The organism is Curtobacterium guangdongense (assembly GCF_049341845.1).
In the GTDB taxonomy this organism is placed as follows: domain Bacteria; phylum Actinomycetota; class Actinomycetes; order Actinomycetales; family Microbacteriaceae; genus Curtobacterium; species Curtobacterium guangdongense.
Genome location: NZ_JBMPIT010000005.1, coordinates 1 through 111078 on the forward strand (window position 1 = coordinate 1; position 111078 = coordinate 111078).

The 111078-nt window shown below is 71.9% G+C and carries 114 protein-coding genes and 5 tRNA genes (1 of these 119 only partly in view); 74 read left to right on the forward strand and 45 right to left on the reverse strand.

What is annotated here, in order from left to right; all coding sequences use genetic code 11:
• Positions 1 to 309: 309 nt before the first annotated feature.
• The 4 genes from fliW to ACO0E1_RS08485 are packed head-to-tail and all read right to left on the reverse strand — an operon-like array spanning position 310 to position 3493.
• Positions 310 to 702 (reverse strand): flagellar assembly protein FliW, encoded by a 393-nt coding sequence (gene fliW / locus ACO0E1_RS08470; protein ID WP_422873790.1) that lies wholly within the window; start codon positions 700 to 702, stop codon positions 310 to 312.
• On the reverse strand, positions 699 to 1586 hold the full coding sequence (flgL, locus tag ACO0E1_RS08475) for a flagellar hook-associated protein FlgL (protein ID WP_422873791.1): 888 nt from the start codon (positions 1584 to 1586) through the stop codon (positions 699 to 701). The genes fliW and flgL overlap by 4 nt, the downstream gene beginning before the upstream one ends.
• Positions 1583 to 3004 (reverse strand): flagellar hook-associated protein FlgK, encoded by a 1422-nt coding sequence (gene flgK, locus ACO0E1_RS08480; RefSeq protein ID WP_422873792.1) that lies wholly within the window; start codon positions 3002 to 3004, stop codon positions 1583 to 1585. The genes flgL and flgK overlap by 4 nt, the downstream gene beginning before the upstream one ends.
• A 3-nt stretch (positions 3005 to 3007) precedes the next feature.
• Positions 3008 to 3493, reverse strand: a complete 486-nt coding sequence (locus tag ACO0E1_RS08485; protein WP_422873793.1) for a flagellar protein FlgN — start codon at positions 3491 to 3493, stop codon at positions 3008 to 3010.
• Positions 3494 to 3905: 412 nt separating this feature from the next.
• On the opposite strand from ACO0E1_RS08485, the gene ACO0E1_RS08490 reads away from it, so the two are divergent.
• The 17 genes from ACO0E1_RS08490 (at position 3906) to ACO0E1_RS08570 (ending at position 18073) form a co-directional block, all read left to right on the forward strand.
• Positions 3906 to 4724 (forward strand): sigma-70 family RNA polymerase sigma factor, encoded by an 819-nt coding sequence (locus ACO0E1_RS08490; protein WP_422873794.1) that lies wholly within the window; start codon positions 3906 to 3908, stop codon positions 4722 to 4724.
• A 125-nt stretch (positions 4725 to 4849) separates the two neighbouring features.
• Positions 4850 to 5689 (forward strand): flagellin N-terminal helical domain-containing protein, encoded by an 840-nt coding sequence (locus ACO0E1_RS08495; RefSeq protein ID WP_420364539.1) that lies wholly within the window; start codon positions 4850 to 4852, stop codon positions 5687 to 5689.
• A 90-nt stretch (positions 5690 to 5779) separates the two neighbouring features.
• A complete protein-coding gene (gene fliD, locus ACO0E1_RS08500) occupies positions 5780 to 7177 on the forward strand; it encodes a flagellar filament capping protein FliD (RefSeq protein WP_422873795.1) in 1398 nt (465 codons plus the stop codon).
• 13 nt (positions 7178 to 7190) lie between these two features.
• The gene (locus tag ACO0E1_RS08505; protein WP_422873796.1) at positions 7191 to 7625 is read left to right on the forward strand and encodes a flagellar export chaperone FliS; all 435 of its coding nucleotides are present in this window, start codon (positions 7191 to 7193) and stop codon (positions 7623 to 7625) included.
• Entirely contained in the window at positions 7615 to 7911 is a 297-nt protein-coding gene (locus ACO0E1_RS08510) for a hypothetical protein (RefSeq protein WP_422873797.1), read from the forward strand. Before ACO0E1_RS08505 ends, ACO0E1_RS08510 begins: the two co-directional genes overlap by 11 nt.
• Positions 7912 to 8128: 217 nt before the next feature.
• The gene (locus tag ACO0E1_RS08515) at positions 8129 to 8473 is read left to right on the forward strand and encodes a flagellar basal body protein (protein ID WP_422873798.1); all 345 of its coding nucleotides are present in this window, start codon (positions 8129 to 8131) and stop codon (positions 8471 to 8473) included.
• Positions 8470 to 8865, forward strand: a complete 396-nt coding sequence (locus tag ACO0E1_RS08520; RefSeq protein WP_422873799.1) for a flagellar basal body rod protein FlgC — start codon at positions 8470 to 8472, stop codon at positions 8863 to 8865. Before ACO0E1_RS08515 ends, ACO0E1_RS08520 begins: the two co-directional genes overlap by 4 nt.
• Positions 8865 to 9194 (forward strand): flagellar hook-basal body complex protein FliE, encoded by a 330-nt coding sequence (fliE, locus tag ACO0E1_RS08525; RefSeq protein ID WP_281264427.1) that lies wholly within the window; start codon positions 8865 to 8867, stop codon positions 9192 to 9194. Before ACO0E1_RS08520 ends, fliE begins: the two co-directional genes overlap by 1 nt.
• A complete protein-coding gene (fliF, locus tag ACO0E1_RS08530) occupies positions 9194 to 10864 on the forward strand; it encodes a flagellar basal-body MS-ring/collar protein FliF (RefSeq protein WP_422873800.1) in 1671 nt (556 codons plus the stop codon). The genes fliE and fliF overlap by 1 nt, the downstream gene beginning before the upstream one ends.
• Entirely contained in the window at positions 10861 to 11895 is a 1035-nt protein-coding gene (gene fliG, locus ACO0E1_RS08535; protein WP_422873801.1) for a flagellar motor switch protein FliG, read from the forward strand. The genes fliF and fliG overlap by 4 nt, the downstream gene beginning before the upstream one ends.
• A complete protein-coding gene (locus ACO0E1_RS08540) occupies positions 11888 to 12505 on the forward strand; it encodes a FliH/SctL family protein (protein WP_422873802.1) in 618 nt (205 codons plus the stop codon). The genes fliG and ACO0E1_RS08540 overlap by 8 nt, the downstream gene beginning before the upstream one ends.
• A complete protein-coding gene (locus ACO0E1_RS08545) occupies positions 12502 to 13830 on the forward strand; it encodes a FliI/YscN family ATPase (RefSeq protein WP_422873803.1) in 1329 nt (442 codons plus the stop codon). The genes ACO0E1_RS08540 and ACO0E1_RS08545 overlap by 4 nt, the downstream gene beginning before the upstream one ends.
• Positions 13830 to 14270: a flagellar export protein FliJ gene (locus ACO0E1_RS08550; RefSeq protein ID WP_422873804.1), complete on the forward strand. Its 441-nt coding sequence runs from the start codon at positions 13830 to 13832 to the stop codon at positions 14268 to 14270. The genes ACO0E1_RS08545 and ACO0E1_RS08550 overlap by 1 nt, the downstream gene beginning before the upstream one ends.
• Positions 14267 to 14962, forward strand: coding sequence for a C40 family peptidase (locus ACO0E1_RS08555; RefSeq protein ID WP_422873805.1), 696 nt, complete (start codon positions 14267 to 14269; stop codon positions 14960 to 14962). The genes ACO0E1_RS08550 and ACO0E1_RS08555 overlap by 4 nt, the downstream gene beginning before the upstream one ends.
• Positions 14959 to 16392 carry a flagellar hook-length control protein FliK gene (locus ACO0E1_RS08560; RefSeq protein WP_422873806.1) on the forward strand — a complete coding sequence of 478 codons (1434 nt, stop codon included), beginning with the start codon at positions 14959 to 14961 and terminating at the stop codon, positions 16390 to 16392. Before ACO0E1_RS08555 ends, ACO0E1_RS08560 begins: the two co-directional genes overlap by 4 nt.
• 25 nt (positions 16393 to 16417) lie before the next feature.
• Positions 16418 to 16849: a flagellar hook assembly protein FlgD gene (locus ACO0E1_RS08565; protein ID WP_422873807.1), complete on the forward strand. Its 432-nt coding sequence runs from the start codon at positions 16418 to 16420 to the stop codon at positions 16847 to 16849.
• Positions 16850 to 16897: 48 nt separating this feature from the next.
• Complete coding sequence (locus ACO0E1_RS08570; protein ID WP_422873808.1) at positions 16898 to 18073, forward strand: flagellar hook protein FlgE; 1176 nt, start codon at positions 16898 to 16900, stop codon at positions 18071 to 18073.
• 159 nt (positions 18074 to 18232) lie between these two features.
• Here ACO0E1_RS08570 and ACO0E1_RS08575 read toward each other — a convergent pair whose 3' ends face one another.
• Both ACO0E1_RS08575 and ACO0E1_RS08580 read right to left on the reverse strand, forming a co-directional pair.
• A complete protein-coding gene (locus tag ACO0E1_RS08575) occupies positions 18233 to 19315 on the reverse strand; it encodes a hypothetical protein (protein WP_422873809.1) in 1083 nt (360 codons plus the stop codon).
• Between the two features lie 96 nt (positions 19316 to 19411).
• Positions 19412 to 19867, reverse strand: a complete 456-nt coding sequence (locus tag ACO0E1_RS08580; RefSeq protein ID WP_422873810.1) for a hypothetical protein — start codon at positions 19865 to 19867, stop codon at positions 19412 to 19414.
• A 121-nt stretch (positions 19868 to 19988) separates the two neighbouring features.
• Here ACO0E1_RS08580 and ACO0E1_RS08585 point away from each other — a divergent pair, with 121 nt between their 5' ends.
• From ACO0E1_RS08585 to ACO0E1_RS08595, 3 genes are all read left to right on the forward strand, one after another.
• Positions 19989 to 20627: a hypothetical protein gene (locus tag ACO0E1_RS08585; protein WP_422873811.1), complete on the forward strand. Its 639-nt coding sequence runs from the start codon at positions 19989 to 19991 to the stop codon at positions 20625 to 20627.
• 385 nt (positions 20628 to 21012) lie between these two features.
• Positions 21013 to 21915, forward strand: coding sequence for a family 16 glycosylhydrolase (locus ACO0E1_RS08590; protein ID WP_422873812.1), 903 nt, complete (start codon positions 21013 to 21015; stop codon positions 21913 to 21915).
• A gap of 117 nt (positions 21916 to 22032) precedes the next feature.
• On the forward strand, positions 22033 to 22674 hold the full coding sequence (locus ACO0E1_RS08595) for a hypothetical protein (protein WP_422873813.1): 642 nt from the start codon (positions 22033 to 22035) through the stop codon (positions 22672 to 22674).
• 288 nt (positions 22675 to 22962) lie between these two features.
• On the opposite strand, the gene ACO0E1_RS08600 is transcribed toward ACO0E1_RS08595, so the two are convergent.
• Entirely contained in the window at positions 22963 to 23925 is a 963-nt protein-coding gene (locus tag ACO0E1_RS08600; protein WP_422873814.1) for a GrpB family protein, read from the reverse strand.
• A 45-nt stretch (positions 23926 to 23970) separates the two neighbouring features.
• Between ACO0E1_RS08600 and ACO0E1_RS08605 the strand changes: the two genes are divergently transcribed.
• The 4 genes from ACO0E1_RS08605 to ACO0E1_RS08620 all read left to right on the forward strand — a co-directional run bounded on the left by ACO0E1_RS08605 (position 23971) and on the right by ACO0E1_RS08620 (position 26747).
• Positions 23971 to 24666: an alpha/beta fold hydrolase gene (locus ACO0E1_RS08605; protein WP_422873815.1), complete on the forward strand. Its 696-nt coding sequence runs from the start codon at positions 23971 to 23973 to the stop codon at positions 24664 to 24666.
• A gap of 9 nt (positions 24667 to 24675) precedes the next feature.
• Positions 24676 to 25185, forward strand: a complete 510-nt coding sequence (locus ACO0E1_RS08610; protein ID WP_422873816.1) for a tetratricopeptide repeat protein — start codon at positions 24676 to 24678, stop codon at positions 25183 to 25185.
• Between the two features lie 133 nt (positions 25186 to 25318).
• Positions 25319 to 25981 carry a dihydrofolate reductase family protein gene (locus ACO0E1_RS08615; RefSeq protein ID WP_422873817.1) on the forward strand — a complete coding sequence of 221 codons (663 nt, stop codon included), beginning with the start codon at positions 25319 to 25321 and terminating at the stop codon, positions 25979 to 25981.
• 100 nt (positions 25982 to 26081) lie between these two features.
• On the forward strand, positions 26082 to 26747 hold the full coding sequence (locus ACO0E1_RS08620) for a DedA family protein (RefSeq protein ID WP_422874082.1): 666 nt from the start codon (positions 26082 to 26084) through the stop codon (positions 26745 to 26747).
• A 103-nt stretch (positions 26748 to 26850) separates the two neighbouring features.
• On the opposite strand, the gene ACO0E1_RS08625 is transcribed toward ACO0E1_RS08620, so the two are convergent.
• Positions 26851 to 27555, reverse strand: a complete 705-nt coding sequence (locus ACO0E1_RS08625) for a phosphatase PAP2 family protein (RefSeq protein ID WP_422873818.1) — start codon at positions 27553 to 27555, stop codon at positions 26851 to 26853.
• A gap of 107 nt (positions 27556 to 27662) precedes the next feature.
• On the opposite strand from ACO0E1_RS08625, the gene ACO0E1_RS08630 reads away from it, so the two are divergent.
• Positions 27663 to 28442, forward strand: coding sequence for a COG4705 family protein (locus tag ACO0E1_RS08630; protein WP_422873819.1), 780 nt, complete (start codon positions 27663 to 27665; stop codon positions 28440 to 28442).
• On the opposite strand, the gene ACO0E1_RS08635 is transcribed toward ACO0E1_RS08630, so the two are convergent.
• The gene (locus ACO0E1_RS08635) at positions 28420 to 29481 is read right to left on the reverse strand and encodes a sensor histidine kinase (protein WP_422873820.1); all 1062 of its coding nucleotides are present in this window, start codon (positions 29479 to 29481) and stop codon (positions 28420 to 28422) included. The two genes, ACO0E1_RS08630 and ACO0E1_RS08635, sit on opposite strands and share 23 nt — an antisense overlap.
• Positions 29478 to 30140, reverse strand: a complete 663-nt coding sequence (locus ACO0E1_RS08640; protein WP_422873821.1) for a response regulator transcription factor — start codon at positions 30138 to 30140, stop codon at positions 29478 to 29480. The genes ACO0E1_RS08635 and ACO0E1_RS08640 overlap by 4 nt, the downstream gene beginning before the upstream one ends.
• Positions 30141 to 30224: 84 nt before the next feature.
• Between ACO0E1_RS08640 and ACO0E1_RS08645 the strand changes: the two genes are divergently transcribed.
• Both ACO0E1_RS08645 and ACO0E1_RS08650 read left to right on the forward strand, forming a co-directional pair.
• Positions 30225 to 30974 carry an ABC transporter permease gene (locus tag ACO0E1_RS08645; protein WP_422873822.1) on the forward strand — a complete coding sequence of 250 codons (750 nt, stop codon included), beginning with the start codon at positions 30225 to 30227 and terminating at the stop codon, positions 30972 to 30974.
• 152 nt (positions 30975 to 31126) lie between these two features.
• Positions 31127 to 32716, forward strand: coding sequence for a Na+/H+ antiporter (locus ACO0E1_RS08650; protein ID WP_422873823.1), 1590 nt, complete (start codon positions 31127 to 31129; stop codon positions 32714 to 32716).
• Between the two features lie 79 nt (positions 32717 to 32795).
• On the opposite strand, the gene ACO0E1_RS08655 is transcribed toward ACO0E1_RS08650, so the two are convergent.
• Together ACO0E1_RS08655 and ACO0E1_RS08660 are read right to left on the reverse strand one after the other, a co-directional pair.
• Positions 32796 to 33995, reverse strand: a complete 1200-nt coding sequence (locus ACO0E1_RS08655) for an MFS transporter (RefSeq protein WP_422873824.1) — start codon at positions 33993 to 33995, stop codon at positions 32796 to 32798.
• Entirely contained in the window at positions 33992 to 35107 is a 1116-nt protein-coding gene (locus tag ACO0E1_RS08660) for a DUF475 domain-containing protein (RefSeq protein WP_422873825.1), read from the reverse strand. The genes ACO0E1_RS08655 and ACO0E1_RS08660 overlap by 4 nt, the downstream gene beginning before the upstream one ends.
• Before the next feature lie 235 nt (positions 35108 to 35342).
• Between ACO0E1_RS08660 and ACO0E1_RS08665 the strand changes: the two genes are divergently transcribed.
• The 13 genes from ACO0E1_RS08665 to csrA all read left to right on the forward strand — a co-directional run bounded on the left by ACO0E1_RS08665 (position 35343) and on the right by csrA (position 45854).
• Positions 35343 to 35606, forward strand: coding sequence for a flagellar FlbD family protein (locus ACO0E1_RS08665; RefSeq protein ID WP_422873826.1), 264 nt, complete (start codon positions 35343 to 35345; stop codon positions 35604 to 35606).
• A gap of 1 nt (position 35607) precedes the next feature.
• Positions 35608 to 36435, forward strand: coding sequence for a motility protein A (locus ACO0E1_RS08670; protein WP_422873827.1), 828 nt, complete (start codon positions 35608 to 35610; stop codon positions 36433 to 36435).
• A 2-nt stretch (positions 36436 to 36437) separates the two neighbouring features.
• Positions 36438 to 37379: an OmpA/MotB family protein gene (locus ACO0E1_RS08675; RefSeq protein WP_422873828.1), complete on the forward strand. Its 942-nt coding sequence runs from the start codon at positions 36438 to 36440 to the stop codon at positions 37377 to 37379.
• Positions 37380 to 37447: 68 nt separating this feature from the next.
• Positions 37448 to 38326, forward strand: a complete 879-nt coding sequence (locus ACO0E1_RS08680) for a flagellar motor switch protein FliM (protein WP_422873829.1) — start codon at positions 37448 to 37450, stop codon at positions 38324 to 38326.
• Positions 38323 to 39033, forward strand: a complete 711-nt coding sequence (gene fliN, locus ACO0E1_RS08685) for a flagellar motor switch protein FliN (protein ID WP_422873830.1) — start codon at positions 38323 to 38325, stop codon at positions 39031 to 39033. Before ACO0E1_RS08680 ends, fliN begins: the two co-directional genes overlap by 4 nt.
• A gap of 6 nt (positions 39034 to 39039) precedes the next feature.
• Positions 39040 to 39558 (forward strand): FliO/MopB family protein, encoded by a 519-nt coding sequence (locus ACO0E1_RS08690; RefSeq protein WP_422873831.1) that lies wholly within the window; start codon positions 39040 to 39042, stop codon positions 39556 to 39558.
• Entirely contained in the window at positions 39555 to 40385 is an 831-nt protein-coding gene (gene fliP, locus ACO0E1_RS08695) for a flagellar type III secretion system pore protein FliP (protein WP_422873832.1), read from the forward strand. Before ACO0E1_RS08690 ends, fliP begins: the two co-directional genes overlap by 4 nt.
• Positions 40385 to 40660, forward strand: a complete 276-nt coding sequence (gene fliQ / locus ACO0E1_RS08700) for a flagellar biosynthesis protein FliQ (protein ID WP_402728668.1) — start codon at positions 40385 to 40387, stop codon at positions 40658 to 40660. The genes fliP and fliQ overlap by 1 nt, the downstream gene beginning before the upstream one ends.
• A complete protein-coding gene (locus tag ACO0E1_RS08705) occupies positions 40660 to 41421 on the forward strand; it encodes a flagellar biosynthetic protein FliR (protein WP_420364581.1) in 762 nt (253 codons plus the stop codon). The genes fliQ and ACO0E1_RS08705 overlap by 1 nt, the downstream gene beginning before the upstream one ends.
• A gap of 2 nt (positions 41422 to 41423) precedes the next feature.
• Positions 41424 to 42614, forward strand: coding sequence for an EscU/YscU/HrcU family type III secretion system export apparatus switch protein (locus ACO0E1_RS08710; protein WP_422873833.1), 1191 nt, complete (start codon positions 41424 to 41426; stop codon positions 42612 to 42614).
• Positions 42611 to 44665: a flagellar biosynthesis protein FlhA gene (locus ACO0E1_RS08715; protein WP_422873834.1), complete on the forward strand. Its 2055-nt coding sequence runs from the start codon at positions 42611 to 42613 to the stop codon at positions 44663 to 44665. Before ACO0E1_RS08710 ends, ACO0E1_RS08715 begins: the two co-directional genes overlap by 4 nt.
• Complete coding sequence (locus ACO0E1_RS08720) at positions 44640 to 45545, forward strand: hypothetical protein (RefSeq protein ID WP_422873835.1); 906 nt, start codon at positions 44640 to 44642, stop codon at positions 45543 to 45545. Before ACO0E1_RS08715 ends, ACO0E1_RS08720 begins: the two co-directional genes overlap by 26 nt.
• A 33-nt stretch (positions 45546 to 45578) precedes the next feature.
• The gene (csrA, locus tag ACO0E1_RS08725) at positions 45579 to 45854 is read left to right on the forward strand and encodes a carbon storage regulator CsrA (RefSeq protein WP_422873836.1); all 276 of its coding nucleotides are present in this window, start codon (positions 45579 to 45581) and stop codon (positions 45852 to 45854) included.
• 3 nt (positions 45855 to 45857) lie between these two features.
• On the opposite strand, the gene ACO0E1_RS08730 is transcribed toward csrA, so the two are convergent.
• The 3 genes from ACO0E1_RS08730 to ACO0E1_RS08740 form a co-directional block, all read right to left on the reverse strand.
• The gene (locus tag ACO0E1_RS08730; RefSeq protein WP_422873837.1) at positions 45858 to 46451 is read right to left on the reverse strand and encodes a hypothetical protein; all 594 of its coding nucleotides are present in this window, start codon (positions 46449 to 46451) and stop codon (positions 45858 to 45860) included.
• Positions 46448 to 47047, reverse strand: a complete 600-nt coding sequence (locus ACO0E1_RS08735) for a DNA-binding protein (protein ID WP_422873838.1) — start codon at positions 47045 to 47047, stop codon at positions 46448 to 46450. Before ACO0E1_RS08735 ends, ACO0E1_RS08730 begins: the two co-directional genes overlap by 4 nt.
• 61 nt (positions 47048 to 47108) lie before the next feature.
• Positions 47109 to 49235 (reverse strand): acyl-CoA dehydrogenase family protein, encoded by a 2127-nt coding sequence (locus ACO0E1_RS08740; protein ID WP_422873839.1) that lies wholly within the window; start codon positions 49233 to 49235, stop codon positions 47109 to 47111.
• Positions 49236 to 49457: 222 nt separating this feature from the next.
• Between ACO0E1_RS08740 and ACO0E1_RS08745 the strand changes: the two genes are divergently transcribed.
• Positions 49458 to 50927: a peptide MFS transporter gene (locus ACO0E1_RS08745; RefSeq protein ID WP_422873840.1), complete on the forward strand. Its 1470-nt coding sequence runs from the start codon at positions 49458 to 49460 to the stop codon at positions 50925 to 50927.
• A 162-nt stretch (positions 50928 to 51089) separates the two neighbouring features.
• On the opposite strand, the gene ACO0E1_RS08750 is transcribed toward ACO0E1_RS08745, so the two are convergent.
• The 5 genes from ACO0E1_RS08750 to ACO0E1_RS08770 all read right to left on the reverse strand — a co-directional run bounded on the left by ACO0E1_RS08750 (position 51090) and on the right by ACO0E1_RS08770 (position 57230).
• The gene (locus tag ACO0E1_RS08750; protein WP_422873841.1) at positions 51090 to 51407 is read right to left on the reverse strand and encodes a hypothetical protein; all 318 of its coding nucleotides are present in this window, start codon (positions 51405 to 51407) and stop codon (positions 51090 to 51092) included.
• Between the two features lie 9 nt (positions 51408 to 51416).
• Positions 51417 to 54794: an ATP-binding protein gene (locus tag ACO0E1_RS08755; protein ID WP_422873842.1), complete on the reverse strand. Its 3378-nt coding sequence runs from the start codon at positions 54792 to 54794 to the stop codon at positions 51417 to 51419.
• Positions 54791 to 55540: a DUF4194 domain-containing protein gene (locus tag ACO0E1_RS08760; protein WP_422873843.1), complete on the reverse strand. Its 750-nt coding sequence runs from the start codon at positions 55538 to 55540 to the stop codon at positions 54791 to 54793. The genes ACO0E1_RS08755 and ACO0E1_RS08760 overlap by 4 nt, the downstream gene beginning before the upstream one ends.
• The gene (locus ACO0E1_RS08765) at positions 55537 to 57051 is read right to left on the reverse strand and encodes a DUF3375 family protein (protein WP_422873844.1); all 1515 of its coding nucleotides are present in this window, start codon (positions 57049 to 57051) and stop codon (positions 55537 to 55539) included. The genes ACO0E1_RS08760 and ACO0E1_RS08765 overlap by 4 nt, the downstream gene beginning before the upstream one ends.
• A gap of 106 nt (positions 57052 to 57157) precedes the next feature.
• Positions 57158 to 57230: transfer RNA gene (locus tag ACO0E1_RS08770), tRNA-Val, on the reverse strand.
• Between the two features lie 212 nt (positions 57231 to 57442).
• Here ACO0E1_RS08770 and ACO0E1_RS08775 point away from each other — a divergent pair.
• The 3 genes from ACO0E1_RS08775 to ACO0E1_RS08785 all read left to right on the forward strand — a co-directional run bounded on the left by ACO0E1_RS08775 (position 57443) and on the right by ACO0E1_RS08785 (position 57761).
• Positions 57443 to 57514 (forward strand) — tRNA-Gly (locus ACO0E1_RS08775).
• A gap of 82 nt (positions 57515 to 57596) precedes the next feature.
• Positions 57597 to 57670: transfer RNA gene (locus tag ACO0E1_RS08780), tRNA-Cys, on the forward strand.
• A 16-nt stretch (positions 57671 to 57686) separates the two neighbouring features.
• Positions 57687 to 57761: transfer RNA gene (locus tag ACO0E1_RS08785), tRNA-Val, on the forward strand.
• Positions 57762 to 57802: 41 nt separating this feature from the next.
• On the opposite strand, the gene ACO0E1_RS08790 is transcribed toward ACO0E1_RS08785, so the two are convergent.
• Both ACO0E1_RS08790 and ACO0E1_RS08795 read right to left on the reverse strand, forming a co-directional pair.
• Positions 57803 to 58216, reverse strand: coding sequence for a hypothetical protein (locus ACO0E1_RS08790; protein ID WP_422873845.1), 414 nt, complete (start codon positions 58214 to 58216; stop codon positions 57803 to 57805).
• Between the two features lie 113 nt (positions 58217 to 58329).
• A complete protein-coding gene (locus ACO0E1_RS08795) occupies positions 58330 to 58788 on the reverse strand; it encodes an anthrone oxygenase family protein (protein WP_422873846.1) in 459 nt (152 codons plus the stop codon).
• A 262-nt stretch (positions 58789 to 59050) separates the two neighbouring features.
• Here ACO0E1_RS08795 and ACO0E1_RS08800 point away from each other — a divergent pair, with 262 nt between their 5' ends.
• The 5 genes from ACO0E1_RS08800 to ACO0E1_RS08820 all read left to right on the forward strand — a co-directional run bounded on the left by ACO0E1_RS08800 (position 59051) and on the right by ACO0E1_RS08820 (position 63850).
• Entirely contained in the window at positions 59051 to 59734 is a 684-nt protein-coding gene (locus tag ACO0E1_RS08800; RefSeq protein ID WP_422873847.1) for a response regulator transcription factor, read from the forward strand.
• On the forward strand, positions 59731 to 61128 hold the full coding sequence (locus ACO0E1_RS08805) for an ATP-binding protein (protein ID WP_422873848.1): 1398 nt from the start codon (positions 59731 to 59733) through the stop codon (positions 61126 to 61128). The genes ACO0E1_RS08800 and ACO0E1_RS08805 overlap by 4 nt, the downstream gene beginning before the upstream one ends.
• A 105-nt stretch (positions 61129 to 61233) precedes the next feature.
• Positions 61234 to 62670, forward strand: a complete 1437-nt coding sequence (locus tag ACO0E1_RS08810) for a ferredoxin reductase family protein (RefSeq protein ID WP_422873849.1) — start codon at positions 61234 to 61236, stop codon at positions 62668 to 62670.
• Positions 62667 to 63107, forward strand: coding sequence for an FMN-binding protein (locus ACO0E1_RS08815; protein ID WP_422873850.1), 441 nt, complete (start codon positions 62667 to 62669; stop codon positions 63105 to 63107). The genes ACO0E1_RS08810 and ACO0E1_RS08815 overlap by 4 nt, the downstream gene beginning before the upstream one ends.
• Entirely contained in the window at positions 63104 to 63850 is a 747-nt protein-coding gene (locus ACO0E1_RS08820; protein WP_422873851.1) for an FAD:protein FMN transferase, read from the forward strand. Before ACO0E1_RS08815 ends, ACO0E1_RS08820 begins: the two co-directional genes overlap by 4 nt.
• A 60-nt stretch (positions 63851 to 63910) precedes the next feature.
• Here ACO0E1_RS08820 and ACO0E1_RS08825 read toward each other — a convergent pair whose 3' ends face one another.
• The gene (locus ACO0E1_RS08825; RefSeq protein WP_422873852.1) at positions 63911 to 64459 is read right to left on the reverse strand and encodes a hypothetical protein; all 549 of its coding nucleotides are present in this window, start codon (positions 64457 to 64459) and stop codon (positions 63911 to 63913) included.
• Between the two features lie 152 nt (positions 64460 to 64611).
• Here ACO0E1_RS08825 and ACO0E1_RS08830 point away from each other — a divergent pair, with 152 nt between their 5' ends.
• From ACO0E1_RS08830 to ACO0E1_RS08845, 4 genes are read left to right on the forward strand one after another with little or no spacing between them, the layout of a single operon-like run.
• Complete coding sequence (locus ACO0E1_RS08830; protein WP_422873853.1) at positions 64612 to 65289, forward strand: response regulator; 678 nt, start codon at positions 64612 to 64614, stop codon at positions 65287 to 65289.
• On the forward strand, positions 65286 to 66809 hold the full coding sequence (locus tag ACO0E1_RS08835; protein WP_422873854.1) for a HAMP domain-containing sensor histidine kinase: 1524 nt from the start codon (positions 65286 to 65288) through the stop codon (positions 66807 to 66809). The genes ACO0E1_RS08830 and ACO0E1_RS08835 overlap by 4 nt, the downstream gene beginning before the upstream one ends.
• A gap of 51 nt (positions 66810 to 66860) precedes the next feature.
• Positions 66861 to 67547 (forward strand): hypothetical protein, encoded by a 687-nt coding sequence (locus ACO0E1_RS08840; RefSeq protein ID WP_422873855.1) that lies wholly within the window; start codon positions 66861 to 66863, stop codon positions 67545 to 67547.
• The gene (locus ACO0E1_RS08845; RefSeq protein WP_422873856.1) at positions 67544 to 68341 is read left to right on the forward strand and encodes a LysM peptidoglycan-binding domain-containing protein; all 798 of its coding nucleotides are present in this window, start codon (positions 67544 to 67546) and stop codon (positions 68339 to 68341) included. Before ACO0E1_RS08840 ends, ACO0E1_RS08845 begins: the two co-directional genes overlap by 4 nt.
• A 25-nt stretch (positions 68342 to 68366) precedes the next feature.
• Here ACO0E1_RS08845 and ACO0E1_RS08850 read toward each other — a convergent pair whose 3' ends face one another.
• A complete protein-coding gene (locus ACO0E1_RS08850) occupies positions 68367 to 68582 on the reverse strand; it encodes a hypothetical protein (RefSeq protein WP_422873857.1) in 216 nt (71 codons plus the stop codon).
• Between the two features lie 100 nt (positions 68583 to 68682).
• Here ACO0E1_RS08850 and ACO0E1_RS08855 point away from each other — a divergent pair.
• Positions 68683 to 68754 (forward strand) — tRNA-Gly (locus tag ACO0E1_RS08855).
• 84 nt (positions 68755 to 68838) lie between these two features.
• On the opposite strand, the gene ACO0E1_RS08860 is transcribed toward ACO0E1_RS08855, so the two are convergent.
• The 3 genes from ACO0E1_RS08860 to ACO0E1_RS08870 are packed head-to-tail and all read right to left on the reverse strand — an operon-like array spanning position 68839 to position 70465.
• Positions 68839 to 69087 (reverse strand): DUF6510 family protein, encoded by a 249-nt coding sequence (locus ACO0E1_RS08860; protein WP_422873858.1) that lies wholly within the window; start codon positions 69085 to 69087, stop codon positions 68839 to 68841.
• Positions 69084 to 69878 carry an FAD-binding oxidoreductase gene (locus tag ACO0E1_RS08865; protein WP_422873859.1) on the reverse strand — a complete coding sequence of 265 codons (795 nt, stop codon included), beginning with the start codon at positions 69876 to 69878 and terminating at the stop codon, positions 69084 to 69086. Before ACO0E1_RS08865 ends, ACO0E1_RS08860 begins: the two co-directional genes overlap by 4 nt.
• Positions 69875 to 70465 (reverse strand): molybdopterin-dependent oxidoreductase, encoded by a 591-nt coding sequence (locus tag ACO0E1_RS08870; protein WP_422873860.1) that lies wholly within the window; start codon positions 70463 to 70465, stop codon positions 69875 to 69877. The genes ACO0E1_RS08865 and ACO0E1_RS08870 overlap by 4 nt, the downstream gene beginning before the upstream one ends.
• A 215-nt stretch (positions 70466 to 70680) precedes the next feature.
• On the opposite strand from ACO0E1_RS08870, the gene ACO0E1_RS08875 reads away from it, so the two are divergent.
• The 9 genes from ACO0E1_RS08875 (at position 70681) to phoA (ending at position 81641) form a co-directional block, all read left to right on the forward strand.
• Positions 70681 to 72294 carry an ABC transporter substrate-binding protein gene (locus ACO0E1_RS08875; protein ID WP_422873861.1) on the forward strand — a complete coding sequence of 538 codons (1614 nt, stop codon included), beginning with the start codon at positions 70681 to 70683 and terminating at the stop codon, positions 72292 to 72294.
• Positions 72291 to 73325, forward strand: coding sequence for an ABC transporter permease (locus ACO0E1_RS08880; protein WP_422873862.1), 1035 nt, complete (start codon positions 72291 to 72293; stop codon positions 73323 to 73325). Before ACO0E1_RS08875 ends, ACO0E1_RS08880 begins: the two co-directional genes overlap by 4 nt.
• On the forward strand, positions 73322 to 74203 hold the full coding sequence (locus tag ACO0E1_RS08885) for an ABC transporter permease (protein ID WP_422873863.1): 882 nt from the start codon (positions 73322 to 73324) through the stop codon (positions 74201 to 74203). The genes ACO0E1_RS08880 and ACO0E1_RS08885 overlap by 4 nt, the downstream gene beginning before the upstream one ends.
• Positions 74200 to 76026: a dipeptide ABC transporter ATP-binding protein gene (locus ACO0E1_RS08890; RefSeq protein ID WP_422873864.1), complete on the forward strand. Its 1827-nt coding sequence runs from the start codon at positions 74200 to 74202 to the stop codon at positions 76024 to 76026. The genes ACO0E1_RS08885 and ACO0E1_RS08890 overlap by 4 nt, the downstream gene beginning before the upstream one ends.
• Positions 76023 to 78071 (forward strand): CocE/NonD family hydrolase, encoded by a 2049-nt coding sequence (locus tag ACO0E1_RS08895; RefSeq protein ID WP_422873865.1) that lies wholly within the window; start codon positions 76023 to 76025, stop codon positions 78069 to 78071. The genes ACO0E1_RS08890 and ACO0E1_RS08895 overlap by 4 nt, the downstream gene beginning before the upstream one ends.
• Positions 78068 to 78724: a TetR/AcrR family transcriptional regulator gene (locus tag ACO0E1_RS08900; RefSeq protein WP_422873866.1), complete on the forward strand. Its 657-nt coding sequence runs from the start codon at positions 78068 to 78070 to the stop codon at positions 78722 to 78724. Before ACO0E1_RS08895 ends, ACO0E1_RS08900 begins: the two co-directional genes overlap by 4 nt.
• A gap of 22 nt (positions 78725 to 78746) precedes the next feature.
• Positions 78747 to 79169, forward strand: coding sequence for an SIP domain-containing protein (locus tag ACO0E1_RS08905; RefSeq protein WP_422873867.1), 423 nt, complete (start codon positions 78747 to 78749; stop codon positions 79167 to 79169).
• A 110-nt stretch (positions 79170 to 79279) separates the two neighbouring features.
• Complete coding sequence (locus ACO0E1_RS08910) at positions 79280 to 79777, forward strand: Dps family protein (RefSeq protein ID WP_281264520.1); 498 nt, start codon at positions 79280 to 79282, stop codon at positions 79775 to 79777.
• A 172-nt stretch (positions 79778 to 79949) separates the two neighbouring features.
• The gene (gene phoA, locus ACO0E1_RS08915; protein ID WP_422873868.1) at positions 79950 to 81641 is read left to right on the forward strand and encodes an alkaline phosphatase; all 1692 of its coding nucleotides are present in this window, start codon (positions 79950 to 79952) and stop codon (positions 81639 to 81641) included.
• A gap of 38 nt (positions 81642 to 81679) precedes the next feature.
• Here the strand turns inward: phoA and ACO0E1_RS08920 are convergent, their stop codons facing one another.
• From ACO0E1_RS08920 to ACO0E1_RS08940, 5 genes are read right to left on the reverse strand one after another with little or no spacing between them, the layout of a single operon-like run.
• Positions 81680 to 82327: a response regulator gene (locus ACO0E1_RS08920; RefSeq protein ID WP_479723422.1), complete on the reverse strand. Its 648-nt coding sequence runs from the start codon at positions 82325 to 82327 to the stop codon at positions 81680 to 81682.
• A gap of 8 nt (positions 82328 to 82335) precedes the next feature.
• Positions 82336 to 83571, reverse strand: a complete 1236-nt coding sequence (locus tag ACO0E1_RS08925; protein WP_422873870.1) for a sensor histidine kinase — start codon at positions 83569 to 83571, stop codon at positions 82336 to 82338.
• The gene (locus ACO0E1_RS08930) at positions 83568 to 84347 is read right to left on the reverse strand and encodes a DedA family protein (protein WP_422873871.1); all 780 of its coding nucleotides are present in this window, start codon (positions 84345 to 84347) and stop codon (positions 83568 to 83570) included. The genes ACO0E1_RS08925 and ACO0E1_RS08930 overlap by 4 nt, the downstream gene beginning before the upstream one ends.
• 46 nt (positions 84348 to 84393) lie before the next feature.
• Positions 84394 to 85893 carry a D-glycero-beta-D-manno-heptose 1-phosphate adenylyltransferase gene (rfaE2, locus tag ACO0E1_RS08935; RefSeq protein WP_422873872.1) on the reverse strand — a complete coding sequence of 500 codons (1500 nt, stop codon included), beginning with the start codon at positions 85891 to 85893 and terminating at the stop codon, positions 84394 to 84396.
• Entirely contained in the window at positions 85890 to 87380 is a 1491-nt protein-coding gene (locus ACO0E1_RS08940) for an aldehyde dehydrogenase family protein (protein WP_422873873.1), read from the reverse strand. Before ACO0E1_RS08940 ends, rfaE2 begins: the two co-directional genes overlap by 4 nt.
• Positions 87381 to 87529: 149 nt before the next feature.
• On the opposite strand from ACO0E1_RS08940, the gene ACO0E1_RS08945 reads away from it, so the two are divergent.
• Positions 87530 to 88615: a glycosyltransferase family 9 protein gene (locus ACO0E1_RS08945; protein ID WP_422873874.1), complete on the forward strand. Its 1086-nt coding sequence runs from the start codon at positions 87530 to 87532 to the stop codon at positions 88613 to 88615.
• Positions 88616 to 88640: 25 nt separating this feature from the next.
• Here ACO0E1_RS08945 and ACO0E1_RS08950 read toward each other — a convergent pair whose 3' ends face one another.
• The 7 genes from ACO0E1_RS08950 to ACO0E1_RS08980 form a co-directional block, all read right to left on the reverse strand.
• Entirely contained in the window at positions 88641 to 89345 is a 705-nt protein-coding gene (locus ACO0E1_RS08950) for an SDR family oxidoreductase (RefSeq protein ID WP_422873875.1), read from the reverse strand.
• A 20-nt stretch (positions 89346 to 89365) separates the two neighbouring features.
• A complete protein-coding gene (locus tag ACO0E1_RS08955) occupies positions 89366 to 90790 on the reverse strand; it encodes a PfkB family carbohydrate kinase (RefSeq protein ID WP_422873876.1) in 1425 nt (474 codons plus the stop codon).
• Positions 90787 to 91410, reverse strand: coding sequence for a D-sedoheptulose-7-phosphate isomerase (locus ACO0E1_RS08960; RefSeq protein ID WP_422873877.1), 624 nt, complete (start codon positions 91408 to 91410; stop codon positions 90787 to 90789). The genes ACO0E1_RS08955 and ACO0E1_RS08960 overlap by 4 nt, the downstream gene beginning before the upstream one ends.
• Complete coding sequence (locus ACO0E1_RS08965; RefSeq protein ID WP_422873878.1) at positions 91407 to 92708, reverse strand: glycosyltransferase; 1302 nt, start codon at positions 92706 to 92708, stop codon at positions 91407 to 91409. The genes ACO0E1_RS08960 and ACO0E1_RS08965 overlap by 4 nt, the downstream gene beginning before the upstream one ends.
• Entirely contained in the window at positions 92705 to 93706 is a 1002-nt protein-coding gene (locus ACO0E1_RS08970) for a glycosyltransferase family protein (protein ID WP_422873879.1), read from the reverse strand. Before ACO0E1_RS08970 ends, ACO0E1_RS08965 begins: the two co-directional genes overlap by 4 nt.
• A 152-nt stretch (positions 93707 to 93858) precedes the next feature.
• Positions 93859 to 94902: a glycosyltransferase family 9 protein gene (locus ACO0E1_RS08975; RefSeq protein WP_422873880.1), complete on the reverse strand. Its 1044-nt coding sequence runs from the start codon at positions 94900 to 94902 to the stop codon at positions 93859 to 93861.
• A complete protein-coding gene (locus ACO0E1_RS08980; protein ID WP_422873881.1) occupies positions 94899 to 95447 on the reverse strand; it encodes a D-glycero-alpha-D-manno-heptose-1,7-bisphosphate 7-phosphatase in 549 nt (182 codons plus the stop codon). Before ACO0E1_RS08980 ends, ACO0E1_RS08975 begins: the two co-directional genes overlap by 4 nt.
• Positions 95448 to 95546: 99 nt before the next feature.
• Between ACO0E1_RS08980 and ACO0E1_RS08985 the strand changes: the two genes are divergently transcribed.
• The 3 genes from ACO0E1_RS08985 to ACO0E1_RS08995 all read left to right on the forward strand — a co-directional run bounded on the left by ACO0E1_RS08985 (position 95547) and on the right by ACO0E1_RS08995 (position 98082).
• Complete coding sequence (locus ACO0E1_RS08985) at positions 95547 to 96566, forward strand: glycosyltransferase family 9 protein (protein WP_422873882.1); 1020 nt, start codon at positions 95547 to 95549, stop codon at positions 96564 to 96566.
• Between the two features lie 47 nt (positions 96567 to 96613).
• The gene (locus ACO0E1_RS08990; RefSeq protein ID WP_422873883.1) at positions 96614 to 96970 is read left to right on the forward strand and encodes a PRC-barrel domain-containing protein; all 357 of its coding nucleotides are present in this window, start codon (positions 96614 to 96616) and stop codon (positions 96968 to 96970) included.
• A 110-nt stretch (positions 96971 to 97080) separates the two neighbouring features.
• The gene (locus tag ACO0E1_RS08995) at positions 97081 to 98082 is read left to right on the forward strand and encodes an SGNH/GDSL hydrolase family protein (protein ID WP_422873884.1); all 1002 of its coding nucleotides are present in this window, start codon (positions 97081 to 97083) and stop codon (positions 98080 to 98082) included.
• 22 nt (positions 98083 to 98104) lie between these two features.
• Here the strand turns inward: ACO0E1_RS08995 and ACO0E1_RS09000 are convergent, their stop codons facing one another.
• Entirely contained in the window at positions 98105 to 98980 is an 876-nt protein-coding gene (locus ACO0E1_RS09000) for a universal stress protein (RefSeq protein ID WP_422873885.1), read from the reverse strand.
• Between the two features lie 61 nt (positions 98981 to 99041).
• Entirely contained in the window at positions 99042 to 99908 is an 867-nt protein-coding gene (locus ACO0E1_RS09005) for an alpha/beta fold hydrolase (RefSeq protein WP_422873886.1), read from the reverse strand.
• A 22-nt stretch (positions 99909 to 99930) separates the two neighbouring features.
• Between ACO0E1_RS09005 and ACO0E1_RS09010 the strand changes: the two genes are divergently transcribed.
• Both ACO0E1_RS09010 and ACO0E1_RS09015 read left to right on the forward strand, forming a co-directional pair.
• Complete coding sequence (locus ACO0E1_RS09010) at positions 99931 to 100395, forward strand: NUDIX hydrolase (protein ID WP_422873887.1); 465 nt, start codon at positions 99931 to 99933, stop codon at positions 100393 to 100395.
• Between the two features lie 104 nt (positions 100396 to 100499).
• Entirely contained in the window at positions 100500 to 102524 is a 2025-nt protein-coding gene (locus tag ACO0E1_RS09015) for a carboxypeptidase regulatory-like domain-containing protein (RefSeq protein ID WP_422873888.1), read from the forward strand.
• A 142-nt stretch (positions 102525 to 102666) separates the two neighbouring features.
• Here the strand turns inward: ACO0E1_RS09015 and ACO0E1_RS09020 are convergent, their stop codons facing one another.
• Complete coding sequence (locus ACO0E1_RS09020; RefSeq protein ID WP_422873889.1) at positions 102667 to 104031, reverse strand: MFS transporter; 1365 nt, start codon at positions 104029 to 104031, stop codon at positions 102667 to 102669.
• Positions 104032 to 104262: 231 nt separating this feature from the next.
• The gene (locus ACO0E1_RS09025) at positions 104263 to 105129 is read right to left on the reverse strand and encodes a hypothetical protein (RefSeq protein ID WP_422873890.1); all 867 of its coding nucleotides are present in this window, start codon (positions 105127 to 105129) and stop codon (positions 104263 to 104265) included.
• 93 nt (positions 105130 to 105222) lie between these two features.
• On the opposite strand from ACO0E1_RS09025, the gene ACO0E1_RS09030 reads away from it, so the two are divergent.
• Entirely contained in the window at positions 105223 to 105417 is a 195-nt protein-coding gene (locus ACO0E1_RS09030; RefSeq protein ID WP_422873891.1) for a hypothetical protein, read from the forward strand.
• A gap of 32 nt (positions 105418 to 105449) precedes the next feature.
• Here ACO0E1_RS09030 and ACO0E1_RS09035 read toward each other — a convergent pair whose 3' ends face one another.
• Positions 105450 to 106187, reverse strand: coding sequence for a YidC/Oxa1 family membrane protein insertase (locus ACO0E1_RS09035; RefSeq protein WP_422873892.1), 738 nt, complete (start codon positions 106185 to 106187; stop codon positions 105450 to 105452).
• Positions 106188 to 106249: 62 nt separating this feature from the next.
• Positions 106250 to 106534 (reverse strand): DUF6412 domain-containing protein, encoded by a 285-nt coding sequence (locus tag ACO0E1_RS09040; protein ID WP_422873893.1) that lies wholly within the window; start codon positions 106532 to 106534, stop codon positions 106250 to 106252.
• 65 nt (positions 106535 to 106599) lie between these two features.
• On the opposite strand from ACO0E1_RS09040, the gene ybaK reads away from it, so the two are divergent.
• The 4 genes from ybaK to ACO0E1_RS09060 form a co-directional block, all read left to right on the forward strand.
• On the forward strand, positions 106600 to 107085 hold the full coding sequence (ybaK, locus tag ACO0E1_RS09045; RefSeq protein ID WP_422873894.1) for a Cys-tRNA(Pro) deacylase: 486 nt from the start codon (positions 106600 to 106602) through the stop codon (positions 107083 to 107085).
• A gap of 119 nt (positions 107086 to 107204) precedes the next feature.
• Complete coding sequence (locus ACO0E1_RS09050) at positions 107205 to 109793, forward strand: ATP-dependent Clp protease ATP-binding subunit (protein ID WP_422873895.1); 2589 nt, start codon at positions 107205 to 107207, stop codon at positions 109791 to 109793.
• 602 nt (positions 109794 to 110395) lie between these two features.
• Positions 110396 to 110629: a hypothetical protein gene (locus ACO0E1_RS09055; protein ID WP_422873896.1), complete on the forward strand. Its 234-nt coding sequence runs from the start codon at positions 110396 to 110398 to the stop codon at positions 110627 to 110629.
• A gap of 110 nt (positions 110630 to 110739) precedes the next feature.
• Positions 110740 to 111078, forward strand: the 5' portion of a protein-coding gene (locus ACO0E1_RS09060) for an adenine phosphoribosyltransferase (protein ID WP_422873897.1). The gene runs 204 nt beyond the window's last position; the window shows 339 of its 543 coding nt (coding positions 1-339); the start codon lies at positions 110740 to 110742; its stop codon lies off the right edge, out of view.

Consider the following 111078-nt stretch of genomic DNA (forward strand, 5'->3'; position numbering starts at 1 on the left):
CCGCGAATACGCTGCCTGCCGACCCACCACAACCACCCCAATCGCTCAAGGTGTTGCGACCACCGAATGAACCCAAGATGTCGTACGACAGCGACTCCGTCGCAACCACGCGTGTGCAACTGATGCGCACGCCGCCCAGCGACAGGAGCGTTGTCGTACGACAGCGACTCCGTCGCAACCACGCGTGTGCAACTGATGCGCACGCCGCCCAGCGACAGGAGCGCTGTCGTACGACAGCGGCTCTGTCGTTCCGAGTCGGAACCCGGGCCCGGCCGCGAGCACACGACGACGCACGCGCCGCCGCCGCCTTCACCGCCGCGCGAGCTCCGCGCGCAACGGCAGGTCCTGGTCCTCGAGGATGAACTGCGCGCCCACCGACGTCCGCGCGTTCACCACGACCGGCGCGAGCAGGTTCACCGTCGTCCCGGCGTCACCAGGGGTCGCCACGACGAGGAGCATCGCGTCCGACGGTGCGCTCAGGCCGATGGTCGCCGCCTGCTCGTCGGACAGCGCCGGCGCGTAGTCGGGCAGGTGCACCGCAGCGTCGAGCAGGAACATCTTCGGCGCGGACACCCCGGACGCCGTGGTCCCCGCACCGACGAGCGTGAAGAGCCCGTCGGCACCCGAGACCGGCGTCAGCGTGAACGCGACGAGCGGCTCGAGACCGAACGGTGCGACGGCGAAGGTGAGGTCGATGTTCATCGGAGGTAGTCCATCAGGGTCGGCTGCAGGACCTTCGCGGTGACGGCGAGGGCTGCCTGGTAGTTGGTCTGCTGCACCTGCAGGTCGAGGACGGCCTTGGCGAGGTCCTTGTCCTCGATCGACGAGCGGCGTCCCTCGAGCGTCACGGATGCCGTCTTCAGGGAGTCCTGCGCGGCGATCGCGGCCGCGTGCCGGACGCCGACGTCCGCCTGTGCGCCGCGCACCGTCTGCAGGTGCGCGTCCACGTCGTTGATGCGGGGGTTCACGTTCACGCCGTTCTGCAGGTCCCCGACGACCGAGTCGATCATCGCGAACACGGAGGTCGACCCGGAGCCGAACACCGCAGCCCCGGAGGTGTCCACCCGGACGGTGGTCCCGTCGCCGATGCGCCGGTCGACGGTCGCGGTGGACTGCGTCCATCCGGTGGTGGGGTCGTACGCCGTCGACGAGGTCGATGACCCGGCGAACAAGGACCGCGCCCCGTACGTGGCGTTCGCACTCGCCGCGAGGTCGCTCTTCAGCGCCTGGAACTGCGCGACGAACGCATCGCGGTCGGTGTCGCTCATGGTGCCGCTGTTCGCCGCCTGGACGGTGAGGTCCCGCACCTTCGAGAGGACGGAGTAGACGTCGCCGAGCGCGCTGTCGGTGTTGGCAAGCCACCCGACCGCGTCGTTCGCGTTGCGGGCGTACTGCGCATTCGCGGCCTGCTCCTTGCGGACCTGCATCGACGACGCGGTGCCGACCGGGTCGTCCGACGGCTTCCCGATGTTCTTCAGGGTCGTGGCCTGCTCGGTGAGCTGCGCGACCTTGGCGGCACCGGCCTGCAGCCGGCTCGTCGCTGCTGCCATGGACATCTGGGTGGTCACACGGGTGATCACGGTCATCCCCTCCCGACGAGGCCGACGCGGTTGATGAGGGTGTCGAGCATCTCGTCGACGGCTGTCAGGACGCGTGCCGCGCCCTGGTAGGCGTGCTGGTAGCTGAGCAGGTTGACGTTCTCCTCGTCGAGGTCGACGCCGGCGCCCGACTGCTGCTGGGTGCGCGCGTTGGTGAGTGCGAGGCCGGTGAGCGTCGCCTCCGACGTCGCCGACCGGGAGGCTGTGCCCACGCCCGCCACGAACGTCGCCCACGTCTTGTCGGGTGCGTCCACGGCCTTCCCCAGCTCGCCGAGGGCGTCCGCCACGGAGCCGTCGTACTCGCCGGCCGCGTTCCGCGTCGCGATGCCGCCGGCGTCGGTGGGGACGACGGTGAGACCCTGCGCGGCCGGGACACCGGCGGTGAGCGCGAAGAACGCGGCGCCGGTGGTCCCGTTCGCCGTCGTGCCGGTGGCGTGCACGGCGTTCACCTGCGCGGCGATCGTCGTCGCGATCGTGTCGTACGCGGCGGACGCCTGCGCGAGCGCGCCGCCGGTGCCGTTCGCGTTCGCCGGCGCCAGCAGGGACACGTTGCCGGCGATCGATCCGCCGTCGAGGGCGACGGCGGACCCGGAACCGGAGGTCCACGTGAGGGTGACCGGCGCGCCGTCCGCGAGCCGGCTCCCGCCGCCGAGCGCGACCGAGCGGGCATCAGCGCCCTGCACGAGGGGATTGCCGCCGATGAGCACGTCGACCGTGCCGTCGGCGTTCGCGCGGGTCGTGCCCCCGGCGAGGGAGGCGATCTGCTCGGTGAGCTGGTCGCGCTGGTCGATGAGCTCGTTCGCGTTGCCGCCGCCGGCGAGTGCGGTGCGGATGCGGCCGTTGAGGTCGGCGACCTGCTTCGCCGCGTCGTTGAGCTGCGACACCTGTCCGGCGACGGTGCCGCGGACCGTGGTCCACTGCGCGTCGACGGCCTTCGACCCGGCGGCCAGGGTGGACGCGACGGTCTTCGCGGCACCGAGCAGCGCGGTGGCGGCACCCGGGTCGTCGGTGTGCGTGGACAGGTCGCCCCACGCGGACCAGAAGTCGTCGAGCTTCGCGGAGAGCCCGTCGTCGCCCGGTTCGTGCAGCCCGGTCTCGAGCTGGTCGAGTCCGGCTGCCCTGGCCGTGGCGTACGCGGAGGAGCCGGCAGCGGCGCGGACGCCGGCGTCGAGCGTGAGAGAGCCGAGTCGTGCGATGCCGTCGACGGAGACGCCCTGCCCGGCGAGGGCCGCCGTCCCGCGCATGAACCCGATCTGCACCGCGGGGATCGAGGTCTGCGTGACGCGCTGGCGGGTGTACCCGGTGGTACCCGCGTTCGCGATGTTCTGCCCGGTGACGTCGATGCCCGCCCGCGCTGCGGCGAGGCCGGAGTACGCGGTCGCGAGCGATCCGAAGGTGCTGACCATCGCCTACAGGGTCCCGTCGAACAGTCGGGCCTCGCCCGTCGCGTGGCCGGAGGTCCCGGCGGCGTCGTACGTCGCGATGTCGCCGACCGTGCCGGCGAGGGTCTCCTCGGTGGCCTGCGCCGCGGTCCGGAGGAAACGGTCGTTCTCGTCCCGCAGCGCACCGATCTGCGTGGTCAGCTCGACCATGGCGTGGAGGTGCGACGCGAGGATCTCGCCCCACGGGCCACCCGGCGCCGCGGCGACGACCTCGCGCAGGGGAGCGTCGGGGTCCACGCCCCACTCCTCGGCGACGGCGGCGCTCTCCGCGCTCCGTTCGAGTCCGGTGGCGCGCAGACGCTCGAGCACCTGCTCGACCTCGCGGCTGGCGTGCGACACCCAGCGGGAGCGCCCGGCGGCGAGCAGCAGCTGCTCCTCCTCGAGCTTGAAGGTGAGCAGTTCGAGCAGTTCTCGTTCGCGCCAGAGCACGGCGGACAGGTCGTTCACGCTCATCATCTCCTCCCGGTGTCGGTCATCCTGCGGACAGCGGTGACTATCGGCAGGCCGGGGTGCCCCGTAAGCGCGACGCCGGCGCCGGCGGGGCACGACTCGCTGCACGCGCCCCCAGTGCCTCCACTCCGGGGGACAGGAACGACCGTTCCCGCACCTGGGTCCCCCCAAATGCGGACCGGGAAACACCCCGTGTCCCCCCGCATTGGGGCCGTGTGAGGGGGTGTTCAGGGGTTTGTCAGCCGATACATTCAGAACGCACCCCGGGGGACAAACCGGAACGCGTCGCAGGGACGCGGGTGCACCGCCCGGAGGGACCCGGGCGGGTCTTCGGCGTACCGACCGGCCTCCACGCGGCCGGTGATCGCCGCGCCCACGGACGGGTCAATCCAGTCGAGACGACCAGGGGATCAGCATGGACCGCACCGAACGCAACGCGATGATCGTCGAGCACCTCCCGCTCGTCGGCTACATCGTGTCCGACGTCCGCGCACGTGCCACCCACCTCGACCGTGACGACCTCGCCGCCGTCGGTTCGCTCGCGCTCGTCGCGGCCGCCGACGCCTTCGACCCCACCCTCGGCGTGCCGTTCGGTGCGTACGCCCGCACCCGCATCACCGGCGCGATCGCCGACGACATGCGCTCGGCGGACTGGGCGAGCCGGGGGACCCGGAAGCGCATCCGCGAGGCCCTCGCGACGCAGGAGACGCTGTCCTCCCGACTCGGTCGCACGGTCTCCGTGCAGGAGATCGCCGACGCGATGGGCGTCGACCGCCAGTCCGCCGCCGATGCGATGAGCGACGCCGGCCGGGTCGTGACGCCGATCGACGAGACCGTGCACGACACCGTCGCCGCCGACCTGCCGCTCCCCGGCGAGGACCTCGTCGAGGCCGAGCGACGCCGCTACCTCCGTGCTGCCGTCGAGGCGCTGCCCGAGCGGATGCGCTTCGTCGTCGAGGCCGTCTACTTCGGAGACCGCTCGGTCACCGACGTCGCCGCCGAGCTCGGCATCACCCACTCCGCCGTGTCGCAGCAGCGCTCCGAGGCGATGCGGCTGCTCCGCGACGGTATGGCGACGCACTACGGCGACGGCGGCGAGACCCCGGAGCCCGTGTCCCGCACCACTGCAGCACGCCGGAGCGCGTACCTGGCGAAGGTCGCCGCGAACGCCGCGGTCGGTGTCGCCCGTGCGGTGCAGGACGCCGCCACCGGCCAGCACGTGGTCGCCAGTTGAGCCGTGGGAACCGCTCGGAAGAATCCCGACGGTTCTCCTAACGCCTCCGGCCGCCCGGCCGAGAGGACACCATGTCAGCCCACGGACGGGCTGGCGAAGACCCAGATTTCACGGAGGAAACCACCATGGGTATGTCCATCAACACCAACCTCTCGGCACTCAACACGTACCGGAACCTCAACTCGACGCAGAACGACCTGTCGAAGTCCCTCGAGAAGCTCTCGAGCGGCCTCCGCATCAACCGTGCTGCCGACGACGCGGCCGGTCTGTCGATCTCCGAGGGGCTGAAGTCCCAGGTCGGTGGCCTCACGGTCGCCGCCCGCAACGCGCAGGACGGCATCTCCGTCGTGCAGACCGCTGAAGGTGGCCTCACCGAGACCCACTCGATCCTCCAGCGCATGCGCGACCTGGCAGTGCAGGCCGGCAACGACTCGAACAACGCGGACTCGCGTACGGCGATCACCACCGAGGTCGGCGAGCTCCAGAAGGAGCTCACCCGCATCTCGCAGTCGACCAACTTCAACGGCATCAACCTGCTCGACGGCTCCGCCGGCACCGCAGGCGTCCTGAAGTTCCAGGTCGGCGCCAACGGCGACGCGGCGAGCCAGATCGACGTGGACCTGTCGAAGGCGAACGTGAGCGACGTGGCCACGGCCGTCGGCACGCTGACGTTCGACAGCGCCGACAACGCGCAGGCCGCGATCACCGCCATCGACACGCAGATCAAGTACGTGTCGTCGGCTCGTTCGAACATCGGTGCCATCCAGAACCGCTTCGACCACGCCATCAACGTGACGAACGTGGCCAAGGAGAACCTCACCGCTGCGTCCTCGCGCATCACCGACGTCGACATGGCGGAGGAGATGGTCAAGTACACGCGCGACAACATCCTCAGCCAGGCCGGCACGTCGATGCTCGCGCAGGCGAACCAGAGCACGCAGGGCGTCCTCTCGCTGCTCCGCTAGCACCCCCGACGCCGTCACCCGGGCCGTTCGGGTGCCGGGTGACGGCGTCACCCTCCCCACCCACCACCACGACGTCAGGGAGCAGCGACGATGTCCTCCGTGTCCTCGGCCTCGAGCCTCGCGATCGACGGTCTCGTCAGCGGCCTCAAGACGACGGACCTGATCAACTCGTTGATGTCCGTCGAGGCGGTCCCGCAGACCCTGCTGAAGAACAAGCTCAGCAGCACGAACTCGTTCATCTCGTCACTGCAGACGATCAACGGGCTCGTGCAGGGCCTCGCCGCGAAGGCGAAGGACGCCGCGAAGGCGAACTCGCTCGACGTGTTCGCGGCCACCAGCTCCAACCCCGCCGTCACGGTCTCGACCGGTGCGAACGCCACGGCCGGTTCCCTGTCCTTCTCGATCGGCGCCGTCGCCTCCGCGCAGATCGGGGTGACCGCGGCGATGGCGACGTGGTCCTCGGCCGCCGAGCCGGTCACCATCACCAAGGCGGACGGCACGACCACCACGGTCACCCCGGCGTCCGGGTCGCTCGACGACGTCGCCTCGGCGATCACGAAGTCCGGCGCCGGCGTCACGGCCACCAAGGTCGCAGCAGGGACCGACACCGACGGCACGAAGCTCTACCGCCTCCAGCTGACCTCGACGGCCACGGGTGCCGCAGGAGCGTTCTCCGTACACCGTGGCACTGCGGCCGACGTCGCCGCGGGGACCGCGACGGACGTCCTCGCGCAGCCGGGTGCCGCAGTCGTCGCCAACGCGGCCGACGCGAGCGTGACGCTGTGGGCCGGGACCGCTGCGCAGCAGACGGTCACGAGCTCCACGAACACGTTCACCGACCTCGTCCCCGGACTCACCGTGTCGGTGTCGGCCCCGAGCACGTCCCCCGTGACGGTCACCGTCGCGCAGGACACCACGAAGGCCCAGGCCGTCGCGTCCGGGCTCGTCGACGCGATGAACGCGATCACGGCGTACTACTCGTCGAACACCGCCGTCACGAGCACGACCAGCCCGACGACCGGCACCACCTCGACGACCGCCGGCGTCCTGATGGGGGACGCGACCACTCGCGACGTCGTGCAGCGCCTGACGAGCACGATGTCGGCGCCCGTCAACGGCAAGTCGCCGTCGTCGATCGGCATCTCGATCACCAAGGACGGCGACTTCACCTTCGACGCCGACGTGTTCCAGAAGGCCCTCGCGACCGATCCGCAGGGCACGCAGGCGATCCTCTCCGGGGTCGCGACCACCGTCGGTGCCGCCGCGACCGCAGCGTCCGACAAGTACGACGGCTCGATCACCACGTCGATCACCGGTCAGCAGTCGGTCGCGAAGGACCTGAACACCCAGATCGACAGCTGGACGGACCGCCTCACCTCCCGCCGCGCCGCGCTCCAGACGCTGTACGCGGCACTCGAGACCAACCTCAGCAAGCTCCAGTCACAGTCGAGCTGGCTCTCCAGCCAGCTGTCCTCGACGTCGAGCTGAACGGGAAGACACCATGTACGACAAGAACACGCTCCGCCGCCGCGCGCAGTACACGAGCGAGGCCGTCCTCTCCGCGACGCCGGCACAGCTCGTCACGATGCTCTACGACCGGCTGCTGCTCGACCTGCACCGTGCAGAGGCCGCGCAGACCACGAGCGACTGGGACGTAGCACGCGAACAGCTCCTGCACGCCCAGGCCATCGTCGGCGAGCTGTCCGCGACCCTCCGCATCGACGCGTGGGACGGCGGCGAGGGACTCCTGGCGATCTACAACTACGCGTCCACGTCGCTCATCACCGCGAACGTGCACCGGGACGTCCAGGCGACCCGCGACTGCATCCGGATCCTCGAGCCCCTGCGACAGTCCTGGCACGACGCCGCTGCCGCCATCCCGGCGACGCCGGCACCGGCACAGCACACGATCGGCGGAGCGCTCGGTGTCGCCTGAGCAGACCACGCCAGACGAGCAGCGGGCCGCTTGGGAGGCCGTGCTCACGTCCCTGGAACAGGCGGCGGTCGCGGACGACCCGGCCCCGTGGCACGAGCCGACCGGGCTGGGTCGGCTCCCGCGGGACCTGGTGGGGCGGGCCTCCCGGCTGCTCGCCGCACAGCGGGACCGCATGCAGGTGCTGGAGCAGGACCGGCGCAACACGCTCGAGCACCTCGGGGCGCTCCGCGCGGTCCACGCGACCCGCGAGCCGCAGCGCTCGGTGTACCTCGACGCCTCCGCCTAGCGAGCCGGATCGCGCGTAGGCGGTCGAATCGGCCCGCGCGCGGAACGGCCACCTCCGCGCGGCCGGGCCCCCCGTTCGGGGCAACCGCTAACACCGCGGGACACGGGCTCCGATAGCGCCCCACGAGCACGGATCGCTCGACCACCCGGCCACGGATCGGCCACCACCGCACGGTGTCATCGCACAGGACGACGGCACCTTGACGAGGGGACCCTCCGTGTTCGACTCCGTGACGTCGGCGGCGCTGCAGAGCGCGCTCGACGGGCTCTCGATGCGCCAGCGGGTGATCGCGAACAACATCGCGAACATCAACACCACGAACTACCACGCCGAGAAGGTGCAGTTCGAGGACGCCCTCGCCAAGTCGATCGTCGACGGCAACGGCAGCACGACGCCGACCGTCGCGCGGAGCCTCGAGCCGACGAACACGAACGGGAACAACGTCAACCTCGACGAGGAGACGCTCTCCAACATCGACACGGTGCTCCGGTATCAGTTCGCCACGCAGGCGATGAACTCCGAGCTGACCAGCGTCCGTGCGGCGATGCGGACCAACTCGTGACGACGTTCGACGCGATCGGCATCGCGAGCACCGGCCTCACCGTGCACCGGAAGTGGCTCGACGCCATCTCCGACAACATCGCCAACGTCAACACCGTCCGCTCGATGGACGACAGCGCGTTCCAGGCGCGGTACGTCGAGGTGCAGGAGGGCAACGGCGTCTCCGGCGCCTACGTCAAGGGCGCCGCGTTCGGCAGCGCCGCCGGCCGGGTGACCTACGACCCGGACAACCCGCTCGCGAACGCCGAAGGGTACGTCCGCCTGCCGGACATCGACCTCGGCACGCAGATGGCGGACCTCATCATGGCCCAGCGCGGCTACCAGGCGAACGCCGCCGTGGTCGACCGCGCCAAGACCGCCTACGAGGCGGCACTGCAGATCGGGAAGAACTGATGCCCATCGACGCCGTGAACGGTGTGACCACGAACGCCCTCTCCGGGGTGTTCGGCACGAACCAGGCCACCACGCCCGCGACCACCGCCGAGCCCACGACGGGCACCGACGGGTCCTTCGCCGCGAGTCTCGGCAACGCCGTCGACGGACTCCAGGAGCTGCAGAGCACGTCGAAGACGCTCGCGCTCAAGGCCGTCACCGGCAACCTCGACGACATCCACGACGCCACCATCGCGTCCACCCGCGCGCAGGTCACGCTCGAGCTCGTCGCCGCTGTCCGCAACAAGGGCGTCGACGCCTTCAACGAGATCATGAGGATGCAGGCCTGATGCCCGTCGCACTGCAGAACGTCTTCGGCCGCCTCGGCGCCTACGTCAAGGGCTTCTCCGCCGCCCAGCGCACCATCGCGATCCTCGGCGTCGCGGCGCTCGTCCTCGGCGGCATCGCGCTCGCGTCGTGGCTCGGCAAGCCGTCGTACGCGCCGCTCTTCACCGGGCTGGCCGCGGCCGACGCGAGCTCGGTCACGGACCAGCTCACCACCGACGGCGTGCCGTTCCAGCTCACCGACGGCGGGGCGACGATCCTCGTGCCGCAGTCCGCGGTGTACACCGAGCGGCTCAAGGCGGCGTCGAACGGCCTGCCGTCGTCGAACGAGGGCGGCTACTCGCTGCTCGACAAGATGGGTGTGACGAGCTCCGAGTTCCAGCAGGACGTCACCTACAAGCGCGCGATCGAGGGTGAGCTCGCGAAGACGATCTCGGCGTTGGACGGCGTGCAGACCGCCACCGTGCAGCTCGCGATCCCGGAGAAGTCCGTGTTCGTGTCCGAGGAGAAGGACCCGACGGCGTCGGTGTTCATCGCCACGAAGAACGGCGTCCAGCTCACCACCGACCAGGTGCAGTCGATCGTGCACCTGACGAGCGCCGCGGTCGAGGGCATGCAGCCCACCGACGTGTCCGTCGTCGACGCGAAGGGCCAGACCCTGTCGGCCGTCGGCACCGGCGCGACCGGATCGGGCGCCGACCAGGCAGCGGACTACGACGCAACCACCTCGAAGAAGATCCAGGACCTGCTCGACACGACGCTCGGAGCCGGCAACGCCAGCGTCGTCGTGTCCGCGACGATGAACCAGAACACCGGGACCCGCACGGCGGAGTCCTACACGACGCCGACCTCCGGACCGGTCGCGCTCAACGAGTCGTCGACGAAGGAGCAGTACGGTTCCGGCTCCGGTGCGTCCAGCGGCGCGACGGGTGTCCTCGGCCCGGACAACATCGCCGTCCCGAACGGCTCCGCGACGAGCGGCACCGGCGACGGCGGCTACACGAACGAGTCGGCGACGAAGAACAACGCCGTCGACCACACCACCGAGACGACGCAGATCCCGTCGGGCGGCGTCGACCGGCAGACGGTGTCCGTCGCGCTCAACAGCAAGGCCGCCTCGGTGCAGAACGCGAACCTGCAGAGCATCAACGACCTCGTGTCCGCCGCCGCGGGTGCCGACACCGCTCGCGGGGACCAGGTGAAGGTCGCGATGATGGACTTCGACACGACCACCGCCGACGACGCCGCGAAGGCGCTCAAGGCGCAGCAGCAGGCCGACCAGCAGGAGGCGATGTGGTCGGCGATCCGTACCGCCGGCATCGTCATCGGTATCGCACTGGCCCTCATCGCGCTCATCATCGTGCTGGTCAAGCGCGGTCGGCGGCAGGAGCGCGAGAGCGTCGACGTCGGTGAGCTCGACGCCTTCGGGAGCGCGTTCGAACTGCCGTTGGCGGTCGACGCGGCCGAGCAGCGCGCCGGGCTCTCGTCCGCCGGCGACGCCCCGACCGTCGCGCTGCCGACACTGCCGCACGACGACGCCCCGACCGAGGTCCTCACCACCGACGAGATCACCGCCGAACGTCGCCGTCAGGACATCTCCGCCCTCGCCGAGCGTGACCCGAAGCGTACGGCCGAGCTCCTCCGCGGGCTCCTCGACGACCGGACCACGGTGTGAACGCCGCCGCCCCCGCATCCGGCGACCGCGCGCTGACCGGTGCGCAGAAGGTCGCGCTCATCCTCATGCAGATGGAGACCGAGCGCGCCGCCGAGGTGATGAAGCAGTTCTCCGAGCTCGAGGCCGAGGAGATCTCCGCGGAGATCGTCCGGATGCGCCGGGTCGAGGACACCGTCGTCGACAAGACGTTGACCGAGTTCCACCGGATGACACTGACCGGGCGCACGCAGCGTCGCGGCGGCAAGGAGACCGCACTCGGCCTCCTCGAGGCGTCCTTCGGTGCCGAGCGTGCCGCGGGTGTCATGGACCGCCTGGCCTCCAACCTCGCCGGGCAGTCCTTCGACTTCCTCGACGACGCCGAACCGGGCCAGATCATCTCCCTGCTCGAGGGCGAGCTCCCGCAGACCATCGCCCTCGTGCTGGCGCACCTCAAGCCGGGCCAGGCGAGCGCCGTGCTCGCCGGTGTCGACGAGCGTGCGCGGACGGACGTCGCGCAGGCGTTCGCCACGATGGGCTCGGCGACCCCGGAGGCGGTCGGCATCGTCGCCGGCGTGCTCCGGCAGCGCGCCGGCGCCGTCGTGTCGCCACGCGAGAGCATCGAGGTCGTCGGGGGCATCCAGCCGCTCGTGGACATCATCAACCGGTCGGACGTCGCCACCGAGAAGGCCGTGCTCGACGGTCTCGAGGCGCGCGACCCCGAGCTCGCGGAGGACATCCGCTCCCGGATGCTCACGTTCGAGGACATCGTCAAGCTCGAGGCGCGGGACATCCAGCAGGTGCTCCGCGGCATCGACTCGAAGATCCTCGCCACCGCGATGAAGGGCGCTGCCGGTCCGGTCGTCGAGACCATCCGCGCGAACGTCTCCGAGCGCAACCGCGAGCTGCTCGACGACGAACTGCAGGCGATGGGCCCGGTCCGTGTCTCGCAGGTCGAGGAGGCCCGCGCCGAGGTCGTCCGCTCCGTCCGCGAGCTCGAGGCGCAGGGCGTCATCACCGTCCACCGCGCGGAGGAGGACGAGCTCGTTGAGTGACACCACCTTCGAACGGCTCGCGTTCCCCGTCGTCGCCGACGCCGGGCTCCGCGACCGCGTCGCCAGCGCCGAGGTCCGTGGGCACGCCGCCGGGTACGCAGCAGGGCTCCGGGCCGCGCAGGCTGAGACGGATGCACTGCGCGCCGAGCTCGCGGCGGCGCACGACCACCGTGTGGCGCAGCTCGAAGCGGAGTCGGCGCGACGACTCGCCGTCCTCGGCGCGATGACCGACGCGCTCGTCGCGCGCACCGTGCCGGTGCTGGAGTCGGCGGAGCGATCCGTCGTGGAGGCCGCCGTCGAACTGGCCGAAGCCGCCGTCGGGTACGCGATCCGGTCCTCCCGTCCGGTCCTGGAGGCCGGGGTCGGCTCCGGTGCGGAGGCGACGGTCCGCCGTGCGCTCGCGTCGGTCGACCACACCGTCGCGATCGCCGTGCGGCTCAGTCCGGCGGACGCCGCGGCGGTCGCCGGGCTGGACCTGCCGGTCCCGGTGCGCGCGGACGCGACCCTCGCCGACGGCGACGCGGTCGTCGACCTGCCGGACGGCATCCTCGACGCCCGCATCGGTGTCGCGCTCGCCCGCGCCAAGGACGCGCTGGGGGTGACCGCGTGACCGCGACGCTCCTCCGTCCGCGCGGCCTCGACGCCGCCGTGGCCCTCGCCGCGCCGCAGCGCGTCGGCGTCGTGACGAGCGCCGTCGGCCTCGGGCTGACGATCGCCGGACTCGACGCCCGTATCGGCGAGGTCGTCCTCGTCGGGCACGACGACGGACCGCAGACCGCCGTCGAGGTCGTCGCGACCGACGCGACGGGCGTCCGGTGCATGCCGCTCGGGCGACTCACCGGGATCACCGCGGGGACGCCGGCTCGGCCCACCGGACGTCCGGTGCTCGTGCCGACCGGTCACGGCCTGTTCGGACGGGTGCTCGACGGACTCGGCCGCCCGATCGACGATCGCGGCCCGCTCGACGCCGACGACTGGGTGGATCTCGACCACGCGACGCCGAACGCCATGGCACGGATGCGCATCGACACGCCGATGCAGCTCGGGGTCCGGGTGCTCGACACCCTGACGACCGTCGGGCGCGGGCAGCGCATGGGCCTGTTCGCGGGCTCCGGTGTCGGCAAGTCGTCGCTGCTGTCGATGATCGCCAGGGGGAGTGACGCCGCCGTCAACGTCATCGCGCTGGTCGGGGAGCGCGGCCGCGAGGTCCGGGAGTTCCTCGAGGACGACCTCGGGCCTGCGGGCCTCGCACGCTCGATCGTCGTCGTGTCCACCTCGGACGAGCCGGCGCTCATGCGTCTGCGTGCCGCCTTCGTCGCCACCCGCATCGCGGAGTCGTTCCGCGACGCCGGGCGGGACGTCGTGCTGATGATGGACTCGCTCACCCGGGTCGCGATGGCGCAGCGCGAGATCGGGCTCTCCGTGGGGGAGCCGCCGGCCACCAGGGGCTACCCGCCGTCGACGTTCTCGGTCCTCGCCGGGCTGCTCGAGCGCGCCGGCACCGACCGCGTCGGGAGCATCACCGGGCTCTACACGGTGCTCGTCGACGGGGACGACCACAACGAGCCGATCGCCGACTCCGCGCGGAGCATCCTCGACGGGCACGTCGTCCTCGACCGGAAGCTCGCCGTGACGGGGCACTTCCCGTCCGTGGACGCCCTCGGCTCGATCTCCCGCGTGGCGTCGAAGGTCACGACCGACCACCAGCGCGCCGCCGCGACGGGCCTGCGGAAGGTGATGGCCGCACGGAAGGCCGCGCAGGACCTGCTCGACGTCGGGGCGTACCAGCGTGGGACGAACCCGCTCGTGGACGCGGCCGTCGACCACCAGGACGCGATCGACGCGTTCCTCCGCCAGGGCATGGACGAGCGCGCGACCGCGGACTCGTCGTGGGATCGCCTCAGCGCACTCGTCCAGCAGCTCGGGGGTCTCTGATGGCGCGCCGCTTCCCGCTCGCCGGACTCCTCCGACTCCGGCACGCCGAACAGGACCAGGCCGCAGCGGTCCTCGCCGCCGCGAACGAACGGGTCCGTGACGCCGCCGACGCCCGGATCGCCGCGCGCCGGAACCTGAGCGACCAGGAGGCCACGATGCCCATCGAGGACGCCGCGACCCTCAGCGCCGTCGCCGCAGCTCGTGCCGCGACCCGCGGGATGCTCGAGGAACTCGACGCCGTCGTGCAGCACCGCCGCGCCGACGCCGATGCCGCGCAGGGGTCGTACAACGCCGCCCGTCGCGCAGCGCTGGGGCTCGAGAAGCTCGAGACGCAGCACGACTCCCGTGTCGCGGCGGAGGACCTGCGCACCGAACAGACCACCCTCGACGAGATCGCGGCACGGAGCCCGCGCGACCTCGGGAACGGAGACGGCCGATGAGCCTCGACACCGTGCTGAGCCGGATCTCCGAGATCCGCTCCCAGATCGACACGCTGCAGAGCGGGACCGCTGCCACCGCGTCCGCGTCGGCCGACTCGGCGGCGTCGTCGAAGGCATTCGCAACGGCACTCGCCGACGCCTCGGGGACCGCCGCGCCGACGACCGTCCCGGCGACGTCCGTCGACGCCGGCAAGGGGACCGTCGCCACCGGCAGTGGTGCGACGGGGGACGACGTGGTCGCCGACGCGAAGAAGTACCTCGGCGTGCCGTACGTGTTCGGCGGGACGACCACCTCGGGCATGGACTGCTCCGGACTCGTCCAGACCGTCTTCAAGGACCTCGGCGTCACCATGCCGCGCGTCGTGCCGGACCAGGCGAAGATGGGCGTCGCGGTGCCGTCGCTCGCGCAGGCGCAGCCGGGTGACCTGATCATCCCGAAGGGCGAGGGCCACGTCGTCATCTACGTCGGCGACGGCAAGGTGCTGCACGCGCCCCGCCCCGGCAAGGACGTCCGCATCGTGGACAACTGGTACAAGGACTCGGACATCGCGACCATCCGGCGCATCGTGCCGTCGGCCCAGGAGGCCGCGGCGACGAAGGCCGCCTCCGCTGCCGGTGCGGGTTCGTCCGGGACCGACCTGCAGACCGCTGCGCTGATGTCCCTGCTGCAGTCCGGGAGCGCCGCCGCATGACCATGACGATGCCCACCGCCCCGGGCGCGCCCACGGCTGCGGCTCCCGCCCGAGCCGGGTCGTCCGCGAAGGACGACGCGACCACGAGTACCGGGTTCGCGGCCGCGCTGACCGCTGCGTCCGCCGCAGCTCCTGCCGCCGGGCGCGGTCCGGCGCGGGACACGGACGGACGTCAGGCGGCGAACTCGACGACTGCCGAGTCCGGTGCTGCGGGCGACGCCACGCAGCTCACGGCGGGCCAGCCCGCGCCGTCGGAGCCCGTGCCCACGCAGCCCGCACCCACGGATGCCGGCGCACTCGCCGTACTCCTCGGCCTCCCGGTCGCGGCCGCCTCGACAGCGCCCAGCGTGCCGGCCGCAGCGCCCACGGCCCCCACCCCGGACGTCCCGAGTCTCGCCGCGGACGCCCCGAGTCTCGCGGTGGGCGACGGTTCTCGTGCTCCGGAGGCCGACAACGGTCGCGCAGTGCGAGTCTCGGCCGAGGCGCTCGCGGGTGGAGCGCAGCCGGCGTCCGGGCGCGCCGCGCAGTCGGGTCTCGCGGAGGGCGACACCCCTCGGGCCGCGCAGGGCGAGAACGGTCACGCAGCCCGGGTCTCGACCACGGGCGCGCCTGCGGGCGTCGTCGCGGCGGTGGCCGGCGCGGCTGCGGGCGGCGAGCCGTCGGCGGTCGCTGGCGGCCTCCCGGCTGCGCCCACCACCGGTGCGCCGAGTCTCGCGGTGAGCGACACTCCTCGGGCCCCGCAGGCCGAGAACGGTCGCGCAGCCCGAGTCTCGCCCGCAGCCGCCGCACAGGCCGGACCAGCACCGGAGTCCGCCGCACCGACGGCACCCGCTGCACCAGCGACCGCACCGCAGCACGGGTCGGACGCGATCGTCCGCACCCAGGCCGAGCCGAGCCTCCAGGCCGGCGCCACCGGACGGACGCCGGACGCGACCTTCGCGGTCCCGTCCCCGACGACCACCGCCCCGACGGCCACCGCCGCGACCCCCGCGACGCAGCCAGCGACTCCCGCGCCGCTCACCCAGCAACTCGCCCGGCCCGTGTTCTCGCTCGCGCAGGCCGGCCCGGGGGAGCACGTGGTGACGGTGCAGGTCGTTCCCGACACCCTCGGTCCGGTCACGGTCCGCGCGCACGTCACCGCGCACGGGATGCACGTCGAGCTCTTCGCCGCGTCGGACGCCGGCCGCGAGGCCGTCCGCCAGGTCCTCCCGGACCTGCGTCGCGAGGGCAGCACGGTCGCGACCACCCTCGACCTGTCCTCGCAGAACCACCCCGGCCAGTCGGCGGACCAGTCCGCTGCCCGCGACGGGCGTCCGTCCGGCGGTCCGGCAGCACGGCAACCCGACCGGGAGGCTCGACCCACCACCGCCGAGCACGCTCGGCCCGCCACCACCACCGTCCGCACCGCGGGACTCGACGTCCTCGCCTGATCCCGACCACGACAAGGAACCCACCATGCCCCTCGACGGGATCACCGGCAGCGTCGACCAGGCCACCCAGGCCGCAGCCCTCGCCGCGAACGCCGCCTCGAAGAAGTCGCAGACGATGGACTCCGAGGTGTTCATGAAGCTGCTCGTCACGCAGCTGCAGAACCAGGACCCGTCCTCGCCGATGGACACGAACCAGATGATCAGCCAGCAGACGCAGCTCGCGATGATGGAGCAGATCACCAACCAGACCACGACGGGGAACGAGAACTTCTCGTTGCAGATGCGCATCGCCGCGGCCAACCTCGTCGGCAAGCAGGTCACCTACACGGACGCGTCCTCCGGTGCATCCGTCACCGGGGCCGCGACAGCCGTGTCGTACGCGAACAGTGTGCCGACCGTGACCGTGAACGGGAAGGAGGTCGATCTCGACGTGATCTCCGGTATCAAGACCGCCTGACCCGCTCGCTCCGCTTTCCCTTCCGTCTCGTTCTGAAAGGAACACACCATGCTCCGCTCGCTCTACTCCGGTATCTCCGGACTCCGCTCCCACCAGGAGATGCTCGACGTCACGGGCAACAACATCGCCAACGTCAACACCGTCGGGTTCAAGGCATCGTCGACGGTCTTCCAGGACACCCTGTCGCAGATGACCCAGGGTGCCGGCGGACCACAGACCGGCATCGGCGGCACGAACCCCGCCCAGATCGGCCTCGGCGTCCAGGTCGCCGGTGTCTCCACCAACTTCGCGCAGGGCTCGGCGCAGGCCACGGGCAAGGCGACCGACCTGATGATCTCGGGCGACGGCTTCTTCGTCACGCGGCTCGGCAACGACACGATCTACAGCCGTGCGGGCGCGTTCGACTTCGACGCGAACGGCCGACTCGTCAGCGCCGACGGCAAGATCGTCCAGGGCTACTCCGCGACGAACGGCGTGGTGAACGACGGCGGGCAGCTCACCGACATCGTCCTGCCGCTCGACGCCGCTGCACCGGCGACCGCGACCTCCTCGGCCACCGTCACCGGCAACCTGCCGTCCGACACCGCCGTCGGCGAGACGCTCAACCGCGACGCCACCGTGTTCGACCAGAACGGCAGCAAGCACACGCTCTCCCTGGCGTACACGCGGACGACGAACGGGTGGAGCGTCACGGCGTCGAACGGGCAGGGGACCTCGGCGACCGGTGCGATCACCTTCGCCGCGGACGGTTCCGTCGCGTCCGGTGGCACGCTCGCGGTCGGCGGCATCACCGTCGACATGACCCAGCTCTCCGGGTTCGCGGCGCTCAACACCGCATCGATCTCGTCGCAGAACGGGCACGAGGCCGGGTCGCTGCAGGGCTACTCGATCTCGAAGGACGGCACCGTCGTCGGCACCTTCTCGAACGGGTCCTCGCTCGCGATCGGCCGCATCGCGCTCGCGACGTTCGCGAACCCGGCCGGCCTCGAGAAGACCGGTGCGTCCGGCTACCGCGCGACGGCGAACTCGGGTCAGGCCACGGTCGGCGCGCCCGGCTCCGCCGGTGTGGGGTCGCTGGCGTCGGGGACGCTCGAGATGTCGAACGTCGACCTGTCGCAGGAGTTCACGAACCTCATCGTGGCGCAGCGCGGGTTCCAGGCGAACGCGCGCATCATCACCACCTCGGACGAGGTCCTGCAGGAGCTGACGAACCTGAAGCGCTGAGTCAGGACGGCGGGGCCGGCGCTGGGCCGTCGGGCCGTCGGCCGTCGGTCCGTCGGCCGCCGCCGTTCGAACAACCGAGAGCAGTCCGCACCACGGTCCGCCGTGGTGCGGACTGCTCCCGGTTGTGCGGTGGGACGCGGATCCATGCCGCGAGATCGGTCAGACGTGTTTCTGCCACGCACCGGACCACCAGGCCGGCTCGAACCCGATCGACGTGTTCACCGCGAGCATGTGGGTGTTCTCCTCGGCGTTGGCCGTGAGGACCGCCGGTGACTCCGGCACCGCTCGCGCCCATTCAGCGAGGGCAGCGCACTTCGCCAGGAGTCCGAGCCTGTGGCCACGGTGCTCCGGCAGCACCAGGGTGTACTTCGTCAGCGTCGTGGCCGACCGATCGGCGCCGATCGAGAGCTCGCTGACCGCAACGAGTCGACCAGTGGGTTCGTGCACGATCCCGGCGACGCCGATGAGCCCGCCGATGCGCGCCACGTGTGCGTCCCGGGAGTGGACACGCTCCGCGTCCCACGGATCGTCGCGCGCGTCCAGCTCGCCCCGCGGCGCGTCGCTCGACATCCGGTTGAGCACTGCGGAGAGGCCATCGACCCACTGCGGCGGGGTCGGCCCGTACCACCAGACCGGGCGGTAGTCGGGTCCGGCGTGAGCCGACGCCTCCGATCGTAACTCTGCGATACGGCGGTCCAGTGTCCCGTCGCGGAGCAGCTGGCTGTACCGGACCACCTGCCCGAGCTCGTAGCCAGCAGCGGCGAGCGTCAGCGCGAGAGAATCAGCCGGCACAGCGCCGACGCCGTTCCCGGAGGCAACTGAAGCCCGAGCGTCGTCGCGGCGGTGCAGACTCGCCACCCGGATCGTCGAGCACCCTTGGGCGACGGCTTCCCGCTCGACCGCCGCGAGGACGTGCCGTTCACGGTCGGGGTCAGCCGGAGCCGCCCGGACGAAGACACTGACGTCGGCATGGTCTGCCGCGGCCACCGGGACCGCGAGCTGTGCGGCGGCGACGGGCTCTCCGTTCTCGTGGGCGACGAAGACCGTCCACCGCAGGTGCGCGCGATCGCGGAGTCCCGCGAGGACCGTCTGCGCGTCGTCGGAGAGCGCGGTCGATCCCGTCCGCTCGGACATCGACTGGCTCGCGATCGCCAGGTAGTCGAGGAAGTCGCGGGCTTCCGGATCCTCCACGGTCTTCGGGAGGTCGACAGGGCGGACGTCGAACGATCGTGTTCCGGGCACTCCACCAGTGTGCCCATGCCCGGGCCCGTCGTGTCGAGCACGTCGAGCGTCTGCTGCACGGCACCACTCCGGCGTGAGCAGGCCGAGCGCTGCGTCTCAGCCCTGGCCCTGGTCCCAGAGCCGCCAGCCGCCCGAGGTGTGCACCCAGCACCAGTTCCACTGCAGCTCGCCGGGCTCGGCGCCCGTCATCCAGCGCTGGTCGATCGTCGACGCCACGCACTCCTGGCTGCGACCGCCGACCTCGGCGGACACGTGTTCCGGCGCGCGGAGGTCGCGGAAGGACCGGAGATCGGGCCAGCCGTCGGAGAGTGCGTCCGGCACTGCACCGCACCACGAGAACGTGTTCGAGGTCGTCAGCAGGCTGGTGAGCGCGCAGTCGTGCCGTTCCGCCGCCCGCAGGTACGCCCGGGTCACCGTTTCGACGGAGGCATCAGCGGCCGGGGCCTCCTGCTGCGCGACGATGCGGTCGTGGACGTGCTGGATCGCGAAACCCCCTCCTGCGAGCGCACAAGCACCCACGATCGAGAGCGCGACGACGGTCCGGATGCGCATCTCGCCAGCGTGGCCGTGCGGCGTGGACGACGCAAGGCCCACGACGGGGGGATGCGCCGGCCACCGTGCCCTCCACTGGGGCGCGCGACCCCGACCCGGCTGCGGCATGATGACGACTGCCATGGACACCACGACGACTCCTCCGCGCCACCGGGACGAGTCGGTGCTGCCGGCGCCGGGGGCGCACCGCCCGACGCCGTGGCTCACGGTGGCGCGGTGGACCGGACGACTGCTGCTCGTCGTCACCGTCCTGGCGGTCGTCCTCACCCGGGCGACGCGTGCGGAGTGGACCGCACAGGGCTACGACGCCGACGGGTTCCCGGTGAGCTGGGTGCCGAACACGACGCTCCTGCTCGTGCTCGTCGTCGGGATCGCCTGGCAGTGGGTCTGTGGACTCGCCGCTTCGCCTGACGCATGCTGGCGGGACGGGGACACACTCGTCGCGCCGACGGTGTTCGGTGACCGGCGGATCCTGGTGTCCGGCGCCCTCGTGCTCCCGTTCCGCCTGCTCGATCAGACGGGTGTCGTCCACGGCGGGCTCGTGATCGACCGGCGTCTGCGTGTCGTCTCGCTCGTTCCCGCGCTGTGGTCGGGAGGTCGTGGACGTCTCGACCGTCTGACCGGCCGCCGTGCCGACGGGACGTTCCTCGGTGCGGTGGGCGAGTACGCGCTCGGGTTCGGCTGGCTGCTGTCCGTGGTCGTGGTCGTCCTCGGCCTGATGGCTCTCGTCGACCTGCTCACCGGGGCGATGGGGCGCTGACCGTCGGTGCCTCAGCAGTCCTGACCAGCCGGGCGCCCGGAGGACCGACCCGACCGGTTCGACTGAGCCGGTCACGGTCACAGGACCGGGCGGTGTCGTCCGAGCCCACGCCCGACGACCGAGCACCTCGGGGTACACGAGCGGCCGCTCCGCGCTCCGAGCGGGGAATTCGGGGGACGTTCTCGGGATGACCCCCAAAAGGGGCACAGGATGATGCAGGATGTTCGCGGACACGTCACCGATTCCCTCGGGACGTGCGTCCGCCCCTGACGACTCCCCAACCCGAAGCCCTCGAGGAGCACGACATCCACACCCGAAGCACGTGCACGCCCATGCGCGGCACGACCCCCACGTCCAGTCCGTCCACCATCGATCGGCACGAGCGGTGAAGCGCGGGCGCATCGTCCTCGCGGCGGCCACCGCCTCCGTCCTGCTGATCGGGATCCCGACCGCTGCCTCCGCCCACGTGTGGGGCTGGGGCGGCCGGTGGCACCACGCACCACCCGTCGTGTCGCCCGAGCCGACCGACGACTCGACGAGCACGCCGAGCGAGGACCCGATGGCCACCCCGACGGAGACCCCGACGGCGGAGCCGACCGACGCTCCGACGTCCGACCCCTCCGCGGCCCCTGAGCAGGCCGCGCCGGAACCCGTCGCGAACGACGCATCCGTCGCACCCGACTCGTCGTTCGTCGAGAACTTCGACACGTCCGCGGTCACCGGCCTCGTCCAGTCCCTGTACCCGCAGTCGTGGCAGCCCTACCCCGACGGCACCTCCGGCATCTACGAGCCGAGCAAGACCGTCTCCGTCCACGACGGCGTGATGGACGTCCAGCTCGGCGGTGCGGGCGCTGCCGGCACGTTCGGGTCCAAGGACGGCGCGTGGGACCACGTCGGCGGCTCCTTCTCCGTCCGCGCCAAGGCCACGGGCGGCGACGGCAACGGCGCGGCGTTCATGCTCTGGCCGAGCTCGAACGTCTGGTCCGACGGCGAGATCGACTTCCCCGAGGGCAACTTCGAGTCGAGCCCGTCCGCATTCCAGCACTCGATGACCCCCGGTCAGGAGAACGAGCGCGTCCAGGTCGGCACCGGCGTCTCGTGGCGGGACTGGCACACGTACACGATCGACTGGGTCCCCGGCGAGTCGGTCACGTACAGCGTCGACGGCCAGGTCCTCCAGACCCTGACCGAGGACGTGCCGACGACCGCGCACCGCTTCATGTTCCAGACCGGCAACTGGGGCGCCGACGGCAACCTCCTCATCGACTGGGTCTCCACGACCGAGTGATGCAGGCCCGGACACGGGCCGGACGGGAGGCTCGGTGCCAGCTGGCACCGAGCCTCCCGTCCGTCTTCTGGTCGCCGTTGCGGTGGTGCGGGCTCCGTGGTTCGCTGGACCGGACAGATGGGGGAGTCAGTGATATCGACGATGCCGGACCCGGGGAACCCGTGGCCGCGTGACATGGTCCTGACGATCCAGAACGATGCGCACGCGCTGCTCGATCTGCTCTGGATCCGAGAGGCATGGGCGCTCGAGCCGGTCGGTGCGGACCTCCCGCCGCTGCTCGTCGACCCGCCCGAGCGGGAGCCCGACGGAGCCCGAGCGGATCGTGCGGGATGGTCGGCGGCGTGGCCCGGGCTGTGGCGCGCATGCCTCGCCCATGCCGGGTCGCAGCCTGATCCGCGAGCGATCGAACGGTTGCACGACCCGTCGATCCCGCGGGCCGAGCGGGCTGCGCTGCTGCAACAGGTGTCCGGGCCGTCATGGCAGGACGAGTTCGGCGATGTTGCGTTCACTCGTCGATACCGCCAGTGGACATCGGCGCGTTCCGACGAACTCATGGCGCCAGCAGCACTGCAGCGGTCGCCGGAACGTGACTGTCTCGAGGTCCTCGTCCCCGCGTGGCGAGCGGGGCTGACGACGATCGTCGAGATCCCGTGCCGTGGGACGTCCACACGACGGGTGGGACCGCACAGTCTCCTGGTGACTGCCGAGACGAGGAGCGATCCCGACGGCTACGCGGCGGCGCTCAGTTCGTTCGCGTGATCACTGGCCGCGGGCCGCTCGGGCCGGTCCGACGCTGGTGGCGTCGATCGAGTGCGCAGACGAGGTGACGGGAGCGCTGGGGAGGTCGGCAGAGTTGCGCACTCGTCTATGCCGGCGGGACGGATCGTCATCTCCGCGTGATGATCACCGGCCGCGGGCCGCTCGGGCCGACCCGATGCTGGTGGAAGCGATCGAGTGCGCAGACGTGGTGACGCGTGCGTTGGGTAGGCCAGTAGATCTGCGCACTCGTTCGTGCTGGCGGACGGAGTGTCACGTCCGCCCGAGTGATCACTGGCCGCGGACCGCTCGCGCTCGCGCCTTGATCGCGGTGATGACCTCGGTCTTGGCGTCGGCGTAGTCGTTCATGTCGTCCCACTGCCGTTCGAGCAGCGCGCGCTTCGTCTCCGAGTAGAGCGCCCGGTCGTCCGCGTCGGCGCGCAGGTGATCCCGCAGGAGCCGGTACTGGTCGACGGCGGGCGCATCGTGCTCGAAGACGTGCACGTGCGCATCTCGCGCGGGCGTCCGGACGAGCCGGTGTCCGGGCTCACGGACGCGGAGCTCGTAGCCGGCAGCAAGGAGCTGGTCGAGGTAGTCCTCCTCGGCGGTGATGTCCTCGACCGTCACGAGGACGTCGATGATCGGCTTCGCCGCGAGGCCGGGCACCGCCGTGGACCCGATGTGCTCGATCCCCGTCTCCGGCCCGGGCAGGACCTGACGGATGCGCCGCTCGTGCTCGCGGTAGCGCTCGGCCCACGCGGGGTCTGCGTCGTGGAGGGAGACCTCGATCGCCTCCGGTCCGCCGATGATGTCGACGGTCGTGACGTCCGGTCGGCGTGGAGCTCGCCGGGCGAGGAGGTCGAGCACGCCCTCGGGGTAGACCTGGTCGTCCGTGTCGATGGGCACCCACCGCACGGGGCTGCCCTCGTCGAGGACGACGAGTTCGGCGTCGAGGGGGACGGAGTCGAGAGCGGGGGAGGTGACCCCGAACACGTGGACGAACTCGTGTCCCGGGTGCCCCTCGAACGTGAAGATGTTCTCCAGCACGCCGAGCGGCTCGACCATTGCCAGTTCGACGTCGAGCTCTTCCCGGAACTCCCGGCGGAGTGCCTCCTCCGCGGTCTCTCCGAACTCGATCCCGCCGCCGACCGGCCGGTGGAACCGGAGGTCTCGGACGCGGTCGTGGTTCTCGGACAGCAGCACGTGACCGTCCCGGACCGGCAGTCCGACGGCGATGTTCCGGATGGACGACATCGTCCCACCCTGTCAGCGCATCCGCGGTCTCGCTAGGGTCGTGCCATGGCGGAGACCGGCGCGTTCGTGTTCCTGCACGCTTCGAACCGCACGATCGACGGGGCGTGGCCGGTGGCCTCTGGATTGCCAGACGCGCGGTTCGCGAGGATGCCGGGCTACGACTCCGAGTCGGCCGAGCCCGTGCCGTTCGACCAGGACGCGTGGGAGTCACGGCTCCTCCGGGCGTGCCCCGACGGTGCCGCGGTCGTCGCGCACTCGTTCGGCGGCCCTGTCGCGATGCGTGCGGCAGCCCGGCGGGCGGATCTGGTGCAGGCGCTCGTACTGTTCGAGCCGGCGGCGTACACACTCGCGCGCGGGACGACCGCGGTGGAGGACCACATCCGACGGATGCAGCCCGTGCTCGACCGCGCCGGGGCGCTCGACGCTGCGACCTTCGCGGTGGCCTTCGGCGACGCGATGTCGGGCCGGCCCGGCGCGTCGGCGCCGACGACCGCCGCAGAGCTGCTCGCGGCCGAGCGGCAGCGCATGCTGCCCGGTCCGTGGACACTCGACACCCCGGACCGCACGGGCGTCCCGACGCTCGTCGTCACCGGCGGCTGGAACGACGAGTACGAGACGATCGCCGCATGCATCGACGGGGCGGCGCACGTGGTCCTCGCCGGCCACGGACACCGCCCGCAGGACCACCAGGACGCGACGCGGGTCGTGCTCGACTTCGTGCGAGCCGCGTCGCCTCGGTAGCCTGGCGGGATGCCGATCGTTCCCGATGCCGTGCCCGCCGACGTCGAGTGGGAGAGCCTGGTCGACGCGCTCTGGGCCGACGAAGCCGTCGATCCCGAGTCCCGCGTGGCCCTGATGCGCGAACTGGCCGACTCCGCACCGCACCCCGCGCTCGGCGCGTTCGAGCTCGGCGGCGCCTACGACTCCTCCGGCCACGAGGACGAGGCAGCGGAGCAGTACGCCGCTGCGGCCGACGCGGGCCTGGCGACGGTCGATCCGCTCCGTGCGGCGCAGATGGCCGTCCAGTACGCGTCGACGCTCCGCAACCTCGGCCGGCTCGACGAGGCCATCGCGATGCTGCGGGACGCTCCCGAGCACGAGTCCACCGGCTCGGCGCCGAGGGTGTTCCTCGCGCTCGCGCTGCACAGCGCAGGCCGCCACGACGAGGCCCTCCGCGTCGCGATCGAGACCGTCGAGCCGACGCTGCCGCGCTACAACCGTTCCGTCCGCGCATACGCGGCTGCCCTGACAGACCACTAGTCGACGGACGGGAGGCTCGGTGCCAGGCCGCACCGAGCCTCCCGTCCGTCATCGTGACCGCTTCAGGGCCGGGGGGCGCCCTGTGCTGGTGGGGTCCAGACCCACGACGAGCCTCTCGTCGTATGGTTGCTGCGTGTCGATCGTCAGGGTGCACAACTTCGCCATCTCGCTGGACGGCTACGGGGCGGGGGCCAACCAGTCGCTCGAGCAGCCGTTCGGCCACGCCGATGGACGGCTCATGCAGTGGTTCTTCGGGACGCAGACGTTCCGCAGCATGCAGGGGGCGTCGGGCGGGAGCACCGACCTCGACGACCGGTTCGCGCGCACGTGGGGCGACGGCATCGGCGTCGAGATCATGGGCCGCAACAAGTTCGGTCCGGTCCGCGGGCCATGGCCGGACGACTCGTGGACGGGTTGGTGGGACGAAGACCCGCCGTTCCACACCCCGGTCTTCGTGCTGACGCACCACCCGCGGGAACCGCTGTCGATGGCGGGCGGGACGACGTTCCACTTCATCGACGCGAGCCCCGCCGAGGCACTCGCACAGGCACGCGCTGCGGCACCCGGGTCGGACGTTCGGATCGGGGGCGGTGTCGAGACGGTCCGCCAGTTCCTCGCCGCCGACCTGGTCGACCGCATGCACGTCGTGCTCGTCCCGATCGTGCTCGGACGGGGCGAGCGGCTCTGGGACGGTCTCGAGGGCCTCGAGGACCGGTTCACGATCGAGGCGACCCCGTCGCCGTCCGGTGTCGTCCACCTGACGTTCGAGCGCCGGGAGATCACCCCCGCCGGGTGAACCGCGTCATCGGAACGGACATGCGGCGTTGCAGGGTCCGCGCTGCCCCACCGCATTCTTCGAGGTTCCTTGGGGATGGTCGGGAACAGTCGGCGGCATGATGCTCCCGCTCGCGATCCCGCTGTTCGACGCCTCCTCGCTGCTCCACTCCTTCGGCCCGTGGGTGCTGCTCGGCATCGGCATCGTCGTCTTCATCGAGTCCGGGGTGCTGTTCCCGTTCCTGCCGGGCGACTCGTTGCTCGTCACCGCCGCGATCCTGGCGACACCGCTCGGCATCGCACCGTGGCAGATCGTCGTGGTCGGGATCCTCGCCGCGGTCGCCGGCGACCAGGTCGGCTACTGGCTCGGTCGGGAGTTCGGCCGGCGGTTGTTCCGGGACGACGCGCGGGTGCTCAAGACGTCGCACCTGCGCGAGGCCGAGGCGTTCTTCACGAAGTACGGGGCACTGTCCCTCGTGCTCGGCCGTTTCGTGCCGGTCGTGCGCACGTACGTCCCGCTCGCCGCGGGCACCGCCGACCTGCGCTGGCGCCGCTTCACGCTCTGGAACGTCGTCGGTGCGGCGACCTGGGTCGTCGTCATGACGATGGTCGGCGTGCTCCTCGGTGGCATCCCGTTCGTCGCCGACCACATCGACGTCCTCGCGATCGTGATCGTCGTGGTCTCCGTCCTGCCGGTGGTGATCGGCGCACTCCGCACACGGCAGAAGCGTCGCGCGGCCGCGCGACAGGACCGCGGAGCCCAGGACGAGCAGCGGGTGATCGGGTGAGCAGACCGCTCGCGTCACCCCGTGGCGGACGGGAGGCACGGTGCCAGCTGGCACCCTGCCTCCCGTTCGCACGTGGCCGCGTTCCGGGCGCGACCCGCCGCGCTCAGGCCAGGAACGGGATCCGCGGCGCGATGCCGCGGACCCACACCGCCCGGACGAACGGTGCGACGCCGAGGGCCCAGACGACCGACGCCAGGACGTCCGTCGGGAAGTGCACACCGTCGACGAGCAGCGAGCAGAGGACGACGAGGACGACGAGGACGACGAGCGGTGCGGCGACGCGGACGGCCTCGGCGGCCCGGGTGTCGGCGAGTAGCAGGACGACCGCGACGGCCGCGGCGACGACGAACACGGAGTGCCCGCTCGGGTAGGACGCGTCGACCTGCGCGGGGGAGAACGGATGGGGGAGCTGCAGCGCGTCGGGGCGGGCACGGTGGACGACGAGCTTCACGACCGCTGACGGCAACCACGTGCCGGCGATCACCACCGCGAATGCCGCTGCGGGCCGCACGTCGCGACGGACCGCCCAGATCACAGCTGTCGCGACCACGGTCAGCAGGATCGCCGGGACGGGACTGAACAGCTCGTAGACGGTGTTCGTCACCACGCCGACGAACCCGGTGTGCGCCGAGTTGAACCAGGTCACCACCGGCAGGTCGACACTGCTGTCGTGCAGCACCACCCCGGCGACGAGGACGGCGATGACGGCCGCTGCCGCGACGATGCCGGTGCGGGCGACGGAGGCTGGACGGAGGATGCCGGAGCGCCTGCGCTCGGAGCGGCGCGGGCGGGTCAGTTGCGAAGTCACGCGTCGATCGTCGCGGGGTGGTTCCCAGACGGCTCCAAGAACCCGGGACGTCGACTCAGACGGATTTCTGAGTGATTCCTTGTCGGGGAGTCCATACGTTCCCGGCCATGCGAACCTCCATCTCGACGTCCGGCACCCGCAACAAGGTCCCGGACCCCACCGCCTCGTTCTGGATCATCAAGGTCCTCGCGACCACCGTCGGCGAGACCGCCGCCGACCTCATCAGCACGACGCTCGGGTTCGGGCTCCCGCTCACGACCGTCGTGATGGCCGCGGTGCTCGTGCTCGTGCTCGTCGTCCAGTTCCGCGCCAGCGGGTACCGGCCGACCGTCTACTGGGTGACGGTGGTGCTGATCAGCATCGTCGGCACGTGCATCACGGACAACCTCACCGACGGGCTCGGCGTCAGCCTCGTCGTCAGCACCGCGGTCTTCGCGCTCGCACTGGCTGCGGTGTTCGTGATCTGGTTCCGCGTCGAGGGGACCCTGTCCATCCACGAGATCGACACGTTCCGTCGCGAGGTCTTCTACTGGCTCGCGATCCTGTTCACCTTCGCGCTCGGCACCGCCGCCGGTGACCTCATCGCCGAGCAGACGGGCCTCGGGTACCTGCCGGCGCTGTTGCTCTTCGCCGGGGGCATCGCGCTCGTGTCGGTGCTCTTCTTCGCCTCCCGGGTGAACGCCGTCGTGTGCTTCTGGGCGGCCTACGTGCTGACGCGTCCGCTCGGAGCGTCGCTCGGCGACCTGCTCTCGCAGCCGGTGTCGGACGGCGGGCTCGGGTTCGGCACCATCGCCACGAGCGTGCTCTTCCTGGTGGCGATCGTCGGCATCGTCGGCACGGTGTCCGTGCGACTGCGCCGGGGGATCAGCGCGCCGACGGCAGTGTGAGCAGGAACGTCGTCCCGGCCGGGCCGGTGTCCTGCACCCGGACGGAGCCACCGTGCCGGACGACGATCTCGCGGACCAGCGCCAGGCCGATGCCGTAGCCGGTCCGTCGCGGTGGCGCGCCGCCCGCGTTGCTGGTCGGCGTGCCGTCCGGCTTGCTGGTCGGCGCCGACGTTGCGCCGGCGGTCGGCGTGCCGTGGGCGAACCGGTCGAACACGCGCGACGGGTCGACGCCACGGATCCCGTCACCGTGGTCGGCGACGCTGATGTCCACCCAGCGGCCGCGTTCCCGGACACCGATCTCCACGACGCTGTCCGCCGGTGCATGACCGACCGCGTTGTCGACGAGCGCGACGATGCACCGGCGGAGCGCCACCGCGGGGACGGTCACCCTCGCGTCGGTCGGCGGGTGCTCGATGCGGATGCCGTGCTCGTCCGCCAGGACCTGCAGGTCACGGACCGCCGCGTCGAGCTCGACGCCGACCCGCGTCGGGCCGGACGTTCCGTCGTCGGTGGCGGTCGCCGCCTGGAGCAGGTCGTTCACGATGTCGACGAGCGCACGCGTGTCGTCCCGGAGGGCGTCGACGACCTCGCGGTTCGGGTCGTCGGCCGCGGTCTTCCGGCTGAGCTGCTGGACACGGGCGTTCATGACGGTGAGCGGTGTCCGGAGCTCGTGGCTGGCGTCCGCGACGAACGTGCGCTGCAGACGGAGCGCCTCGCCGATCGGGACGACCGCACGCCGCGCGATGATCCACGTCGCGAGCCCGGCGAGGAGCACGGCGCCGACGCCGATCACCGCGAGCGCGAGGACGAGCTCGTCGCTGTCGACGAAGATCCGCGTGGCGTTCTCGGCGTGCTGCTCGAGCTCTTCGCGCGGCGTCGACTGCCAGAGCACGAAGGCCAGCACCAGCCCGATGATGACCACGACGAGCCCGGCGGAGACGGCTGCGACCTGCCAGCCGATCCGGATCGCCGACCGTCGGACGGCGGTGTGGTCCGGGTCGTGGTCCGGACCGGTCTGGCGCGGTCTCGGCCCGCTCACGGTGACCCGATCCGGTACCCGATGCCACGGATCGTCGTGATGAGCTCACGGTCGGTCTTCCGGCGGATGTAGTGGACGTAGGTGTCCACCGTTCCCTCGAGCTCGCTCGCACCGAACACGCTGGACAGGATGTGCGCGCGGGAGAACGCGGTCGTGGGTGACTTGGCGAGCAGCTCGAGCAAGGCGTTCTCGCGGTCGGTCAGCTGGATCCGGCCGGAGTACGGCGAGTAGACCGTCGCCGTCGCCGGGTAGAACGTCCACTCGCCGATCGGCACCGGGTCGCCCTCGGACGTGAAATCGCGCGTGAGTGCACGGAGTCGTGCGGAGAGCTCCTCGAACTCGAACGGCTTGACGAGGTAGTCGTTCGCACCGGCGTCGAGACCGGACACGCGGTCGTCGAGCGTGCCGAGCGCGGTGAGCATGAGCACCGGGGTCGCGTCACGACGGGCGCGGAGACCGGCGACGACCTCGACGCCGTCGATCCCCGGCAGCCGACGGTCGACGACCATCACCTCGAACATCCGCTCCGCCGCCAGACGGAGCGCGTCCTCGCCGGTGGTGGCGAGCGTCACATCCCAGTCCTCACCGAGGACGTCGGCGACGAGGGGGCCGAGTCGAGGGTCGTCCTCGACGAGCAGCAGTCGGGACGCGGTCGTCACGTGGCCTCCGGGTGGTCGATGTCCTCCACAGGGTGCCACACACGCCGGTCACGAAGCGGTGTCCGCACGTGGCAAGGTCGTCTCATGATCGAGTGGAGCGCCGTCGTGTGGACGCTCATCGGCCTGCTCGTCCTCGTCGCCGTCGCGACGACGGTCCTGCTCGCCACCCGTGCGCCGTCGCCGTGGGCGCCGGCGCTGGCGGTGCTCCGTGGGACCGCGCAGCTCGCGGCGATCAGCCTGGTCCTCGCCGGCGTCATCCGGGATCCGGTCTGGATCGCGATCGCCCTGGTGGTGATGTTCAGTGTCGCGGCGACGACCTCGGCGCGCCGGCTCGGCACGTTCCGGCAGCGCATCGGGCCGGTCGCGCTCGCGATGGCGGCCGGCATCGTCGTGTCGCTCGGCGTCGTGTTCGCCACCGGTGCGGTCGCGTTCACGCCCCGCTACGTGCTGGCGGTCGGCGGGATCGTGATCGGCAACGCGATGACCATCGCGACGCTCTCCGGTCGGCGGTTCGTCGAACTGGCCGACGACCGGTGGGACGAGGTCGAAGGGTGGCTCGCGCTCGGTGCGACCCCGCGCCGGTCCACGGCGGACCTGGTGCGCCGCGCGGTCCACGCCGCGATGGTCCCGACCACCGACCAGACCAGGACGACTGGCCTCGTCACGTTGCCCGGCGCGTTCGTCGGTGCGATCTTCGGTGGGGTGTCGCCGCTCGACGCCGGTCGGTTCCAGATCGTCGTGCTCGCGGCGATCATCGCTGCCGTCGCGATCGTCGCGACGGTGTTGACGGCGTTCCTCGCACCCGTCAGGACCCGGCCGGCGCCCCTCGACTGACCTTCGAACACATCGACGGGCAGGCGTTCCGCGACGTACCCCTGACCTGACCTGACCTGACCTGACCTGACCTGACCGTCGGCGCCGCCGAGGCCGACCGCAGCCCGTTCTGCGAGCCGCGCACAGGCACCGCCTGCCATGCTCTGAGGCCCATGGAACTCATCGCACCCGAACTCGTCGTCGTGCTCGCCACGGCGATCGCGGTCGCCACCGCCGTCTCCGGGCGGATCCGGATCGCACCGCCGGTGCTGCTGCTCGTCTTCGGCGCCGGGATCGCGTTCATCCCGCAGTTCGGCGGCCTGGAACTCCCGGCGGAGGCGGTGCTGCTGCTGTTCCTCCCCGCGCTCCTGTACTGGGAGAGCCTGACCATCTCGCTCCGGGAGATCCGCGCGAACCTGCGGGGCATCGTCCTGATGGGCACGCTCCTCGTCGTGGTCACCGCGGGCGGCGTGGCGACGCTCCTGCACCTGCTCGGCATGCCGTGGGGCCCGGCGTGGGTGCTCGGTGCCGCGGTGGCTCCGACGGACGCGACGGCCGTCGGCGCGCTGACCCGGTCGCTGCCGCGCCGGAACACGACGGTGCTCCGCGCGGAGAGCCTGGTGAACGACGGGACGACGCTCGTCGTCTACGGGATCGCGGTGGCCGTGACGGCGGGCGAGCAGACCCTGACGGCGTGGAACGTCAGCGGGATGCTGCTGCTCTCCTACGTCGGTGGCATCGCCGCCGGGCTCGTGGTGTCCTGGCTCGGCATGCAGGTCCTGCGGCGGGTGCACGCCGTCGTGCTGGAGAACCTGCTCACGCTGCTCGTCCCGTTCGTGGCGTTCCTGGCCGCGGAGGCGATCGGTGCGTCCGGCGTCCTCGCCGTCGTCGTCGCGGGGCTGGTCGTCAGCCAGGTGGCTCCGAAACTCGACCGAGCCGAGACCCGGCAGCAGGTGCGGTCGTTCTGGTCGTTCGCGACGTTCCTGCTCAACGGCGCGCTGTTCGTGCTCGTCGGCATCGAGGCGACCATCGCCGTCCGCGCGCTCGGCATCCGGGAACTGTGGCTCGGGCTCGGTCTCATCGGCCTGGTCTCGGTGACGCTCGTGGTGCTCCGCTTCGCCTTCCTCAACGCGTCGTGGGGTGCCGTCAAGCTCGTCACGCTGCGCACCGGCGGCACGCCACGAGAGGGACACCGTGACCGGGTGGTCAGCGGCTTCACCGGGTTCCGTGGGGCGGTGTCGCTGGCGATGGCCGTCGCGGTGCCGCGCATGGTCGAGAGCGGTGCGGCGTTCCCGGACCGCGACCTCATCGTGTTCGTCACGGCCGGCGTCGTCGTGGTCACGATCGTCGGGCAGTCACTCGTCCTCCCCGCGGTCGTCAAGTGGGCCGACTTCGGCGGTCGCGACGAGGTGGTCGACGAGCGTCGGGACGCCGAGCGGACCGCGATCGAGGAGGCGCTCGACGCCCTGCCGCGCCTGGCCAAGCGGCTCGGGGCCGACGACGAGGTGGTCGAGCGCATCCGCGCGGACTACGAAGGCCACCTGGCGCTCGTCCGGGCGGAGCAGAGCGACGAGACAGACCACCCGTTGCTCGCGAAGCGCGGCGATGCGGTGGAGCTCGAACTCGAACTCGTCCGGCACAAGTCGGCGACGGTGCTCCGGATGCGCGACGACGGCGACATCGACGACCTGGTGCTGCGGCAGGTCCGGGCGGAGTACGACGCCGAGGAGACCCGGCTGCTCCGCCAGGGCGAACGCGACTGACCAGCGGCCGACGACCCATCCAGCACGACGACCCATCCAGCACGGCGACCCAGACGGCACGACGACCCGGACGGCACGCCTACTCCGCCGAACGCGCCGCCGTCCGCTGCACCCCGGCGGCCGGCGCGATGACGACCGCGATGACGAGCAGCGCCGCCGGCACGAGCATGGTGAGCTGCAGCCCGAGGTGCTCCCCGAGGAAGCCGAGCGTCGGCGGCCCGACCAGGAACGCGATGTAGCCCGCCGCGGCGACGACGGACACGCGACGGTCGCCGTCCGTCGGGTGGTCACCCGCCGCGGAGACGGCGAGCGGGAAGCCGAGCGCGATGCCGAGTCCCCAGACCACCGCCGCGATCGCCGTGAGGAGCGGGGTCGGCGCGAGGACGACTCCGAGCACCCCGATCGCACCGACGGCTGCGCACGCCCGGATCACGGCGCCGCGTCCGAAGCGGGTGACGAGGGGCGTTCCGGCCGACCGGCCGATGAACATCGCGAGCGCGAAGCCGGTGAACACGAGGGAGCCGAGGACCTCCGGCGCGTCGTGCTCGTTCGTCATGAGGAGCGGCAGCCAGTCGCTCGCCGATCCCTCGGCGAACGCCATCGCGAGCGTGATCACCGCGATGAGGAGCAGCTGCACGGTGACGACACCACGGCGACGCACCGGGCGCGTGCCGTCAGCGGCGGGAGCCTCCACCCGGGGCAGCGGCCGGAGGTTCGTCGCGGCGAAGACCGCGAGCGCGGCCATCACGGCCGTGGCGATCGTCAGGTGCACGACGACTGGGGTCTGCGCGGCGGTCATCGCGATCCCGACGACCCCGCCCGCGACGGTCCCGAGACTGAAGCAGGCGTGCAGCATCGGCACGACCGGCCGGCCGGTCGCACGCTCCTGCGCCGCGGCCTCGACGTTCAGGCCGATCTCGGCGACGCCGGCGCCGAAGCCGATGAGGAACAGCCCGCCCCAGACCCCGACGGCGAACTGCGCCGGTGCCAGGACACCGACGAGCAGCATGCCGAGCACCGGCAGCGCGGCGCCGACGAGGACGAGCGGGCGGGTCCCGAGTCGGCGGACGAGTGCTCCGGCGCCGAGGATGCCGATCATCGACCCGATCGACAGGCCGAACAGGACGATGCCCATCGCCTCGATCGACGCGCCGAGGTCCGACCGGACGGCCGGGGTGCGCGTGACCCACGACGCGATGCCGAACCCGGTCATGGTGGACACCGCGAAGAGCGCCAGCCGGTGGAGTCGGGTGGGTGTCGGCGCCGTCGCTGTGCTCACGCGCCCACTCTCGCACGGCGGACCCACGCCCGCCACGGCAGTGACGTCGCGAGCGCCAGACCGATGACCACCGAGCCGAACCACCCGACGACGGTGCCCGGGATCGGCACGAGCAGGCTCGTCCACAGCAGCACCGACAGCACGCCGAGCACGTACGCAGCCCCGGCCTTGAGGTACCGGAGCCGCCGCAGCCCGGCCGCCTGGTCGAGGTGCGAGGTCAGACGTGCGAGGAACACCGCGCCGACCGCGATCGCCGCGCCCGCGACGCCTGCCTGCTCGAGCGCACCGATGCCGTCGGACCCGAGCGGTCCCGACCCGGACAACGAGTACGCCCCGTCCAGGATCTCGAACAGCATGAACACGACGAGCCCGCGCTCGAACACGACCGTCGACGCGTACGCGTGGATCCGCCAGGCGCCCCGCCCGGTCCCGATCGACGCGGTGTCCGTCGTCCCGGCGGGGGAGCGCAGCGCCCACTTGGCCACGCCCTTCGACCCGAGGTACCCGACGGTGCCCGCGATGCCACCGAGGGCCACCGGCACCACCGAGACGGGCTCCCACGAGGAGGTGGACCCGACGAGCACGGACGTCAGCACCACACCGGTCCCAGCGGTGACCAGCGACCAGACGCGCGGCCGCGCGACGGCGGCGAGCCGGGCCTCCAGTCCGCCCAGCCAGGACCTGCGGGACGCGCGGTCCGTGTTGAACAGGTACTCGGCGAAGACGAGCCAGATGAACGACGCACCGAAGGCGGCGAGTGCCGGGCGGACGTCCTGCAGGTGTGCCGCGAAGGTACCCGGTGCGAAGACCGCCTCGGACACGGCCGACGCCGGGTCCGAGGCGTCGCCGACGGCGACTGCCGCCGGCGGCAGCAGCAGTCGCATCGCGAGGACGCCGGCGACGATGCCGAGCGACAGGAACAGGCGTCGTGCCGGGGAGTGCAGCCGGCTGGCGATGCCGGCCATCGGGACGGACGAGTCGGCCGCCATCGCGATCTCGAGCAGGGCGAGCGCGATGAACGCGAGTGCCGCGGGCGGGCCGAGCGTGAACCAGGCGAGTGCGGCGACGGCGGTCGTGGTGAGCAGGGGGACGGTCAGCAGGGATCTGGCCATCACCCCATGGAGCGCTCCGAACCTGCGCTGGTCGTGCACCCGGCCTGGGCACGGCCTGGAGGCTCGGCGTGCGTTCCCGAGATCGGGTGACGGCCGGTCCCCACTTGCGCGGACGCCCGCGCACCTAACGAGCGGCGCCGTGCGTCCGATAGACACCGCTGACCACCCACGGAAGGGCGGCCGCACACCCTGCCCCACGGACGGCGGCGGGGACGAGACACACCAAGGACGGGCCATGATCGTCGTCACACGACTCAACGGCAGCGGGTTCGCTGTCAACCCCGATCTCGTGGAGCGCATCCAGGAGACGCCGGACACGACGCTCATCATGGTCGACGGCGCGAAGTACATCGTCCGCGAGTCCATGGCCGAGGTCATCGACCGGATCGCCGCGTACCGCGCCCGGATCGTCACGATGGCGTACGGCACCGAGCCACGCAGTGCCACGGGTCCGCAGCCGGTCCTCGCGCCCGTCGCACCGCTGCACGGGGAGCGCTGACGTGGACATCGCAACGATCGTCGGGATCCTGCTCGCCTTCGGCGCACTCTTCGGCATGGTCGAGATGGAGCACGTCGAGCTCGCCGGCCTGTTCCTCCCCGCGCCGATGCTGCTCGTGTTCGGCGCGACCATCGGCTGCGGCATCGCGAGCACGACGTTGAAGGACGCCATCGCCTCGTTCAAGTCGGTCCCGAAGGCGTTCACCGGCAAGGTCACCCCGCCGGCGTCGGTCATCGACGACGTCGTGGGCCTCGCCGAGGTCGCCCGCGCCAACGGCCTGCTCGCGCTCGAGCAGGAGGCCGACAAGCACTCGGACCCGTTCATGAAGAAGGCGCTGCAGAACATCGCCGACGGCACCGACGGCGACGAGCTCCGGATCCTGCTCGAGGACGAGATCGAGTCGAACGCCGCGCCGGTCCGCAGCGCGAGCTCGTTCTTCATGGGCCTCGGCGGCTTCGCCCCGACCGTCGGCATCATCGGCACCGTGGTGTCGCTGACCCACGTGCTCGCGAACCTCGGCAAGCCGGACGAGCTCGGCCCGCTCATCGCGAGCGCGTTCGTCGCGACCCTGTGGGGCCTCCTCACCGCGAACTTCCTCTGGCTGCCGATCGGCGGGAAGCTCCGCAAGCTCGCGCAGCTCGAGTCCGACCGCCAGACGCTCCTGATGGAGGGACTCCTCGCGGTGCAGGCCGGCAGCCAGCCGCGGCTCCTCGGTGAACGCCTCAAGGCGATGGTCCCGCCGGCCGCCAGGGGCGACGGCGCCGCGGCGAAGGGCAAGGGCAAGGCCGGCAAGGGCGAGTCCGTCGACGACCAGCAGCTGGCGGCCTGACGATGAGCGCGAACCCCCGTGGGCGCGGGCGTGGACGCTCGAAGAAGGGCGGTCACGACGAGGCAGAGCACCCCGACGAGCGCTGGATGGCGTCCTACATGGACATGATCACCGTCCTGATGTGCATGTTCCTCGTGCTGTTCGCGATGTCGACGGTCGACCAGCAGAAGTACATCGCGCTGAAGACCTCGCTCGCCACGGGCTTCGGCGAGGTCAAGACGGACAAGATCGACACCGCGAGCGGTACCGTCGTGAAGAAGAACGAGGTCACCGACGGCAAGGGCTACTCGGTCGACAACGCGAAGGCCGACCACTCCACCGCGGCGTCCGGCAGCAAGGACACCAACACGGACCCCGCGTCGACCGCCGTCCCGGCCGTCCCCGCCAGCGCGACCAAGCAGGACGTCGCCGCGGCGAAGCAGGAACTCGACGACCTGCAGGCGATCGAAGCGGCGATCAAGGCGAACCTCGACAAGGCGGGGCAGACCACCAACGTGCAGTTCACCGTCGACGCCCGAGGACTGACCGTGCGGCTGGTCGGCAGCGAGACGTACTTCGGCACGAACAGCGCCGACCTGTCCGACCAGGCGAAGGCGATCATGGACGCGATCGCACCGGTCCTGCAGACGGCCGACCACGACGTCAGCGTCGAGGGCCACGCCGACCAGCGGAACTCGACCGCCCCGTACGCGACGAACTGGGAGCTCAGCGCGGCCCGTGCGACCGGGGTCCTCCGCGACCTGGTGGAGCGGGGAGGCATGCCGGCCGACCGGATCCAGAGCGTCGGGTTCGGGTCGAGTCGGCCGCTCGCGAAGGGGAGCACCGACCAGGACCTCGCGCTGAACCGACGCGTCGACATCGTGGTGCTGTCGAACGCCGACCAGGACGTCAGCGCGCTGATGCCGGCGCTGGCGAAGGCGCAGGACGGGGCGCGATCCGGCTGACGCCCTCCGGCCCCCAGAAGTGGGCACAGCACTGACGGGTGGGACGGGTCGACCCGATAGACCCACCCGTGACCGAGACCCTGCCAGCGCCCGAGGTGTACGACTTCGCGCGCCCGTCGACGCTCGCCCGCGAGCACGCGCGGGTCCTCGAGCTCGCCTTCGAGACCTTCGCCAGGCAGTGGGGCACCCAGCTGACCGCCAAGGTCCGCGTGGTCAGCCAGGTCACGTGCGAGCAGGTCCAGATGATGACGTACGACGAGTACGCCGCGTCCCTGCCGGCGCTCACGGGCATGGCGCTGCTGCCGATCGCCGACACGACCCCGAAGGGCGTGCTGCAGGTCCCGCTCGACGCCGCCCTGACGTGGGTGTCACACGCGCTCGGCGCCTCGAAGCCGTTGCCGGCGCCCGACCGTACCTTCACCCCGATCGAGCAGGCGCTCGTCCGGAAGATCATCGAGGACGCCCTCGACGACCTCCGGTACTCGTTCGGCGGGCTCCTCACGCACGACGTCACCGTCGGCGGGTTCCAGTACAACTCGCAGTTCGCCCAGGCCGCGCAGAAGGGCGACCTGATGATCGTGGCGTCCTTCGAGATCCGCGTCGGCGACCGCATCGCCCCCGGCACGCTCGCCCTGCCGGCCGAGGCCGTGCTCCCGCAGCTCGGCGAGGCCGCGGCCACCGTGTCGTCCGCCGACGCCCGCGTGCTCCTCGACGCCCAGCTCGCGAGCGTCCCCGTCGGCGTCTCGCTGCGCTTCGCCCCGGCCGCCGTCCTGCCGTCGCAGGTCCTGCGCCTCGCCGTCGGCGACCTGCTGCCGCTGCCGCACCCGCAGCACCGTCCCCTCACCATCGCGGTCGACGGCGAGCCCGTCGGCACCGCCGCCGTCGGCGCGAACGGCTCGCGCCTCGCCGGCATCGTCGTCACCACCACATCGGAGCTCCCCGCATGACCGCCACCACCACCCTCCACACCGGTGCCGCCGAGGCACTCGTCGCGCAGCTCCCGACGGCGGCGCCCCTCCGCGCGCTGGCACTGCCGGGAGGCCCGAACGCCGCCGTCCTGGAGGCTGCGGTCGACGGTGTGGTCGCGTCCTTCGTCGGCGGGCTGTCCGCGGACCTCGCGGTGGTCCTCACCGACCTGGACCAGATCGCCGCCGCCGGCGGCACCGACCACGGCCTCGTGGCGGTCACCGACGTGCTCCGTCCGTCGCTCGAGGGCGCGGTGTCGGCGCTCGGTGTCGGCGTCCTCGGCGAGGCCCGTCGTGAGTCCGCCGCGTCGCTGTTCGCCGACCCGGACACCGTGGTGTTCGAGCTCACCGCCGGCGGGCTCCCCGGCGGCTGGTTCGGCATCCGCATCCGCGAGAACGGCACCGTCGGCGCCGCGCCCGTGCAGCACGTGTCGATCCCCGCCGGCAACCTCGGCCGGATCAACAACGTCGAGATGACCCTGACGGTCGAGATCGGTCGCACCCGGATGTCCGTCCGCGACGTGCTCGGCATGGAACCGGGCGCCGTCGTCGAACTCGACCGCTCCGCCGGTGCGCCCGCCGACGTGCTGCTGAACGGCCGGCTGATCGCGCACGGCGAGGTCGTCGTCGTCGACCAGGACTACGCCGTCCGCATCACGAAGATCCTCGACGTCGCCGAAAGCCTCTGACCCGACGTGGACACGCTCGTCATCACCCTCCGCGTCGCGCTCTCGCTCGGCGTCGTGCTCGCCCTGATGTGGGTGCTGCACCGCCGCGTGTCGAAGGGCCAGTTCGGCGCGGGGAAGAAGCCGCGCGGACGTCGGTCCGCCGCGGTGGAGGTCGTCGCCCGACAGGGCATCGGCGGCAAGGCGAGCGTCGTCGTCGTGGACGTCGAGGGGGAGCGCCTCGTGCTCGGCGTGACCGAGCACGGCGTCAGCCTGCTCACCAGCGGCGAGGCACCCGCGCCGGAACTCACGATCGTGACCGGTCCGGTCGCGCTGCCCGTGCGTCCGACCCCGTCGGCGGAGCAGTTCCGTCAGGAACTGGCCGTGCAGACCGACGCCGCCACGAGCCTCCCGTCCGACCTGCCCCTGCGCCCCCGGAACCGTGACCGCCGTGCGGTCCCGACGTCCGCGCAGCTCCAGGGGTCGATCCTGTCCGCCGACACCTGGCGGCAGGCCGCCGCCGCCCTCCGTTCCCGGCGGGCCGGGTGACCGCCGCGCGCACCGGGCGCCTCGTCCTGCTGGTCCTGCTCGGCCTGGCGATGGTCGCCGGGTTCCTCATGCTCACCGCGACCGGCGCACACGCGACCGGGGTCGTCCAGCCGACCGCGCCGGCCACGCCCTCCGCGCCGGCGTCGCCGTCCACCGGCGGGTTCTCCGTCAGCGTGAACGGGCCGGACGGGCAGCCGTCCTCGGCCGTCGTGACGCTCATCGGGATCACGCTGCTGAGCGTCGCCCCGGCGCTGATGCTGATGATGACGTCGTTCACGAAGATCTTCGTCGTCCTCGCGATGACCAGGAACGCGCTCGCGCTGCAGTCGATCCCGCCGAACCAGGTGCTCGCTGGCCTGGCGCTGTTCCTGTCGCTGTTCGTGATGGCGCCGGTGATCGGGCACATCAACGACGACGCGCTCCAGCCCTACCTGGCGGGCCACATCGACTTCCAGCAGGCCGTCGACATCGGCACGAAGCCGCTCCGGACGTTCATGCTGCACCAGACGCGCGAGGAGGACGTCGCGCTCATCACCCGCGCTGCCGGTCAGGGCAACCCGAAGACGATGGCCGACGTGCCGATGACGACCGTCATCCCGGCGTTCATCATCTCCGAGCTCCGCAGCGCGTTCATCATCGGGTTCGTCATCTTCATCCCGTTCCTCGTCATCGACCTCGTCGTCTCCGCGGCGCTCATGTCGATGGGCATGATGATGCTCCCGCCGGTGATGATCTCGCTGCCGTTCAAGATCCTGCTGTTCGTGCTCGTCGACGGGTGGGGGCTCATCATCAAGTCGCTCATCGAGAGCTACCAGGTGGTGCACTAGTGGACCAGCAAGCCGTCATCGATCTCGTCCTGCAGGCCCTCATGGTCGCGGGCAAGCTCGCAGCACCCGTCCTCGTGACGTCGCTCGTCGTGGGCTTCGCGATCTCGCTGTTCCAGTCGGTCACGCAGATCCAGGAGGTCACGCTCTCGTTCGTGCCGAAGGCCCTGGCGGTCGCCGTCGCGCTGGTCGTCTGCGGCAACTGGATGATCTCGGAGATGGTCGCGTTCACGCACTTCGCGTTCGACCAGATCCCGAAGCTCCTCGGGGTGGGCTGATGGAGCTCGCCATCGACTTCGACTCGCTCGAGGGCACCATGCTCGCCGGCGTCCGGATGATCGCGTTCTTCGTGATCGCGCCGCCGTTCTCGTACAAGGCGTTCCCTGCGACCGTGAAGGTCATCCTGGCGCTCGGTCTCGCCGTCGGCGTCGCGCCGCGCGTCACCGCCGGGTACGAATCGCTCGACACCGGGGCGTTCGTCATCGCCCTCGTCACACAGCTCGTCGTCGGTCTGGTGCTCGGCTTCCTGGTGTACCTCGTGTTCGCGGCCGTGCAGTCCGCCGGCGCGCTCATCGACCTGTTCGGCGGGTTCACGCTCGCGCAGGCGTACGACCCGCAGTCGCAGGTGAACGGCGCGCAGTTCACCCGGTTGTTCCAGATGGCGGCGCTCGCGCTGTTGTTCGCGTCCGGCGGGTACCAGCTCATCGTCGCCGGACTCGTCCGGTCGTTCGACGCGGTGCCGCTCGTGGACGGTTCCTTCGCGCTCGGCGGGGTCGCGTCCGTGCTCGTCACGGCGCTGTCGCAGATGTTCCTCGCGACGCTGCAGATCGCCGGCCCGCTCGTCGTCGTCCTGTTCCTCGCCGACGTCGGCCTCGGGCTCCTGACCCGTGTGGCACCGGCGCTCAACGCCTTCCAGATGGGCTTCCCGATCAAGATCGGCCTGACCGTGATCTTCGCCGGTGCGCTGTTCATGGCGCTGCCGTCGATCGTCTCGTCGCTGACCGGTGACGCCGTGCAAGCGATCACGGGGAGGGGGTGAGCATGTCCGACTCCGGTGAGAAGTCCGAGAAGGCCACCGCCAAGCGGATGAAGGAGGTCCACAGGAAGGGTCAGCTCGGCCGCTCCCAGGACCTCGGCGCGTGGATCGGCATCGCCGTCGCCGCACTCATGGTGCCGGCGACCATCGGCAAGGCGGCAGCAGCCGGGCAGGCGCAGCTGGACGCCGTGCGCGTCGTCATCGCCGACCCGACGATCGGCACCATGCGCGGGGTGTTCGACGAGGCGATGGGCTCCATCGCCGCGACGCTCGGCCCGATGCTCCTCGTGGTCCTCGTCGGCGTCACCGCGGCCGCCGTCGCGCAAGGTGGCGTGCACTTCCGGTCCCTGGCCCCGACGCCGGAGCACTTCGACCCCGTGCAGGGCATCAAGCGGGTGTTCGGCACCCAGGCGCTCTGGAACGGCGTGAAGGCCCTCGTGAAGACCGCGGTCGTCGGCCTCGTCCTCTGGTTCGCCGTCCAGGGGCTCGTCCCCGTGCTCATGACGAGCGGCTCGCTGCCCCTGTCCGCGGTGCTGGCTGCCGCCGGTGCGGGTGCGGGAACCCTGCTGCGCGCGGCCATCGCCGCCGGTCTGGTCCTCGCCGCGCTCGACGTGTTCGTCGTGATCCGCCGGAACCGCAAGCGCACCATGATGACCAAGCGCGAGGTCAAGGACGAGAACAAGACCGCAGAGGGCGACCCGCTCGTCAAGGGCCAACGGCGCTCCCGGCAGCTCGCGATGAGCCGGAACCGGATGATCCAGTCGATCGGCACCGCGGACGTCGTGATGACGAACCCGACGCACTACGCCGTCGCGCTCAAGTACGAGCCGGGCAAGTCCGCACCGCGCGTCGTCGCGAAGGGGGCGGGTCCCGTCGCGTCGCTCATCCGTGACCGAGCGCTGGAGGCCCGGGTGCCGATCGTCCGCGACGTCCCACTGACCCGTGCCCTGCACGCCGCGTGCGAGCTCGGGCAGGAGGTCCCCGTCGACCTCTACACGCCGGTCGCCCGGGTGCTCTCCTTCGTGATGGCGCTCAAGGCGAAGGGTGCCGCCGCCGGGACGCACGCGCCGCCTCGGCCCACGACGCCGGACGAGGTCGCCACCGTCCTCGATCCGGCGACCCTCACCGGGGACCTCCGCCCCCGCAGGCTCCGCACGCCCCGCACGACCCCGTCTCCCGAAGAGGTGCCAGCATGAACCGCAAGGACCTGCCGAAGCTCGCCGTCCCGGTCTTCATCGTCGGCATCATCCTGCTGCTGATCCTGCCGGTGCCGTCCTTCCTGCTGGACTTCCTGATCATCTGCAACATCCTGCTGGCGCTGGTGATCCTGCTCACGACGCTGTTCGTGAAGAAGCCGCTCGACTTCTCGGTGTTCCCGTCGCTGCTGCTCGTCGCGACGCTGTTCCGGCTCGGGCTCAACGTCGCCTCGACGCGGCTCGTGCTCGGCGAGGGCTTCGCCGGCGACGTCATCCAGGCGTTCGGCCACGTCGCGGTCTCCGGCTCGATCATCATCGGCGCGGTGATCTTCCTGATCCTCGTCGTCATCCAGTTCGTCGTCGTGACGAAGGGCGCCGAGCGCGTCGCCGAGGTCGGAGCGCGCTTCACCCTCGACGCGATGCCCGGCAAGCAGATGGCGATCGACGCCGACCTGAACGCCGGGCTCATCACCGACGTGCAGGCGAAGGAGCGTCGTGCGGCGGTCTCCGCCGAGGCCGACTTCTACGGCGCGATGGACGGTGCGTCGAAGTTCGTCAAGGGCGACGCGATCGCCGGCATCCTGATCATCGTCATCAACCTGATCGGCGGCATCGCGATCGGGATGCTGCAGAACGGGCTGTCGATCACGGACGCGCTGTCGAAGTACGGCATCCTGACGATCGGCGACGGGCTCGTCACGCAGATCCCCGCGCTCCTGATGGCCGTCTCGACCGGCATGATCGTGACCCGCTCGGGCGCCGAGTCCGAGATGGGCTCGTCGGCGGCGACGCAGCTCGGGCAGTCCAAGAACGCGCTCATGATCGCCGGTGTGGCCGCGATCGCGATGGGGTTCATCCCCGGCATGCCGATCCTGCCGTTCCTGCTCGTCGGCGCGACACTCCTCTTCACGGGCTGGCGCATCGGGCGGAACGCTGCCCGTGCCGAGCAGCAGGCGGAGCAGCAGCAGGCCCTCGAAGCCGCCGCACCCGCCGGTGACACCCCGGAGGACCTCGTCGAGCAGATGCGCGTGCACGCCCTCGAGATCCTGCTGGCGCCCGATCTCGTCGACATGGTGTCCGGCGCGTCGGACGACCTGCTCGGTCGCGTCCGGGCACTCCGCCGGAAGATCGCGATGGACTTGGGCGTCGTGGTGCCGCCGGTCCGCACCCGGGACAGCATCGACCTGCCGCCGTCGACGTACGCGATCCGGATCGCCGGCGTCGAGGCCGGTCGTGGCACGGCTCCGGCACGGAGCGTCCTGGCGCTCGGCGACCAGCTCGACGGACTCCCCGGCGACGCCACCGTCGAGCCGGTGTTCGGGCTCGCGGGCAAGTGGGTCCCCGCCGAGCTCCGGCACGCCGCGGAGATGACCGGCGCCACCGTGATCGACCGGGTCTCCGTCCTCGTCACCCACCTGCAGGCGGTCATCGGCGACAACGCCGCACGCCTGCTCACGCGCGAGGACGTCAAGGTCCTCACGGAGGGCGTGAAGCAGGTCAACCCCGCCGCGGTGGAGGAACTCGTCCCGGGGATGCTCTCGATGGCCGAGCTCCAGCGCGTCCTGCAGGGGCTGCTCGTCGAGCGCGTCCCGATCAACGACCTCGGCCGGATCTGCGAGGCGCTGACGCTCCGCGCGAAGGTCTCGACCGACCCGGAGGGGCTCGTCGAGGCCGCACGCGCCGCGCTCGGCCCGGCACTGCCCGCACGCCACCTCGAGGAGGGCGTGCTCCGCGTCATCATGATCGACCCGCTGCTCGAGCAGTCGATGCTCGAGGGGCTCCGGCCGTCCGAGCAGGGGACCCAGATCGTCCTCGACGCGCACCGCATCGAGCAGGTCCTGGGCTCGGTGCGCGACGCCGTGCGGAACGTCGAGGAGCAGGGCCTGTCCGCCGTGCTCGTCTGCGCACCGCAGCTCCGCCCGGCCGTGCACCGGATGGTGTCCGCGCAGTCGAACGGCCTGCCCGTGCTCTCGTACCAGGAGGCCACGGCAGCGGGATCCACCATCGAGACCGTGGGAGTGGTCCGTGCCGCCGACCCGATTGCAGCGTAGCGCCGCGACGCTCGACGACGTCCGCGACGCCGTCCGCGCCGAGTTCGGCCCCGCAGCGAGGATCGTCTCGGCCGAGAAGGTCACGAGCGGCGGGATCGGCGGACTGTTCCGGCGTGCGCACGTCGAGGCGACCGTCGAGGTGCTCGACACGACCGACGTCCCGACGGCGCGGGTCGCGATCGCCGACGGCCCGGCCGTGCGCGTCGGGATCGCCGCCCTGCTGGCGGACGCCGACGAGGCCGAGGCCCGCATCGCCGCCGCCGACGGCACGTCGTCGACGCGTGCCGACGCGTTCGCGTCGGTGCTCGACGGGTTCGTCGCCGACGGCATCGCACCCGGCCCCGTGGCGGGCACCGGTCGTCCCGTGGGGGGCGATCCGAGCCTCCAGGCCGGTGCCGCGGCGGTGCCGGGAGGCCCGTCCACCGTCACCGACGTCGACTCGGCCGGGTCGCGACGCGCGCTGGCCGCGGGGCGGCCGTCGGTGCCGGCCGTGCTGTCGGCGGACGGTGACCTCGTCGTCCTCGTCGGCCGTGCCGGGGACGTCGACGCCGCCGCCGGCCTGTTCGCGGCGCGGCACGACCTCCGCGCGACCGACGCCAGCGATCGCCGTGGCGGGATCCTCGCCAGGGCCGACGGCGTCCGCGAGGGGTACGCGCTGCTCGGTGTCGCGACGTGGGACGACCGCCGCACGCTCGACGGTCTGGTGCCCGACCAGGTGTGGGTCGTCGTCGACGCCGGGCGGAAGACCGAGGACAGCCGGGCGATGGTGTCGTCGGTGGCGGCCGCGGTGACCGTGGCCGGCGTGCTGTCGATCGGGGCGTCCGAGACCGCGACGCCGGACTCCGTGCACGAACTCGGCCTGCCGGTCCGCGTGCTCTGACGGATTGCTTCCGGCGGTCGCTAGGCTGTGCGGGTGCTGGTACTCACGCGGAAGGTCGGCGAGCGGATCCTCATCGGGGACGACATCGTCATCACGGTGCTCGACTCCCGCGGCGACGGCGTGCGCATCGGGATCGATGCACCCCGGGGCGTGAAGATCCAGCGTGAAGAGGTCGTCCGAGCCGTCGCCGAGGCCAACGTGGAGGCGACGCAGACCGCGTCCGACGACGCCGAGGCGCGACTGCGCGAGGCGCTCGGCGGCGGAGCCGGCTCGTCGTCGCCGTCCTCCTCGTCCTCGTCGGCGGACTGACGCTCAGGGGAGCAGGACCGCCGCCGCTGCCGCGCCCGCCCAGAGCATGCTCGTCAGGGTGCCGACGATGAAGCGTTCCCGCGCCTCGGCACTGTCGAGCTCGGAGAACCGGCCGAGCCCCTTGATCGCGATCACCGCCGCGATGAGCTCCAGGTGACCGATGGCCGCCGCCCCGATCACGGCGAAGCGCTCGAGGTCCCCGATGGCGGCACCACCACGGAGGACCTCCCGCGTCGTCGGCGTCGCTCCCGTCGCGGTGGCGCCGCGCGCGCTGGGACCGCCCGACGCGACCACGAGGATGCCGCCGTGCGTCCCGGCGGGGATCGTGGTCCGCGTCGAGAGCCGGAGCGCAGCGTTCGTGACGGCGCTGCCCGAAACGATGCCGAGGAGCGCGACGCTCAACGCCGCGAGGGTGCCGAGCACCGTGGACGGCGGCTCCGGTCGCACGTCGAAGGCCGTCAGGAGGAGTGCGCCGAGCACGATGACCGCGGCGGGTACCGCGCGGACCACGGGGCCGAGCCGGGGGAGCACGGAGAAGACGGCGGCCGCGAGCGTGACGACCACGAAGCCGATCCAGGCTGCTTCCACGCCGTTCATGCCGGTTCGTCCGCGTCCGCGAGCAGCCGGACGAGGGCTGCGTGCAAGACGTCCTCGTCACGCAGGTCCGCTGCGGCGAACCGTTTCGCGACCGCCTGGGGGGTGATGCCGAGCGCCTCGGCGGCATCGGGACGCGACACCCCCTTCGCGAGCAGGTCGGCGAGCTGCCAGCCTTCCGGCGATCGTCGGGAACGGAGCCGCACGGTCTGTCGGAGGATCGGCTCGACGTCGTTCCCCCGCAGTCGCCGATCCGGGTCGATCTCGACCGCGAGGTGCTCCGGGCTGCGCTTCGCCCGCTCCACGGCGTCGCGTGCGCGGATGAACGCGGAACCGGAGGCGGCTCGGGTGGAGGCGGGCAGTGGCTCGTCCACGTCGCCGATGCCGATGCCGATGCTCCACCCACCGGTCCTGGTCAGCCGCAGCAGTGCGTCGAGGGTGGTCTCCGGCGAGCTCGTCAGCAGCTGGAACTCGTCGCCGGCGGTGCGTTCGGGTGCGAGCACGACGTCGTCGAGCGTGCCGAGGAGTTCGCGCATGGCCCCCTCGACGCGGTCGTCGCCGTGCCGACTGTCGACCTGGTCGACGGTGAGTGCGTACATGGCCACCTCCGCGATCAACCATACAAGGTTGATAATGCCAAGATCAACCCACTGAGGTTGATCACGGACGGGGCTTCTTCTCCTGTTCCGGCAGTCGTCCCGCGGCGCGCTCAGCGGCGAACCAGGCACGGGCCTCGTCCTGGCGCCGCTGCTCCGCGCCGAGGGCGATCGGCGCGCGGACGTGCTCCGGCTCGTAGCCGAACGACTCGATGAGCTGGGGGACGAGCGGACGGATCCGGGCGATGAGCCGGTCGATGTACGCCGACACCGCACGGGCACGCTGTGCGGACAGCCGTCCGTGCAGGAGGTACCACTCGAGGTGCTGTTCGAGCAGCCCGAGCGCGAACAGGTCGCGGAGCCAGACCAGCGCGCGGCGGGTGTCGCCCACCGGGACCTCCTCGATGGCGTCGGTGAACGCTTCCCACTGCATGAGCTCCGCGTGCGCCTTCGACGCCTCGATGAGCTCGTGCTGCGACCGGTTGAGGAGCAGGGCCTGGCGTGCACGGTCCTTGCCCGCGGTGTTCAGCCGCATGCCGATCTCGGCGACCATCGTGTCCACGCGGCCGCTGAGCAGGTCGCGCTGCGTCGCGGGGTCACGGAGGTCGGCCACGCTGGCGGCGAGGGACCCGCGGTCCTTCGCGGTCTGCCCGAGGCGACGGATGCCGCTCGCGTCGGCGAGCTTCGTGCCGACCTGGGCGGCGACGAACTTCGCGGTCGACGCGGCGTCGCGCGGTGCCTGCTTGCGGAACTCGGTGAGGAGGCGCTTGCCGACGAGCTGGAGGAGCACGGTGTTGTCGCCCTCGAACGTCACGTAGACGTCGAGGTCGGCGCGGAGGCTCGTGAGCCGGTTCTCGGCGAGGAAGCCGGCACCGCCGCAGGCCTCGCGGCACTCCTGCAGGGTGTCGAGCGCGTACCAGGTCGACATCGACTTGAACGCGGCCGCCTCGGTCTCCAGGTCCTCGCGGCGTTCCGGGGTGTCCAGTCGGCCGCTGAAGACGTCGTCGAACGTGCGCAGGAGCTTCTCGTGTGCGAACGACTGCGCGAACACCGTCGCGAGTCGGGGGATGAGCCGACGCTGGTGGCGACCGTAGTCGAGCAGGACGCCCTCCTCACCGCCGCCGGTGGGGAACTGCCGGCGCTGCATCGCGTACGTGAGCGCGATCTGCAGGCCGATCTTCTGCGCCACCACCGCTGCGCCGTCGAGCGAGACACGGCCCTGCACGAGGGTGCCGAGCATCGTGAAGAACCGACGACCGGGGGACTCGATCGGCGACGAGTACGTGCCGTCCTCGGCGACGTCGCCGTAGCGGTTCAGCAGGTTCGTGCGGGGGATCCGGACGTGGTCGAAGTGCAGTCGGCCGTTGTCGATGCCGTTCAGGCCGCCCTTGACGCCGTCGTCCTCGCCACCGACACCCGGCAGGAACTCGCCGTCGTCGTCGCGGAGCGGCACGTAGAAGGCGTGCACGCCGTGGTCGACGCCCTGGGTGACGAGCTTCGCGAACACGACCGCGGCCCTGCCGTGCAGTGCGGCGTTGCCGATGTAGTCCTTCCACGCACCGCGGAACGGCGTGTGCACGACGAACTCCTGCGTGTCCGGGTCGTAGGTCGCCGTCGTCGCGATGTTCTGCACGTCGGAGCCGTGGCCGGTCTCGGTCATGGCGAAGCACCCGGGGACGTCGAACGCGATGATGCCGGGAAGGAACTCGCGGTGGTTCCGCTCGGTGCCGAGGTGGTGGACCGCGGAGCCGAAGAGCCCCCACTGCACGCCGGCCTTGATCTGGAGCGACGGGTCGGCGGTGGTCAGTTCCTCGAAGGCCGCCAGGTTGCCGCCGTGGTTGTCCTGGCCGCCGAGCTCCGGCGGGTAGGGACGCTGGATGGCGCCGTTCTCCTGCAGGATGCGGAGCTGGTCGAACGCGCGGGCGCGGTGTTCGGCGATCGTGAGCCCCTCGACCTTGTGCAGGGCGGGGTCGCGGACCAGGCGGCGGGAGATGCGGCGGTCCTCGGCCCAGCGGCCGAGCAGGTGCTCCGCGAGCAGGTCGACGTCGATGCGCACGTCCGTGTCGGTGCCCGCCTTCGGGGTGCCGGCGGCCGGGTCTCCGGCGGCGTCGGCCTTCGGGGCCCCTGCGCTGCCGGTACTGCCTGCGCTGCCGGTGCTGCCGGTGCTCGTGACGGGTGCGGTGTCGACCATCGTGCGCTCTCCTGAACTGCTCTGTCCTCGTGCTGCTGGTGTTGCCGTTCCAACCTAGGCACCCGGGCCGAGTGCCGCACGAGAGCCGTGCGCGGCCGACAACACGGCGCACGTGACGGAGCGGAGGGGTGGTGGGAACCCTCCAATCGCATCGCAAGCGCATGCTCTGAGGACCACTCGACGATTGGGCGCGCCCCCCGGATGCGGGGCAGACTGGCCGCCATGTCAGGCACCTCTGCCCCCGGGCACGACACGCAGCAGCACGCGCGGACGTTCTTCGGTCAGCCCTTCGAGCTGTCCACACCGTTCGCGGTCGAGCTCTGGGAGCGGTTCTCGTTCTACGGGATGCAGGGCATCGTCCTCATCTACATGTACTACACCGTCTCGCGGGGCGGCCTGGGCATCGACGAGCACGTCGCGACCGGGATCATGGGGGCGTACGGCGGTGCCGTCTACCTCTTCACGATCATCGGGGCGTGGATCGCCGACCGGTTGATCGGAGCGGACCGGACGCTGTTCGCGAGCGCCATCGTCGTGATGTGCGGACACATCGCCCTCGCCGTGCTGCCGGGCGTCACCGGCGTCGGCGTCGGCCTGGTGCTCATCGCGCTCGGGTCCGGCGGACTCAAGGCCACGGCGACCACCATCGTGGGCGGGCTGTACTCGAAGGAGGACCCGCGTCGCGACGCCGGGTTCTCGCTGTACTACCTCGGCGTCAACATCGGCGCGTTCTTCGGTCCGATCCTCACCGGACTGCTGCAGTCGTCCCTCGGCTTCCACTTCGGCTTCGGTCTGGCCGCCGTCGGCATGGCGGCCGGCCTGGTCCAGTACGGCATCCGGCGCGGCAAGCTGCCCGAGAGCGTCCGGCACGTCACGAACCCGCTCGAGAAGCGCCGGTACCCGATGGTCGGGGTGCTCGTGCTCGTCGGCCTCGCGATCGTCGTCGTGGCCGTCCTGACGGGGCTGCTCAACGTCGACAACCTGCCGCTCGTCGTGGTCGGCATCGTCATCGTCGCGACGATCGTCTACTTCGTCGTGATCCTGTCGAGCGGGCTCACGAAGGACGAGCGCTCCCGGGTGTTCGCCTTCATCCCGCTGTTCATCGGCAGCGCCGTGTTCTGGTCGCTCTACCAGCAGCAGTTCACCGTCGTGACGATCTACTCCGACCAGCGCCTCGACCGGAGCATCTTCGGGTGGGAGATGCCGGTGTCGTGGGTGCAGTCGATCAACCCGATCATGATCATCGTCCTGTCCGGCGTCTTCGCGGCGATGTGGACCAAGCTCGGCGACCGCCAGCCGTCCACCCCGACGAAGTTCGCGCTCGGCACCGGGATCATGGGCATCGCGTTCCTGCTCTTCCTGCCCTTCGTCGGCACCGGGCAGAACGGCACGCCCGTGCTCGTGCTCGTCGGCATCCTGCTCGTCTTCACGATCGCGGAACTCCTGCTGTCCCCGATCGGGCAGTCCGTCGCGACGAAGCTCGCCCCGCCGAAGTTCCAGACGCAGATGGTCGCCCTGTTCTTCCTGTCGGTGTCGCTCGGCACCGCGGTGACGGGCGTGCTGTCGAAGTACTACGACCCGGAGAACGAAGCGCCGTACTTCGCGATCCTCGGCCTCGTCGCCGTCGCGGTCGGTGTGCTGCTCCTCGTGTCCGCCCGCCCGGTGCTCCGCCTGATGCGCGGGATCCGATAGCCTGGACGTGGCCACAGCGACCCGCTGGACAACGGCCCCCTGAACGAGGAGAGATCACATGCTGGAGCTCGTCGGAGCAGTCGTCATCGGCATCGGCGTCGTTGGTGGTGTGTTCACGTGCATGGCCATCAGCGCCATGATGAAGAGCGGTTCCGAGGAGTACTAGGCCTCCACCGGCACCAGCTGACGACTCAGGACGGTCGCGCGCTCGAAGGGGCCGCGGCCGTCCTTCGTGTACACGGGCTCGTCGAACGCGACGGTCCACGACAGCGGCTCACCGACGCCGGGGTACCCGACGATCTGGTTGCCGCCCGGCGCGACGATGAGGCCGATCGGTTCCGGGCTGCCGTCCGCCTCGACCCACTGCTCGCCGCCCTCGGTGGTGTCCACCACGCGGACCAGTGCGCCGATCCCGAGCCCCGCCCCGCCGGGTCCGCGCAGGTCGTCGTCGCTCGGTCGGCGTCTCCGGTTCCAGATCACGCCGCCACGCTACCGTGACGACGGGACGCGCACGATCTCGGTGATGGACGAGTGGCCGGTGTCGGGGTGCTTGCGCATCGACAGCAGCCGCTCCATCGAGGGCTCGAGCGCCGTGACCTTGTCGAGCGGTGCACTGACCACGAGCTGGAACCCGAGCCGGAGCCACGCCGTCACGGCACGCCCGGCGAACTCCGAGTCCGCCTTGATGAACGCCTCGTCGAGGAACACCGGCGCGAACCGCGGCCGGGGCCGGGTCTCGTCGCCGAGCTGGTAGCGGAGCGCCGCTCCCACGATGAACGCGACGAGCTCCTGCGTCTCGCCACCGGACTTGTCGCCGAGGGACGAGTACACGCCGAGGTCGTTGCCCTCGGTGTCGTACCGCACGGCGGTGATCTCCATGTGCCGACGGACGTCGAGCACGGCGTCACGCTGGGTCGTCCGGCCGCGCGGGGCGTCGGCGTCCACGCGGATGACCGCCATGAAGCGCCGGAGCCGTCGGAACCGGGTCTCGAGCACGTCGTCGGTGAGCTCCGCGTCGACCGAGGCGGACAGTGCACGGAGCTCGCGGCGGAACTGCGAGACGTCCTCGCGCGTGACCCGGCGGATGACGATCTTCAGGCGGTCCCGGTTCGCACCGAACGGCAGGTCGCGGAGGATCTCGTTGACCGGCTCCAGCCGCTCCTCGATCTCGACGACCGCGCGGTCGAACGCCCCGGCGAGCGGGACGAGGTCCTCGCCGCTCCACTGCGACAGCCGTCGACGCCACTCGCTGCGGCGTGCGTGCAGGCCCGTCGCCACGATCTGGTCGAGGATCGCGCGGTAGTCCGGGTACGACGCGACACCGGTGCCGAGGTTCGGGTCGTGCCACGCGTCCTGGTAGCGCTGGAAGGTCAACGTCATGGCGTTGGATGCCGATGCCGCACCGTCGAGCGCCTGCGAGAGCCGTTCCTCGAGTCGCCGGCGCAGTCGCTTCGTCGCGTCGTCGAACCCGTCGACCGTGTCCGGTGCGCCGACCTCCTCGAACGTCTCCTCGAGCAGGTGCGCCTGTTCCTCGTCCGGCACCGCGGCCGGCGAGGACTCGAAGCGCTCGAGGATCTCGGCGGCCGCGTCCTGCCCGTCGACGAGCACCGCGTGGCGCTCCTCGAGCCGCGTGACCGTGAGCCGCGCGGCCGATCGACGGTCGGAGGCCTCGTCGAGTGCCGCACGCAGCTTCGCGACGGACGCCCGGAGCGTCCGCAGCCCGTCGTCGGCGGCGAGCACGGCCTCCCGTTCCTCGGCCAGGCGCGTCAGCGACGCGTCGACGCCGGCGACGTCGATGCTCTCCCACGTCGTGTCGACCCGGTGCTGGTGGGCCGCGCGGAGGGCCTCCAGCGCCGCGATGTCCTGCGCGACGTCGGTCCGGCGGGCCTCGAGCGTGGTGAGGTCCTCGGCGATGGAGGCGAGTTCGGTCTCGACGGCGACGACGCGCGCCTCGTTCGTGAAGCCGATGACGTTCGCCTGGCGACGGTCGCCGTGCGCGCCACGCCGGCCGTCGCGGAGCTGCCCGGACTCGGTCACCCGCCGGCCGCCACCACCCAGTTCGGCGGCGGAGGACACGCAGCGGGCGTCGATCCGGTCGGACTCGATGCGCGAGCGGACCCACGTGCTGAAGGGGGAGTCCTTGATCGCGAGCTTGCCGGACACCATCGACGCATCGCCGTCGAGGTCCAGGTGCGGACCGGACGGGACGCCCTCGAACTGCACCCGCACCCCGATGCGCAGCGAGTCGATGGCTGCGCTGAAGGAGTCGAGCTGGTCCTGGTCGACGAGCAGCGTGCGGGCGACGGGCGCGAGCACCGACTCGATCGCCGTGCGCCAGCGCTCCTCACCGGGGAGGACGTCGAGCAGCTCGGCGACGAAGGGCAGCGACGACGGGTCGATGCCGGCGGCGTTCGCCATCGCCACCCGTGCCTCGTGCATCGGCAGCGGCATCGCACCCTGCCGGTGCTCGAGCGACTGGCGCTCCTGACGCAGCGACCGCTCACGGTCGAGGAGCGGGTACTCCTCCCGCGTCAGGGCGTCCCGACGCTCGTCGAGCGCGGCGCGGGTGGCACCGAACGTGCCGAGGAACTCGTGCGAGTCCCGCTGGGCCGCGCCGAAGGCGGTCTCGGTCGTCGGCATCTCGCCGAGCAGTGCGGTCCGTGACTCGAACGCCTCGCGTGCACGGAGCACGACCTCGCGCTCGCGCGTGCCGCGGTCGATGCGGTCCTCGAGCTGGGCGAGCGCGTTGCCGCCGGAGTCCCGGAGTCGTGCCTCGGCCTCCCGCAGCTCGATCTCGACCGCGGCGTGGCGGGCGGATGCCGCCTCGACCTCGGCGCGTGCGACGGTCCGGGAGCGCGAGTTGCGGTCGACCTCGTCGTCGAGCAGCGCACGCTTCCTGGTGGCCGTCCAGTGCGCGAACGGGGACACCTCCGACCCGGTGGCGATGCCGTCGAGGGCCTCGGCGGCGGCGCGGGACCGCTCGATCTCCAGGTGCAGCTCGGTGATGGGGGAGAGGATCGCGACCTTGCGCTCCTCGGTGTCCATCGCCTCGTACGCCTCGTCGAGCGCGGCGAAGTGTGCGAGGGCGCGGTCGGCTGCCTCGTACGTGCCGGGGGTCTCGAGCACGAGCGACTTGTACAGCGAGTCGACCGTCGGCATGTGCTGCCCGGCCTGGATGCGCGCGAGCAGGCGCATCGCGCGGTTGCCGCCGCCGGAGTCGCCGATCCCGAGCCGCGCCTGCAGCGTGTACGCGAGCTCCTGGTAGGTGTCGCGGATGACGAGCCCCGGCACGCGTCCGGTGAGCTCGAGGTGGCTGAACCGGGACGGTACGAAGTCCTCGAGCCGACGCAGGTCGAAGTCGTCGTCCACGGTCGCCATGGTCATCTGGATGTCGCCGACGCCGCGGGCACGCTTCGGCACGATGTACGCGCGCAACACCGTGAACTGTCGCTCGTCGTCGTTCCGGAACGTGACGGCGACCGCGCCCCACGTCGCCGTCTCGTCACCACGGAGGTTCACGTCACGGAGGGCACCGGACTCCGGGTCCCGCCGGGAGTCGACCTTGCCGCGCAGGTACGTCAGCAGGTTCCGCTGGTCCGCACTCCGCGCCCGCCCGGTGGTCGCGTCGTTCGAGGCGCCGTTGAACGGCACGTCGGACGGCATCATCACGGCCAGGTACGCGTCCATGAGCGTCGACTTGCCGGTTCCGGAGGCACCGGAGATGAGCGTCGCGGCGCCGGACAGCTCGACACGGCGGTGGCCGTGGAAGCCGCCCCAGTTGACGACCTGCATGGATTCGGCGCGCCACTGCGCGACGGTGTCGAAGAGCGCCGGCATGCCGGCGGTGTCCATCCGGAAGTCGGTCACGCGGACTCCTCCTCGTCGTCTTCTCCGGATTGGAGGCTCGGCTCGTCGCCGTCTTCCGGCCCGCGTTCACCGGTGGTCACGTTGGCCAGCCATCGGTCGAGTTCCAGGAGCCGCTCGAGGGGGAGCAGGACCTCGACGACGCTCGCGATGCGGAAGCGGTCGGGGTCGCTCGTCTTGAGCAGCACCCGCGCGGTCACGAGGCGGTCGATGGCCTTCGCGACCCGGCCCTCGTCGCGCGTCTTGTCGGTCGCCGTGGCGGGCCGGAAGCCGGCGACGTGCCCGAGGATCTCGGCACGGTCGACGACGACCTGGTCCGGTCCCGGTCGGGCGTCTGCGCGGAGTCGCATGCGGAGGTAGACGAGGACGATCGTCTCCTCGCGCGTGTACGGGACGTCCCGGAGGAGCGTCGGGAAGCCGCGGCGCTGGCTCTCCGACCGGGCCTGGCGCTTCCACGCGACCTCGCGGTCCCGGTCGACGTGCAGCTCGAGGAACAGGTCGTTCAGCCGCGACCGGAGCTGGTACTCGGCGTCGAGGACCGCGCGCCACTCGTCCGCGTGCGTGCGCGCGCTGATGTACGAGTGCCGGAGCAGCGCGACGAAGGCGCGACGCTGGAGCTCGTCGAGCCGGCCCTCGTCGCCCTCGAAGAGGGCGAAGCTGGACTCGTCACGCTCGTCGTCCTGCTCCACGGGAGTGGTGTCGTCGTACTCGTCCGTCTCGTCGACGGGAGCTGACGTCGTGTCGGTCACCGAGCCTCCAGGGTGGTGTCGTCGTCTGCGGACGGATCCCGCGGGGTCAACGCGGCCGTCGGCATGGTGAAGGCGACCGCCGTGCCGTCCGGGCGCACGGTCTCGTGCGCGACGGCTGCGGCAGCGGTCTCGAAGTCGTCCCGACCGGTCAGCAGGTGCGCCAGCCCGAACAGCTCGACGGGGCGCCGCTGCTCAGGGGGGAGCTCGTGGAACGCGCCGTCGCTGGTGGCCGCGGTGCTGAACCGGAGTGCCGCGCGGAGTTCGACCAGGAGCGGTCCGCCGTGACGTCGGAGGGAGTCGACGTCGATCTCGTCGAAGACGTCGTCGTCCGGTTCCTCGATGGGCGGCGGGACGGCTTCGGTGTCCGGGTCGTAGAAGCGCTCGCGCAGGGTGCCGATCTCGGCCACCGGCGGCAGGAGCTCGAGGGGGAGGGTGCCGCGTGCGCTGCCGTCGCCCATGAGCGTCGCGAGCCGACGGTTCACGCTCCGCAGGACCGCGTCGAGCTCGCGGTCGCGGACGACGTCGTGCGCGACGATCTGGTCGCGGAGCGTGCCGGTGAGCAGGCGACGCTGAGCGAGGACGTCCTCGATGCCCTGCCGCAGGATGCTCACGGTGTTGCGGAACGCCCGACGCTCCGCGGCGTTGAGGGACTCGGCGAAGGGGTGCTCGAGGATCGTCGCGATGTCGTCGCGGAGGCGCAGGAGCAGGGCGTCGTCGCGGAGGAGCTCGAAGGCGCCCTCGAACGCACGACCCTCCGGCGTGGCCTCCATGAGCGTGTCCGTCCGGGCGAGGTAGTCGTCGAGGATCTCGCCGATCGGACGGACCTCGTTCCGGAAGTCCTCGACGATCTCGCGGTGCATCGACGCGACGGCTTCCTCGACGCGCTTGAAGTCGCTCGGGAGCTGGCGGATGAGGTCGGTGATGTTCGTGTAGCCGTCGCGCATCCGGTCGTCGTCGACGGTGGTCGGGGCGTCACCGGTCGCCAGACGGTCGCGCTCGGCCTGGAGTTCGGCGATCTGTGCGTCGATGCGGCGGATCTGCACGTCAGGGTCCGGCTCGGCCCTGGCGGCCCACCGGTGCACCGCGTCGACGATCATCGCCAGACGGCTCTCGCTGATCAGCGCTCGATCGGCGGACAGGGCGTCGACGAGGCTGAGCGCTTCGAGCGCGTGACTCGTGAGGGAGTACTGCTCGTCGCCGCCGGGGGAGTTCGACCGGACGAGCCACTGCGCCGCGACCCACTCACGGCAGAGCGCTCGGCCGTTCGGGCGCTTGTCGTCGTCCTGCGGGTTCTCGCTCGCCGGGACCCTGGCGCCGGTCGCCTGCAGCCGTGCGACGTGTTCCTCGACCTGCAGGTGCATCCGGTCGGCGGGGACGTACTGCACGTCGCGGTCGAACACCGTGCGGAACACCGCGAGCACGACGGCGCTCGTCGGGCGGGACATGAGGCGCAGCGTCGGGCGGTCGAGCACCGCGCGCACGCGTGCGTACTCGAGGTCGACGTCGGTCATGCTGCCCTTGCTCTGGTGTTCGGTCGTGTCCGGTTGGGGGACGAAAAGAGCCCGACGCGGTTGCGTCGGGCTCTCCTGGTTGTTCTTCAGGCCCTGAATGGGCACGTGGGCGATACCAGACTCGAACTGATGACCTCTTCGGTGTGAACGAAGCGCGCTACCAACTGCGCCAATCGCCCCCTGCACTTGCGTGCGGATCGATAGTAGCGGATGTCGCGGCATGTGCCGAACACGACGGTGCCTCCGCGCGCGTCGTGCCGGTCCGAGCCGCGCGCGATGCCCCTCGATCCGCATGAACTCGGGGGACACGCCCGGTGAACACCCAGGATTTTGGAGAAACGCGTCGGAGTCGGATACAGTTTACGAGTCGCCGCGAGAGCGGGTCAGACATGCGGATGTGGCGCAGTGGTAGCGCATCACCTTGCCAAGGTGAGGGTCGCGAGTTCGAATCTCGTCATCCGCTCGAGTACTGGATCCCTCGGGATCCGGTTTCTCACCAGAGGGTATCCCACCGTTCGGGTACTCACGGAGACGTGAACCTCGATGGTGGGGTGGCCGAGAGGCTAGGCAGCGGCCTGCAAAGCCGTCCACGCGGGTTCGAATCCCGTCCCCACCTCCAGAATTCAACTCTCTCTGGGCGATTGGCGCAGCGGTAGCGCGCTTCCCTGACACGGAAGAGGTCACTGGTTCGATCCCAGTATCGCCCACCACCTGAAACCCCCGGCCTCGGCCGGGGGTTTCGTCGTTCCCACTACCGGGTCGGCGACGTCGCCGCGTACGGATCCGTCGCCACGTTCCCGTACACGTCGGTTCGCCGGCGTCGGTCACGCACCACGCAGGTGCCGCGTGCCACGGCGAGGGCGACCACGACCGCTGCGATTCCCGCGAAGAGCCACCTCCACGATGCGTCGTCCTCGATGAGCAGCCGCGCCGCCAACATGGTGAGCGGCGCGACGACGAGCACGCGGCGCCACTCCGGCCAGGTCGCCCGCCACAGGACGGTCATGCCCTTCTTCCACCGGGCGACCAGCACGTACGTCAGCAGGATCGCGAACGGCAGCAGCTCGATCCAGTGCACGAGCGCGTCGGCTGCGTCCTCGTAGAACGGGTGCACGACCTCACGGGCGACGCCACCAGCCGCAGCGACGGTGAGCACCACCCACATGCGGGCCTCCCACCGGCGGGGATGCCACCACGGGGTCCGCCACCAGGGCACCCGGGTCACGACCGGCCGCCGCCGATCGTCCGCGCCACGGGGACGACGGCGGTTCGCTGGCGTCACGTGCTCGAGGCCTGGACGACGGCGATCGCGGAGAACACGAACGCGATCACCGCCGCGCTCGACCGCAGGACGTCGATGCGTTCCCAGCGCGTCACGATCCGTTTCCAGTCCGCCGGGGGATCGGCAGGGTCCCAGTCGTTCACACCGATGTTGATCGGGACGGTCCCGAGGAACGACGCCAGGACAAACACCGTCAGGGCGGCCACCGCGGCGATCCGCCACGCGAGTCCGTCGCCTGTCCCGCCGACGACGAGGACGGCGACGGACGCCAGTACCGCGGGGACCATCAGGATCGGCACGACGACCTTGAGGGACTTGACCAGTGCGATGCGCGTGCGGACGTGCGCGTCGTCGGGCAGGGCGGCCATCGCCGGCTGGACACCCCACCGGACGATCAGCTCCTCGCCGGCGAGCAACCCGACGAGGACCAGCTGGGCGACGAGGAGGGCGTTCACGTGCGGTCCTCGGCACCGACGGTGCCGTTGGTGGGGACCGTGCAGGTGGTGGTGACGGGGAGACGGCGTGGCACGGTGCGATTGTCCCACCCGGTCCGCGCTGGCGCCCGCACCGGCCGACCGGCGCGGCCATCCGCCGGACGGGAGGCACGGTGCCGGTCCGCACCGTGCCTCCCGTCCGGAGCATGCGGGCCTACGATCGCCGGTATGCGAGTGGCGATCACCGGAGGGACGGGCGTCGAGTGGGACGCTCTGGGCTGACGTGGCGAACATCCTGGTGGTCGAGGACGACCCGGAGATGCGGTCGCTCGTCGAACGGGGGCTGACCGGCGAGGGGCACACGGTCACCGTCGTGGGCGACGGGATCGCCGCGCTCGTCGCCGCGCGCGCACAGTCGTTCGACGCGGCAGCGATCGACGTGATGCTGCCCGAGATGACCGGGTTCGAGGTCTGCCGACGACTCCGAGAGCTCGGGGAGGACTTCCCGGTGGTGCTCGTCACCGCACGTGATGCCGTGGACGACCGGGTGTTCGGACTCGACTCCGGTGCCGACGACTACCTGACGAAGCCCTTCGCGATCGCTGAACTCAACGCCCGCATCCGTGCCCACCTCCGACGGCGAGCGGCCGGGACCGCGACGATCGTGGAGGCGGGGACGGTCCGGCTGGACACCGTCGCCGTCCGGGCGTCGGTCCGCGGCCGCGACATGCCCCTGAGCGTCAAGGAGTTCTCGCTGCTCCGGTTCCTCGTCCAGGGGTCGCCGTCGCCGCGGACACGAGCGGAGGTCCTGCAGGAGGTCTGGGCGAGCGCCGAGCACTTCGACCCCACCATCGTCGACCAGTACGTCAGCTACGTGCGCAAGAAGCTGCACGCAGCAGGGGCCGACGTGGCGATCCGCACGGTCCGCGGCGTCGGGTACGCGCTCGAGGTCGTCGCGTCCGCATGAACGTCGTCCGTCGACTGTCCATCCGCGCCCGCATCACGCTCGGGAGCCTCGTCGTCGGGGCAGTCGTGCTCTGCGGCGTCGCCGTGGTGTTGCACGTGCAGATCGAGCGCGCGTCGCTGGCCTCGGACGCGTCGCTCGCGTCCGGTGACGCCGCCCCGTTCGTGTCGGACCTCCTCCACAACCCGGACGAGCCACCGGACCGGCCCGCCGAGGGTGTCCTCGTCGGTATCCGTTCCGCATCGGGACGGTGGGTGGTCGACTCGCTCCCCGCGGACGTCCGGTCCGCGCTGCCCACGGACGTCCCCGAGGGCGGCGTGACGCTCCGCACCGAAGCCGGGCACCGGGCGATGACGGTGGTGGGCACCCCGGTGGTGAACGACGACGGGGCCTTCGTGGTCTGGGCGGCGCACGACGGTCGCGCCGGCGAGGAGACGGTCGCGCGCGTCGACCGGTCGCTCGCGGTCGGGACGGTCCTCGCGCTGCTCGCGTTCGGCGCGGCCGCGTGGCTCCTGTCGACCCTCGCACTCCGACCCGTTGGGCGGATGCGCCGCACGGCGGAGGCCCTCAGCGCCGGAAGGACGAGCGGGCACCTGCCGGTCGGGACGTCCGACGACGAACTCGCGGCGCTCGCGCGGACGCTGAACGCCTTCATCGACCGGCAGCGGGAGAACGCCGAGCGGGAGCGCCGGATGGTCTCGGACGCGAGCCACGAACTCCGGACCCCGCTGGCCGCGCTCACCGCACGGCTGGAGTTGGCGCACCGGTCGGCGGGCGACGCTGACGCGCTCGCCCGGGAGCTGCAGGCTGCCGAGGACGACGCCGCGCGGTTGGTGGCCCTCGCGAACACGATGCTCGAGCTGAGCCGGCTCGACGAGGCGGACCCGGCGCCGCCGACCGCCGCCGCCGACCTCGTCACCGAGCTGATGGGCTCGATCGACCGAGCGCGGGCGGCACACGGCGCGGGAGACCGCGACATCGACTTCTCGGTCGCCGTGAACGCTCCGGACGAGCGGTACGGGGTCGAACCGGCAGCGTTCGCGCGGGTCGTCGACAACCTCGTCGCCAACGCCGTCACCGCGGGGGACGCCCGCGGCGTGGTCCGGGTGCACCTCGGACAGGACCCGGCACGTCGGCTTGAGCTGCGCGTGGTGGACGACGGACACGGTGTCCCGGAGAGCTTCCTGCCACAGGCCTTCGAGCGGTTCGCCCGAGCGGACACTGCACGTCGGGCGGCGTCGACCGGGCACGCCGCCGGGAGCGGTCTCGGGCTCGCGCTCGTCCGTGGGATCGCCGAGCGGGCCGGCGGGACCGCGTCGCTCCGGAACGGCGAGGAGCACGGCGCGGTCGCGACGGTCGTGCTGCCCAGCACCGACGCCGATCCACGGCGAGCCTGATCACTCGAAGTCTCGAACGAAGTCCACGTCCCGTTCCGGGTTCCTCCCAAGGGCCGGTGTCGATGCTGAGCGTCACCCGATCACATGCTGGAGAGGAACGAGCCGATGATCGACACCGCTCGGCCCACGACCCACCCACTCGCAGCGGCCCCGGCCACCGAACCACTCGCCGTCGCGGCGCGTCGTCGCGACCGGTCCCGACGTCGTCGCAGTGCGACCACCGACCTGCTCGGGATCCTCGCGTGGACCTCTGCCGCGGTCGCCGTGGCGTTGTGGCTCGCGTCACCCGGATCGCACTCGGTCGTCGGCATCGGCGGCTGGCTCACCGACGCCGGCATCGTCGCCGGGCTGATCGCGACCGACCTCGTCCTCGTGATGCTCGTGCTCGCCGCCCGGGTGCCGCTCATCGACCGCACCTTCGGTCAGGACACGGCGATCGCGGTCCACCGATCGCTCGGCAAGCCGGTGCTGTACCTGCTGCTGGCACACGGCGCACTCCTGACGCTCGGCTACGGCGCGTCGGCGGGCACCGGGCCGATCGCCGAGACGATCGCGCTCTTCTCGACGCCGGACATGCCGCTGGCGTACCTCGGGCTCGGCCTGTTCGTCGCCGTCGTGGTGTCCTCGCTCGTCGCCGTGCGTCGACGCCTGCCGTACGAGGCGTGGCACGTCATCCACCTGCTCAGCTACGCGGCGGTGCTCGTCGCGCTGCCGCACATGCTGAGCGCGGGCAGCGTGCTCGCGGCGGGGACGTGGCAGCAGGTGTACTGGATTGCGCTGTACGTCCTCGCGCTCGGCCTCATCGCCGTGTACCGGTTCGCCGTGCCGTTCGTCGTGACCGTCCGACACCGGATCCGCGTCGTCGACGTGGAGCCCATCGCCCCGGGTGTCGTGTCGATCCACCTCGCAGGGCGCGACCTCGACCGGCTCGGCACGCGGGGCGGACAGTACGGCGTCTGGCGGTTCTGGACGGCGACGACCTGGTGGCACGCCCACCCGGTGTCGTTCTCGGCGGTGCCCGGACGTGACCGGGCCCGGATCACCGTCCGGGACCTCGGCGCGGGGTCGTCGCGACTGGGTCGGATCCGGCCGGGGGCGTTCGTCTCGCTCGAGGGGCCGTACGGCCAATTCACGAGCCGCGCCCGGACGGCGCCGTACCTGGCGCTGGTGGCCTCCGGGATCGGGATCACGCCCGTCCGCGCGTTGCTGGAGGACACCGACCTCCGACCGGGCGAGGCGACGGTGCTCCTGCGGGGGAGCGATGCGCAGCAGCAGTACCTCTGGCGGGAGACCGCCGACCTGGCGGCGACGACGGGCAGCCGGCTCTTCGCGATGGTCGGCCACCGTGCTCGGTCCCGAGCGACCTGGATGCCCGAGGAAGACCTCCGTCGCGGCGTCACCCTGCTGTCGGTCTTCCCGCGGCTGCTCGAGTCGGACCTGTACGTCTGCGGGCCCCGCGCCTGGTCGGACCTCGTCGTCCGCGAGGCCCGGCTCGCAGGGGTCCCCGAGCACCAGATCCACCAGGAACGGTTCGAGTCATGAGGGCGCGCGCCGTCGTCGGGGGGATCGTGTCGTCGATCGCGGTCCTCGTCATCGGTTGGCAGCTCGGCGGCCAGCCTGCCGTCACCGCGCCGTCGCAGAGCACGACGTCCGGCGGCACGGCGTCGGGCAGCGGATCGGCGAGCTCCGGCGGGTCGTCCGTCTCGGGCACGTTCACCGGTGACACCGCGCAGACCCGGTACGGCCCCGTGCAGGTCCGGATCACCGTCGCGGGTGGGAAGATCACCGACGTCACCGCCCTGCAGCTCACCGACCACGACGGTCGATCCGTGCAGATCAGCCAGCAGGCGGCACCGATCCTCCGGCAGGAGGCCCTCGCCGCACAGTCCGCCTCCATCCAGGCCGTGAGCGGCGCGACCTTCACCAGCGAGGGCTACACGACGTCGCTCCAGTCCGCGATCGACAAGGCGGGACTGTGAACGACGTCCTGACCTTCGAGACGATGGGGACCGTCGTCAGTCTCCGCGGAGCGACCGTGGCGGCTGCGTCCGAGGTCCGCGCCGTGTTCGCGGGCTACGACCACCGGTACAGCCTCTACGACCCGGCGTCGGTCCTCAGTCGGGTGGCGGACGGCACGGTCGGGCTCGCCGACACCCCGGAGCAGGTCCGCGACGTGTACGCACTTGCGCTGGACTGGCGGGAGCGGACCGGCGGCGCGTTCACTCCGCACCGCCCCGACGGCGTGGTCGACCTCTCCGGCGTCGTGAAGGCACTCGCCATCCGCGACGCGGGACAGGTGCTGGACGAGGCGGGTGCCGACTGGATGATCAGCGCCGGCGGCGACGTGCTCGTCCGTGGGATGCACCGCGGTGTCGAGCCGTGGAGCGTCGGGGTGGTCGACCCGGCGAACCGCGACACGGTCGTCGGCGTCACCCGTCTCGACGCGACCCGTCGTGCGGTCGCGACCTCCGGGACCGCCGAACGCGGCGAGCACATCTGGCGACGCACGAGTCCGACGTTCGTGCAGGCGACCGTGGTCGCGGACGACGTCGTCACCGCCGACGTGCTCGCCACGGCGATCGTCGCCGGCGACGAGGAAGACCTCGGTCGGTTCACGAGCGACGTCGACGTCGACGTCCTGGCCTTCGGGGCGGACGGGAGGGTGTGGGCGACGCCCGGTGCGTCCTCCTGGGTCACCACCCGCGTAGCACCGGTGCCCTGATCGGCCAGCGGAGCCGACGGCAGCCCCGTCGGACCGTCGTCCGGTGGGGCTGCCGACCGGTCAGGAACCGCTGGTCGGCGATGTGCTCGGCGCGTCCGTGGACTGCCCCGGGGCGTTCTTCGGCGGCTTCGGGGCGTTCTTCGGCGGCTTCGGGGCAGCAGCGGCCCCGTCCGGTGCGGGCCCGTCCTTCGGCGGGGTGGGTGCTGCAGCTGCCGGTCCTCCGCCGGTGCCCGGAGCGCAGGTGCCCGCAGCACCAGGTCCCGCTGCACCCGGCTTCGGTGCACCAGACGGTGCGCCCGTCGGTGCGCCCGACGGAGCACCCGACGGCTTTCCCGAGGGTGCGCCGGACGGGGCTGCCACCGGCGTGCTCCCGCCGTCGCTACCGGCCGCCACCGCCGCGGTCACACCGACGCCGCCGATCAGCACCGCGACGATTGCCGCGCCGATCCCGATCCGCCGCCCGAGACGACGGGGTCGGTCGGCGGCCGACGACGGAGCCGGGGCCTCGGCGGCGGCGAACTGCTCGGTCGGCTGCGTGCCCTGGCCGAAGCCGCCACGCGGGTACTCCCGTGTCGGGTCGTCGTGCTGGTTCTCGTTCTCGTTCTCCATGGGGTCTCCACATCGTCGTCCGGCGGTGCCGGGTCGGCTGTGCTGCCGACGTGGACCACGGTCGAAGTCGAATCTGAAGCATGACTGAAGCACAGGTGCTCCCCAGGTCGTTCCAGGCTTCGTGATCGAATCGCGGACGTACGGTGTCCGCCGTGCCCAGTCCAGCCCGCGTCCTGCTCGTCGACGACGACGAGACCATCCGTGTCTCCGTCGCACGCTCCCTCCGCGACGAGGGCCTCGTCGTGCTCGACGCTCCGGACGGCTCCGGGCTCCACCGGGACCTCGCGGCGTTCGTCCCCGACCTCGTGGTCCTGGACTGGATGCTCCCCGGTGCGAGCGGGATCCAGCTCGCCGGCAGCGTGCGGACCTCGTCGGACGCCGCCATCGTGATGCTGACCGCACGGGACGACGTCGAGGACCGACTCAGGGGCTTCGCCGAGGGCGCCGACGACTACGTCGTGAAGCCGTTCGCGATCGCGGAACTCGTCGCCCGGATCACCGCGGTCCTCCGCCGCCGTGGTCGGGTGCCGGCGGTGATCGAGGTCGGCGACCTGGTCCTCGACCCTGACGCCGCGGTGGCACGTCGGGCCGGCGTCGTGCTCGAGCTCACCGCGACCGAGTTCCGACTGCTCGCCTTCCTCGCCGAGAGCCGCGGCCGGACCCTGTCGAAGGGGCAGATCCTGACACAGGTGTGGGGGTACGACAGCGTCGACCCGAACCTCGTCGAGGTCCACCTCAGCGCGCTCCGGCGGAAGATGGAGGTGCACGGCCCACGACTCGTCCACACCGTGCGCGGTCTCGGGTACCGACTGAGTGCGGTGGCCGCGTGAACGGCGAGGCGCCCGGTGCGTCGGGCCTCCGCACCGGTTCGCTCCGGATGCGGACCGTCGTCGCGGTGCTGGTCCTGCTGGCGGTCCTCCTCGGCGCGCTCGGCGTCGTCGTGCAGGCCACCCTCGGCGACCGGCTCCGCGCGCAGGTCGAGGACCGGCTGCGTGACCGTGCTTCGGCGGCGGCTGCCCTCGTCGGGACGGTCGACGCGACGGACCTCGCCGACCGGCTGTCGATGCAGGGGCTGTCGGTGACGATCACGGCCGCCGACGGCGGTTCGGTGGAGGCCGGTCCCAGCCCGGACCAGTTGCGGCACGGTCCACCAGACCCCGGCACGCTCCCCGCACCGGCGGCCGCACCGGCGGCCGCACCGGCCTCCGCCCCGGCGCGGGACGCCACGGCGGATCCCGCCACGACCGGGACCGGCGCGGCGTCGCACGTGACGATCAGGTCGTCGCAGCTCACCGAGGGCGACCGGATCGTCACCCTCGTGTCGACCCTGAGCGACGGCTCGCGGATCCGGCTCACCGCCGGAACCGGCTCCGTCGACGAGGTCCTCGGCGAACTCCGATGGGTGATGCTCGGCGCGTCCGTCGGCTTCATGGTCGTCGCGGCGGTCGGTCTGGTCCTGGTGGTGCGGCGGACGATGCGACCGCTCGTCGTGATGACGGACGCCGCACGCTCGATCGCGCACGGCGACCGCGGACGGCGCCTCCGCCCGGCCCGGCAGGGAACCGAGATCGGTCGTGTCGCGGTGGCCTTCGACGAGATGCTCGACGCCGTCGAGGGTGCGGAACGACAGGCCGTCTCGGCGGAGGCCCGGATGCGGTCGTTCCTGTCGGACGCCGCGCACGAGCTGCGGACGCCGGTGGCCGGGATCACCGCTGCCGCCGACACGCTGGTGCGTGCCCGGCCCGACGTGGTGGAGCGCGAAGAGCTCGCCGTCCACGTCGTCCGGCAGGCCGGTCGAGCGGCGCGGCTCGTCGACGACCTGTTGCTGATGGCGCGGGTGGACGGCGGCCTCGCGCTCGAGCCGTCGTCCGTCGACCTCGGCGTCGTCGCGAGGAGTGAGGCCGACCGGGCCCGACTCCGCTCGCCGGGCCTCACCGTCCAGGTCCGTGAGCCGGATGGCCCGGTCGTCGTGTCCGCGGACGGCGACCGGATCGGCCAGGTCCTCGCGAACCTCCTGGAGAACGCTGCCAGGGCGACCGACGGCGCCGGGCACGTCGTGGTCGAGATCGACCGGCTGGGCGAGGTGGGCCGTGTGCGCGTCGCCGACGACGGGTCGGGGATCCCCGCGGCCGATCGGACCCGCGTGTTCGACCGTCTCGTGCGGCTCGACGCCGCGCGGGCGGCGAGCGGCGGGGGAGCAGGGCTCGGCCTGCCGATCGCACGGGGCATCGCTCGAGCGCACGGCGGCGACCTCGTCTGCCCGCCGGGCGTCGACACGGTGTTCGTGCTCACGATCCCGGCAACGATCGACCAGCACACACCGACCGGAGGATGCGCGATCGTGACCTGAGCAATCGTCCAGACTGCCTGTGGAGCGGCATGCACTCGCTACGGTGTCCGGGTGGGGAACACCAACGGAACGGGTCGGCGTCGTGGCGGGCTGATCGGCATCATCGTCGTGGCGGCGTACCTCGTGCTGCGGTTCGGCGTCCTGGCATGGCGAGAGCACGAGGCCGGCATGTCGACGGGAGCGGTCATCGGGACGCTGTTCCTCTACGCCGCTGCGATCTTCGGGATCATCGAGATCGTCCTGGCGGTGCAGAACGCGTCGACCCGACGGCGGGAGGCGGCGCTCGCCCTCGCCCATCCCGGTGCGCACCTCGCTCCGGCGCTCTTCACGAAGGACCTCGCGACCGACGTCCGTCGCACCGCCGCGATGCTCGGCGCCGAGCTGGGTTCGGACGTCCCGCGTCGTGGGCACGCGACGGTCGTCGCCGACCACAACGGCATCGGCATCTACGTCGGCGGCGCCACACCGCGGCTCGTCCTCGGGATCCCGCGCAACCAGGTGCGCGCGGTCTCGACCGGCGAGACGAAGGCCGCGGGCCGGTACACCTTCGGCACCGTCGACGCCCTCCGGGTCATCGTGGACGACGGGCAGTGGACGACCATCGACCTTCCGCTCTACCGCACCGTGATCGGCTTCGCGAAGCACCTGCACGGCGAGGCGCTCGAGGCCCAGGTGCGCTCGGTCGCGGTCGCGGCCGGGGTGCGCCAGGAGACGCCGATGCCCGGGACGACGCGGTGATCCGCCGGACGGGTGTCGCAGCACTCGGTCTCGCCGCCGTGCTCACGGTGACGGGCTGCGCGACCGCGGGCTCGGCGCACCACGCCGCGACGACCGACCGCCCGACCACGGCGGGTCCGACCGCGTCCGCGACCCCGACGGCCGCTGCGGACCCGGCCGGCTCGGCACCGGCAGCAGGGGCCGTCGTGCTCGACACCGACCTCGCCACCGCCGACGGTCGCGCGTCGATCCACCTGCGGGTGGTCGCCACCGGCAACGACGACTACGTCGTGCAGACCTCGGCGTACCGGTCGACCCTCGGGCAGCCGCTCGCGATCTTCTTCCGCCAGTTCGACGAACGAGTCGGCGACACCATCTCCGAGGGTGTGAGCTTCGGCTACGACGCCTGGGGAGCGCCGGGGGAGACGGCCCAGGTCCCCGACCGGCAGTTCGCCCTGCAGGAGGCGGGGGACGACCCGAGCTTCCTCCGGACGGCCGTGTTGGTCGACCGACCGGAGACGTCTCCGTGGACGGTGCTCGGCGTCTCGCAGCTGGACTGGCACACGCCGGACCGGCACCCGGGGCTGACGGTACGCGACGGAGGCACGCGGTCAGGAGCCACCGGCTCCGTCGAGAGCGTCGACGGTGTGCCGAGGTGGTACCACGTCGCCGACGGCGACACCCTCGACGCGATCGGACGCCGCTTCGGCGTGACCGTCGACGACCTCCGGTACCTCAGCGCACGGCAGGCGCTCGGTCTGGCGTACGACCTGCGGGCCGGCGAGACACTGAACCTCGACCGGACGCAGCGCTGACCGGACGGAGCGCTGACCGGACGGATCACGCCGGACGGTAGACGCTGATCGCCGGCGCGTCTCCGGCGTCGTGGGTCTCACTCGTCGCGGCCCACGTCCGACCGTCGTGCTCGAGTGTGGGTGGCAGGTCCCCGCGGACGAGGATCCTGATCGCCGGTTCGTCCCCGTCGACCAGGTCGACGCCGTGGGATTCGGGCTCGGCAGGGGTGCCGTCGGTGGTGTCCTTCACGAAGTCGCTCATGCCCCCACCCAACACGGACACGCCCGGTTCTGGCCGGGAGTCAGGCGGAACGCGCAGAGACGGGTATGGTGGACTCTGCGCGACCGTCGAGTCGTGCAATGCGGATGTGGCGCAGTGGTAGCGCATCACCTTGCCAAGGTGAGGGTCGCGAGTTCGAATCTCGTCATCCGCTCGGGCATCGCCGGCTCCACCCGGCCCCCGGGAAACCCCGACCTCGGTCGGGGTTTTCTGGTTCCGGGACGAGCAACACCGCGAGTCAGAGTGTCACCGCTCGGATCCCTGGGAGCCCGACCAGTCGTCGGGAACCGACGAGGACGACCGTGACCAGTACCGTGCCGCACCCGTTGCACCGTGCGACGGAGCCCATCGCACTCCGGTGCACGCGTGCCACGCCGAGTGCGTCGGAGGAACCGCACCCCACACACCGGAGCGTGGCGGACGTCGGGTCCGGTCCGAGGACCTCCGCCAGGTCGCCGGCGAGGGCGTTGCCGTCGAGGATCGTCATCCGTTCCCTCCGAACCGCTCCGCTCGGACGTCCCCGGTGTCGTGCCCGAGTTCTCCGAGCCACCGGAGGACCTGTTCGACGAAGGGCGTCGATCCACACACGTACACGAGCGCACCGGCATCCGGTGGGAGGACCGCGGCACCGAGTGCGTCCCGCGTGAGACGACCGACCGGTGCCGAGGAGCCGTCGGGTGCGCGGCGGCTGTACACGATCGTGACCTCGAGGGGAGCTGACCCGGTCGCGGCTTCCGACAGCTCGGACCGGAAGAAGACGTCCTCGGGGGTCCGCACGGCGTAGAGCAGCCGGAACGGTGCGGGATCGGCGGCGTCGGCGTGCGCGGACACCATGGCGACGAGCGGCACGATCCCGGATCCGCCCGCGATGAGCTGGACCGGGCGCGATGCCGAGGACGCCGATGTGTCCGGATGCCAGACGAACCACCCGCCGAGCGGCCCGTGCACCTCGAGCGCGTCCCCGACCTCGACGGCGTCGACGAGGAACGGGGACACCTCGCCGTCATCGACACGATCGACCGCCAGTGTCACGCGGGTGCCCGAACCGCTGGACGCGATCGAGTACGAGCGGGTGGCCTGGTAGCCGTCCTCGGCGGTGAGCCGGAGGTCGAGGTGCTGTCCGGCGTCGTTGCCGGGCCAGGTCGGGACGTCGAGGACGATCCGGCGCGCGGTCGGGGTCTCCGCCCGGACGGACGCGACGGTGGCGTCGTGCCAGGCCGGCCGTCTGCGGGAGGCGGGCGGCGCGGCCGTGCCGACCCGTGCCTCCAGGCCGCTCACCAGTACCGCTCTTCCTTCCACGGATCCCCGTGCAGGTGGTAGCCCGCGTTCTCCCAGAACCCGGGCTCGTCGGCGGACTGCATCACGATCCCGCGCACCCACTTCGCGCTCTTCCAGAAGTACAGGTGCGGGACGAGCAGCCGCGCCGGCCCGCCGTGCTCGGGCTCGAGCGGCGCACCGTCCGCCTCGAACGCGATCCAGGCCTGCCCGTCGAGGAGCTCGTCGAGCGGCACGTTCGTCGTGTAGCCGCCGAAGCTGTGCACCATGCAGAAGTCGAGCGACGTCTCGACCTGGTCGAACAGTCGGTCGAGGGGCACCCCGCGCCACGGCATGTCGAGCTTCGTCCAGTGCGTGACGCAGTGGATGTCGACCGTGACGTCCTCGACCCCGAGCGCCTGCACCTCGTCCCAGGTCCACTCGTGCAGGGCGGTCTCGGTCCGGATCGAGAAGGTCCAGTCCGTGGGGGGGACGTCCGGGGTGTCACCGGCAGACAGCACGGGCCAGTCGCGCACCAGGGTCTGACCCGGTGGCAACCGACCGTCGTCGTCGCGCCGTCGTCCGCCGAACCCGCGTGTGAAGGTCGCCATCGATGCTCCTCGCCTCGTCACGATCCTGGCCCCGGAAGCACTGCCGTGTGTAACGGGTTCGTAAACGTTCGGCCGCACCCCGATCCCAGCCGCATCCGCGGCGCTGTGCGGGACGCCGGGTCGCAGGCGCCATCCGCGGCGGCGTCACACGGTTGGCGCGAGCGCGGAATGCCTCTATCGTTCACCGGAACGATTACCAGGAGGGGTCACCCCGAATGCCACCCATCGTCCAACCCGAAGACGGCCGCGCGCCGGCGGACCGTCGCCCGAGCCGCCGCGCGCTCCTCACCGGCGCCGCCGGTCTCGCCGGCCTCGGCCTGCTCACCCTGACCGGATGCAGCTCCGGAGCGAGCGCCGGAACGGTCGGCATCCCGGAGCAGGCCGCGACCGGCACCGCCCGGCGAGGCGGCCGTCTCCGCATCGCCCGCCCCGCCGCTTCCGCAGCCGAGACCCTCGACTCCGCGAGCTCCCTCTCCGCGTACGAGTACCTCGGCGCGCTCTACAACCGGCTCGTGAAGCTCGACGAGTCCGGGGAGACCGTGCCCGACCTGGCGCGGGAGTGGTCCGCGAACGTCGACGGCACCGTGTGGACGTTCCACCTCCGTCATGATGTCCGGTTCCACGACGGGTCCCGGTTCGGCGCCGACGACGCGATCGCCAGCATCCGACACATCCTCGACGAGAAGACCGGATCCCCGCAGGCCGGCGTGCTCGGCGAGGTGATGGACGCGAACTCGATGCGCGCGGTCGACCGGTACACGCTGCGGTTCGACCTGACAAAGCCGAACGCCGAGTTCCCGTCGCTCCTGACCGCGTACCAGTGCTACATCGTCCCGGCGTCGGCCGTGGGGACGATCGGCAGCACCGGGATCGGTACCGGGCCCTTCAAGCTGTCCTCGTTCACCCCGGCCGGAGCCGGCAGCGTCGAGGCGTTCGACGACCACTTCGCGGGTCGTCCGGCACTCGACGGGATCGACTTCTTCTCGATCCAGGACACCACCGCGCGGGTGAACGCGCTGCTCGCCGGACAGATCGACCTCATCTCGCAGACGAACCTCGACTTCGCCACCGCCCGTGTGGTCGCGGCATCGGACCGGGCGACGGTCGCGCGCTCCGTGAACGCGCAGTGGTACACGATCCCGATGCTCGCCACGAGCACCGAGTTCAAGGACCCGACGGTGCGCCAGGCGATGAAGCTCGCCTACGACCCGAAGCGGATCGTCGAGACCGCCCTGCAGGGCACCGGCTCGCCCGGCTGGGACAACCCGGTCCCTCCGCAGCTCGCCGCGTTCCTCGACGAACCGCGCGAGTACGACCCGGACAAGGCCAGGAGCCTGCTGAAGCAGGCCGACCGGGAGGGTCTGCGCGCGTCGATCTACACGTCCAGCTACGAGTCGGTCTTCACACCGCTCGCGGTCGCGTACCGCGACCAGGTCGCGGAGGCCGGCATCGACCTGACGGTCCGGAACGCCTCCTCGGACTCCTACTACACGCAGATCTGGATGCAGAAGCCGCTCATGGTGAGCTACTGGTTCACCGGTCGGCCGATCGACCAGCTGCTGAACCAGATCTTCCGCTCCGGGTCGTCGTACAACGAGAGCGCGTGGTCGAACGGCTCGTTCGACCAGCTCCTCGACGAGGCGCGTGCCGAGATGGACGACGCCAAGCGGAAGACGCTGTACCAGGACGCCCAACGACTCGTCGTAGCCGACGGTGCCGACATGACCCCGATGTTCGGCGACCGCCTGGTGGGGTTGTCCCGTGACGTCGTGAACTACTCGGAGTTCGGCTTCGAGTTCGACTACCTCCGGATCGGACTGCGCCGATGAACGTCCTCCTCCCCGTCCTCCGCCGGGTCGGCATCGCCCTCCTCACGGTGGTGCTCGCCTCACTGTTCGTGTTCCTCGCCGTGCAGGCGCTCCCGGGTGACGTCGCGCAGCAGCTGCTCGGGCAGAACGCCACGCCCGAAGCGGTCAAGCAGCTCCGCGAGTCGCTCGGCCTCGACCAGAACGTCTGGCTCCGCTACGGGCAGTGGCTCGTCGGTGCGGCGCACGGCGACTTCGGCACGTCGCTCGTCAGCGGCGAGCCGGTCGCGCCGACGCTGTTCACCGCGTTCCGCAACAGCATGCTCATCGCCGTGCCCGCGATGCTCGTCGGGGTCACGCTGTCCCTGACGCTCGGTGTCGTCGCCGGCGTGCGTCGGGGTCGCCCGACGGACCGGGTCGTCTCGATCGTCAGCCTCGTCGTGATGAGCGTGCCCGAGTTCATGGTCGCGACCGTGCTCGTGCTGCTCTTCGCGATCGGCATCCCGCTCTTCCCGGCCGTCGTCCTGCGCGGCAGCGACGCCACCGTGGCCGAACTGCTGCCGACGATCTGGCTCCCGATCATCGTGCTCACCCTCGCGATGGCCGCGTACATCGTCCGCACCGCACGGTCCTCGACGATCGACGTGATGGCGTCGGAGTTCGTCACGACCGCCGAGCTCAAGGGCCTGCCGATGCGCCGGGTGGTGTGGAAGCACGCGGTCCCGAGCGCGCTGCTGCCGACGCTCAACGTCGTCGCGCTGAACGTGGCGTGGCTGCTCGGCGGTGTGGTCGTCGTCGAGAACGTCTTCAACTACCCGGGCATGGGCAAGCTCATGCTCGAGTCGGTGTTCAACCGGGACCTGCCCACCATCGAGGCGATCGCGCTCCTCAGCGCCGTGATCTACGTCGTCTGCAACCTCGCCGCCGACCTGGTCGCGCTCGCGCTCGACCCGAAGCTCCGCACCCGGCAGCGACGGACGCGGATCCGACCGGCGAGCAGACGGCGCACGGCGACCGGCACCGCAGCGACGACCGAACGGAAGGCCACCGCATGACCGCCATCGCCCCGCGCTCGCGCAGCGTGATCGGCGCCGCCGTCGCGCCGCTCCGCAGCTCCACCGCACTCGCCGTCGGCCTCGGGCTGATCGCGCTGCACCTCGTCCTCGCGGTGCTGGCACCCGTCATCGGCGTGCACGACCCCGTCGCGACCGACTCGACGAACGTCCTCGCCGGTCCGGAGTGGACGCACTGGCTCGGGACCGACCAGTACGGCCGGGACATCCTGTCCCGCACGCTGAACGGCGGTCGGTACGCCCTGCTCGTCACGTTCCTCGCGACCACGATCGCCGTCGCCGTCGGGACGTTCCTCGGCGCGGTCACCGCCTACGCGGACAACTGGTTCGACGAGGTCGTCATGCGGGTCGTCGACGCACTGCTCAGCGTGCCCTCGATCCTGGCGCTGCTCGTCGTCGTCACGGTCTTCGACGCCGGCCTGTGGGTGATCGTGCTCGCCGTGACCATCGTCTACGCTCCAGCGGTCACCCGGGTGGTCCGCGGTGCCGCACGGACCGTGATCACGCAGGACTACGTCACCGCGGCCCGCGCCCGCGGCGAGAAGCCCCTGTCGATCGTGTTCCGCGAGATCCTGCCGAACGTGCTCGACGTCGTGCTCGTCGAGTACGCCATGCGGGCATCGTGGATCGTGCTCCTCGTGGCGTCGCTGTCCTTCCTCGGGTTCGGTGCGAACCCGCCGACGCCCGACTGGGGGCTCATGGTGCAGGAGAACCGCACCGCACTGACCGTCGTGCCGCTCGGGACGCTGGCGCCGATCGTGGCCCTGGCGACGCTCGTGATCGGCCTCAACCTCGCTGCGGACGGGCTGAGCAAGTCGCTCGGGGTCGACCGCGCCACGCAGGGAGCAACGAGCGCATGACCGTCATCGACACGACCACCACCCAGGCCGTCCGCGTCGACGACCTCGCCATCTCCTACGCCGCCGGTCGCACCTGGGTCCCGGTCGTCCGGGGCGTCTCGTTCACGATCGACGCCGGCCGGACGCTCGGCCTCGTGGGGGAGTCCGGCAGCGGCAAGTCCACCGTGGCCAGGACGCTCCTCGCCCACCTCCGCACCGGGTCGACCATCGTCGGCGGGACGGTCACGGTCGCCCAGCAGGACGTCTTCGCCCTGTCGCCCGCCGAGACCAGGGCGCTCCGCGGCGGCACCGCGTCCGTCGTCGCGCAGAACGCGGGCCAGGCGCTCACGCCGTCGATGCGGATCGGGGAGCAGATCCGCGAGGCCCTGCGCGCCCACGGCGAGCCGGACGGCCCCGAGCGGGTCGCCGAACTGGTCCGACTCGTCCGGCTGCCCGACCCGGACACGATCGTCCGTCGATACCCGCACCAGCTCTCGGGCGGCCAGCAGCAGCGCGTCGCCATCGCCATGGCCGTCGCCGCGCGACCGCGCGTGCTCGTCCTCGACGAGCCGACCACCGCGCTCGACGTGGTCACGCAGGCGGCGGTCCTCGACCTCGTCGCGGACCTCGGCCGGGAGCTCGGGATGGCCGTCCTCCTGGTCAGCCACGACCTCGGGGTGGTGTCGGCGATGGCCGACGATCTCGCCGTGATGCGGCACGGCGAGATCGTCGAGCACCGCGCGACCGCCGACCTCTTCGCCGACCCGCAACACGAGTACACGCGGGCGCTGTTGGCCGCGGTGCCGGACGGGACCCGGTCGAACAGGACACGGTCTGGGCCCACGTCGCCGGTTCCGGATCGACGCGCCAGCGGCGAGACGGCCGTGCCGATGGGGAGAGGCTCGGGCCGCGACGGTCTGGAGTCGACCGTCCCGGGGACGGTCGGCTCCACTGCCACGCCCACCGTGCCTCCCGTCCGTCCCGTCGTCACCGCACGGGACCTGGTGGTCCGGTACGGGCGCGGCCTGCCGGCCGCGGTCGACGGCGTCTCCTTCGAGATCGCAGCGCACGAGACCCTCGCCGTCGTCGGTGAGTCCGGCAGCGGCAAGTCGACGCTCGCGACGGCACTGGCCGGGCTGGTGCCCGCCGAGTCCGGCAGCTTCGACTACACGGACGACACGGTGACGGGTGACCTCCGCGAGCCCGTCGCCGGCCGGTCCGCCGAGCTCCGTCGCGCCGTGCAGCTGGTGTTCCAGAACGCCGACACCTCGCTCAACCCGCGTCGGACCGTCGGTGCCGCGATCGCCAGGCCGCTGCGGCTCTTCACCGGCTCGTCCTCGCGCGAGCGTGTCGCCGAGCTCCTCACGCAGGTCGGCCTGGGACCGGAGTTCGCGAACCGTCTGCCGGCACAGCTGTCCGGCGGCCAGCGCCAGCGCGTCGGCATCGCACGGGCCCTCGCCGCCGGGCCGCGACTCGTGATCGCCGACGAGATCACCACGGCGCTCGACGTGCAGGTCCAGGCCGGGATCCTGTCGCTGCTGGCCGACCTGCAGCGCGAGAACGGGCTGAGCTGCCTGTTCATCAGCCACGACCTCGCCGTGGTGCGGGGTGTCGCCGACCGCGTCGCGGTGATGACCGGCGGCCGCATCGTGGAGATCGGCCCGACCGAGCGGGTGTTCACCGGCCCGAACCACCCGTACACGAGCACACTGCTCGCGGCCACGCTCGAGCCGGGCGTGACCACGCTGCCGGAGGTCGACGACGGCGTGCAGCACTGGCGACACGTCGACGGCTGGACCGACCACGGCGACGGACACCGGATCAGGAACTGGGAGGACGCATGACGGACGGGCTGACGGCGATCGGGGTGCCGACCGGACTACCGGACGGGGTCACCGTCCGCGACGAGTGGATCCCAATGCCGGACGGCGTACGGCTGCACACCCGGATCTGGGCCCCCGCCGACGCGTCCGCCGATGCCCGGGTGCCGGTGCTGCTGGAGTACCTGCCGTACCGGCTCGACGACTGGACGGCGCCGCGGGACTCCGAGCGGCACCCCTGGTACGCGGCGAACGGGTACGCGTCGGTCCGCGTCGACATCCGCGGGACCGGGTCGTCGGACGGGTTCTTCGACGACGAGTACAGCGAGCAGGAGCTGCGCGACGGAGAGGCCGTGATCGCGTGGCTCGCCGCGCAGGAGTGGTCGACGGGCGCGGTCGGGATGTTCGGCATCTCGTGGGGCGGGTTCAACGCCCTGCAGCTCGCGGCCAGGGCACCGGCGGCGCTCAAGGCCATCGTCACGGTGTGCTCGACGGACGACCGCTACGACAACGACGTGCACTACGTCGGCGGCGCGGTGCTCGGGATCGACATGACGGCGTGGGGCGCGACGATGTTCGCGTTCAACTCCCGTCCGCCGCGGCCCGAGGTCGTCGGCCCGTCGTGGGTCGCGCGCTGGAAGGAGCGGCTCGACGCGAACCGGCCGATGACGCCGGTGTGGCTGTCGCACCAGTCCCGTGACGACTACTGGCGGCACGGCAGCGCGGCGGAGGACTACGGGAACATCGGCGCAGCGGTCCTCGCCGTCGGCGGCTGGGCGGATCCGTACCGGGACGCCGTCCTCCGCCTGGTCGAGCATGTCGACGCCCCGGTCAAGGGGATCGTCGGACCGTGGTCGCACCAGTACCCGGACCGCGGTCTCGCGCCGGGGCCGTCGATCGGGTTCCTGCAGGAGACCCTGCGGTGGTGGGACCGGTGGCTCAAGGGCGTCGACACGGGGGTCGAGGCCGATCCGGCACTCCGCGCGTGGATCAACGACCCGGAACCGCCCGCGACGTACTACGCGTCGCGGACAGGGCGGTGGGTCGGGGCGGCCTCGTGGCCGTCGACCGCGACCGAGTCCGTGTCACACGCGCTCGACACCCTGCGCGGCGGCCGTGACGGCGACGTCGTGGTCGCCTCCCCGCAGGAGACCGGCACGGACGCCGGACGGTTCTTCCCGTTCGGCAACGCGACCGACCTGCCACCGGACCAGCGCGCCGAGGACGGCCGCTCGATGTGCTTCGACCTGGACGTCGACGAGTCGTTCGACCTGCTCGGCAACGTCCTCGTCGGCCTCGCCGTCACGAGCGACCAGCCCCGCGCGACCGTCACCGTGCGGCTGTGCGACGTCGCCCCCGACGGCAGCTCGACGCTCGTCACCCGTGGTGTGCTGAACGCCGCCCGCCGGCACGGCATGGACCGGTCCGACCCGCTCGAGCCGGGAGTGCGCACCGAGCTGCCCGTCCGGTTGGTGTCCACCGGGCACCGCTTCGTCGCCGGACACCGACTCCGGGTCGCCGTGTCGACGTCCTACTGGCCGTGGGTGTGGCCGCACGGAACGGCAGCGACCCTCGTGCTCGACCCGTCCCGGAGCTCGGTGACCCTGCCGGTGTGGACCCGGTCGGACGACGACGACATCCGCTTCGCGGAGCCCGAACGGTCGACCCCGCTCGCGATCACCCGGGTGGAGCCGAGCGACCCGCTCCCGCAGCGCACCGTCACCCACGACGTGGAGACCGGCACGTGGACGCTCGACGTCGATCCCGGGTACGGCGGCGGCCGGGTCTACCCGGACGGACTGGTGTTCAGCGAGGACGCGCGCGAGACGTACCGGATCCGGTCGGACGACCCGACCTCGGCCACCGCGGACTCGCGCTGGGCGATCGGACTCGAGCACACCGACTGGGCCGCACGCCTGGAGACGACGTCGCACGTGGCGGCGGACGCCGGGTCGTTCAACCTCGTCAACACCGTCCGCGCATGGGCACGCGATGGCGCAGCCGGGACCGAGGAACAGCTCGTCGCCGAGCACACGTTCCGTGACGAGGTGCCGAGGACGTCCGCGTGAGCGCCGAGCAGCAGGTACCGGACCCGGCGCATCCGAAGCCACGGGCACGCCAGCGCCCCGAGGTCCGCCGCGCGATGATCGTCCTCGCGGCGCGCAGCGTCATCGTCCGCAACGGTCTCGGCGCGACCGGCCTCCGCGACATCGCGGCAGAGGCGGGTGTCTCCGTCGGGACCGTGACCTACCACTTCGGCAGCGTCGCGGAGATCCTGAACGAGGTCGTCGTGCTCGAGACCGAGCGCTTCTACGGCGCGATCGTCGCCGCCGTCGACGCGGAACCCGACCCGGTGACGGCGCTGCGGATGCTCGTCGAGCCGTTGTTCGACGACAGCGAGGAGGTCCGGCAGCACTGGCGGATCTGGTCCGACTACTGGACCGCCGTCGCCCGTCGGCCGGAGGTCGCCGAGGAGTACGCGGAACGGATCCGGGTCTGGGAGTCCTGCCTGGTCCGGGTGATCCGCCGCGGGATCGACGGGGGGACCTTCGACGTGGCGTCGGACGGCATCGACCCCTCGGTCGTCGCGCTCAAGCTCGCCGCGTACAGCGACGGTGTGGCGACGCAGATCGCACAGAACGCCCCGGGGCTGACCAACGCGGTGGCGCTCACCTGGATGTGGGAGTTCCTCGCACAGCACCTCGGGGTTGTACTGAGGTAAGGCTTGCCTTACCGTTGGGTCCATGGCCAGGACCCGTCGACAGCCCAGCGAGCGCATCCTCATCGCGGGGAGCTCCGACGACCTCGTCGAGATCCACCGCCTGCTGCTCGACCTCCCCGAGAACGCGTACGGCCAGGTCTTCGTCGAGGTCGCCCTCGACGAGCAGGTCCGCTTCCTCCCGGCGCCCCCGCGGGTGACGGTCACGTGGCTGGTCCGCAGCGCCCGCGCGTCCGCCGTCGCCCCGCTGGTCTTCGCCGACCACGGGGAGGCCCTCGCCGCGGCCGTCATCGGCTGGGCCGCCGAGTGGTGCGTCGCCGACTGCGAGCCGCGGACGACGGTCTGGATCGGCTGCGCGGACAGCCCGTGGGTCGAGCAGACCCGTGCAGCGGTGCAGCTCGAACTGACCGACGCCGGCCAGCAGGTCCAGGTGGAGTACGGCGGGTAAGGTCAGCCTGTGCTTCCTTGCGCCGTTCAAGAAAGCGGAGCAAGGTTGTCCCATCGGCGGGACCGGAGCACGAGATCCGGTCGCGCCCACGAGGTAGGAGGAAGCAGCACATGACCACGAGCACGACCACCCCGAACACCACGTCCCCGTTCTCGACGACGCCGGAGCTCGCAGCCGGTGTCGCACAGTTCCTCGCCCCGGTCGTCATCGACCTCGAGGCGCTCGTCGTCAACGGCAAGCAGGCGCACTGGCACGTGCGCGGCCGGAACTTCGTCGGTGTCCACGAGCTGCTCGACGACATCGTCGCCCACGCGCAGGAGTACGCCGACCTCGCCGCGGAGCGCATCGTCGCCCTCGGGCTGCCGGTCGACTCGCGCATCGCGACCGTCGCCGCGAACACCACGATCCCGGCGCTGTCCGAGGGCTTCCAGAACTCCGACGTCACCATCACCGAGGTCATCGCCGACATCGACGCCGCGCTCGCGCAGGTCCGTCGTGCGGTCGAGGGACTCGACGAGGTCGACCTCAACAGCCAGGACGTCGTCATCGAGATCGAGCGCGGTCTGACCAAGGACCGCTGGTTCCTGCAGGCGCACCTCGCGGCCTGAGACCCAGCGATCTCCCGGACGGGAGGCCCGGTGCCGGCTGGCACCGGGCCTCCCGTCATGCGTGTGGTCCCGTCCCGTTCACGCACCGGACCCCGCCGGTTCACCCGCCTGTACCCCCGTACAGCCATCCTCGGATGGCACCCGTTCGGGGCGCATGACGAGGGGAACCGACATGGAACAGCACACACCGAAGCGCCGTCGGCGCGCGGCACTCGCGATCGGGGCCGTCGTCGTCGCCGCCGCGATCGCGCTTCCCGGCACCGCCGAGGCCGTCAGCCAACTCGCGCTCGACCAGCACGGTGGGGCACAACGAGCAGCGGGCGACCAGACCCAGGCCGTCCGGCAGGCGATCAAGAACGCGAACGCGAAGAACGTGATCCTGCTCATCGGCGACGGGATGGGCGACTCCGAGATCACGGTCGCGCGCAACTACGAGTACGGCGCCGCCGGTCGCCTGCCCGGGCTCGACGCGCTCCCGCTGACGGGGTCGTACACGACGTACTCGCTCGTGAAGGACGGTGCGGACAAGGGCAAGCCCGACTACGTCACCGACTCGGCGGCATCCGGCAGCGCCTGGGCGACCGGCACCAAGACCTACGACGGCGCGATCTCGGTCGACATCGACGGTGCACCGCAGCAGACCCTCCTCGAGCTGGCGAAGGCGAACGGCCTGCGCACCGGCAACGTCTCGACGGCGGAGATCCAGGACGCCACCCCTGCGGTGCAGGTCGCCCACGTCGGCGCCCGGAGCTGCTACGGACCGGACACCGCGTCGTGCGGGTCGGACGCGCTGCAGAACGGCGGGCTCGGGTCGATCAGCGAGCAGCTGCTGAACGCCCGTCCCGACGTCACGCTCGGCGGTGGCTCGGCGAGCTTCACCCAGACGGCCAAGGCCGGGCAGTACGCGGGCAAGACGCTCTTCGACCAGGCAGGTGCACGCGGCTACCAGGTGGTCGACGACGCCGCCGGGCTCGCCGGTGTGCGGAAGGCCGACCAGAAGCAGCCGCTGCTCGGTCTCTTCACGCCGGGCAACTTCCCGACCCGCTACGCGCCGACGACGGCGACGGTGGGCGGAGCCGACCAGGCACCGGTGCGCTGCACGCCGAACCCGGCGCGCCTCGACACCGGCCTCTCGCTGCAGTCGCTGACGAACAAGTCGATCGGGCTGCTGAACCGCGGCGCGTCGAACGGCAAGGGCTTCTTCCTGCAGGTCGAGGGCGCGAGCATCGACAAGCAGGACCACGCCGCCGACGCGTGCGGCCAGATCGGCGAGACGATCGACTTCGACGAGGCCGTGCAGGCCGCGCTCGCGTTCGCCGAGAAGGACGGCAACACCCTCGTCATCGCGACCGCGGACCACGCGCACTCGAGCCAGATCGTCGACAACACCCCGCCGGCCTCGCTGTCCACCGCACTCGTCACGGCCGACGGCACGACGATGAAGGTCTCCTACGGCACGGCGGGCGCCGGTGCGTCCCAGCAGCACACCGGCACGCAGGTCCGGATCGCGGCCTCCGGTCCCGGCGCCGCGAACGTCGTCGGGCTCACCGACCAGAACGACACGTTCTTCACGATCTCCGACGGACTCCGGCTGAACGCCGACCTCGCCGCACTCAGCCGTGGCGCGCGGATCGACCTGTCCGTCGGGGCTCCTCGCCCGAACCAGCGGGTCGTGCTGACGGGCAGCCGGTTCGCCGGTGACCGCCAGGTGCGGGTCGCCGTCGGGTCGACCGACCTCGGCACGGTGGACGTCATCGACGGCACCGCAACCGTCTCGTGGCGGGCGACGAAGGGGTCGTCGACCGTGACCTTCACGGGCGTGCAGTCCGGCAAGCAGGCGTCGAAGCAGGTCCGCGTCCGCTGATCCCGCGGTGCGCACGGTCCGGCCTGGCCGGTGTCCGCTCAGGCGGGCCCGACCAGGCCGGACTCGTACGCCAGGACCACCGCGTGCACCCGGTCGCGGAGCTGGAGCTTCGCGAGGATCCGGCCGACGTGGGTCTTCACCGTCTGCTCGGCGATGTACAGGTCGCCGGCGATCTCGGTGTTCGACCGGCCGCGGGCGACGAGCATGAAGACGTCGCGCTCGCGGTCCGTGAGCACGTCGAGCACGTGCTCGCGGGGTGTCGACGGCGGGGGAGCGGCGACGAAGGCCTCGACGAGGTGCCGGGTCACCCGCGGCGCGAGCAGCGCGTCGCCGGCGGCCACGGTGCGGACCGCCCCGACGAGCTCGTCGGCACTGGCGTCCTTGAGCAGGAAGCCGCTCGCGCCGGCGCGGAGCGCGTCGAAGACGTAGTCGTCGATGTCGAACGTCGTCAGCATGAGGACCCGGACCGGGGTGGCGGTCGGGGCGGCGAGCAGGCGGCGGGTCGCCTCGATGCCGTCGAGCTCGGGCATGCGGACGTCCATGAGCACCACGTCCGGCCGCAGCCGGATGCCGAGCGCGACCGCCTCCACGCCGTCGCCGGCCTCGGCGACCACCTCGACGTCGTCCTGGGCCTGCAGGATGGCGCGGAGCCCCATCCGGAACATCTGCTGGTCGTCGACCACCATCACACGGATCATCGGGTCCCCCCGTCGGTGTGCACCGGGTCGTCAGCGTGCACCGGGTCGTCGGCGTGCACCGGGAGGTCCGCGACGACCCGGAACCCGCCGTCGGTCGTGGGACCGTGGTCGATCGTGCCGCCGACGGCGGTGACCCGCTCGCGCATGCCGGCGAGGCCGAAGCCACCGTCGTCCGGCGGAGCGGGCGGGACGCCCTGGACGTCGGGAGCGGCGTTGGTGACCGTTACCCGGAGACGCGAGCCGTGCCTCCCGACCGTCACGACGGTGGACGCGCCGGACGCGTGCCGGGCGACGTTGCCGAGCGCCTCCTGCACGACCCGGTACGCGGTCAGCTCGGTGAGCCGGCCGACCCCGCTGTCGTCACCGACGTCGAGCGTCACCGGGATGCCTGCCGCACGCGTCGCGGTGACCAGCGTCGGCAGGTCGACGAGCCGCGGTTGCGGCGCACGCTCCGCATCCTCGTCGCCGCGGAGCGTGCCGAGCAGCTGACGCATCTCGCGGAGCGCCGTGCGCGACGTCTCCGCGATGGCCGCGAACTCGGCTCGCGCGCCGTCCGGCAGGTCGGCCACCCGGTACGGCGCGGACTCGGCCTGCATGTGCACGACGGACATGCTGTGCGCCACGACGTCGTGCAGCTCGCGGGCGATGCGTGCGCGCTCCTCGACCGAGCGACGGCGGGCCTGCTCCGTGTCGGCGTCGCGGCGTGCTGCGTCGAGCTCGGCGCGGATCGACCGCCGCTGCCCGATCACGACCGCGGCCGCCGAGAGGATGAGCGTGTCGCCGGCGGACACGACGAAGCTCGCGGTCCAGACGTCCGCCTGGTCCCACCGGCCGGGGGAGACGGCGACGAGGACGAGCGGGATCACCGTCGCGGCGCCCCAGACGATCGCCGTGAGCCGCCAGGTGGTGCGCACACCGAGCACGACGAGGAGGACGCTCAGGCCGATGATGCCCGTGACGGGGACGGGCCATGGGCCGGCTGCGGACCCCGCGGTGAGCAACCCGAGCGCTCCGAGTGCGGCCAGGTGCAGGACGGCGGCGGTGCGCGGGACCCACGGCGCGATGCCGATCGTGAGGCTGAGGACGGCCGAGACGAGCATCGCGAGCGGGACCGGCACGTCGTAGACCACGGCCGTGACCGGCGCGGCGACGGCGAACAGGGAGCCGGCGACGACCACCAGGCCGATGCGCATCGCGAGCACCTGCCAGGCGGGTCGGGGTGCTGGGGTCACGGGCGGACGATCTCTCCGGTGGTGCTGCGGGCGGTCACGGCCCTGGTGCTGGTGGCGGTCGTGCTGGTCTCGTCCGCGGCGGACTCGTGGGCGGCCGCGCGGGTCGCGCGTCTGCGGCCGAGCCTACCGATCACGCGGTCGACGACGACACCGAGCAGCACCGCGATCGCCATCGACACGCCGGCTGCGACGAGGGGTTCGTGCAGCACGCTCGACGTTGCGAGGGCGATGCCGATGGAGGTCGCCGCCCAGGCGAAGCCGGCGATCGTGCTGATCGCGAGGAACCGCCGGTAGGGCAGCCGTGTCGCCCCCGCGGTCGTGTTGACGGCCACCCGACCGACCGGGATGTAGCGGCCGACCAGGATCAGGCTGGCGGAGCGCCGCTGCATCTGGCGCTGTGCGAAGGCGAAGGCCGCGGCGACCTTCGGCCGACGTGCATCCGCGAGCCGTGCGAGACCGACGCGCCGGCCGATCCAGTAGGCGATCGAGTCGCCCGCGACGGCACCCAGCGCCGCCGCGACGAGGACCCCGGCCAGCAGCGGGCTGCCGGTCGTGGCCGCGACGGCGGCGATCGCGACGAGGGCGGCCTCGCTGGGGACCGGTGGGAAGAACCCGTCGACCAGGCACAGGGCGAACAGCACGACGAAGACGAGCGGGCTGGCGGCGAGGTCCACCACGAGCGGGGTGAGCTGGTCGAACACGGCGGGCTCCTGTCCGTCGGCGACGCTCGCCGACGGTGTCGACGCTACGGAGCCGCCGACGCGCTGCCATCCCACTGCGGGGCCCACCGCCCCCTACCCGGGTATGACTTCCGCGGTCGGTTCAGTCGGCCTCACCCCGTGCGGTCTCCCGGATCCGCCGCACGACCGCGCTCGTGGATTGCTCCGGGACGTAGTCGACCATCACCACCTCGCCGCCGTAGGCACGGACCACCTCGGTCTCGCGCAGCATCTCCGGCGAGTAGTCGCCGCCCTTGACGTAGACGTCGGGGCGGACCCGTTCGAGCAGCGGGATCGGGGTGTCCGTGGCGAAGACGGTCACGAGGTCGACGCAGGCGAGGGCAGCGAGGACGCCTGCCCGGTCCTCCGCGGTGTTGATCGGCCGCTCCGGGCCCTTCAGCCGCCGCACCGAGTCGTCGTCGTTGAGCGCCACGACGAGCAGGTCGCCGAGCTCCTTCGCCTGTCGCAGGTAGGTGGTGTGGCCGCGGTGGACGACGTCGAAGCAGCCGTTCGTGAACACGACCCGCCGTCCCTGCTCGCGGGCGAGTCCGACCGCGGCGGCGAGCTCGTCGTGGTCGACCACGGTCTCCGCCGGCGCCTCGACCGACGCGAGGAGCGCGGCGGTGTCGCACGTGGAGGTCCCGGCCTCGCGGACGACGACGTCCGCCGCTGCCTGCGCGAACGCCACGGCCGCCCGGGCGTCGCAGCCCGCGGCGAGGGCGATGCTCGCCGCGGCACAGAACGTGTCCCCGGCGCCGGACGCCTGCTGCTCGGACGCCGGCGTGGCGCGGGTGCGGTGCCCGGTCCCGTTGCCGGTCCCGGTGCCGGCTCCGGCCACGAGGAGGACCGATCCGTCGCGGTCGAGCGTGACGGCGGCGGCCCGCGCTCCGGTGACCCGGAGCACGTCCCCGTGCGCTGCGATCACGGCGCCGGCACGATCGGCCCCCTGACCGAGGTCGGACCCCAAGAGCGCCGCCGTCTCCGCCGCATTCGGCGTGACGAGGTCCGGGCGCAGGTCGTGCCACCCGCGGAGGTCGTGCGCGTCCACGACGACGACGGCGGGGCGATCGCCGTTGAGCACGGGCAGGACGGTCTCCGGCGAGACGCCGAGGCCGTAGTCGCAGACGATCGCGGCGTCGGCACCGTGCAGCGCGCGCCCGATCGCGGCGGCGAGCTGCTCTCGGTGGGCGGTGGTCGGCGCACCGGCGAGCTCGTCGACCCGGACGACGACGCGGTCGCCGCCGACGATGCGCGTCTTCGTGGTGGTCGTCGCGCCGGGGACGGCGAGGAGGTGGGTCGTGTCCACGCCGGCGACGTCGAGGCGGGCGCGGAGCACCGAGCCGGCCTCGTCGTCGCCGATGATCCCGACGAGGACCACGCGGGCGCCGAGGGCACGGGCGTTCACCGCGGTGTTCGCGGCGCCACCGGGGACCGCGATCGTCTCGGTGACGCGGACGACCGGTGCCGGCGCCTCGCGCGAGACGCGTTCCGCCTCGCCGATCGTCCAGCGGTCGAGGATGGGGTCGCCGATCACGACCACGAGCGGGTCGCGGTCGTCGATCCTGGCGACGACGTCGCGGATGAGCCGGACGTCGGCGGTCACCGGTCGTACCCCTCGGCGGCGGCGGTGTCGGCGGGGCGCTCGTCGGCGGGGTGTCCGTCGGCGGGGCGCTCGTCGGCGGGGCGCTTGTCGGCGCTGGTGGTCCGTGGGGCCGGTTCCAGGTGGACCACCGTGGTCGTGGTCATCTCGTCCAGCAGGTGCGGACCGTAGCCGAACCCGGATCCGGACGCGCCGCGGGGCTCGGCACTGCCACCGGGTGCGCCGCCGAAGACGGCGTTCACCTTCACCGTCCCGACGGGCAGCGTCGCGGCGGCCAGGAGGGCGTTGCCGGTGTCGGCCGTGAGCACGGTCGCCGCGAGGCCGTACCGGTCGGCGGCGGCGAGACGGAGACCCTCGTCGAAGCTGTCGACGACGCGCACCGGCGCGATCGGGCCGAAGGTCTCCTCGGTCATGGCGAGCGCGTCGTCGGGCACGTCGGTGAGCACGGTGGCCGGGTAGGAGGAGCCGACACCGTCGGGCACCACGCCGCCGGTCCGGACGGTCGCACCACGACCGACCGCGTCGTCGACGTGCTGCTGGACGAGCACCCGGAGCCGCTCGTCGACCAGGGGACCGAACTCGGACGCGGGGGCGGCCGTGCGGGCGTCCGCCTCGGCGACGAGCGCGCCGACGAACGCCTCGGCGACGTCCCGGTGGACGTAGATGCGCTCGACGCTCGTGCAGATCTGGCCGGTGTTCGCGAACGCCCCGAGCGCTGCTTGCGCGGCGGCCCAGGTCGGATCGACGCCGGCGTCGACCACGAGCGCGTCGTTGCCGCCGTTCTCGCGGATCACGTGGGCGCGTGTGGTGGCGGCGACCGCGGTGAGCCGGTCCCCGGTCGCGGTGGAGCCGACGTGCGCGTAGACCGCGATGCCGTCCTCGGCGAGCAGCGCCTCGCCGGTCGCCGCGTCACCGTCGACCCCGACGAGGACCCCCTCCGGCAGGACCTCGGCGAGGAGTGCGTTGAGGCGCTGGATCGTGGCCGGGCACCGCTCGCTGCCCTTGTGCACGACGGTGTTGCCGGTGACGACCGCTGCGCCGACGATGCCCAGCGCGACGGCGACGGGGTCGTTCCACGGGGTGAGCGCGAGGACGACGCCGCGGGGGTGCGGCACGGTCCAGTCCACGGCACCGTGCTGTCCTCGCAAGGACTCGCCGCGGTGCAGCGGACCGAGCTCCGCGTACTGCAGGAGCGTGCCGATGCCGGCCTCCACACCGCCGAGCGCGTCGCCGGGGACCTTGCCCGTCTCGCGGGTGTTCAGGTCGGCGAGCTCGACGGCGTGCGCGCGGAGGTGCTCGGCGGCATCGCGGAGCAGCGCACCACGGTCCGCCGGGGCGGTCCTCGACCAGGCCGGGAACGCAACGCGTGCCGTGGCGACCGCGTCCCGGATCTCGTCGGCGGTCGCCGCGGTGGTCGTCGACGCGACCGATCCGGTGACGGGGTCGAGGACGACGATCCGGTCGGTCGTGGTGGGGGCTTCGAGCGTCATGCGGGTCCTTCCAGGGACGCGGACGGTGCGGGTCTCCGACGGTCCGCTCCCGTTGCTGGGCGCGGTCACGGCAACGCGTTCCGCGGCTGACCGGACGTGCTCTCGGACTGCCGTCGGTAGACAGGGCATCGACGAAAGGGGAGCACTCGGTGCGCATCGGAGACGGTGGACGACGGTTCGAGGGGATCCGCGAGATCGCGGTGCTCCGTGGCGGGGGACTCGGCGACCTGATGTTCGCGATGCCCGCGATCGATGCGCTGGCGGCCGCGTACCCCGATGCGCGGGTGACACTGCTCGGCACGCCGGCCGCCGCGGAGCTGCTCGTCGGCCGGACCGCCTCGGTGCACGCGTTCGAGGAGATCCCTGTTTCGCCGGGCGTGCGTGACAGCGGCGTGGACGCACCGTCCCTCGCGGACTTCGAGCACCGGCTCCGCGGCAGGTTCGACCTCGCCGTGCAGCTGCACGGTGGCGGCCGCAACTCGAACCCGTTCCTGCTCCGGCTCGGGGCACGGCACACCGTCGGCACCGCGACCGAGGACGCCGAGGTCCTCGAGCGCTGGGTCCGCTACGTGTACTACCAGCACGAAGTGCTCAGGGGACTCGAGGTGGTCGCACTCGCCGGGGCCGAACCGGTCACGCTCGATCCGCGCCTGACGGTGCCCGAGGACGAGCGGCACGCGGTCCGGTCGCGGCTCGGGGTGTCCGGGACACTCGTGGCGATGCACCCCGGCGCGACGGACCCGCGGCGCCGCTGGAGCCCCGACCGGTTCGCGGCCGTCGCCTCGGCGCGGATCGATGCCGGCGACGACGTGGTCCTCGTCGGGGACCATTCCGACCGTGCCGCGGCCGATGCGATCGTGGCGGCCGTGGGCACGGACCGTGCACCCCGATTGCACGACCTCGTCGGCGCGCTGCCGCTCCGGGAACTGCCCGCCGTGCTGGCGGCTGCCGACGTCATGGTGGGCGACGACTCCGGTCCCCGGCACCTCGCCGTGGCGGTCGGCACACGGACGGTGGGTGTGTTCTGGTTCGGCAACGTCATCAACGCCGGGCCGTTCGACCGTGGGCGACACCGGGTGCTGATGGCGTTCGTCACCCGCTGCCCGGTCTGCGGGATCGACGTGACCCAGGTGGGCTGGACCGCCGAGCGGTGCGAGCACGACCCGTCCTACGTCGACGAGGTCACGCCCGAGCAGGTCCTCACCGAGGTGGAGGACCTGCTCCGGACACGCTGAGCGCCTGCGGCCTACGGCCTGGGTGTCACGGCCAGCTCGGCTCCGTGGCCGGCATGATCGAGAGCTCGCGGATCTCGCACCCGGCGGGCTGGGCGAGCGCGAACAGGATCGCGTTGGCGACGTACGACGGCTCGATGAGCTGCGCGTCCGGCCCCGGCTTGTACTGCTCGGTGCGGTCCGCGAAGAAGTTGGTCCGCATGCCCGCCGGGATCACGTTCGTCACGCCGACGCTGCCCGCTGCTTCTGCGGCGAGCGCCTGCGAGAACCCGCGGACGCCGAACTTCGACGCGGAGTACGCGGTGCCGTCGCCCACGCCGCGCAGTGCGAGCGACGAGGACACGGTGACGACCCGGCCGTGGCTCTGCTCGAGCGAGGGGAGTGCGGCGCGGACGACAGCGGCGGTCCCCAGCAGGTTCACGCCGACGATCCGTTCCCAGTCGGCTGCGGACAGGCCACCGATCGGCGCCGGCTTGTCGATGCCGGCGGCGGTGACGACCGCGTCGAGCCCACCGTGCCGTTCGGCCGCGTCCCGGACGGCCTGCTCGGTCGCCGCCGTGTCGGTGACGTCGACCGCCACGGCGTCGACCCCGTCGGCGACGCCGTCGACGCGGAGGTCGAGGACGATCGGGGTGCCGCCCGCCTCGAGGACGGCGTCGACGACGGCCGCTCCGAGTCCGGAGGCGCCGCCGGTGACGAGGACGCGGCCGATGGGGGTGGTGGGGACGGGCATGTGGTTCCTTTCGGTGGGGCTCAGCCGACGTGCGCGAGCGCCGCGGCGAGACGGGTGGTGGAGCGACCGGGGTGGAACGGGACGGTGACGACCCGACCGCCCCACTCGGCGAGGGTGACGGACTCGGGCAGCGCGTCGGCGGTGTAGTCCCCGCCCTTGGCCCAGACGTCGGGGCGGAAGCGTCGGAGCGCCTCGTCCGGGGTGGTCTCGTCGAACACCACGACGCCGTCGACGCAGTCGAGTGCGAGCAGGAGCTCGACGCGGTCGTCCTGGTTCATGATCGGCCGCTCGGGTCCCTTGAGCTGTCGGACCGAGTCGTCGGAGTTCAGGCAGACGACGAGGCAGTCGCCGAGCGCGCGTGCCGCGGAGAGGGTCCTGGCGTGTCCGGCGTGCAGCAGGTCGAAGCAGCCGCCGGTCGCGACGACGACGCCGCCGGCACTCCTGGTGCGGTGCACGACCCGCATGGCATCGCGATCGGTTCCCGGCACGTCCGCCGGTGGGCGGCCGGTGTCGGCGAGGAGCGATGTCACCCCGCCGGCGGCGAGGTAGGCGGACGCATCCGCGACCCCGGCGGCGACGGCGTCGGCGACGTCCGCACCGGACGCCAGTGCGACGGCGACTCCTGCCGCGAGTCGGTCTCCGGCACCGCACGGGTCTCCGGGGGTGACGGACGGCGCCGGCACGAACCGGCTGTCGAGCCCGCTACCGCCCAAGCGACCGACCAGTGCGCCGCGGTCGCCGAGCGTCACGGCGACGGCGCGCACGTCCCACTCGCGGACCAACGTCTCGGCCGCGTCGGTCGCGAACGGCACGCCGGTGCCACCCAGTCCGGTGAACCGCCGGGCTTCTGCGGCGTTCGGTGTCGCGACGGCGATGCCCGCGACCGGCGCCGCTCCCTTCGGGTGCGGGTCCCACACGACCGGCGTCGACCGCGCAGCGGCCGCGATCGCGTCCCGGACGGCGGGGGAGGCCGCGACACCGCGACCGTAGTCGGCGACGACGACGGCGTCTGCGTCCAGCAGCGCATCGGTCATCGCCGGGGTCGCCTCGGGCACGGACGGGGTCTCGCATCCCTCGTCGATCCGCACCAGGGCATGGTCACCGACGCGTATGCGGGTCTTCACGGGCGTCGGGGCACCGGACGGACCGGCGACGATCCGTACGTCGGGCAGCAGCGCGGTGATCTCCGCGGCGTGGGCATCGTCACCGAGGACGGTGACGAGCGTCACCTCGTGCCCGTCCCGCGCGAGCATCGTCGCGACGAGGCCGGCACCGCCCGCACGTCGGTCGTCCGTGTGGACGTCGACGACGGGGACCGGTGCGTCGGGACTCAGGCGGTCGCTCGTGCCGGAGACGTCGACGTCGAGGAGGGTGTCCCCGACGACGACGATCCGGAGCGGCGCCGACGACGGCTCGCGCGCTGCACCGGGGCCGGTGCCCGTCATGCTCGGGTCCCACGGCGGAGTGCCGGTTCCATCGCGGTGCAGAGCGCGTGCACGAGCACCAGCTGCGCCTCCTGGACGTTGGCGGACGGACCGTCGATGCAGATCGCGTCGTCCACGGCGTCCGCGAGCGGGTTCGGCCGCGGACCGGTCAGGGCGAGCGACCGGGCACCGACGGCCCTGGCGGCTGCTGCGGCGGTCAGGAGGTTCGGGCTCCTCCCGCTGGTGCTCAGCAGCACGACGACGTCGCCCGCCCTGGCGTGTGCACGGACCTGACGGGCGAAGACCTCGTCGAACCCGTAGTCGTTCCCGATGGCCGTGACCGCCGAGGTCTCCGCGTGCAGGGAGATCGCCGAGTACGCGGGGCGGTCGCCGTCGAACCGACCCGTGAGCTCCGACGTCAGGTGCTGCGCCTCCGCTGCCGATCCGCCGTTGCCCGCTGCGAGGAGCCGGCGGCCGGACACGAGCCGAGCGGCGACGTCGTCCGCCCAGGCCGCGATGTGGTCGCCGTGCTCGACGAGCGATGCGATGACGGGAACGGAGGCCGCGACGTGGTCGAATACCGCACGGGCGCTGCCGCTCATCCGCTCGGTCGTCTCGATGCCGTGCTGGTCGATGGTCATCGTGCCGTCCTCTCGGTGTTGCGGGCGGCTCGGGCCGTCCGCGGAGCGTGCTCTGGGGTGCTGACCGTGCTGACCGTGCGGCCGATGAGCCGTTCGTAGACGCGCTCGGTGTCCGCCGCGACGCGCGTCCACGAGTACCGGTTCTCGACGCGTGCTCGGCCGGCTGCGCCGTACGCGTCGGCCTTCCCGGGGTCGTCGAGCAGCGCGGCGACCGCTGCGGCGACGGCGTCCTCGTCCCGGGGCGGGACGTGCATGCCCGTGGACTCCTCGACGACCGTGTCGATGAGACCGCCGACGCGCGATGCGACGACGGGTCGACCGCATGCCATCGCCTCGAGCGGCACGATGCCGAACGGCTCGTACCACGGTGCGCACACGACCACGTCTGCGCTCCGGTACACGGACGGCATCTCGTCCTGCCCGAGCTGGCCGCGGAAGTGCACGTGGTCACGGACGCCGAGCTGTCGCGCGAGCGTGTCGAGTCGCTGGTACTCGGGGTCGTCCGGCAGGTCGGCACCGGCCGTACCGGCCCCACCGACGACGACGAGTTCGACGTCCCGCCCAGCGGCGACGAGCCGTGCCAGCGCGGCGATCGTGGTCCCGACGCCCTTGCGACGCACGAGGCGCGACGCGGTCAGGACCCTGGAGGTCCTTCCCCGTTCCTCGACCGCGCCCGTCGGCCGGAACCGGTCGACGTCGACCCCGCACGGGACGACGGAGATCGCGCGGAGCGGGACGCCGAGCGCCTTGAGCTCGAACGCCTCGTCCGAGCAGGTCGCGACGACCTGGTCGACGCCGCGTCCGACCGAGGGCTCGATCCAGTCCCGCTCCGCCGGGCTCGTGTCCGCGGCACCCTGGTGCCGACGCTTGACCACGCCGAGGGCGTGGAACGTCTGCACGATCGGGATCCGGACGCCGCCCGTGCGGGCCTGCACCTGCGTGACGGCGTCGAGCGCGGCGTGCCCGGACATCCAAAAGTGTCCGTGCACGACGTCCGGCCGGTCGACGAACCACTCGGCGGCGAGCACCTGCGCGAACACCGCCATGCAAGGGAACAGGTCGTCCTTCGGCACGTGCTCGGGCGGTCCGGCGTCGACGTGCACGACCTCGACACCCGGGCGCAGCGCGACGCGCGGCGGCAGCGTCGGGTCGTCCCGCCTGGTGTAGACCGTGACCTCGTGGCCGCGGTCGGCGAGCGCACCGGACAGGGCGGCGACGTGCACGTTCTGCCCGCCGGCATCGACGCCGCCGAGCACCGCGAGCGGGCTGGCGTGTTCGGAGACCATGGCGATCCTCATCGAGCGTTCCCTCCGACGGCGTGACCGGCGAGACCAGCCGGCGTGGGACGAGTACGGCGGTGGCGCGTGACGGTGTCGTCGAGCAGGTCGTCCCAGTCCCGCAGGTACCGGGTGAGCGAGTGGCGTGCGAGCGCGGCTTCGCGGGCGACGAGCCCCCGGCGCCGTGCCTCGTCCGGGTCGTCGACGAGCAGCCTGGCAGCGCGCGTCAACTCCGAGACGTCGGTGGAGATCGCGCCGGCTTCCGGCGGGACCGTACGCGCGGCGTCGGTCGTCGCGAGGACCAGCACGGGCATGGCCATGTGCATCGCCTCGATCAGCGAGAGCCCGAGCGACGTCCATCGGTTCGGGTGCAGGTAGGCGCGCCGTTCCGCGAGCGCGGCGTGCATCGGGTCCGGCGGGACGTCTCCGAGCCCGGAGACGGCACCGAGGCCCACGAGGTGTTCGGTGCCCATGCCCCAGACGTCGACGGGGGCGACCGCACCGAACGTCGCGAGCAGGTCGGTCCCGACGACCCGGCCACGGCGGACGGGCTCGTTGATGACGGCGCCGAACCGCTCCCGTCGGCCGGTCCACAGCGGCCCGGGGTCGACGACGCCGTGCTCGACGACGGTCGTCCTGGTGCTGCCGCAGTCCCACATCAGCGCGTTCCAGTGCGTGACGTGGGCGATGGTCAGGTCGTCGCGGTCCCGGAAGGGGTGCAGGGAGTTCGGCACGTCCGTCCTCGGGGCGTTGTGCTCGACGAAGACGGTCGGCAGGGTGCGTCCGGGCAGGAGCTCGGCGACGGCGGCCGCTTCCTCGGTCCGCTGCAGCACGACGACGTCGACGTCGGTCTCGCGGAGCGCGGCGGGGTCGATCTCCGTCACTTTCGGCCAGTCACGGCCACCGGTCCCGAGCCCCCAGGCGTCGCGGGCATCGGTCGTGGGCACGAGGTACTCGTGTCGGCCGCGGACGAAGGCGTCCATCCAGCCGCCGTGCACGTGCCAGAGGAGGATGCGCATGCGATTCCTTCGATGCGGTCGTGTGGCGAAGAGTGGAGCAGGAGCAGGACGCTACGCAGCAGGTCATGGTGTGCTTCGCAGACTGCCCCCGGATCATCCACGGAGCGCAGCGAAGCCGCGTCAGCCCAGCGCCCGATCAGCCCAGCGCCCGATCAGCCCAGCGCAGCGAGCAGCCGGTCGTGCGCCGCCAGCACGTCCGACACCGTCACCGAGGACAGGCACGGGTGCCCCGGCACCGGACACTCCCGCGCACGGCTCAGCCGGCACGCCGCGGTCTGGTCCCCGAGCAGCTCGACGTACGGCCCGACCGGCGCCCACTTCACCGCGGGCACCACCGGCGAGAACAGACTGACGATCGGCACCCCCACCGCAGCCGCCAGGTGCGCCGGCCCGGTGTTGCCCACGACCACCACCTCTGCCCCGGCCAGCACCGCGGCGAGCTGGCCGGGGCTCGTCCGTCCGCCGAGGTCCATGACGGGGGAGTCGTACCGCGCTCCACCGGCGGCGACCTCCGCGGTGAGCGCCCGCTCACCCGGCGACCCGGTGACGACCACCGGGGTCCCGCGTGCCGCGTACGCGGCGACGAGCGCGCGGTGGTGACCAACCGGCCAGGAACGCGCCGGGACGCTGGCTCCCGGGTGGACGACGACGTAGCGGCCCAACCCGACCACGTCCGGAGGTGCGACGGCGTCCTGCCGCACCGCGAGCCTCCCGTCGTCGTCCGGCGGCAGCCGGAACCCGGCCGCCGCCGCGATCCGCAGGGCGCGCTCCGGCTCGGGGAGGTCCTCCGGCAGGTCCTCACCCGGCCGCAGTCGCACGTCGAGCAGGGTGCCGGGGTGGTCGACCGACGCGCCGGTGACCTTGGCGACTCCGCCCAGTCGGAGCAGGACGGCGAGGGGGAGCGGCGACTGGTGGAACGAGGTGAGCACGACGGCCTCGTCGACGTCGGCCTCGGTGACGAGCCGGCGGAAGGACGCGAGTGCTGCGTCGTCGAGGGCACCGGGGGTCTCGGTGACCCACGGCGCTGCCCAGACCCGGACGTCGTCGATCCCCGGCAGCAGTTCGGCAGCCGGTGCGCCCTGGGGGCCGCAGAGCATCGTGACGTGCGACGCCCCGGCGGCGACGGCGCGGACGGCGGGTCCTGCGACGAGCACGTCGCCGAACGAGTCGAGCCGCGCCACGAGGACGCGGGTCACGGGCGCTCCACCACGCGCGCGAGCACGAGCGCCACCGCCTCGGCGAGGTCTGCGGCCACGGTCGGTGCCGCGGCGATCTCCTCCGGACGGGTCGAGCGCGTCGGGACGAGGATCGACTGCGCACCGGCGGCAGCAGCGGCACCGACGTCCGCGCCGATGTCACCGATGACGACCAGCTCCTCCGCCGGGATCCCGAGCACCTCGGACGCCCGCAGGACGAGCCCCGGGCGGGGTTTCCGGCACGCGCAGCCGTCGTCGGGGCCGTGCGGGCAGACGCACCACACCGCGAAGGGTCCGACGAGCTCGTCGACGCGGGCGTTCGTCGCGTCGACCTCGGCGCGGGTGGCCCCGCCCCTGGCGATCACGGACTGGTTCGTCACGACGCCCACGGGGAGACCGGCTTCTCGGGCGCGCTGCACGGCGAGCCGCGCACCCGGGACGGGGACGACACGGTGCGGGTCGGCGTTGTACGGCACGTCGATGACGAGGGTGTCGTCCCGGTCGAACAGGATCCCGCCGACGGGGCGGTCCGCGGAGAGGGCCATGCCCCGAGTTCTACGCACCGGGTGCCGGGTGCGCGGGCAGGAAAGCCGCGGAGCGCGTCCTGGGGAGCCCGTCGGCCACGTCCGGCTACCGTCCCGCTCGTGACCGCTCTCGATCGCCTGCCCCCGTCCGACGGCCGCCCGGAACTCGTCGTGCTCCGCGCGATCAAGCTCGGCGACCTGCTCGTCGCCGTCCCGGCCCACCACGCCCTGCGCCGCGCGTTCCCCGACCACCGGATCAGCCTGGCGACGACGGCGTGGCTCGCGCCGCTCGTCGAGCTGATCCCGTCCGTCGACGTGCACCTCGCGCAGCAGGGGTTCGACCACCCGATCGGGGTGCCGACCGGCGTGACCGACGTGGCCGTCAACCTGCACGGCGCCGGTCCGGAGTCCGAGGACCTCGTCGCCGCGCTCGGCGCGCGCCGGCTCCTCCACCACGGCACCGGCGGACCGACGTGGGACACCGGCACCGTCAACGAACGCGAGCGGTGGACCGCGCTCCTCCGTGCGTACGACATCGAGGGGGACGCCGACGACGTCGGGATCGACCGCCCGGACGAACCCCCGGTCGTCGACGGCGCCGCCGTGGTGCACGTCGGCGCGTTCCACGGCGCCCGGCACTGGCCGGTCGACCGCTTCGCCGAGGTGGTGCGCGGACTGCGCCAGCGCGGACACGACGTCGTCCTGACGGGAGGCCCGGCTGACGTCGAGCGCGCCACCGCGGTCGCGGAGGGGGCCGGCCTGCCGCCGGGGGCGGTGCTGGCCGGCGTCCTCGACCTCCGCGCGTTCGCCGCGGTGGTCGCCGCGGCGCGCGTCGTCGTCACGGTGGACACGGGGGCGGCCCACCTGGCATCGGCGTACGGCATCCCCTCGGTCGTGCTGTTCGGACCGGCACCGCCCGAGAGCTGGGGGCCGCCGGCGTCCGGGCCGCACGTCGTGCTGACGGACGCGTCGGTCCGTCGCGGCGAGGTCTTCTCCGAGGAACCCGATCCGGCGATCCTCGCCGTGCACGCGATCGACGTGCTCACAGCGGTGGACGGGCTCGGCGTCGGCGTTGTCGGCGATGCCGGTGTCCTCGGGTTTGGCGTCCCCGGCCGCGCGGACGCAGGTACCGACCGGTAGCGTCGAGGAGCGGTGCCGGATCGACCGGCGACCGCGGAGGGAGCACCGTGTTCGAAGCGGCCAACATCCGGGACTGGATCGGCCTGCCGGTCGTCGACGAGGGCGACGACCGCGTCGGGACGCTCGAGAGCATCTACTACGACACCGCGACCTCCGAGCCCGCGTTCGGCGCCGTGCAGACCGGCCTCGTCGGGTTCCAGAAGCTGGTCTTCGTCCCGCTCAGCGGTGCGACCGTCACCCCGAAGCACCTGCACGTCACGTTCGCGAAGAAGCTCATCAAGGACGCCCCGTCGATCCCCACGGACGGCGAGCTCGACGCGGCGACGGAGCCGGAGCTGTACTCGCACTACGGGCTCGAGTACCGCACGGGCAGCAACGGCGAACGGCGACTCGGCCGACGCTGAGGACGCCGGGCTAGCCTGGTTCCCTCTGTCCGACCCCGCGCACACCCGAGGGACCCGCCCTGCTCCGTTCCGTCCGTTCGACGCTGGTCGCCGCACTGGCGGTGTTCGTCGTGCTCGCAGCAGGCTCGATCGCCGCTCCGTCCGCGTCGGCGGCGCCGCTCTGGCCGGTGCCGCAGCCGTACCGTTCGACGTCCGAGCCGCCGGAGCGTCTCGCGAACCTGCCGGTCGGCAGCGAGTACGTGGCGCTGGGGGACTCGTACTCGGCTGGCTACGGGCTCGGTGACCCGACCGGGCTGCCGACGACCGCGTGCGGGCAGTCCGCCCAGGACTACCCGCACCGGATCGCCGCCCGGTTCGGCCTCGCGCTGCACGACGTCACGTGCGGGGGTGCCACGAGCGCGGACATCCTCGGCGGACACCAGTTCCGGGGTGTCCCACCGCAGATCGAGGCGCTGTCGTCGGACACGCGGCTCGTGACGCTGACCATCGGCGGGAACGACGCCGACCTCTTCGGCACCGCGGCGTCGTGCCTGGCGCTCTCGGCGAAAGGGCCGGTCTTCTCCGGACGGGACGCCCCGTCCTGCCGCAGCACCCTGGTCCGCGACGGCGTCGACCAGCTCGGTACGAAGATCCAGGCGCGGGTGTCCCTGGGCATCGCGAACACCCTCGCGGCGATCAAGAACGCGGCACCGAACGCCGAGATCGTCTTCCTGGGCTACCCGGCGATCTTCCCCGACGCCGACCACACCCCGGCGAAGGGGTGCTTCCGGTCGGCGCTCGACATCGGGACGCTCACGGGGTCCTTCCCGACGAACTCGTACCCGTTCACGAACACCGACGTGCGCTACCTGCACGGCGTCCAGGAGGAACTGAACGACGTCACCCGGTCGGCTGCTGCCGCGGCGGGTGTCCGCTACGTCGACGTGTTCGCCTCGACCCAAGCGCGCTCGGCATGCGCGACGAAGCGGCCGTACGTCTCCGGGGTCACCCTCGACTCCACCAACGGGCTCCGGCGGATCGACCTGGAACCCGGCGCCCTGCACCCGAACACGGCGGGCGTCGCGTACCTGGCCCGTCGGGCAGAGGCGGCGATCCGCGACCTGCTCGGCTGACGCGACCTGGTCGGCTGAGCGGTCAGCCGATCGCCTCGGCGTCGTCAGCAGCGCCTTCCGCCCCGGCACCTTCCGCGGCCTCGTGCGCCGACGGCGGGACGACGCACACCGGCGACACCGTCCCGTGCAGCACGTCGCGCAACACCGACCCCGACAGCACCCGGACGTGCCCGCGCCCGAGCACGACGAGCGACGCGTGCCGGGTGTGCCCGGCGATCGCCCGCCCCGGCCGACCCTCGACCAGGAGCGACCGTAGCCGGACGTCCGGGTACCGCCCCGCGATCTCCGTCGACACCCGAGCGAGCAACGCCTTGTTCTGGAGCCGCCAGCGGTCGGGGTCCTCGGCGAAGTCGGTCAGGCCGGTCCTGGTGAGCACGGGCATCTCCCACGCGCGCAGGAGCGTCAGCCGACGGTTCGTGCGACGGGCCTCGTCGACGGCGATCGCGACGGCGCGTTCGTCGAGCGGGTCCTCCACCGCGAGGACGACGTCCCCGTCGATCGGGTGCGGCCCGTCCGGCACGACCACGGTCGGGACCGCTGCGCGTCCGGCGACCCGCGCGGCCTCGCCCCCGACGGTGGACCCGCGTCGACTCCGGAACGTCCCGATCACCAGGAGGTCCGTCGTGTCCGACTCCGTGAGGAGTGCTGCGGCAGCGGGGCCCGCGTGCCGGACGACGGCGACCTCGACACCGGGCAACGCGCTCCTGGTCTCGTCCGCGACGTGCTCCGCGACCCGTTTGCCGTCCGGACCGACGCGACCCTCGAGCGCCGGGTCGACGCCGACGACCCGGACGTGCCGGATCCCGGTCCCCGATCGCGCCGCGATCCACCTGACGGCTTCCTCGTGCGGATGTGCCGCATCCGCCGCGAGGGTGACGCTCGTCCACTGCTCGTCCATCCCGATCGACCTCCTCATCGGGGCCAGCGCGGGGCGTCGGTCGGCGCTCCTGGCGCTGAAACTACTCCCGGCCGTCGCGGAGCAACCAGTCCATCGCCTGCGGGAGTGCCGTGAGGACGGACACGTGCCCGAGACCCGACCGTTCGTGCAGGGTCGCGTGCGGCAGGGCCGCCGCGAGCATCCGTCCGTGCGCGACCGGGACGACCCGGTCGTCGACGCCCTGTTCGACGAGCGCCGGCACCCGCACGTCGGCGAGGGCGAAGCCCCAGTCCGTCACGAACGCCACGTCGTCGTCGGCACCGCCCTGGAGGCTCGTGGGGCCGGCCGCCTGTGCGTCCTGACCCAGCGCGGCCCAGTCCCCGTCCAGGGCCGCCCAGTCGGCGTCGGTGAACTGCGCGGGGTCGAACCCGGCCGTCTCCGCCCAGGCGAGCCGAGCCTCCCGTCCGGCCTGCGCGCTGCGCAGGCCGCTGTCGTCGGCCATGCCGTCCCACCAGGCGGCCTCGTCGACGAAGGGGGCTGGTGAGGCGAACGTCGCGACGGCGGTGACGCGGTCGGAGAGCAGCGCGGCTCCGGCGAGGGCGTGCGGGCCGCCGCCGGAACCGCCCACGACCGTGACACGGCCGATGCCGAGCGCGTCGAGCACCTGTTCGAGGTCCCGGGCGCCGTCGGCGACCGACCGGCCCGGCAGCGGGTCGGCCCCGCCGAAGCCGGGGCGGGTGACGGCGACCAGCCGGATGCCGCGATCCGTTGCCGCGCGGCGGACCGGTTCGAGGTGGGCGCCGGTGTGCGGCGTCTCGTGGTGCCAGACGACGGTCGGAGCGTCTGGGCGCGCATCGGTGCCGTCCGCGGTGTCGTCGACCAGGACGGTCCGGTCGTCGTCGAGTCGAACCGGGCGCAGGCCGTCTCCCTGCTGGGTGCTTCGCTGCATGGCGCGAGCGTAGCCTCGCAGCGTGGTGCGGAGTGCGGGACTGCTGCTGTACCGGACCGGTGCGTCCGGGGTGCTCGAGGTGTTCGTCGCGCACATGGGCGGCCCGTTCTGGCGTCGGCGCGAACGTGCGTGGTCGATCCCGAAGGGCGAGTACGGCGACGACGAGGCGCCGCGCGATGCCGCGCTCCGGGAGTTCGCGGAGGAGATCGGGGTGGCGGCGCCGACGGAGGACCTCGTCGTCCTCGGCGAGTTCCGCCAGGCGTCCGGGAAGCGTGTGACGGTGTTCGCCGGGCACGCCCCGTCGTTCTCGGTGGACGCGGTGCACTCGAACACGGTGCGACTCGAACTCCCGCGTGGATCGGGGCGGTTCGTCGAGGTGCCCGAGGTCGACGACGCCCGCTGGGTGCCGGTCGAGGCCGCTCGCTCCATGCTCGTCGCAGGACAGGTCGCGGCGCTCTCGGAACTCGAGGAGGCGGTGCGGGAGTGACGGGTGAGGTGTCACGACCGGATCTCGATCTGGCCCGAACTGGGGGTTGCTCGATAACCTGAGCGGGCACTGAGGTCGGTCGGTGCGCGAACAGGGGAGTACGCATGCGCCGTTGGCGGATGGTGACAGCCGGGCTGACCGGGTTCGTCCTCGCGACGGGGTTGGCCCTCGGGGGAGCGACGAGCGCCTCGGCTGCGCCGGCTCAGCACTGGGGAGACTTCACGGTCAGCGGGACCGGCAAGGACTACAACGGCACCATGACGATGCCGGGGTTCCCGGCGACCACGTTCAAGTCCAACGCATCGCAGGCGACCGTCATCAGCGGAGCGTCCACGTGGCAGTCCGCCGCGACCGGGCCCGGTCAGCTGTACGGGTCGAGCAAGGGGCGCACCTACATCAACCAGCGGCCGAACGCGAACAACGCGGGCAGCCCGTCCGTGACGACCTACACCTTCGACGGGAGCACCCCGGTCGGTAGCTGGTCCTTCGTCCTGGGTGACATCGACGCCGACCAGGCGACGATCACCGCCACCGTCGCCGGCGGGCGAACCTTCACGCCAGCGCAGCTCGGGTACCAGGGCTCGTACAACTCATGCTCGGTGTCCTCGCCGGGCGGATGGTCCTGCACACCTGACCCGGACGGCACGACCGGGCAGGACAAGCCGACCTGGAACGAGTCGACCGGCACGCTCACGGGGAACGCCGCAGCGAACGACACCGCCGGCGCGAGCGCCTGGTTCACCCCGACCGTCCCGCTCCTGAGCTTGACGGTCAGCTACCAGTGGCGCAGCGGGTTCCCCGTGTACCAGACGTGGTTCGCGTCGCGCACGGCGGCGCTGACCGGCGTCGCCACCCTCGACACCACGCCGATCCCGGGCGCAACCGTCACCGCGACGGATGCGAATGGCCTCGTCCACACGACCACCACAAAATCTGACGGGAGCTACAACTTCGCTGACCTCCCGGCACTCGATGGGTACCGAGTCGAGATTACGCCTCCAGCCGGTGCAGCCGGCGATGCCGAAACGGTCGCCGACCTCAACAGCGGCGATGTTCCCGCGACGAAGAACTTCTCGTTCACGGCACCGGACGGCACGGTGTCCGTCATCGGGACCGTCACCGCTGAGGACGGCACGACCCCCGTGGCGCACGTCCCGGTCGTCATCATCGACCCGACGAACGGCTCCACCCTGGTGACCACCGAGACCAACAGCGAAGGCGTCTACACGGGTTCCGGTCTGCCCCCGGGCACCGACCTTGCCGTCTCGGCGGACGGCGGGGACCCGGTGGCGATCACGACCGGGGAAGCCGGCGCACCACCGGAGCAGCTGGACCCCATCGCCGCGCCGCCGACGGCCGTCGCGACGATCTCCGGCGCCGTCACACTCGACGCGACCGCCGTTCCCGCCGGAGTGGTCGTCGACCTGCTCGACGCCGACGGCAACGTGCTGGCGTCCACGACCACCGGCGCAGGGGGCAAGTACGAGTTCACGACCGTCCCCGGTGCGTACACGGTGCGCTCTGCGCTCCCGGCCGAGGGCGCCGAGGGGTCATCGACCCTCGCCGTGGACACGACCGGCGGGCTGGACGTCACGGACGCGGACTTCGCCTTCACCACGCCGGAGCCCGCTGCGCCGCAGGTCGTCGACCAGCCGGGCACCGTCACCGACACGAACGGCGACCCCGTCGCCGGGGTCCAGGTCGTCGCGACGCCGACCGATCCGGACGCAGGCGTGCCGGTGACCACGACGACCGGTCCAGACGGCGCGTTCGTGCTGCCGGGGCTCAATCCCACGTCGGAGTACGAGGTCGTCGTCGGCCCCGGAGACGACCCGGGTCAGCGGAAGACGATCACCACCCCGGCGACCGGCGCGGGAAACCCGCTGGCGTTCGTCGTGCCGGCGGCAGCAACGCCCACGCCGACCCCGCCCCCGACCTCCGGTGGTGGCAGCGACACGACGCCGGTGTCCTCGACGGGAGGCTCGTCGTCCACCGGTGCCCTCGCCTACACGGGCGCCGACCTCACCCCGGGGCTGATCGCAGCCGGCGTGCTCGTGCTCCTCGGGGCCGGGCTGCTCACCTTCCGAGCCGCTCGCAACCGCCGCCGCTCGGAGCACCTCCAGGACTGACCCGGTCGGGCTGGTCGTCCGACCGGCACGAGCAGGACACCCCGAACAACCGAAAGCGATCCGCGCCACGACTTCTCGTGGCGCGGATCGCTTTTGGTTGTGCGAGAGCGAACCGCGCCGGGCCTGGCGCCGCGCCGCCGCGTCAGTGCGAGCGTTGCGTCCGCGTCGTCCCGGTGATCGTCGCGACGGACCCCGTCATGGTCTGGATCGCCCGGCTGATCGTCGGCATCGAGGTGGTGACGACCCCGAGGGACGACGTGATCGCCTCGATGGACGACGTCGACAGGTGCTCCTGGTGCGTCGTCCGCAGCGGGAAGCCCCGACGGGCGGCGACGACCACCCCGAGCGACCCGAGCAGCACGACGGCCCCGGCGAAGGGCAGCGTCTGCATGCCCGTGAGCCCGAGCACCTGCCCGCCGATGGCCGCACCGCCGGCGATGCCGATGTTCGACGCCCCGTTGACGAGCGCACCCGCGATGTCGGGGGAGACGCCCCCGGTCCGGATCGCCGCCGCCATGAAGAGCGTCCCCGTCGTGCCGTTCGCGGCCATCCAGACCCCGGCGACGATCATCGTCCCGATGAGCGAACCGTGCACGAACGGCAGTGCGGCGAAGGCGGCTGCCATCGTGGCGACCGCGGCGATGAGGGTCTGGCGCGGGGCCTTGTCGACGAACATGCCGGCGAGCCAGAGCCCGATCACCCCGGTGCCGCCGAGGACGAGCAGCGCCCCACTCACCAGGCCGGAGGCGAGCCCGGCGTCGATCGCGTACGGCCCGATGTACGTGTAGACGATGTAGTGCCCGGCGAAGAGCAGCAGGTCGGCCACGACGACGGCGAGGAGTCCGCTGCGTGCCCATGCCTTCGGCGACCCGATGTGCGGCGAGGACGTGCCGCGTACGCCGGGCAGGAACGCCAGGGCCACGACGGCCAGGATCGCCGCGCAGACCGCGACGGCACCGACTGCCGGGCGCCACCCGATCGACTGCCCGACCCCGGTTGCGAGGGGCACGCCGATGACGAAGCCCAGCGAGCTCCCGGAGTAGACGAACGCGATGGCACGGCCGGCGAGCCGCGGCGGCACGATGCGCGTGGCGTACGCCGACGCGACCGAGAAGAACAGCGCGTGCGCGATGCCACCGACCACCCGGCCGGCGCAGACGATCGCGAAGGACGGCGCGAGCGCGATCATCAGGTTCGAGACCGTGTACCCGACGAGGGTCGACACGAGCACGGTCTTCCTGGGCATCCGCGCGGTGAGCGACGTCAGCGGGAGTGCCAGCAGCGCCACCGCGGTCGCGTAGACGGTGATGACGATGCCCATGGTGGACTCGGTGACGCCGAGGTCCTTGCTCATGGTGCCGAGCAGCCCGACGGGCATGAGCTCGGTCGTGATCGCGAAGAACGTCGCGAGGCCGAGGACGGCGATGCCGACGACGGCCTTCGAGGTCAGGACGGACGTCGAGACCGTGGACGTGGTCGTGCTGATGGACGCTGTGCTGGTGGACACGGTGCTGACCTCCTCAAGGCGTGGTGGAGCGCGCGACGGGGATGTCACGTCGGCGACACCACGACCGGGTCGGTCGGGCAGTGCGCGCTCGCGGGTTGTGGGTGTGTTGGTTGGTCACTCCACGGCGAGTGCGATCCATCCAGTGTTGCACGATGGACCGGACCTGGCGAGGGCCCTTGCCGAGAATGTCCTAGGAGCGCTCCAACGCAGGAGCCGCGCGGACATTCCCGATCAGTACTCGTTCGTCACGAGCCCCTGGACGCCGCCACCCGAGAGGTTGACCGTGAGCGTCCCGCTGAGCGACGACGCAGAGAGCGACACCGACCCGTGCAGCGCGTCCTCCCGCGGGTAGCACGCGGTCGTGGCCTGCAGCCGGTCCGCCGTCGCCACCAGGCAGATCGTGGACCGGTCAGAGCCGACGCCGGCCCAGACGTTCCAGGGTGTCGCCGAGTCGTCGCCGCTCAGCGACCGGTTCGTGAACACGAGTCGGGTCGTGTGCAGGCTCACCGGCACCTCGAACGACCCCGGCAGCTGGTCCGCGTACGTCTGCGGTGCGTCGAGGAGCTGCTCGAGGGTCACCGTGCCCGCGGACGGGGTCACCGACGGGGACGCCGGCATGTCCGGACGCGCGGTCCCCACCACGAGTCCGGTCCCGAACGCGACGACGACCGCCGCAGCGACACCGCCGGCGATCCACGGTCGCGCCCGCCGTCCGGCGAACACCCGCCGCACACGCCCCCAGACCGAGGAGGGTCGCGTTGCGTCGTCGTCCGCACCCTCCGGGCGGTCCGGCTCGGCAGTTCCATCCGTCTCGGCCTGGAGGCTCGGCTCACCCTGATCGGTCGGCCTCCGCTCCGGCACGGGGTCGGGTCTCGGCATCGGGGCCGGTTCCGGCAGAGGAGCCGCGGCAGGAGCGGGGGCGGCCTCCGCTGCCGCAGGTTCGCGGCGGACGGCGCTCGAGCGTCGCTGCGCCCGTCGATCGAGGTCAGCGAGCGCGATGCGCGCCTTGGCGGCCTCCGCCTCGGTCGACCCGGCACCCCACGCCACGCGTTCCAGGCGCGCTCGGGCGTCCGTGGTGTCGTCGCCGTCGTCGGCCATGCGTGCTCCCGGAGTCCGGCCGCTGCTCTCCCGCTCATCGTTGCACTCCCGGGCCCGCCGCGCCCGCCCAGTTCGGGGGAGTAGTCCTGGCGCATGACCTCATCGCGTGAACCCGACCCCGAGATCGTCGAACCCGTCAGCCGCGACACGCAGTCCGGCGAGGCCGACTACGTCGCGACGAACCCCGGCGGCAGCGGCACCGAGCGCCACAACCCGCTCCCGGAAGAAGAGCAGGGCCGCGGCACCGAGTACGACCCCGTCGACCAGGGTCCCCAGCACGAGGGCTGATCCCGGGCCCCGCCGCCCCGGGCCCCGATCCGCTACGCCAGGACCCGGCGAAGCACCGCGCGCTCGCCGAGCGTCCACCCTGCACTCGTCACGACGTAGAGCGCGGCGGCGAGCGGTGCGATCGCCGCGAAGACCACCGTGACGAAGGGTGCAACCCGTCCGATCGCTGTGGTCGCCGCGGTGCCGGGGCCGTCCTCGGACGAGACGGCAGCAGGGTTCCACCGCAGGTTCGCCCGACGGGTGAGCTCCACCACCGCCGCGAGGACGGCGAGGAGCAACAGGAACACCCAGGCGTGCGCCCACAGCGGGGACGAGATGACCACGAACAGCGAGTGCCCGAGCGGGACCCCGGCGAGCGTCGCCTCGAGCAGGGTGTTCGTCGCGCCGGCGATGCTCGCGTGCGTGAACAGCGCGTAGACCATCGACAGGACCGGAGCCTGCGCGAGCACCGGCAGGCACCCCGCCAACGGCGAGACCTTCTCAGACGTGTAGAGCTCCAGCATCGCGCGCTGGAGCCGCTCGGCGTCCTTCCCGTGGCGCTTGCGCAGCGCGGCGATCTGCGGGGCGAGCCGACGACGGTCGCGCTCGGCTCTGACCTGCAAGACGGACAGTGGGACGAGCACCGCGCGGACGGCCAGCGTGAGGAGCACGACGGCCAGTGCGGCGGCGAGCGGTCCGGCGACGGGAGCGAGCTCTGCGGAGAGCGAGGCAAGCAGGTCGGCACCGAGGTGCAGCAGTGGGCCGACGACGGGCAGGGTGGAGAGATCCATGACGATTCCGATCGAGTGAGGTGACGTGAGGTCGGCGGACGACCCGGCACCGTCGATCGGTGTCAGGTCGCGGCGACGACCCCCGGTGCCCTCGGGCGTGCGTGTCCGTCGGCGTCGGGGTGGCTCCACCCGATGCGTGTGACGACGTCCTCGTGTCGACGCTGCGCGAGCGGGCCGGCACCGAGCGGGACACCGAGCACGAGCGCGAGTACCTGCGCGACGAGCACGGCCGCCGCGACGGCTGCGATCCCCAGGGCGGCCAGCGCGAGCATCGACGGCGTGCCGGACGCGGGGTCGACGAGGAGCAGCGCGGCGACTGCGCGCAGGAGCACCTCGATCACGGCCATGGTCCGTTCAGCGTAACCCCGCGTGCCGCCGACGGCATGCGTCCCGGACGGGGGAGGATCACGGCATGAGCGTTGGATCCCCGAGCACCCCTGCGACGCTCGCGCTGGAGCGGGCAGGCGTCCCGTTCACCCCGCACGTGTACGAGCACCACGAGACCGCGACGAACTTCGGCGAGGAAGCGGCAGCCGCGCTCGGCCTCCGCGAGGAACAGGTCTTCAAGACGCTGATCGTCTCCGTCGACGGTGTCCTGGCGGTCGCGATCGTCCCGGTCGCGAACCGCCTCGACCTCAAGGCCATCGCCGCAGCGGTCGGGGGCAAGAAGGCCACACTCGCCGACCCCGCCCTCGCCGAGAAGCGCACCGGTTACGTGGTCGGCGGGATCAGCCCGGTCGGCCAGCGCTCCCGGATCCGCACCGTGCTCGACGAATCGGCATCCGAGTACCCGACGATCTTCGTGTCCGGCGGCCGTCGGGGCTTCGACATCGAGATCGCCCCGAGCGACCTGCTCGCGATCACCGAGGCCACCACCGCGGCGATCGCCCGGACCTGAGCCCGGACGCGAACCCGGACCTGAGTCGAGTCGCCGCAAGTTTCTCGCACGACCGGGAATGACCCGGCCCCTCCTGCGTTGCATTGAGTCAAAGGCACTCAAGTTCCCAGGAGGTCCCGTTGCCAGAGACGTTCGGCCCGACCGGCGGCAGTGACTCGTTCGACGAGTTCCTCGCCCGCCTGCTCGCGGCGCAGACCGACGGTGACACCCAGCGCTACCGTTCGCTGGGGCGCCCCGTCGACATCACGCGACTACTCAGCCGTCGCACCCACGAGCTGCTCCAGCACACCGCCGAGTTCGCGGTGGCGCAGGGGCAGCGCGAGATCGACGCACTGCACATCCTGCACGTGCTCGTCCGCACCCAGCCCTTCGACGCCGTGATCCGCTCCGGTGGCGTCGACCCCGAGCGCCTGGCCGAGGAGATCGAACAGCGGCTCCCCGCCCCGTCCGACGTCCGCGTCGACGGCCGCCCGGCGCTGACCCCGTCCGCGCAGCGCATCCTCGTCGAGGCGACGCAGGCCGCGCGCGGGTTCGGCAGCACCTACACCGACCCCGAGCACGTCTTCTTCGCGCTCGTGATGGACCAGGAGACCGTCACCGGCCAGCTCCTCGCGAGCGCCGGCGTGACCCCTCAGGTCATGCAGTCCTACGCACAACAGGCCGCAGAGGCGGCTCGAGAGGGGCGTCCCATGCCGGGAACGACCGAGGCGGACCAGCAGGAGCAGTCGGACACCCCGACCCTCGACCAGTTCGGCACCGACCTGACCGAGCGCGCTCGTGACGGACGCATCGACCCCGTGATCGGTCGTGCGGAGGAGATCGAGCAGACCGTCGAGATCCTGCTCCGTCGCACCAAGAACAACCCCGTGCTGATCGGCGAGCCCGGCGTCGGCAAGACCGCCATCGTCGAGGGACTCGCACAGCGCATCGCCGACGGCGACGTGCCGGCGCTGCTCCACGGCAAGCGTGTCGTGGCACTCGACCTCGCGGGCATGCTCTCCGGCACCCGCTACCGCGGCGACTTCGAGGAGCGCCTCACGAAGGCGATGGACGAGATCGCGGCGCACGCCGACGAGCTCATCGTCTTCGTCGACGAGCTCCACACCGTCGTCGGCGCCGGTGGTGGCGGCGAGGGCGGCTCGATGGACGCCGGCAACATCCTCAAGCCCCGGCTCGCCCGCGGCGACCTGCACATGGTCGGCGCGACGACGTTGAACGAGTACCGGCGGATCGAGAAGGACGCCGCACTCGAGCGTCGCTTCCAGCCCGTCACGGTGGGGGAGCCGAGCGTCGAGGACGCCGTCGCGATCCTGACCGGCCTCGCCCCGCGCTACGCCGAGCACCACGGTGTCACGTACACCGACGACGCCCTCCGCGCCGCGGTCGAGCTGTCGCACCGCTACGTCACCGACCGGCACCTCCCCGACAAGGCCATCGACCTCATCGACCAGGCCGGCGCACGCCGTCGACTCGCCCGTTCCGGCGACGTCGACGTCGAGGCCCTCCGCGACCAGCTCGCCGAGCTGCTGGCGGACAAGGACCGCGCGGTGGCCGAGGAGCTGTACGAGGAGGCGTCGCGCCTGCGCGACCAGACGGTCGAACTGGAGGCCCGGATCACCGCCGCCTCGTCGGCGGACGTCAGCCGTGCCTCCCGTCAGGAATCGGTGACCAGCGAGATCACGGAAGCCGACATCGCTGCGGTGGTGAGCCGCGCAACCGGGATCCCGGCCACCCGGCTGACGCAGGGTGACCGGACGCGGCTCGCCGCGCTCGAGTCCGAGCTGCACGAACGCGTCGTCGGCCAGGACGACGCCGTCCGCGCGATCGCCACGGCGGTCCGCCGCAACCGGACCGGCATGGGCGACCCGCGCCGACCGGTGGGCAGCTTCCTGTTCCTCGGGCCGACCGGTGTCGGCAAGACCGAGCTGGCGAAGTCGCTCGCGGCGTCGCTGTTCGGCGACGAGTCGGCGATGCTCCGCTTCGACATGAGCGAGTTCGGCGAGCGGCACACCGTCTCCCGACTGGTCGGCGCCCCTCCCGGGTACGTCGGCTACGACGAGGCCGGGCAGCTCACCGAGCGCGTCCGTCGGAACCCGTACTCGGTCGTCCTGCTCGACGAGGTCGAGAAGGCGCACCCGGACGTGTTCAACCTGCTCCTGCAGGTGCTCGACGACGGCCGGCTGACCGACGGGCAGGGTCGAACCGTGGACTTCCGGAACACGGTGGTCATCATGACGTCGAACATCGGGTCCGAGTTCCTCGCGTCGCGCTCCGGTGCGCTCGGGTTCTCGGCGTCGGCGGACGGCGGCTACTCGGACGAGGACCTCCGCAACCGGGTGATGGGCAAGCTCCGCGAGGCCATGCGTCCCGAGTTCATCAACCGCATCGACGACATCGTGCTGTTCCGCAAGCTCGACCGTGCGCAGCTGCACGCGATCGTCTCCCTGCTCGTCTCGGAGACCGCGATGCGACTCATCGCGCAGGACATGGTCCTGTCGGTGTCCGACGAGGCGGTCGACTGGCTCGCCGAGAACGGGTACGAGCCGGAGTACGGCGCCCGCCCGCTCCGCCGGCTGATCCAGCGCGAGGTCGACGACCGCATCGCGACTCTCGTGGTCGACGGGGCCGTGCAGGCAGGTGACACGGTCCGTGTGACCGTCGGCGAGGACGGCCTGGCCGTCACGGCGCAGGCGGCGGTCGGCGTCTAGTCCGGCCCGGTGACGAACGCCCCGGAACCACATCGGTTCCGGGGTGTTCGTCGTGTTCGGAAATGCAATTCCTCGTTCTTCCGATTTCCGCTTGCGCTCCTGCCGGGAATGTGGATAGTGTTCTCACGCAGCGAACGATCCGCTCGCTGCAACCAGACCTCGTGCCGAAAGGGGGCCGACATGTTCACCAACACCATCACCACGCAGACGCCGTTCCGTGCAGTCCGTGGGATCACCGGCGCCCCGTTCGCCGGGTCCCGCTGACGCGGAACGTCCTCCACTCACCTCATCTCCGCAGCCGTTCGGTGCGTGCGCTGAGCACCGCTCGCGCAGGGATCGTCCGGAGCTGACCGGCCGCCGTCGGTGCTCGCCGGACCGCTGCATCGCGGTCGCGGTCGGGCGCACGGCGACGACCGGGAATGCCGTCGGAAATGTCGGTGGTGGCTGCGACGATTTCCGTGTCACGACGTTCTCCTGACCGATTCCGGGTCATTCGGTGCAAATGCATCGACCCCGGGTCCGGTCCATTCCCCACGCCCGGCATGGGGTGATTCGCCATGCCCGCTTCTTGTTCAACATTTCTTCATCGAACGGTGACCACGATGTCAACGAAGTCCGTCCTCCGTCCCCCCGAAGCGCTCGACGCGCCCCGCACGGTCTCGCTGACCGATCGGGTCGCGCTGCGCATCGGGATGGCACTCATCATCTGGAGCCGCCGCACCCGTCGCGTCCGGCCCTCGATCGACCCCGCACTGCGTGTGCAGCTCGAGCGCGAACGGGCCGAGCGCGAAGCCGAGTGGCTGATGCTCGGTGTCGGCATGCGCATGTGGCGCTGACGACGAACGCCCGGCACCGTGCCTGCCGGGCGTTCGCCGCCGGCCGCGTGCCGGGCGTTCGTCGTCGGCTGCGTGCCGGGCGTTCGTCGTCGAACCCGTACCGTTGTCGGGTGACCGAAACCGCTGCTGCCCTCGTCGAACGACTCACCGCCATCGTCCCGGACTTCCCGAAGCCGGGGACCCTGTTCCGTGACGTGACGCCGGTGTTCTCCGACGCCGTGGCGTTCGGCCGGGTCTGCGAAGCCCTCGCGGCCCCGTTCGCGATCGGCGCCGGGTTCGATGCCGTCGCCGGCATCGAAGCACGCGGGTTCGCCCTCGCCGGCGGGATCGCCGCGCAGCACCAGGTCGGCGTGCTGACGGTCCGCAAGGCGGGCAAGCTCCCCGGCGAGGTCCTCAGTGAGCAGTACGCGCTCGAGTACGGCGAGGCCGAGCTCGAACTCCGTCCCGGT

What these genes read in the sequence shown, in the direction of transcription:
- ACO0E1_RS08675 (WP_422873828.1), top strand. Translation starts at nt 36,438, where the DNA reads ATGAGCGCGAACCCCCGTGGGCGCGGGCGTGGACGCTCGAAGAAGGGC.
- ACO0E1_RS08595 (WP_422873813.1), top strand. Translation starts at nt 22,033, where the DNA reads ATGGGGGAGTCAGTGATATCGACGATGCCGGACCCGGGGAACCCGTGG.
- ACO0E1_RS08905 (WP_422873867.1), top strand. Translation starts at nt 78,747, where the DNA reads ATGGCCAGGACCCGTCGACAGCCCAGCGAGCGCATCCTCATCGCGGGG.
- ACO0E1_RS09035 (WP_422873892.1), bottom strand. Translation starts at nt 106,187, where the DNA reads ATGGATCTCTCCACCCTGCCCGTCGTCGGCCCACTGCTGCACCTCGGT.
- ACO0E1_RS08610 (WP_422873816.1), top strand. Translation starts at nt 24,676, where the DNA reads ATGCCGATCGTTCCCGATGCCGTGCCCGCCGACGTCGAGTGGGAGAGC.
- ACO0E1_RS09055 (WP_422873896.1), top strand. Translation starts at nt 110,396, where the DNA reads ATGTCAACGAAGTCCGTCCTCCGTCCCCCCGAAGCGCTCGACGCGCCC.
- ACO0E1_RS08485 (WP_422873793.1), bottom strand. Translation starts at nt 3,493, where the DNA reads ATGAGCGTGAACGACCTGTCCGCCGTGCTCTGGCGCGAACGAGAACTG.
- ACO0E1_RS08885 (WP_422873863.1), top strand. Translation starts at nt 73,322, where the DNA reads ATGACCGCCATCGCCCCGCGCTCGCGCAGCGTGATCGGCGCCGCCGTC.
- ACO0E1_RS08870 (WP_422873860.1), bottom strand. Translation starts at nt 70,465, where the DNA reads ATGGCGACCTTCACACGCGGGTTCGGCGGACGACGGCGCGACGACGAC.
- ACO0E1_RS08960 (WP_422873877.1), bottom strand. Translation starts at nt 91,410, where the DNA reads ATGACCATCGACCAGCACGGCATCGAGACGACCGAGCGGATGAGCGGC.
- ACO0E1_RS09025 (WP_422873890.1), bottom strand. Translation starts at nt 105,129, where the DNA reads ATGGCCGACGACGGCGACGACACCACGGACGCCCGAGCGCGCCTGGAA.
- fliW (WP_422873790.1), bottom strand. Translation starts at nt 702, where the DNA reads ATGAACATCGACCTCACCTTCGCCGTCGCACCGTTCGGTCTCGAGCCG.
- ACO0E1_RS08815 (WP_422873850.1), top strand. Translation starts at nt 62,667, where the DNA reads ATGAGGGCGCGCGCCGTCGTCGGGGGGATCGTGTCGTCGATCGCGGTC.
- ACO0E1_RS08765 (WP_422873844.1), bottom strand. Translation starts at nt 57,051, where the DNA reads ATGACCGACGTCGACCTCGAGTACGCACGCGTGCGCGCGGTGCTCGAC.
- ACO0E1_RS08965 (WP_422873878.1), bottom strand. Translation starts at nt 92,708, where the DNA reads ATGAGGATCGCCATGGTCTCCGAACACGCCAGCCCGCTCGCGGTGCTC.
- ACO0E1_RS08920 (WP_479723422.1), bottom strand. Translation starts at nt 82,327, where the DNA reads ATGGTGGTCGACGACCAGCAGATGTTCCGGATGGGGCTCCGCGCCATC.
- ACO0E1_RS09030 (WP_422873891.1), top strand. Translation starts at nt 105,223, where the DNA reads ATGACCTCATCGCGTGAACCCGACCCCGAGATCGTCGAACCCGTCAGC.
- ACO0E1_RS08715 (WP_422873834.1), top strand. Translation starts at nt 42,611, where the DNA reads ATGAACCGCAAGGACCTGCCGAAGCTCGCCGTCCCGGTCTTCATCGTC.
- ACO0E1_RS08630 (WP_422873819.1), top strand. Translation starts at nt 27,663, where the DNA reads ATGCGAACCTCCATCTCGACGTCCGGCACCCGCAACAAGGTCCCGGAC.
- ACO0E1_RS08730 (WP_422873837.1), bottom strand. Translation starts at nt 46,451, where the DNA reads ATGAACGGCGTGGAAGCAGCCTGGATCGGCTTCGTGGTCGTCACGCTC.
- ACO0E1_RS08550 (WP_422873804.1), top strand. Translation starts at nt 13,830, where the DNA reads ATGGCGCGCCGCTTCCCGCTCGCCGGACTCCTCCGACTCCGGCACGCC.
- fliF (WP_422873800.1), top strand. Translation starts at nt 9,194, where the DNA reads ATGCCCGTCGCACTGCAGAACGTCTTCGGCCGCCTCGGCGCCTACGTC.
- ACO0E1_RS08705 (WP_420364581.1), top strand. Translation starts at nt 40,660, where the DNA reads ATGGAGCTCGCCATCGACTTCGACTCGCTCGAGGGCACCATGCTCGCC.
- ACO0E1_RS08980 (WP_422873881.1), bottom strand. Translation starts at nt 95,447, where the DNA reads ATGGCCCTCTCCGCGGACCGCCCCGTCGGCGGGATCCTGTTCGACCGG.
- ACO0E1_RS08600 (WP_422873814.1), bottom strand. Translation starts at nt 23,925, where the DNA reads ATGTCGTCCATCCGGAACATCGCCGTCGGACTGCCGGTCCGGGACGGT.
- ACO0E1_RS08495 (WP_420364539.1), top strand. Translation starts at nt 4,850, where the DNA reads ATGGGTATGTCCATCAACACCAACCTCTCGGCACTCAACACGTACCGG.
- ACO0E1_RS08940 (WP_422873873.1), bottom strand. Translation starts at nt 87,380, where the DNA reads ATGACGCTCGAAGCCCCCACCACGACCGACCGGATCGTCGTCCTCGAC.
- ACO0E1_RS08805 (WP_422873848.1), top strand. Translation starts at nt 59,731, where the DNA reads ATGAACGTCGTCCGTCGACTGTCCATCCGCGCCCGCATCACGCTCGGG.
- ACO0E1_RS08645 (WP_422873822.1), top strand. Translation starts at nt 30,225, where the DNA reads ATGATCGAGTGGAGCGCCGTCGTGTGGACGCTCATCGGCCTGCTCGTC.
- ACO0E1_RS08490 (WP_422873794.1), top strand. Translation starts at nt 3,906, where the DNA reads ATGGACCGCACCGAACGCAACGCGATGATCGTCGAGCACCTCCCGCTC.
- ACO0E1_RS08790 (WP_422873845.1), bottom strand. Translation starts at nt 58,216, where the DNA reads ATGTGGGTGGTGCTCACCGTCGCTGCGGCTGGTGGCGTCGCCCGTGAG.
- ACO0E1_RS08665 (WP_422873826.1), top strand. Translation starts at nt 35,343, where the DNA reads ATGATCGTCGTCACACGACTCAACGGCAGCGGGTTCGCTGTCAACCCC.
- ACO0E1_RS08875 (WP_422873861.1), top strand. Translation starts at nt 70,681, where the DNA reads ATGCCACCCATCGTCCAACCCGAAGACGGCCGCGCGCCGGCGGACCGT.
- ACO0E1_RS08745 (WP_422873840.1), top strand. Translation starts at nt 49,458, where the DNA reads ATGTCAGGCACCTCTGCCCCCGGGCACGACACGCAGCAGCACGCGCGG.
- ACO0E1_RS08660 (WP_422873825.1), bottom strand. Translation starts at nt 35,107, where the DNA reads ATGGCCAGATCCCTGCTGACCGTCCCCCTGCTCACCACGACCGCCGTC.
- ACO0E1_RS08620 (WP_422874082.1), top strand. Translation starts at nt 26,082, where the DNA reads ATGCTCCCGCTCGCGATCCCGCTGTTCGACGCCTCCTCGCTGCTCCAC.
- ACO0E1_RS08585 (WP_422873811.1), top strand. Translation starts at nt 19,989, where the DNA reads ATGGACACCACGACGACTCCTCCGCGCCACCGGGACGAGTCGGTGCTG.
- ACO0E1_RS08570 (WP_422873808.1), top strand. Translation starts at nt 16,898, where the DNA reads ATGCTCCGCTCGCTCTACTCCGGTATCTCCGGACTCCGCTCCCACCAG.
- ACO0E1_RS08580 (WP_422873810.1), bottom strand. Translation starts at nt 19,867, where the DNA reads ATGCGCATCCGGACCGTCGTCGCGCTCTCGATCGTGGGTGCTTGTGCG.
- ACO0E1_RS08555 (WP_422873805.1), top strand. Translation starts at nt 14,267, where the DNA reads ATGAGCCTCGACACCGTGCTGAGCCGGATCTCCGAGATCCGCTCCCAG.
- phoA (WP_422873868.1), top strand. Translation starts at nt 79,950, where the DNA reads ATGGAACAGCACACACCGAAGCGCCGTCGGCGCGCGGCACTCGCGATC.
- ACO0E1_RS09000 (WP_422873885.1), bottom strand. Translation starts at nt 98,980, where the DNA reads ATGGACGAGCAGTGGACGAGCGTCACCCTCGCGGCGGATGCGGCACAT.
- fliE (WP_281264427.1), top strand. Translation starts at nt 8,865, where the DNA reads ATGCCCATCGACGCCGTGAACGGTGTGACCACGAACGCCCTCTCCGGG.
- ACO0E1_RS08950 (WP_422873875.1), bottom strand. Translation starts at nt 89,345, where the DNA reads ATGCCCGTCCCCACCACCCCCATCGGCCGCGTCCTCGTCACCGGCGGC.
- ACO0E1_RS09040 (WP_422873893.1), bottom strand. Translation starts at nt 106,534, where the DNA reads ATGGCCGTGATCGAGGTGCTCCTGCGCGCAGTCGCCGCGCTGCTCCTC.
- ybaK (WP_422873894.1), top strand. Translation starts at nt 106,600, where the DNA reads ATGAGCGTTGGATCCCCGAGCACCCCTGCGACGCTCGCGCTGGAGCGG.
- flgL (WP_422873791.1), bottom strand. Translation starts at nt 1,586, where the DNA reads ATGACCGTGATCACCCGTGTGACCACCCAGATGTCCATGGCAGCAGCG.
- ACO0E1_RS08970 (WP_422873879.1), bottom strand. Translation starts at nt 93,706, where the DNA reads ATGCGCATCCTCCTCTGGCACGTGCACGGCGGCTGGATGGACGCCTTC.
- fliD (WP_422873795.1), top strand. Translation starts at nt 5,780, where the DNA reads ATGTCCTCCGTGTCCTCGGCCTCGAGCCTCGCGATCGACGGTCTCGTC.
- ACO0E1_RS08910 (WP_281264520.1), top strand. Translation starts at nt 79,280, where the DNA reads ATGACCACGAGCACGACCACCCCGAACACCACGTCCCCGTTCTCGACG.
- ACO0E1_RS08650 (WP_422873823.1), top strand. Translation starts at nt 31,127, where the DNA reads ATGGAACTCATCGCACCCGAACTCGTCGTCGTGCTCGCCACGGCGATC.
- ACO0E1_RS08890 (WP_422873864.1), top strand. Translation starts at nt 74,200, where the DNA reads ATGACCGTCATCGACACGACCACCACCCAGGCCGTCCGCGTCGACGAC.
- ACO0E1_RS08740 (WP_422873839.1), bottom strand. Translation starts at nt 49,235, where the DNA reads ATGGTCGACACCGCACCCGTCACGAGCACCGGCAGCACCGGCAGCGCA.
- ACO0E1_RS08880 (WP_422873862.1), top strand. Translation starts at nt 72,291, where the DNA reads ATGAACGTCCTCCTCCCCGTCCTCCGCCGGGTCGGCATCGCCCTCCTC.
- ACO0E1_RS09005 (WP_422873886.1), bottom strand. Translation starts at nt 99,908, where the DNA reads ATGCAGCGAAGCACCCAGCAGGGAGACGGCCTGCGCCCGGTTCGACTC.
- ACO0E1_RS08810 (WP_422873849.1), top strand. Translation starts at nt 61,234, where the DNA reads ATGATCGACACCGCTCGGCCCACGACCCACCCACTCGCAGCGGCCCCG.
- ACO0E1_RS09015 (WP_422873888.1), top strand. Translation starts at nt 100,500, where the DNA reads ATGCGCCGTTGGCGGATGGTGACAGCCGGGCTGACCGGGTTCGTCCTC.
- fliN (WP_422873830.1), top strand. Translation starts at nt 38,323, where the DNA reads ATGACCGCCACCACCACCCTCCACACCGGTGCCGCCGAGGCACTCGTC.
- ACO0E1_RS08955 (WP_422873876.1), bottom strand. Translation starts at nt 90,790, where the DNA reads ATGACGGGCACCGGCCCCGGTGCAGCGCGCGAGCCGTCGTCGGCGCCG.
- ACO0E1_RS08505 (WP_422873796.1), top strand. Translation starts at nt 7,191, where the DNA reads ATGTACGACAAGAACACGCTCCGCCGCCGCGCGCAGTACACGAGCGAG.
- ACO0E1_RS08860 (WP_422873858.1), bottom strand. Translation starts at nt 69,087, where the DNA reads ATGACGATCCTCGACGGCAACGCCCTCGCCGGCGACCTGGCGGAGGTC.
- ACO0E1_RS08735 (WP_422873838.1), bottom strand. Translation starts at nt 47,047, where the DNA reads ATGTACGCACTCACCGTCGACCAGGTCGACAGTCGGCACGGCGACGAC.
- ACO0E1_RS08825 (WP_422873852.1), bottom strand. Translation starts at nt 64,459, where the DNA reads ATGGAGAACGAGAACGAGAACCAGCACGACGACCCGACACGGGAGTAC.
- flgK (WP_422873792.1), bottom strand. Translation starts at nt 3,004, where the DNA reads ATGGTCAGCACCTTCGGATCGCTCGCGACCGCGTACTCCGGCCTCGCC.
- ACO0E1_RS08850 (WP_422873857.1), bottom strand. Translation starts at nt 68,582, where the DNA reads ATGAGCGACTTCGTGAAGGACACCACCGACGGCACCCCTGCCGAGCCC.
- ACO0E1_RS08710 (WP_422873833.1), top strand. Translation starts at nt 41,424, where the DNA reads ATGTCCGACTCCGGTGAGAAGTCCGAGAAGGCCACCGCCAAGCGGATG.
- ACO0E1_RS08895 (WP_422873865.1), top strand. Translation starts at nt 76,023, where the DNA reads ATGACGGACGGGCTGACGGCGATCGGGGTGCCGACCGGACTACCGGAC.
- ACO0E1_RS08605 (WP_422873815.1), top strand. Translation starts at nt 23,971, where the DNA reads ATGGCGGAGACCGGCGCGTTCGTGTTCCTGCACGCTTCGAACCGCACG.
- ACO0E1_RS08560 (WP_422873806.1), top strand. Translation starts at nt 14,959, where the DNA reads ATGACCATGACGATGCCCACCGCCCCGGGCGCGCCCACGGCTGCGGCT.
- ACO0E1_RS08565 (WP_422873807.1), top strand. Translation starts at nt 16,418, where the DNA reads ATGCCCCTCGACGGGATCACCGGCAGCGTCGACCAGGCCACCCAGGCC.